The organism is Kordiimonas lipolytica (assembly GCF_042651265.1).
Classification (GTDB): Bacteria; Pseudomonadota; Alphaproteobacteria; order Sphingomonadales; family Kordiimonadaceae; genus Kordiimonas; species Kordiimonas lipolytica.
The window spans coordinates 1-114,010 of sequence record NZ_JBHSCR010000002.1 but is presented as its reverse complement, the minus strand read 5'-3'; the positions used below and the strand labels follow the sequence as shown (position 1 = coordinate 114,010).

At 56.3% G+C, this 114,010-nt stretch carries 104 protein-coding genes and 7 tRNA genes (1 of these 111 cut by a window edge); 66 read left to right on the top strand and 45 right to left on the bottom strand.

Translation table 11 applies throughout. From position 1 onward, the window contains the following. A protein-coding gene (gene recG, locus ACFO5Q_RS04075) for an ATP-dependent DNA helicase RecG (protein WP_068147479.1) crosses the window boundary here: on the top strand, nt 1–1,688 show its 3' portion. The gene continues 397 nt to the left of window position 1, outside the view; the window shows 1,688 of its 2,085 coding nt (coding positions 398–2,085); the start codon falls outside the window, past its left edge; the stop codon is at nt 1,686–1,688. Between the two features lie 163 nt (nt 1,689–1,851). Continuing rightward, entirely contained in the window at nt 1,852–3,378 is a 1,527-nt protein-coding gene (locus ACFO5Q_RS04070) for an acyl-CoA carboxylase subunit beta (protein ID WP_068147482.1), read from the top strand. Nucleotides 3,379–3,471: 93 nt separating this feature from the next. Here the strand turns inward: ACFO5Q_RS04070 and ACFO5Q_RS04065 are convergent, their stop codons facing one another. From ACFO5Q_RS04065 to lptF, 7 genes are all read right to left on the bottom strand, one after another. Continuing rightward, a complete protein-coding gene (locus tag ACFO5Q_RS04065) occupies nt 3,472–3,765 on the bottom strand; it encodes a GIY-YIG nuclease family protein (RefSeq protein WP_068147486.1) in 294 nt (97 codons plus the stop codon). Nucleotides 3,766–4,003: 238 nt separating this feature from the next. Then, entirely contained in the window at nt 4,004–4,669 is a 666-nt protein-coding gene (locus ACFO5Q_RS04060) for a hypothetical protein (RefSeq protein WP_068147488.1), read from the bottom strand. A gap of 10 nt (nt 4,670–4,679) precedes the next feature. Next, nucleotides 4,680–5,816: a hypothetical protein gene (locus tag ACFO5Q_RS04055; RefSeq protein ID WP_068147489.1), complete on the bottom strand. Its 1,137-nt coding sequence runs from the start codon at nt 5,814–5,816 to the stop codon at nt 4,680–4,682. Nucleotides 5,817–5,868: 52 nt separating this feature from the next. After that, entirely contained in the window at nt 5,869–6,210 is a 342-nt protein-coding gene (locus tag ACFO5Q_RS04050) for a tRNA-binding protein (protein ID WP_068147490.1), read from the bottom strand. A gap of 1 nt (nt 6,211) precedes the next feature. Next, on the bottom strand, nt 6,212–7,762 hold the full coding sequence (locus ACFO5Q_RS04045) for a lipopolysaccharide biosynthesis protein (protein ID WP_068147492.1): 1,551 nt from the start codon (nt 7,760–7,762) through the stop codon (nt 6,212–6,214). Between the two features lies 1 nt (nt 7,763). Next, the gene (lptG, locus tag ACFO5Q_RS04040) at nt 7,764–8,936 is read right to left on the bottom strand and encodes an LPS export ABC transporter permease LptG (protein ID WP_068147495.1); all 1,173 of its coding nucleotides are present in this window, start codon (nt 8,934–8,936) and stop codon (nt 7,764–7,766) included. Further along, nucleotides 8,936–10,126, bottom strand: coding sequence for an LPS export ABC transporter permease LptF (gene lptF / locus ACFO5Q_RS04035; protein ID WP_068147500.1), 1,191 nt, complete (start codon nt 10,124–10,126; stop codon nt 8,936–8,938). The genes lptG and lptF overlap by 1 nt, the downstream gene beginning before the upstream one ends. A 169-nt stretch (nt 10,127–10,295) precedes the next feature. Between lptF and ACFO5Q_RS04030 the strand changes: the two genes are divergently transcribed. The 3 genes from ACFO5Q_RS04030 (at nt 10,296) to ACFO5Q_RS04020 (ending at nt 12,941) form a co-directional block, all read left to right on the top strand. Further along, nucleotides 10,296–10,853, top strand: coding sequence for a DUF2141 domain-containing protein (locus tag ACFO5Q_RS04030; protein ID WP_197421056.1), 558 nt, complete (start codon nt 10,296–10,298; stop codon nt 10,851–10,853). Between the two features lie 139 nt (nt 10,854–10,992). Continuing rightward, complete coding sequence (locus ACFO5Q_RS04025; protein ID WP_068147505.1) at nt 10,993–11,991, top strand: diacylglycerol/lipid kinase family protein; 999 nt, start codon at nt 10,993–10,995, stop codon at nt 11,989–11,991. A gap of 8 nt (nt 11,992–11,999) precedes the next feature. After that, nucleotides 12,000–12,941, top strand: coding sequence for a hypothetical protein (locus ACFO5Q_RS04020; protein WP_068147507.1), 942 nt, complete (start codon nt 12,000–12,002; stop codon nt 12,939–12,941). Nucleotides 12,942–13,009: 68 nt separating this feature from the next. Here the strand turns inward: ACFO5Q_RS04020 and spt are convergent, their stop codons facing one another. The 4 genes from spt to ACFO5Q_RS04000 form a co-directional block, all read right to left on the bottom strand. Then, nucleotides 13,010–14,212, bottom strand: a complete 1,203-nt coding sequence (gene spt, locus ACFO5Q_RS04015; protein ID WP_068147510.1) for a serine palmitoyltransferase — start codon at nt 14,210–14,212, stop codon at nt 13,010–13,012. A 6-nt stretch (nt 14,213–14,218) separates the two neighbouring features. Further along, nucleotides 14,219–14,464 (bottom strand): acyl carrier protein, encoded by a 246-nt coding sequence (locus ACFO5Q_RS04010; protein WP_068147511.1) that lies wholly within the window; start codon nt 14,462–14,464, stop codon nt 14,219–14,221. Between the two features lie 67 nt (nt 14,465–14,531). Further along, the gene (locus ACFO5Q_RS04005) at nt 14,532–15,488 is read right to left on the bottom strand and encodes an NAD-dependent epimerase/dehydratase family protein (RefSeq protein WP_068147514.1); all 957 of its coding nucleotides are present in this window, start codon (nt 15,486–15,488) and stop codon (nt 14,532–14,534) included. Between the two features lie 2 nt (nt 15,489–15,490). Further along, a complete protein-coding gene (locus ACFO5Q_RS04000) occupies nt 15,491–17,242 on the bottom strand; it encodes a fatty acyl-AMP ligase (RefSeq protein ID WP_068147517.1) in 1,752 nt (583 codons plus the stop codon). A 271-nt stretch (nt 17,243–17,513) separates the two neighbouring features. Here ACFO5Q_RS04000 and ACFO5Q_RS03995 point away from each other — a divergent pair, with 271 nt between their 5' ends. Both ACFO5Q_RS03995 and ACFO5Q_RS03990 read left to right on the top strand, forming a co-directional pair. Next, nucleotides 17,514–18,710, top strand: a complete 1,197-nt coding sequence (locus ACFO5Q_RS03995; RefSeq protein ID WP_068147520.1) for an aminotransferase class V-fold PLP-dependent enzyme — start codon at nt 17,514–17,516, stop codon at nt 18,708–18,710. Continuing rightward, nucleotides 18,707–19,291: a regulatory protein RecX gene (locus ACFO5Q_RS03990; RefSeq protein WP_068147524.1), complete on the top strand. Its 585-nt coding sequence runs from the start codon at nt 18,707–18,709 to the stop codon at nt 19,289–19,291. Before ACFO5Q_RS03995 ends, ACFO5Q_RS03990 begins: the two co-directional genes overlap by 4 nt. Nucleotide 19,292: 1 nt before the next feature. On the opposite strand, the gene ACFO5Q_RS03985 is transcribed toward ACFO5Q_RS03990, so the two are convergent. After that, a complete protein-coding gene (locus ACFO5Q_RS03985; RefSeq protein WP_068147527.1) occupies nt 19,293–20,879 on the bottom strand; it encodes an NTP transferase domain-containing protein in 1,587 nt (528 codons plus the stop codon). After that, on the bottom strand, nt 20,879–21,811 hold the full coding sequence (locus tag ACFO5Q_RS03980) for an XdhC family protein (protein WP_068147530.1): 933 nt from the start codon (nt 21,809–21,811) through the stop codon (nt 20,879–20,881). Before ACFO5Q_RS03980 ends, ACFO5Q_RS03985 begins: the two co-directional genes overlap by 1 nt. A 199-nt stretch (nt 21,812–22,010) precedes the next feature. Here ACFO5Q_RS03980 and nhaB point away from each other — a divergent pair, with 199 nt between their 5' ends. The 4 genes from nhaB to ACFO5Q_RS03960 all read left to right on the top strand — a co-directional run bounded on the left by nhaB (nt 22,011) and on the right by ACFO5Q_RS03960 (nt 25,250). Then, entirely contained in the window at nt 22,011–23,600 is a 1,590-nt protein-coding gene (gene nhaB / locus ACFO5Q_RS03975; protein ID WP_068147531.1) for a sodium/proton antiporter NhaB, read from the top strand. A gap of 137 nt (nt 23,601–23,737) precedes the next feature. Beyond that, nucleotides 23,738–24,289: a cold-shock protein gene (locus ACFO5Q_RS03970; protein ID WP_068147533.1), complete on the top strand. Its 552-nt coding sequence runs from the start codon at nt 23,738–23,740 to the stop codon at nt 24,287–24,289. Next, on the top strand, nt 24,286–24,795 hold the full coding sequence (locus tag ACFO5Q_RS03965; RefSeq protein WP_380084287.1) for a DUF192 domain-containing protein: 510 nt from the start codon (nt 24,286–24,288) through the stop codon (nt 24,793–24,795). The genes ACFO5Q_RS03970 and ACFO5Q_RS03965 overlap by 4 nt, the downstream gene beginning before the upstream one ends. Further along, on the top strand, nt 24,795–25,250 hold the full coding sequence (locus ACFO5Q_RS03960; protein WP_068147535.1) for a PaaI family thioesterase: 456 nt from the start codon (nt 24,795–24,797) through the stop codon (nt 25,248–25,250). The genes ACFO5Q_RS03965 and ACFO5Q_RS03960 overlap by 1 nt, the downstream gene beginning before the upstream one ends. 11 nt (nt 25,251–25,261) lie before the next feature. On the opposite strand, the gene ACFO5Q_RS03955 is transcribed toward ACFO5Q_RS03960, so the two are convergent. Beyond that, on the bottom strand, nt 25,262–27,481 hold the full coding sequence (locus tag ACFO5Q_RS03955; RefSeq protein ID WP_068147539.1) for a calcium-binding protein: 2,220 nt from the start codon (nt 27,479–27,481) through the stop codon (nt 25,262–25,264). A 202-nt stretch (nt 27,482–27,683) separates the two neighbouring features. Here ACFO5Q_RS03955 and ACFO5Q_RS03950 point away from each other — a divergent pair, with 202 nt between their 5' ends. From ACFO5Q_RS03950 to ACFO5Q_RS03925, 6 genes are all read left to right on the top strand, one after another. After that, a complete protein-coding gene (locus ACFO5Q_RS03950) occupies nt 27,684–28,112 on the top strand; it encodes a hypothetical protein (RefSeq protein WP_068147542.1) in 429 nt (142 codons plus the stop codon). Between the two features lie 79 nt (nt 28,113–28,191). Next, a tRNA-Pro gene (locus ACFO5Q_RS03945) sits at nt 28,192–28,268 on the top strand. 215 nt (nt 28,269–28,483) lie between these two features. Then, nucleotides 28,484–28,762 carry an ETC complex I subunit gene (locus tag ACFO5Q_RS03940; RefSeq protein WP_068147544.1) on the top strand — a complete coding sequence of 93 codons (279 nt, stop codon included), beginning with the start codon at nt 28,484–28,486 and terminating at the stop codon, nt 28,760–28,762. Nucleotides 28,763–28,776: 14 nt separating this feature from the next. Then, nucleotides 28,777–28,853, top strand: a tRNA-Arg gene (locus ACFO5Q_RS03935). Between the two features lie 78 nt (nt 28,854–28,931). Beyond that, nucleotides 28,932–29,954: a site-specific integrase gene (locus tag ACFO5Q_RS03930; protein ID WP_197421058.1), complete on the top strand. Its 1,023-nt coding sequence runs from the start codon at nt 28,932–28,934 to the stop codon at nt 29,952–29,954. A gap of 85 nt (nt 29,955–30,039) precedes the next feature. Then, on the top strand, nt 30,040–30,699 hold the full coding sequence (locus ACFO5Q_RS03925; RefSeq protein WP_156431948.1) for a sce7726 family protein: 660 nt from the start codon (nt 30,040–30,042) through the stop codon (nt 30,697–30,699). Here the strand turns inward: ACFO5Q_RS03925 and ACFO5Q_RS03920 are convergent. From ACFO5Q_RS03920 to ACFO5Q_RS03875, 10 genes are all read right to left on the bottom strand, one after another. Continuing rightward, complete coding sequence (locus ACFO5Q_RS03920; RefSeq protein ID WP_068147553.1) at nt 30,685–31,875, bottom strand: beta family protein; 1,191 nt, start codon at nt 31,873–31,875, stop codon at nt 30,685–30,687. The genes ACFO5Q_RS03925 and ACFO5Q_RS03920 overlap by 15 nt on opposite strands. After that, nucleotides 31,865–32,428 (bottom strand): ImmA/IrrE family metallo-endopeptidase, encoded by a 564-nt coding sequence (locus ACFO5Q_RS03915; protein ID WP_068147556.1) that lies wholly within the window; start codon nt 32,426–32,428, stop codon nt 31,865–31,867. Before ACFO5Q_RS03915 ends, ACFO5Q_RS03920 begins: the two co-directional genes overlap by 11 nt. After that, the gene (locus ACFO5Q_RS03910) at nt 32,400–32,990 is read right to left on the bottom strand and encodes a hypothetical protein (RefSeq protein WP_068147559.1); all 591 of its coding nucleotides are present in this window, start codon (nt 32,988–32,990) and stop codon (nt 32,400–32,402) included. The genes ACFO5Q_RS03915 and ACFO5Q_RS03910 overlap by 29 nt, the downstream gene beginning before the upstream one ends. Before the next feature lie 307 nt (nt 32,991–33,297). Beyond that, complete coding sequence (locus ACFO5Q_RS03905) at nt 33,298–35,004, bottom strand: hypothetical protein (protein WP_068147562.1); 1,707 nt, start codon at nt 35,002–35,004, stop codon at nt 33,298–33,300. Between the two features lie 283 nt (nt 35,005–35,287). Beyond that, nucleotides 35,288–36,757, bottom strand: a complete 1,470-nt coding sequence (locus ACFO5Q_RS03900; RefSeq protein ID WP_068147566.1) for a MobA/MobL family protein — start codon at nt 36,755–36,757, stop codon at nt 35,288–35,290. Nucleotides 36,758–36,884: 127 nt separating this feature from the next. After that, the gene (locus ACFO5Q_RS03895) at nt 36,885–38,189 is read right to left on the bottom strand and encodes a hypothetical protein (RefSeq protein ID WP_068147569.1); all 1,305 of its coding nucleotides are present in this window, start codon (nt 38,187–38,189) and stop codon (nt 36,885–36,887) included. Further along, nucleotides 38,179–38,676 (bottom strand): hypothetical protein, encoded by a 498-nt coding sequence (locus ACFO5Q_RS03890; RefSeq protein ID WP_068147572.1) that lies wholly within the window; start codon nt 38,674–38,676, stop codon nt 38,179–38,181. The genes ACFO5Q_RS03895 and ACFO5Q_RS03890 overlap by 11 nt, the downstream gene beginning before the upstream one ends. 78 nt (nt 38,677–38,754) lie before the next feature. Then, nucleotides 38,755–38,952, bottom strand: a complete 198-nt coding sequence (locus ACFO5Q_RS03885) for a hypothetical protein (RefSeq protein WP_068147575.1) — start codon at nt 38,950–38,952, stop codon at nt 38,755–38,757. Continuing rightward, nucleotides 38,936–39,778 carry a hypothetical protein gene (locus tag ACFO5Q_RS03880; protein WP_156431949.1) on the bottom strand — a complete coding sequence of 281 codons (843 nt, stop codon included), beginning with the start codon at nt 39,776–39,778 and terminating at the stop codon, nt 38,936–38,938. Before ACFO5Q_RS03880 ends, ACFO5Q_RS03885 begins: the two co-directional genes overlap by 17 nt. Before the next feature lie 759 nt (nt 39,779–40,537). Beyond that, nucleotides 40,538–41,362: a c-type cytochrome gene (locus ACFO5Q_RS03875; RefSeq protein ID WP_082719863.1), complete on the bottom strand. Its 825-nt coding sequence runs from the start codon at nt 41,360–41,362 to the stop codon at nt 40,538–40,540. A 260-nt stretch (nt 41,363–41,622) separates the two neighbouring features. Here ACFO5Q_RS03875 and ACFO5Q_RS03870 point away from each other — a divergent pair, with 260 nt between their 5' ends. Further along, complete coding sequence (locus tag ACFO5Q_RS03870) at nt 41,623–43,884, top strand: M10 family metallopeptidase (RefSeq protein WP_068147581.1); 2,262 nt, start codon at nt 41,623–41,625, stop codon at nt 43,882–43,884. 141 nt (nt 43,885–44,025) lie between these two features. Here ACFO5Q_RS03870 and pepF read toward each other — a convergent pair whose 3' ends face one another. Beyond that, nucleotides 44,026–45,921: an oligoendopeptidase F gene (pepF, locus tag ACFO5Q_RS03865; protein ID WP_068147584.1), complete on the bottom strand. Its 1,896-nt coding sequence runs from the start codon at nt 45,919–45,921 to the stop codon at nt 44,026–44,028. 209 nt (nt 45,922–46,130) lie between these two features. On the opposite strand from pepF, the gene ACFO5Q_RS03860 reads away from it, so the two are divergent. From ACFO5Q_RS03860 to ACFO5Q_RS03850, 3 genes are read left to right on the top strand one after another with little or no spacing between them, the layout of a single operon-like run. Beyond that, nucleotides 46,131–46,772, top strand: coding sequence for a cupredoxin domain-containing protein (locus ACFO5Q_RS03860; protein ID WP_068147586.1), 642 nt, complete (start codon nt 46,131–46,133; stop codon nt 46,770–46,772). Continuing rightward, nucleotides 46,772–49,099, top strand: a complete 2,328-nt coding sequence (locus ACFO5Q_RS03855; protein WP_068147588.1) for a putative bifunctional diguanylate cyclase/phosphodiesterase — start codon at nt 46,772–46,774, stop codon at nt 49,097–49,099. The genes ACFO5Q_RS03860 and ACFO5Q_RS03855 overlap by 1 nt, the downstream gene beginning before the upstream one ends. After that, complete coding sequence (locus ACFO5Q_RS03850) at nt 49,086–50,357, top strand: hypothetical protein (protein ID WP_068147592.1); 1,272 nt, start codon at nt 49,086–49,088, stop codon at nt 50,355–50,357. The genes ACFO5Q_RS03855 and ACFO5Q_RS03850 overlap by 14 nt, the downstream gene beginning before the upstream one ends. Nucleotides 50,358–50,362: 5 nt before the next feature. On the opposite strand, the gene metC is transcribed toward ACFO5Q_RS03850, so the two are convergent. Both metC and sseA read right to left on the bottom strand, forming a co-directional pair. Further along, a complete protein-coding gene (gene metC, locus ACFO5Q_RS03845) occupies nt 50,363–51,568 on the bottom strand; it encodes a cystathionine beta-lyase (protein WP_068147593.1) in 1,206 nt (401 codons plus the stop codon). Next, on the bottom strand, nt 51,543–52,433 hold the full coding sequence (sseA, locus tag ACFO5Q_RS03840; protein WP_068147596.1) for a 3-mercaptopyruvate sulfurtransferase: 891 nt from the start codon (nt 52,431–52,433) through the stop codon (nt 51,543–51,545). Before sseA ends, metC begins: the two co-directional genes overlap by 26 nt. Nucleotides 52,434–52,817: 384 nt before the next feature. Here sseA and ACFO5Q_RS03835 point away from each other — a divergent pair, with 384 nt between their 5' ends. After that, the gene (locus ACFO5Q_RS03835) at nt 52,818–53,330 is read left to right on the top strand and encodes a hypothetical protein (protein WP_068147599.1); all 513 of its coding nucleotides are present in this window, start codon (nt 52,818–52,820) and stop codon (nt 53,328–53,330) included. 197 nt (nt 53,331–53,527) lie between these two features. On the opposite strand, the gene hspQ is transcribed toward ACFO5Q_RS03835, so the two are convergent. Next, complete coding sequence (hspQ, locus tag ACFO5Q_RS03830) at nt 53,528–53,851, bottom strand: heat shock protein HspQ (RefSeq protein ID WP_068147602.1); 324 nt, start codon at nt 53,849–53,851, stop codon at nt 53,528–53,530. Nucleotides 53,852–54,196: 345 nt separating this feature from the next. Here hspQ and queF point away from each other — a divergent pair, with 345 nt between their 5' ends. The 4 genes from queF to ACFO5Q_RS03810 all read left to right on the top strand — a co-directional run bounded on the left by queF (nt 54,197) and on the right by ACFO5Q_RS03810 (nt 56,036). Then, nucleotides 54,197–54,661 carry a preQ(1) synthase gene (queF, locus tag ACFO5Q_RS03825; RefSeq protein WP_068147603.1) on the top strand — a complete coding sequence of 155 codons (465 nt, stop codon included), beginning with the start codon at nt 54,197–54,199 and terminating at the stop codon, nt 54,659–54,661. Nucleotides 54,662–54,664: 3 nt separating this feature from the next. Then, nucleotides 54,665–54,895, top strand: a complete 231-nt coding sequence (locus tag ACFO5Q_RS03820) for a hypothetical protein (protein ID WP_068147606.1) — start codon at nt 54,665–54,667, stop codon at nt 54,893–54,895. 30 nt (nt 54,896–54,925) lie between these two features. Then, complete coding sequence (locus tag ACFO5Q_RS03815) at nt 54,926–55,786, top strand: ATP-grasp domain-containing protein (RefSeq protein WP_068147609.1); 861 nt, start codon at nt 54,926–54,928, stop codon at nt 55,784–55,786. Nucleotides 55,787–55,847: 61 nt separating this feature from the next. Further along, complete coding sequence (locus ACFO5Q_RS03810; protein WP_068147612.1) at nt 55,848–56,036, top strand: hypothetical protein; 189 nt, start codon at nt 55,848–55,850, stop codon at nt 56,034–56,036. Nucleotides 56,037–56,210: 174 nt separating this feature from the next. On the opposite strand, the gene queE is transcribed toward ACFO5Q_RS03810, so the two are convergent. The 3 genes from queE to ACFO5Q_RS03795 form a co-directional block, all read right to left on the bottom strand. Further along, nucleotides 56,211–56,843, bottom strand: a complete 633-nt coding sequence (gene queE, locus ACFO5Q_RS03805) for a 7-carboxy-7-deazaguanine synthase (protein ID WP_068147614.1) — start codon at nt 56,841–56,843, stop codon at nt 56,211–56,213. Between the two features lie 88 nt (nt 56,844–56,931). Further along, entirely contained in the window at nt 56,932–57,627 is a 696-nt protein-coding gene (queC, locus tag ACFO5Q_RS03800) for a 7-cyano-7-deazaguanine synthase QueC (protein ID WP_068147617.1), read from the bottom strand. A 78-nt stretch (nt 57,628–57,705) separates the two neighbouring features. Continuing rightward, entirely contained in the window at nt 57,706–58,950 is a 1,245-nt protein-coding gene (locus ACFO5Q_RS03795; protein ID WP_068147620.1) for a dicarboxylate/amino acid:cation symporter, read from the bottom strand. A gap of 251 nt (nt 58,951–59,201) precedes the next feature. Between ACFO5Q_RS03795 and ACFO5Q_RS03790 the strand changes: the two genes are divergently transcribed. Next, on the top strand, nt 59,202–59,720 hold the full coding sequence (locus ACFO5Q_RS03790; protein WP_068147624.1) for a hypothetical protein: 519 nt from the start codon (nt 59,202–59,204) through the stop codon (nt 59,718–59,720). Nucleotides 59,721–59,809: 89 nt separating this feature from the next. Here ACFO5Q_RS03790 and ACFO5Q_RS03785 read toward each other — a convergent pair whose 3' ends face one another. Then, on the bottom strand, nt 59,810–60,928 hold the full coding sequence (locus ACFO5Q_RS03785) for an OmpA family protein (protein WP_068147626.1): 1,119 nt from the start codon (nt 60,926–60,928) through the stop codon (nt 59,810–59,812). 229 nt (nt 60,929–61,157) lie between these two features. Further along, nucleotides 61,158–62,237: a DUF2336 domain-containing protein gene (locus ACFO5Q_RS03780; protein ID WP_068147629.1), complete on the bottom strand. Its 1,080-nt coding sequence runs from the start codon at nt 62,235–62,237 to the stop codon at nt 61,158–61,160. 497 nt (nt 62,238–62,734) lie between these two features. Here ACFO5Q_RS03780 and ACFO5Q_RS03775 point away from each other — a divergent pair, with 497 nt between their 5' ends. Next, nucleotides 62,735–64,276, top strand: a complete 1,542-nt coding sequence (locus tag ACFO5Q_RS03775; RefSeq protein ID WP_068147632.1) for a methyl-accepting chemotaxis protein — start codon at nt 62,735–62,737, stop codon at nt 64,274–64,276. 61 nt (nt 64,277–64,337) lie between these two features. Here ACFO5Q_RS03775 and ACFO5Q_RS03770 read toward each other — a convergent pair. Next, a tRNA-Asn gene (locus ACFO5Q_RS03770) sits at nt 64,338–64,412 on the bottom strand. A 179-nt stretch (nt 64,413–64,591) separates the two neighbouring features. Here ACFO5Q_RS03770 and ACFO5Q_RS03765 point away from each other — a divergent pair. Continuing rightward, on the top strand, nt 64,592–65,557 hold the full coding sequence (locus ACFO5Q_RS03765) for a class I SAM-dependent methyltransferase (RefSeq protein WP_068147635.1): 966 nt from the start codon (nt 64,592–64,594) through the stop codon (nt 65,555–65,557). Nucleotides 65,558–65,638: 81 nt separating this feature from the next. Here ACFO5Q_RS03765 and ACFO5Q_RS03760 read toward each other — a convergent pair whose 3' ends face one another. Further along, the gene (locus tag ACFO5Q_RS03760) at nt 65,639–67,570 is read right to left on the bottom strand and encodes a calcium-binding protein (protein ID WP_380084286.1); all 1,932 of its coding nucleotides are present in this window, start codon (nt 67,568–67,570) and stop codon (nt 65,639–65,641) included. Between the two features lie 223 nt (nt 67,571–67,793). After that, nucleotides 67,794–67,867 (bottom strand) — tRNA-Cys (locus tag ACFO5Q_RS03755). Nucleotides 67,868–68,039: 172 nt separating this feature from the next. Here ACFO5Q_RS03755 and ACFO5Q_RS03750 point away from each other — a divergent pair. The 4 genes from ACFO5Q_RS03750 (at nt 68,040) to ACFO5Q_RS03735 (ending at nt 72,102) form a co-directional block, all read left to right on the top strand. Then, complete coding sequence (locus tag ACFO5Q_RS03750) at nt 68,040–68,942, top strand: diguanylate cyclase (protein ID WP_082719865.1); 903 nt, start codon at nt 68,040–68,042, stop codon at nt 68,940–68,942. 220 nt (nt 68,943–69,162) lie between these two features. Next, nucleotides 69,163–69,816 (top strand): protein-L-isoaspartate O-methyltransferase family protein, encoded by a 654-nt coding sequence (locus ACFO5Q_RS03745; RefSeq protein ID WP_156431950.1) that lies wholly within the window; start codon nt 69,163–69,165, stop codon nt 69,814–69,816. A 160-nt stretch (nt 69,817–69,976) separates the two neighbouring features. Continuing rightward, nucleotides 69,977–71,356 carry a TolC family outer membrane protein gene (locus ACFO5Q_RS03740; RefSeq protein ID WP_068147640.1) on the top strand — a complete coding sequence of 460 codons (1,380 nt, stop codon included), beginning with the start codon at nt 69,977–69,979 and terminating at the stop codon, nt 71,354–71,356. Between the two features lie 185 nt (nt 71,357–71,541). Then, a complete protein-coding gene (locus ACFO5Q_RS03735; protein WP_068147643.1) occupies nt 71,542–72,102 on the top strand; it encodes a DUF2497 domain-containing protein in 561 nt (186 codons plus the stop codon). A 75-nt stretch (nt 72,103–72,177) separates the two neighbouring features. Here ACFO5Q_RS03735 and ACFO5Q_RS03730 read toward each other — a convergent pair whose 3' ends face one another. After that, nucleotides 72,178–73,221: a retropepsin-like aspartic protease gene (locus ACFO5Q_RS03730; RefSeq protein WP_197421060.1), complete on the bottom strand. Its 1,044-nt coding sequence runs from the start codon at nt 73,219–73,221 to the stop codon at nt 72,178–72,180. 111 nt (nt 73,222–73,332) lie between these two features. Here ACFO5Q_RS03730 and ACFO5Q_RS03725 point away from each other — a divergent pair, with 111 nt between their 5' ends. The 3 genes from ACFO5Q_RS03725 to ACFO5Q_RS03715 all read left to right on the top strand — a co-directional run bounded on the left by ACFO5Q_RS03725 (nt 73,333) and on the right by ACFO5Q_RS03715 (nt 77,098). Next, complete coding sequence (locus ACFO5Q_RS03725; RefSeq protein WP_156431951.1) at nt 73,333–73,530, top strand: hypothetical protein; 198 nt, start codon at nt 73,333–73,335, stop codon at nt 73,528–73,530. Nucleotides 73,531–73,546: 16 nt separating this feature from the next. After that, the gene (locus tag ACFO5Q_RS03720; protein WP_068147650.1) at nt 73,547–76,201 is read left to right on the top strand and encodes a valine--tRNA ligase; all 2,655 of its coding nucleotides are present in this window, start codon (nt 73,547–73,549) and stop codon (nt 76,199–76,201) included. A 138-nt stretch (nt 76,202–76,339) separates the two neighbouring features. Continuing rightward, nucleotides 76,340–77,098 carry a substrate-binding periplasmic protein gene (locus ACFO5Q_RS03715; RefSeq protein WP_068147652.1) on the top strand — a complete coding sequence of 253 codons (759 nt, stop codon included), beginning with the start codon at nt 76,340–76,342 and terminating at the stop codon, nt 77,096–77,098. A gap of 26 nt (nt 77,099–77,124) precedes the next feature. Here ACFO5Q_RS03715 and speB read toward each other — a convergent pair whose 3' ends face one another. Beyond that, on the bottom strand, nt 77,125–78,027 hold the full coding sequence (gene speB / locus ACFO5Q_RS03710) for an agmatinase (RefSeq protein ID WP_068147654.1): 903 nt from the start codon (nt 78,025–78,027) through the stop codon (nt 77,125–77,127). Between the two features lie 195 nt (nt 78,028–78,222). Between speB and ilvD the strand changes: the two genes are divergently transcribed. The 4 genes from ilvD (at nt 78,223) to panD (ending at nt 82,055) form a co-directional block, all read left to right on the top strand. Further along, on the top strand, nt 78,223–80,073 hold the full coding sequence (ilvD, locus tag ACFO5Q_RS03705; RefSeq protein WP_068147657.1) for a dihydroxy-acid dehydratase: 1,851 nt from the start codon (nt 78,223–78,225) through the stop codon (nt 80,071–80,073). An 8-nt stretch (nt 80,074–80,081) separates the two neighbouring features. Then, nucleotides 80,082–80,525 carry an acetyltransferase gene (locus ACFO5Q_RS03700; RefSeq protein WP_156431952.1) on the top strand — a complete coding sequence of 148 codons (444 nt, stop codon included), beginning with the start codon at nt 80,082–80,084 and terminating at the stop codon, nt 80,523–80,525. 99 nt (nt 80,526–80,624) lie between these two features. Beyond that, nucleotides 80,625–81,464, top strand: coding sequence for a hypothetical protein (locus ACFO5Q_RS03695; RefSeq protein WP_068147663.1), 840 nt, complete (start codon nt 80,625–80,627; stop codon nt 81,462–81,464). 129 nt (nt 81,465–81,593) lie between these two features. Continuing rightward, the gene (gene panD, locus ACFO5Q_RS03690) at nt 81,594–82,055 is read left to right on the top strand and encodes an aspartate 1-decarboxylase (RefSeq protein WP_269448972.1); all 462 of its coding nucleotides are present in this window, start codon (nt 81,594–81,596) and stop codon (nt 82,053–82,055) included. A gap of 6 nt (nt 82,056–82,061) precedes the next feature. Here the strand turns inward: panD and ACFO5Q_RS03685 are convergent, their stop codons facing one another. The 4 genes from ACFO5Q_RS03685 to ACFO5Q_RS03670 all read right to left on the bottom strand — a co-directional run bounded on the left by ACFO5Q_RS03685 (nt 82,062) and on the right by ACFO5Q_RS03670 (nt 85,581). Further along, the gene (locus ACFO5Q_RS03685; RefSeq protein WP_068147666.1) at nt 82,062–83,651 is read right to left on the bottom strand and encodes an ABC-F family ATP-binding cassette domain-containing protein; all 1,590 of its coding nucleotides are present in this window, start codon (nt 83,649–83,651) and stop codon (nt 82,062–82,064) included. Nucleotides 83,652–83,791: 140 nt separating this feature from the next. Then, the gene (gene xth / locus ACFO5Q_RS03680; RefSeq protein WP_068147668.1) at nt 83,792–84,577 is read right to left on the bottom strand and encodes an exodeoxyribonuclease III; all 786 of its coding nucleotides are present in this window, start codon (nt 84,575–84,577) and stop codon (nt 83,792–83,794) included. Nucleotides 84,578–84,588: 11 nt separating this feature from the next. Beyond that, a complete protein-coding gene (gene erpA / locus ACFO5Q_RS03675; RefSeq protein ID WP_068147672.1) occupies nt 84,589–84,930 on the bottom strand; it encodes an iron-sulfur cluster insertion protein ErpA in 342 nt (113 codons plus the stop codon). Nucleotides 84,931–85,041: 111 nt separating this feature from the next. Next, a complete protein-coding gene (locus tag ACFO5Q_RS03670) occupies nt 85,042–85,581 on the bottom strand; it encodes a PAS domain-containing protein (RefSeq protein WP_068147676.1) in 540 nt (179 codons plus the stop codon). 228 nt (nt 85,582–85,809) lie between these two features. Between ACFO5Q_RS03670 and ACFO5Q_RS03665 the strand changes: the two genes are divergently transcribed. From ACFO5Q_RS03665 to ACFO5Q_RS03605, 13 genes are all read left to right on the top strand, one after another. Further along, entirely contained in the window at nt 85,810–87,021 is a 1,212-nt protein-coding gene (locus tag ACFO5Q_RS03665) for a deoxyguanosinetriphosphate triphosphohydrolase (RefSeq protein WP_068147679.1), read from the top strand. After that, the gene (gene argS / locus ACFO5Q_RS03660) at nt 87,018–88,769 is read left to right on the top strand and encodes an arginine--tRNA ligase (protein ID WP_068147683.1); all 1,752 of its coding nucleotides are present in this window, start codon (nt 87,018–87,020) and stop codon (nt 88,767–88,769) included. Before ACFO5Q_RS03665 ends, argS begins: the two co-directional genes overlap by 4 nt. Next, nucleotides 88,770–89,552, top strand: a complete 783-nt coding sequence (locus ACFO5Q_RS03655) for an SPOR domain-containing protein (RefSeq protein WP_068147686.1) — start codon at nt 88,770–88,772, stop codon at nt 89,550–89,552. It abuts the gene before it with no gap. Nucleotides 89,553–89,564: 12 nt separating this feature from the next. Next, nucleotides 89,565–90,572, top strand: coding sequence for a beta-N-acetylhexosaminidase (gene nagZ / locus ACFO5Q_RS03650; protein WP_068147689.1), 1,008 nt, complete (start codon nt 89,565–89,567; stop codon nt 90,570–90,572). Between the two features lie 18 nt (nt 90,573–90,590). Further along, nucleotides 90,591–91,241 carry a site-2 protease family protein gene (locus ACFO5Q_RS03645; RefSeq protein ID WP_068147690.1) on the top strand — a complete coding sequence of 217 codons (651 nt, stop codon included), beginning with the start codon at nt 90,591–90,593 and terminating at the stop codon, nt 91,239–91,241. A 17-nt stretch (nt 91,242–91,258) separates the two neighbouring features. Further along, on the top strand, nt 91,259–92,095 hold the full coding sequence (locus tag ACFO5Q_RS03640) for a segregation and condensation protein A (RefSeq protein ID WP_068147694.1): 837 nt from the start codon (nt 91,259–91,261) through the stop codon (nt 92,093–92,095). A gap of 41 nt (nt 92,096–92,136) precedes the next feature. After that, nucleotides 92,137–92,901, top strand: a complete 765-nt coding sequence (gene scpB / locus ACFO5Q_RS03635) for an SMC-Scp complex subunit ScpB (RefSeq protein WP_082719867.1) — start codon at nt 92,137–92,139, stop codon at nt 92,899–92,901. A 77-nt stretch (nt 92,902–92,978) separates the two neighbouring features. Further along, nucleotides 92,979–93,206 carry a twin-arginine translocase TatA/TatE family subunit gene (locus tag ACFO5Q_RS03630; RefSeq protein WP_068147697.1) on the top strand — a complete coding sequence of 76 codons (228 nt, stop codon included), beginning with the start codon at nt 92,979–92,981 and terminating at the stop codon, nt 93,204–93,206. Between the two features lie 48 nt (nt 93,207–93,254). Then, nucleotides 93,255–93,608, top strand: a complete 354-nt coding sequence (gene tatB, locus ACFO5Q_RS03625; protein WP_068147699.1) for a Sec-independent protein translocase protein TatB — start codon at nt 93,255–93,257, stop codon at nt 93,606–93,608. Then, nucleotides 93,605–94,453, top strand: a complete 849-nt coding sequence (tatC, locus tag ACFO5Q_RS03620; RefSeq protein WP_068147702.1) for a twin-arginine translocase subunit TatC — start codon at nt 93,605–93,607, stop codon at nt 94,451–94,453. The genes tatB and tatC overlap by 4 nt, the downstream gene beginning before the upstream one ends. 45 nt (nt 94,454–94,498) lie before the next feature. Next, nucleotides 94,499–95,776 (top strand): serine--tRNA ligase, encoded by a 1,278-nt coding sequence (gene serS / locus ACFO5Q_RS03615; RefSeq protein WP_068147706.1) that lies wholly within the window; start codon nt 94,499–94,501, stop codon nt 95,774–95,776. A 3-nt stretch (nt 95,777–95,779) separates the two neighbouring features. Further along, a complete protein-coding gene (gene surE / locus ACFO5Q_RS03610; protein ID WP_068147709.1) occupies nt 95,780–96,562 on the top strand; it encodes a 5'/3'-nucleotidase SurE in 783 nt (260 codons plus the stop codon). 87 nt (nt 96,563–96,649) lie between these two features. Further along, nucleotides 96,650–97,717, top strand: a complete 1,068-nt coding sequence (locus ACFO5Q_RS03605; protein WP_380084285.1) for a LysM peptidoglycan-binding domain-containing protein — start codon at nt 96,650–96,652, stop codon at nt 97,715–97,717. Here the strand turns inward: ACFO5Q_RS03605 and ACFO5Q_RS03600 are convergent. Next, nucleotides 97,714–98,577, bottom strand: a complete 864-nt coding sequence (locus tag ACFO5Q_RS03600) for an ATP-binding protein (RefSeq protein WP_068147715.1) — start codon at nt 98,575–98,577, stop codon at nt 97,714–97,716. The genes ACFO5Q_RS03605 and ACFO5Q_RS03600 overlap by 4 nt on opposite strands. Before the next feature lie 227 nt (nt 98,578–98,804). Here ACFO5Q_RS03600 and yajC point away from each other — a divergent pair, with 227 nt between their 5' ends. The 6 genes from yajC to ACFO5Q_RS03570 all read left to right on the top strand — a co-directional run bounded on the left by yajC (nt 98,805) and on the right by ACFO5Q_RS03570 (nt 103,877). Next, nucleotides 98,805–99,125, top strand: coding sequence for a preprotein translocase subunit YajC (gene yajC, locus ACFO5Q_RS03595; protein ID WP_197421062.1), 321 nt, complete (start codon nt 98,805–98,807; stop codon nt 99,123–99,125). Between the two features lie 94 nt (nt 99,126–99,219). After that, the gene (secD, locus tag ACFO5Q_RS03590) at nt 99,220–100,794 is read left to right on the top strand and encodes a protein translocase subunit SecD (RefSeq protein ID WP_197421064.1); all 1,575 of its coding nucleotides are present in this window, start codon (nt 99,220–99,222) and stop codon (nt 100,792–100,794) included. Between the two features lie 9 nt (nt 100,795–100,803). Beyond that, on the top strand, nt 100,804–101,781 hold the full coding sequence (gene secF / locus ACFO5Q_RS03585) for a protein translocase subunit SecF (protein WP_082719868.1): 978 nt from the start codon (nt 100,804–100,806) through the stop codon (nt 101,779–101,781). 5 nt (nt 101,782–101,786) lie between these two features. Beyond that, the gene (locus ACFO5Q_RS03580; RefSeq protein ID WP_197421066.1) at nt 101,787–102,191 is read left to right on the top strand and encodes an Mth938-like domain-containing protein; all 405 of its coding nucleotides are present in this window, start codon (nt 101,787–101,789) and stop codon (nt 102,189–102,191) included. Between the two features lie 277 nt (nt 102,192–102,468). Continuing rightward, nucleotides 102,469–103,254, top strand: coding sequence for a hypothetical protein (locus ACFO5Q_RS03575; RefSeq protein WP_068147725.1), 786 nt, complete (start codon nt 102,469–102,471; stop codon nt 103,252–103,254). A 143-nt stretch (nt 103,255–103,397) separates the two neighbouring features. Continuing rightward, nucleotides 103,398–103,877 (top strand): hypothetical protein, encoded by a 480-nt coding sequence (locus ACFO5Q_RS03570; protein ID WP_068147729.1) that lies wholly within the window; start codon nt 103,398–103,400, stop codon nt 103,875–103,877. Nucleotides 103,878–103,887: 10 nt separating this feature from the next. On the opposite strand, the gene ACFO5Q_RS03565 is transcribed toward ACFO5Q_RS03570, so the two are convergent. Both ACFO5Q_RS03565 and ACFO5Q_RS03560 read right to left on the bottom strand, forming a co-directional pair. Next, nucleotides 103,888–106,689, bottom strand: a complete 2,802-nt coding sequence (locus ACFO5Q_RS03565) for a beta strand repeat-containing protein (protein WP_068147732.1) — start codon at nt 106,687–106,689, stop codon at nt 103,888–103,890. A 211-nt stretch (nt 106,690–106,900) separates the two neighbouring features. Then, nucleotides 106,901–107,944 carry a helix-turn-helix domain-containing protein gene (locus ACFO5Q_RS03560; protein ID WP_197421068.1) on the bottom strand — a complete coding sequence of 348 codons (1,044 nt, stop codon included), beginning with the start codon at nt 107,942–107,944 and terminating at the stop codon, nt 106,901–106,903. A 254-nt stretch (nt 107,945–108,198) separates the two neighbouring features. On the opposite strand from ACFO5Q_RS03560, the gene ACFO5Q_RS03555 reads away from it, so the two are divergent. From ACFO5Q_RS03555 to ACFO5Q_RS03525, 7 genes are all read left to right on the top strand, one after another. Next, nucleotides 108,199–109,422 (top strand): LL-diaminopimelate aminotransferase, encoded by a 1,224-nt coding sequence (locus ACFO5Q_RS03555; RefSeq protein ID WP_068147737.1) that lies wholly within the window; start codon nt 108,199–108,201, stop codon nt 109,420–109,422. Between the two features lie 12 nt (nt 109,423–109,434). Next, nucleotides 109,435–110,739, top strand: a complete 1,305-nt coding sequence (locus ACFO5Q_RS03550) for a homoserine dehydrogenase (protein ID WP_068147740.1) — start codon at nt 109,435–109,437, stop codon at nt 110,737–110,739. A 16-nt stretch (nt 110,740–110,755) separates the two neighbouring features. Continuing rightward, nucleotides 110,756–111,718, top strand: a complete 963-nt coding sequence (gene glpX, locus ACFO5Q_RS03545) for a class II fructose-bisphosphatase (RefSeq protein WP_068147743.1) — start codon at nt 110,756–110,758, stop codon at nt 111,716–111,718. A 10-nt stretch (nt 111,719–111,728) separates the two neighbouring features. Then, nucleotides 111,729–113,543, top strand: a complete 1,815-nt coding sequence (gene recJ / locus ACFO5Q_RS03540) for a single-stranded-DNA-specific exonuclease RecJ (protein WP_231727241.1) — start codon at nt 111,729–111,731, stop codon at nt 113,541–113,543. A 76-nt stretch (nt 113,544–113,619) separates the two neighbouring features. Continuing rightward, nucleotides 113,620–113,695 (top strand) — tRNA-Glu (locus ACFO5Q_RS03535). A 27-nt stretch (nt 113,696–113,722) separates the two neighbouring features. Next, nucleotides 113,723–113,798 (top strand) — tRNA-Glu (locus ACFO5Q_RS03530). A 27-nt stretch (nt 113,799–113,825) separates the two neighbouring features. Further along, nucleotides 113,826–113,901, top strand: a tRNA-Glu gene (locus ACFO5Q_RS03525). Nucleotides 113,902–114,010: the final 109 nt, after the last annotated feature.

Sequence of the window (114,010 nt, the reverse complement as noted above, 5' to 3'; positions counted from 1 at the left end):
ACCCCGATTATATGGTCTCCCTGGATGCTGCTGACGAGCTTCCGCTTCTCGAGACCGTCTATCCGCTGACAGCCGGGCTGTCGGGCAAGGTGCTTCGGAAGGCCATCCATGCGGCGATTGAAACCGTGCCCCCGCTGCCGGAATGGCAGCTGAAGGATATCGTTGACCGCGAAGGGTGGCCTGATTTCCTGAGCTGTATCAAACATTTACATAGCCCTTCCGGACCCGAAACATTAGCACCCAAAAGCCCCGAGCGGCGGCGGCTGGCGGCGGATGAGCTGCTGGCCACCCAGCTTGCGCTGGCGATTGTGCGCGACCGCACGCAGAAAAAACGGGGCAGGGCACTTAAGGGCAATGGGCACATAAGGGGCACACTCATAGGGAATCTTTCCTACAGCCTCACGGGGGACCAGGAAAAGGCGCTTCAGGAGATCATCACCGACCTTGAAAGCGGCCGCGCCATGCTGCGGTTGATGCAGGGCGATGTCGGCAGCGGCAAGACGGTGGTTGCGCTTCTTGTGATGGCGGCGGCGGTGGAAGCGGGTGTGCAGGCAGCCCTTTTGGCGCCCACGGAAATTCTGGCGAACCAGCATCTGGAAACCATCGCGCCGCTCGCGGAAAAAGCCGGGCTCAGGGTTGAAAAACTGACGGGCCGTTTCAAGGGTAAGCACCGCAAGGAAATCCTGGCGCGCTTGGCGGCGGGTGAGATCGACATCCTTGTCGGCACCCACGCCATCATTCAGGATGATGTGCATTTCAAGGATCTGGGCCTCGCGATCATTGATGAGCAGCACCGCTTCGGTGTGCAGCAGCGCCTGGCACTCGCCGCCAAGGCGACGGCAGGGATTGATGTGCTGGGCATGACCGCCACCCCCATCCCGCGCACGCTCACGCTGACGGCGTATGGCGACATGGATGTGTCGCGCATTCAGGAAAAACCACCCGGCCGCCAGCCAGTGGACACCCGCGTGGTGTCGCTGGACCGCATCGGCGAAGTGGCGCAAGGCATCGCCCGCGCCGTCGAGAAAGGCCAGCGTGCCTACTGGGTTTGCCCGCTGGTGGAAGAGAGCGAAAAGCTTGATCTGGCGGCGGCCGAGGACCGCTACCTTGCCTTCCAGCAGATGCTGGGCCCGCGCGTGGGGCTGGTGCACGGCAAAATGAAGGGGCCGGAGAAAGACGCGGTGATGGAAAAATTCCAGACCGGCGAGATCAGCGTGCTGGTTTCCACCACGGTGATTGAGGTGGGCGTGAACGTGCCGGAAGCCACCATCATGGTGATCGAACATGCCGAACGCTTTGGTCTGGCGCAACTGCACCAGCTTCGGGGGCGTGTGGGGCGCGGGGCAGGCAAGTCCAGCTGTATTCTGCTGCGGTCAAACGAGATTGGCGAGGTCGCGCGCGCGCGCCTCAAGACCATGCGCGAAAGCGAGGACGGCTTCCTGATCGCGGAAGAAGACCTGAAGCTTCGGGGTGGCGGCGAAATTCTGGGCACGCGCCAAAGCGGCCTGCCGGAATTCAAGATGGTTGATTTCCTTGAGCACGCTGACCTGATCGAGCTCGCCCGGGACGACGCGCGGCTGATCGTCAACAAGGACCCTGAGCTTCAATCAGAGCGCGGCAAGGCGCTTCGGCACCTTCTTTATCTGTTCGAACGCGACGAGGGCGTGCGCCTGATGCAGTCAGGGTAACCCCACGCTGTCATTCGCTGACTTGATCAGCGAATCCATGTTCGGCCTCGGCTCTCAGGTCAAGCCGACGAGTGACGATGGTGTAAGTTGTGCTCATCCCATTTGACTATCTCCCATCCACGCTATTTTACCTTTTAAACAAGGTTTTAAGGGGCGGATACACATGGCGTGGGAAAAAGAATTAGCCGAGAAGAGGAAGCGTGAGGCGCTGGCCGAAAAGATGGGCGGCGAGGAAAAGCTGGCGCGCCAGCACGCCCGCGGCAAGCTGGATGTCCGTGCCCGCCTTGCCAAAATGGCTGACCCTGGCAGCTTCCGCGAGATCGGCAGGCTGGCAGGCAAGGGCAGCTATGACGAGAACGGCGACCTCGTGGACGCGTCGCCCGCCAACTTCCTGTTTGGCCGCGCTGACGTGGGTCGCCGCCCTGTGGTGCTGACCGGCGATGATTTCACCGTCAGGGGCGGGGCCGCAGACGCCGCCATCTGGCGCAAGGCCGAGCAGGCCGAACAGATGGCGCATGAATATGGCCTGCCGCTCATTCGCCTGATTGACGGCACCGGCGGCGGCGGCAGCGTGAAGATGCTGGAAGACATGGGGCTGACCTACGTGCCGTACCTGCCGGGCTGGCAGCATGTGGTCAAGAATTTGGAGAGCGTGCCCGTGGTGGCGCTGGCGCTTGGGTCCGTCGCGGGGCTTGGGGCCGCGCGGGTGGTGGCCAGCCACTATAGCGTGATGGTCAAGGGCATGAGCCACATGTTCACCGCCGGGCCTGCGGTGGTAGCTGCCATCGGCGAAAACTTGGACAAGGAAGCGCTGGGCGGCGCTGAGATCCATGCGCGCAACGGTGCGGTGGATGAGCTGGTGGAAAGCGAAGAGGCGGCATTTGAGGCCGCAAAACGCTTCCTCAGCTATCTGCCGAGTGCGGCGGGACAGCCAGCGCCGCGCGGTGACACCAGTGACGGCGTGGAGCGCCGCGACGAAAAGCTGCTGGACGCCGTGCCAGAAGACCGGCGCAAGGCCTATAGCATGCGCCGGATTTTGGACAGCGTGATGGACCGTGGCAGCGTGTTCGAAATTGGCAAGCGCTGGGGCCAGTCGGCCATCACGGCGCTCGCGCGGCTCGACGGATGGCCGGTGGCGGTGATCGCATCCGATCCATCCTTCATGGGCGGCTCATGGACCGCCGATGCAGCGCGCAAGATCGAACGGTTCGTGAAGCTCGCGAACACCTTCCGTCTGCCGGTGGTGCATTTTGTTGATAACCCCGGCTTCATGATCGGGCTGGAGGCTGAAAAAGCCGCCACCATCCGGTACGGCGTTGAGGCGCTGAATGGCATCTACAGCTCCACGGTGCCGTGGGCCAGCGTGATTGTGCGCAAGGCGTATGGCGTTGCGGGCGCGGCCATGAGCGACCACACAAAATTCCAGTACCGCTTCGCCTGGCCATCAGGCGACTGGGGCAGCCTGCCGCTCGAGGGCGGAATTGAGGTGGCTTATAAGGCTGAGTTAGAGAAGGCCGAAGACCCACAGGCGGCACTGGCGGAAATCAAGGCGCGGCTGGATAAAGTACGTAGCCCGTTCCGCACGGCGGAAGCCTTCATGGTCGAAGACGTCATCGATCCCCGCGAAACACGGCCGCTCCTATGCGAATTCGCCAACCTCGCCCAAGGCAAGCTGGCGGTTGAGGGGTGATGATGGACCCTGAAACAAGTTCAGGGTGACGAACGAGTAGGGTGCTCCGCTTGAGTAAAACAAACTGTCATGCTGAACTTGTTTCAGCATCCATTAGGCAGTCAGGGAAGGATACAGGTCTTTCCAATCAGGGTTATGTTCTTCAATCAGGTTGATTTTCCATTGCCGGTGCCAGCGCTTTAGCTGCTTCTCTCGTTCAATAGCCGAATTGATGTCGTCGAATGCCTCGAAGTGAACAAGCGCATGCACACCATACTTTTTGGTGAAACCATCAGCATGGTCTTCTTTATGTTCCCAAACGCGCTTGACCAGATCGGACGTGACGCCCACATAGAGCGTGCCGTGCTTCTTCGATGCAAGAATGTATGTGTAACCCTGCTTGTCCATGGCTTGAGTTAAGCAATATATGGACCCTGAAACAAGTTCAGGGTGACGAACGATTAGGGTGCTCCGCTTGAGTAAAACAAACTGTCATGCTGAACTTGATTCAGCATCCATAGCCAACCAGTGCAAGGCAGGCGCCTGTTGCATCTCGAAGTATTCTGGAACAACGCCCAGGGACGGCGCTTCTATGAAAAGCAAGGCTACAAGGCCGAGACGATCAATTTGATCAAAGAGCTCTAAGTTATTGCTGGAAGTAAATTTTTACGTCGGGCAGGGTGCCGTATCTATTGTCACCCCGTCTTGGCACATGTGGGATTAGTTCCTTGATGTCCTCGTAGGTCACACCATCTGGCATCTCCATGAAGTCCATAAAATTGCCAGTTGTATATGCATATTCGTGACCTTCATTGGTTACTAAGGTGAAGTGCATATATCCCATGCCGGACTCACCAATCCTGTAAAGGAATTCCCGGTGTTTTTTGGGAAGTCTATTGGGTGATGAGCGTATGGCTTTGATCCGGGCGCTTAACTGAGGGTTTTTCAGATATTGGTCCCAAGAGCCGTAATAGGATGCGTTTTCTTGGGAGCGGCCATCAATTAGGTAAACGTTTTCGAGGATCGAACCGTCTTCCAGCTCGATGCTGCAAGGGTACCAATTGCCAGCAAAACCATTGGATGGTTCTATCGATTGCAGTTGGGCGAGCATTTTTCCGGAAAGTTTGGGAAGTCCAGCATACCATTTTGCATATTGCCGCTGACTTTCCTCAATCATCTCGGGCGTTATGTCAGCAGGGGTGATCATTGCGTTTTGAGGCATAAGTCCTGCTTCAGGTTGAGCCTGATCGTTATCACAGGCAGAGAGCAGCATCAGCAGCGCAATGTTCGCAACATGAACTGCTCGTTTCATACTTAGGTCCTCACCCAATCGCTTTCTCATAGACGCGGTAGGTCTTGTAAATCTCGCAGCCGATCTCTTCGAGAATGCTGATCATCCCCTCGTTATCCTCAAGAATCCAGCCAAGCTCGCCAAAGTAAGCCCCGCGGTCCATCACGTTCCTTTGGCTTACCTGGATCATCCACATGGCCATGGCGGCGCCGAGGGGGCCTTTCTGGAACTTCTTGCGCACACCCATCAGCGGCACGCGGCAGCGGTCCTCTTTGCCGTTCATCATGCGCCAGGCCACCTTGGCCCAGCCGAACGGGAACAGTTTGCCGTCAAGATCGCGGATCTTGTGGTTCACGTCCGGGATTGTCAGCATGAAGGCGACGGGCTCGCCCTCATATTCACAAATCATGGTGCGGTAGGGCTTCACCACCGGCTTCAGGGCTTTGGCGCCATGCTCGACTTCGTGTTTGGTGAAGGGCACATAGCCCCAGTTTTCCGACCATGCCTCGTTATAAATTTCGAGCACCGTGGCGACCTCGGCGTCGAAACGCTTCATGTCGATCTCGCGCATGGTGACCTTCTTGTTCTTCTCGGCCATCTTGACGATGCGTTTGGCGCGCTCGGGCACGGGCATGTTCAGGTCGAGCCGGAAGGCATGCATGTCCTTGGCTTTCTCAAGGCCGTGGGCCTTCAGCCAGCCGTCGTATTCGGGCCGGCCGTGGGGCATCATGAACACGGGCGGCGTGTCAAAGCCCTTGATCAGCGTGCCGACCTCTTCGGCGGTGTTGAGGGACCACGGCCCCTGCATGCGCGTCATGCCGCGGGCCTTGAGCCAGGCTTCGGCGGTGGCCAGCAGCTTGTCGGCCACGTCCTTCGTGGTGGCTTCAAAAAAGCCGAAATGACCAAGGTTCGGGCCCCATTTTTCCTGCGCCAGCGCGTCCACTTGGGCGGTGATGCGGCCAACGGGCTTCCCGCCTTCATAGGCCACCCAGTGGGCGACTTCCGCATGCTCATAATAGGGGTTCTTGTCGCGGCGAATGGCGTCCATCCGCTCCATCATCAGGGGCTGGATCCAGTTGGGGTCATTCGCATACACCTGCCGCGTGGCGTTCACGAAGTCCTTCAGGCCCTTCACATCGGTGATTTCTTTGATGATGATGTCGCTCACGCGTCGCTCCCCGGAAATATTGACTGTGTTCTGACTTAAGGCAGGCAGGGCCTTAAAGCAAGCGGGTGCCGTTCGGCACGGGCTTGGATGGCGTGATCAGCACGGTGCGGCCATCTTCTTCCATGGTCGCCAGCGTCAGCACCTCTGATTTCACGCCAGCCACGCGCTTGGGTGGGAAATTCATGACCGCCAGCACCTGCATGCCCACAAGGCCTTCCTTTGTGTGTTCTTCGGTGATCTGGGCCGAGGTTGTCTTGACGCCAAAGTCCGGGCCGAAATCCACTTCAAGCACATAGGCGGGCTTGCGCGCCTTGGCGTTATCGGTGGCGGAAAGGATGGTGCCTGCGCGGATGTCTACGCGTAGGAAGTCTTCGAATGTAATCTCAGCGGTCATGTCAGGGGGCCAGCTTTTTCAGGGGTTTCAGCTTGCCGATGCGGCCAAGGGCGTTTGCGTCTTCGTGGTTCAGGCCGTAGCGCACCAGGATCATCACAGATATCAAGAGGCCCGCGATTGCCCCCACGATGCCCACAGGAACCGGCCAGTGGTTGCTGGCAGGGATAAGCGACAGCATGATGCCGCTTGTGAAAAGCGATACGATCAGGGGGCGCAGGGCATGGCGGTCATAAGGCCATAGCTTGAAAATGAAATAGGTTTCTGCAAGCCCCAGGAGTGCCGTGACATTAAGGCCGGATGCGGCGGCAATGGCAGCGCCTGTAACATCGTACAGGGGGATCAGCCAGTTGCCGAGAAGCAAAAGGGTGATAAGGCCGAACACGCCGTTGATGGTGGGCAGTGACCTGTGGCCGAGCATTTCAATGATCGCGCTTGATGGGCCTGTTGCGGCTTCAAGAACGCGCCCCGCGCACAGGATGGACATGGCAGCGGCTGCGGCCTGGAATTCAGGTTCCATGGCGGCAAGGATATCATTGCGCGCCAGCACAAGGGCGGCACCAAATGGCAGCGCAAGCGTGACCGACAGGCGGGTTGCGTAGCTGAACATGTCCTGCAGTGCGGCGTGGTCGCCGTGGCCATCCTTTTCTGCCGCCAGGGGCGCCATGACATACTCAAACGTCATGCGCACGGCCTGCAGGGCGCTGGCGATCTTGCGGGCTACGGCATAATAGCCACCCGCCGCCGCGCCATCGGCGCCCGGCAGCAGGTAATTGAGGAACATGACCGGGAACTCGCTGAACAGCTTCTTGATCAGGTTTGCCGGCATCACGGTGAAGCCATACTGACGCATGGCCCTGGGCATAGGGCCGGTCATTGGCGCGCGCAGTACCATCGCGAAATCATAATGTTTGGCCACCAAGCGAAGTGCCAGCGCCGCAGACAATACCACGCTGACAAGATGTGCCAGGAAAAGCCCGTAGGTCATATAGTCCATCAGCGCGAAGCCGACAGCGGCCATCAGGCGAAGGCCCTGTTCGTAGAAAACCCGCACGCGGATTTCGGGGCCGAACTTCCTGCGTGCGCGGATGGCGGCGGTCCCCACCTCAACCATCGTCCAGAAAGGCAGCACCCAGACATAGACCCGGATCACGCTGATCAGGTGGTCTGCGTCATCTTCGGCGGCGCTGATCATGGTTGCAAGCTTCGGTGCGGCATAGAAGGTGGCAATGGCAATGGCTGCGGCGATCAGGAAGCTGAACTTCAGTGCATAGCCCACGGCCAGTTCGGGGTCGCTCCCGTTCGCCTTGGGCACAAACCGCTGCAATGCGGTGGTCATGGCGGCGTCGGACACGGCGGTTGAGACTTTCACATAGGACCAGAGAACCGCGAACAGGCCGAAGGTGGGGGCGCCATAATACCAAGTGAAGGCGATAACCGAGACAGCCTCAATCAGTGCGCCCATGCGCCCAAGGAAAGCGAACCCCGCGCCACCGGCCACTTGTGCCCTGTTCTGGTTTTTTTCAGGCCGGGCAGGCGGCTGCTTCTTGTCCATGTCACTCACCGGCTATGGGCTTCTCTTGGAGCTTCTTGGCTTTTCTGGGCAGACGGCCTTCCTCAGTATGGAAAATCACGGCATAGCCAACCACAAGGAACAGGAAGAAGGGCGCCCATGCTGCCAGGAACGGCGGTGCGACGCCAAATTCGCCCATTGCCAGCATGAAATTGTCGGCCACGAAGAAGCTGAAACCAAGCGCCATGCCGAACACGACCCGGATCACCAGGTTGCCCGCACGGTGCACGCCGAAGGCGGCGACAGCGGCCAGAAGCGGCATCAGGAGCGATGAGGCAGGCCCGGCCATCTTTTGCAGGAAGCTGGCCATCAGGCGCGCGGTGGGTAGGCCGTCTTTCTTTAGTTCCTGCATCGACTGCCACAGTTTGGGGAAGGACACATGGTCCGGCTTAACCGTCAGGGCCTGAAAGCGTTCCGGGCGGGTCTCCAAATCCCATGGCTGGCTTGGGTGAATGGTCATCTCATGCGTGCCCGCGTCGAACCGGCGTACTTCATGAAGGGTCCAGCGGCCGTCCTGATACCAAGCGAAATCTGCATGGACCATCGCCTCAAGCTTGCCCTTGTCGTCGCGCTCAAACAGGGAGACTTTATCGAGCACCACCCGGTTCCGTATCTGGCTCACGGCTTCAACCAACACCACCGTTTTGTGTTCCTTGATCCAGACACGGCCTGACGGGCCAGCGCTTGGCGGCAGATCGACGGCATAGCCATTGTCCTGCCAATATTCCAGATCGGCGTTTGCCTTTACAACAACTGTCTCGTTAAAGAGGAAATGGCTGGCGGCGATAATGAATGACGCGATGCCGAGCGGCAGCAAAATACGGTGCGCCGACAGGCCGCTTGCCTTCATCACCACCACTTCGGAATGCTGATTAAGCGTCGCGAGCGTCAGGAGCGTTGCCAATAGGGCGGTAAAGGGCACGAACTGGCTGATCAGTTGGGGTGCCCGCATGCTGACATAAGACAGTAGCGAAACCCAGTTGGCGCCTTCGGCTGCCATGATTTCGTCAGACGTAGCCAGAAGGTCCAGCATCTGCAAAACCGCCGTGAGGCCGATGAGGATGCCGAAGAAGCGGCCAAGGTGCATGCGCACCATATAGCGTGCCAGCGTCCGGGACGGCACAAACAGGCGGCGAAGTGTGCGTCTATCAAGCATCAGTCGCTAACCCCCATGACTTTCTTGGACAGGCGCTTGATCGGCCCGCTGATGAAGGCCCAGCTCTTGTCGACCCAGGCGAGCGGTTCACCGCCCACCTTGTTGGCCGCAATATGGAACAGGGTGAAACTCAAGAGAGAGAATGCGGCGAATAACAGCCAGATGGTGCCATAGGGCGATGCCCCGTTCTGAACCGCAGTCTCCATCGCTTCCATGAATTCGTTATAGAGGATCAAAAGCGTCAGCCCGACCACGATGCCGGTGCCTTTACCCGTTCGTTTGTTGGTAATCCCCAGGGGGATCGCCAGGAACGGCAGGATCAGGAAGGTTATTGAATGCATCACACGCCAATGGAAGTTGCCGTTGAAGGCGGCGCGTTCTTCAGTGGGCAGGGTCGGATTGTCCTTCTCCTGCCAAAGCTCAGGCAGCGTCATCTCCAGCTCTTCGCCGCCGCGTTCGCGGAAGGCCTCCTTGGCGGGGAGTTTCACGGTCAGGTCCTGCTGGTCAAATTTGAGAACGCGTGGCTTGTTCTGGCCTTCGTTAAGATCAATCAGCACGCCGTTGAAAAGGCGAAGCAGAATGGTGTTCTCGTCATCTGTCGCGAAAAAGCCGCCGCGTTCGGCGCTGACGGCCAGGCTGCGGCCGTCACTGCGGCGTTCCATGAAGATTCCCAGAAGCTCTGCGCCCTGGTCGCGAGATTCTTCGATCATCAGCGTAATGTTGTCGCCAATATCGACAAACTCGCCCACGCGGATGCTTGCGCCCAGAGCGCCGCTTCTGAGGTCGAACACCAGGCTTCTATAGGCATAGCGGCCATAAGGCTGCACCCAGCCCACAAGAATGGTGTTTACAATTACCAGCACCAGCGACAGCGCAAGCACTGGCCTTACCAGCCGGTTCAGGCCAATGCCCGACGATGTAATGGCGTCATACTCGCTGGAAAGGGAGATTTTGCGGAAGGCCAGAAGTGTGCCCAGCATCAATCCGATCGGCAGCGCCAGCCCCATATAATGCGGCACCTGGTTCGCCAGCATCTGGAACACGACCTCAACCGGCCCGCCCTGGTTGACGACAAAATCAAACAACCTGAGCATACGTTCAAGAATCAGCAACAAAGCTGCGATACCCAGGGTCGTGAAAAGCGGTCCCAGAATTTGCCGCAGAATATATTGATCGATGCGAGTAAACATGCTTTGGCGCTACACCCCTATGAGCCTTGTTGCAAGAGCCTTTTCTTCTTTGAGGTGGCAAAGAAGGCAAAAGCATGTTGAGTTATACCCAATTTGTCGTCATATGGGACATATTTTCGCCACCATCGGCCGCCATTTGCAAACATATGCGGGGCACCTGGAGAAGTATATGCTGATTAAATCGAGTCATGTTTCGAGTATGATGGTGGCAGCCTGCATGATTGCAGGGGGAATAAGCCTGCCAGCTCTAGCTTCAGCAGAAGTTGACCCGGCGACTGTCGAGCATGACATGGCGCAGTGTGAGGCGCCTGATGTGGGTCAGTCATTTGTAAAGGTATCCATTCAAGGCCTTAAGGACCTTGAAGGCAACATCCGGGTGCAGGTGTATGGCCCCACGGCAGATGATTTCCTTGAAAAAGGCAAGAAGCTGGTTCGGGTTGACGTAAAGACGGAAGCCGAAGGCCAGGAAATCTGCGTTCCCATGCCTGGGCTGGGCGATTACACGCTGGTCGTCATGCATGACCGGAATGCCAACGGTAAAGCAGACTTCTTTTCGGAAGGTTTCGGCTTTTCCAACAATCCCAAGCTGGGGCTCGGTAAGCCAGATGTGGAAGAGGTGGTTTTCACCGCTGAAGAGGGCGTGAAAGACATGCCCGTGAACCTGAAATACATTTTCGGGGCCGATGAGGAACAGAAGGAAAAGCGGCGGAAGCTGCGCAGGCGCTGATGAAGGCTGCGGCGAAAGGCCGCGAAAAGCCCTACTCTATTTGCGTCAGGGCCCATTTCACTGTATGAAGGCGGCGAAAGTTTGATAGAAGCGTCCGAACCTAGTGTTTAGGCGGGCTTTGTTACAAGAGTTTGACACCATGCAACTGGAAAAAAGCAGTATTCAGTCTGGCGCGACTGTGCCGCTTATCGCGATTATTTCCAATCCGCTCAGCACCACCAATGCCGCGCGGATTGAGGCGATCCGTCGTGTGGTGGATGAAAGCGCCAATGTGGTGCATTTTGAACTGAGTGGCATCGATAGCATTGATGAGGCGCTGGCGCTGTTTGCGCGCGCCAACCCAGACATGCTGATTATCAATGGCGGCGACGGTACGATTGGTGCTGTATTGGCTTCCATTCTGCACAACAACCCGTTCACTGTTATTCCGCCGATTGCCTTCCTGCCTGGCGGCAAGACCAACATGACGGCAGCCGACCTTGGCTTCAAGGGGCGGCCGGAGAAGGTCTTCAGGCGGTTGATCCAGATTGCCAAGGAAGGCGGCATCGCAGACAGGCTGGTGAGCATGAACCTGATCGAACTTGATCTGGGTGACGGCAAACCTCCTCGTGTAGGGACATTCTTTGGCACGGCGGGTGTTGTGAAAGGTATTCACTGGTGCCGTGACCACGCCTATAATGCGGGCATGCCCAATGGTCTTGCTCATGTTGTGGCCATACTGAAGCTGCTGGCGTCTGCTTTTGGGCTGAGCCGGGACAAGCGCCTGATGGTTTCTGATCCGATGACCGTAACCATCAAGGGTGGTGGCCGCTTCACTGGCGAATTTGCCGCTGTGATGATGACGACCCTCGACAGGCTTCTTCTTGGTATGCGACCATACGGGAAAGAAGGCCGGGGCGGTTTGAAGTTTTCAGCCGTAGAAGCCGGTGCCGGAAATGTGTTCCGTGCGGTAAAGGGGCTGTTGACTGGCGGCTTCGGCAAGAAGACAATTGGTGGGGTCCATACCCGCCGCGCCGACGAGATTCGCATCGATGGTATTGATCCTGTAACACTTGATGGCGAAATATATTACCCAACACCGGGGAAAGAAATTATACTCCGTGGCAATAGGGCATTAACATTTGTGTCGCTAAAATAGGGACCATGATGACTAGTAAAGCTGATCAGGAACTGACGACCTTTATCCTGGACGAGTGGAAGCGCCCGGTGCCGGATGCTGTCAACCAGGCCGCTCGGGCTGTGGCTGACAAATTCGGCGACTGTGTATCGGGCATTCTCTTCTATGGCTCGTGCCTGCGCACAGGAGACATTGAGGAAAAAGTCCTGGATTTCTACGTTATCGTGGACAGCTACAAGGAAGCGTACAAGAAACGATGGCTTGCGATCGCGAACCAGATCTGCCCACCAAATGTTTTCTACCACGAGCAGGAAGTGGCCGGCATGACGGTGCGCTGCAAATATGCGGTGCTGTCGCGTTCTGATTTCGCTTTCCGGGTGCGCCCCGAATGCCTGAATGTTTCCGTGTGGGCGCGTTTCTGCCAGCCTTGTATCCTCCTTCTGCCAAAGGATGAGATGACGAAACAGTCGATCGCGGGCGATGTGGCGCAGGCGATGAAAACAATGATCAATAATCTGCTGGAACTGATCCCTGGTGCGACCAACTCGCGCGACCTGTGGGTGGAAGCGTTCGAGCAGACCTACGCAGCAGAACTTCGTTCCGAGCGCCGCGGCAAGGGCCTTGAGATTTACCTCCTGGACCAGGACCGCTATGACGCGCTGACAGCACTTGCGGAAGAAGCCATGGGCATTGTCCCGGGGCCAATCCCGCCGATCAAGCAGCCGCCACGCACTGAGCGCGTTGTGCCGCGTCTTAAATGGTTTGCGCGCCGCTGCAACGGCAAGTTTGTCAGCTTCATGCGCCTTGTGAAGGCCGCTATGACGTTCGACGGCGGCATTGATTATCTGGCCTGGAAGATCAAGCGCCACTCAGGCGTTGAGATCACGGTCACGGACCGCATGCGCAGGCACCCGATCCTGTCGGGCATTTCCCTTTTCTGGGGCCTCAAGCGCAAGGGCGCTTTCAAGTAAGCCCTTCAAATAGGAAAAGAAAAAGGCGGCCAGTGAGCCGCCTTTGTTTTATCCAGCTTGGATAACTGCTAGGGCTTCAGGTCAAGGCCGACCTTTTCGGCCGTGATCTTGAAGCGCTTGATGATCTCGTCGATCTGCTCAGTGGTGTGCTGGGCGCACACGCTGACGCGCATCAGGAACATGCCTGCGGGCGTCGCAGGCGGTGCCGCCATATTCACATACACACCTTCCATGATCAGCTGTTCCCAGAATTTGGTGCCGATCATCACATCAGGTAGGTGCACGGCGATGATGGGGCTCTCAGCCTTGTCGGTACACAGGTCGAAACCCGCTTCCTTAAGGCCCGCATGCAGGCGCTTGGCGTTTTCCCACAGGTGGGCCCGGCGGTTGGAGCCGCGCTTGATCGCCTCGATTGATTTGATCGCGCTGGCCACCACGCTTGGTGGTGGGCTGGCGGTAAAAATGTAGGGCCTGCTGACGTACCGCAGTACATCGAATTTAGGGTGGTTGGAGACGGCAAAGCCGCCAACGGTGCCGACAGATTTAGAGAAAGTGCCGACATAAAAGTCCACCAGGTGCTCCACACCTTCGGCTTCGGCGATGCCGCGGCCGTTTTCGCCGCAGAAGCCCATCGAGTGAGCTTCGTCAACCAGCGTCATGCAGCCGTATTTCTTTGCAACTTCAAGGAGCTCCTTAACTGGCGCCGCGTCGCCCAGCATGGAATAAATACCTTCGATCACCACAAGCTTGCCAGCATCTTCGGGCAGGCGCTTGAGGCGACGTTCCATGTTTTCCACGTCATTGTGCTTGAAGCGCACGATGGTGGCATTGCCCATGGAGCAACCGTCATAGATGGAAGCGTGGCTATCGGCGTCGATGATGACAAAGTCGTCCTTGCCGCCGAGCGCGGAGATCATCCCCAGGTTGGCCTGATAGCCGGTCGAGAAGACCATGCAGTGCTCCATCCCGTAGAAATCGGCGATGGTCTCTTCAAGCTTCTTGTGGCTCAGGTAGGTGCCGTTCAGGGACCGGCTGCCAGTTGTTCCGGTGCCGAAATCATCCAGCGCCTGCTTGGCTGCTTCGATGGCATCCTCGTTGAAGGTCATGCCCATATAGTTGTTGGTGCCAGCAAGGATGGTGCGGCGACCGCCGATCACGGCTTCGGTTTCGGAGATGATCTCTTCCATCACAACGGTGAAGGGGTCGGCCTTCTCGAAAGGAAGCGAGGCGCGAAGTGCGCTAATTGAATCAAACTTATCCAGCAAGTCCACGGGTAATCAGCCTTTTTCCAGGATTTTCTCTACGGCATCGGCAACGTGGGCGATGGTTTCTAGCTCAGGCAACAGATTGAGCGGCAAAACAATGTCGAACTCGTCCTCAATGTCGGCCACAAGGTCCATAACCGTCAGGGAATCAAGTTCAAGGTCAGACGCGAACGTAACTTCCGGCGCGAGATCGATACCCTTTTTATTCAGCGGTTCGATCAATTCGTAAATCTTTTCAATGGTTTCCGCTTTAGCCATCGTGTCTGCCTATCTCAAATAATTTTGTGCGGGATTGCATAGCGTCCTTATATCGGGACGCGCGCCATCATAAAAGCCCGTTTTTTCGATACCAGTCGATCGTGCTCTTTAGGCCTGCTTTAAGGTCATATTGCGGCGACCAGTTGGCCAGATGCGGGCGGCGTGCATTTCGGACCGTCCAGTCCTTGTGGCACAGGTAGCGTGCGGTGGACATGGTCAGCATTGCTGGCCGCCGGATCAGATTGGCTGCCAGGCCGTTGATGAAGCCAATGAGACCCAGGACGGGGAAGGGGATCGGCAGGATGAAAGGAGGCTTGTCATGCTTGCCCGCCAGCGCTTCCGCGACATCCGCAAGCGTGTAGCCACCCGCTTTGCCGTCATCCAGTTCTAGGACCGCGCTTTTGTTGTTGCCGTCAGATAGCGCCACCAAGGCTGACGCCATATCGCGGCCATGGATCATGGCGAAGCGATTGTGGCGGCTGCCGGGTGCGGGCAGAAGGCGGAATTTAAGCGCCTTGAAAAGCTTCAGGATTTCCTTGTCACCAGGACCATAGATGGCGGGTGGGCGCACGATGGTCCAGGTAAAGGGCCAATTGCGGGCTGTCAGCACCAGTTCTGACGCGCGTTTACTGGCGCCATAGTGGGACAGCATCGGCTCCCGCGCGGCCATGGAGGATACATGCACCACGTGGCTGACGTCTGCTTTCGCGGCGATATCCATCAGGCGCTTGGTGCCGCCCACATTCACGTCGAAAAAAGTGTCGCGGTTGAGCGCTTTGGTGAGGCCTGCGATATGCACCAGTACATCGGCGCCAGCGCACAGGCTCTTGAGGGCGGTGTCGTCATCCAGGTCTCCGGAAACCCAGGTCACGCCCTCCCGTTCGGGTTGTTGACGGCGGGTAAGCGCCTTTACAGAGTAGCCGGCCTCAAGGTAGCAATCGACAGCATGGCCGCCAAGAAAGCCGGTCGCGCCCGTAAGTGCGACAGTTTTCTGGTCACCCTTCAGGGAAGCGGTCTTGGCCATGTCTAGCTTGCGATGGCTTGGAGGTTACCGGCGAGATACTCGTTGCGGGCCTTTACGCGGCTCAGCTTGCCCGAAGACGTGCGGGGCAGGGACCGTGGCGGCACCAGTTCGATCATGCAATTGATGCCGGTCGAGGACTGGATATGTTTCTTGAGCGCCGCTACGAACTTGATCCGGTCGTCGGTCTCGAGAATTCGGCACTGCGCAAGAATGAGCGGTACTTCTTCGGCGTTTTCGCCAGGGATGGAGATCGCGGCCACATCGCCGGTTTTCACGCCCGGCAGCTGTTCGGCAGCCCATTCGATGTCCTGCGGCCAATGGTTGCGACCGTTGACAATGATCATATCCTTGGCGCGGCCCACGATATAGATGCAGCCGTCCTTCATGTAACCCATGTCGCCGGTATCTAACCAGCCTTCAGGGCTCAGGACCGCGCGGGTTGTCTCCGGGTCATTGAAATATTCACGCATCACCGACGTGCCGCGCAGGAACACACGGCCAACGGTGCGCTCAGGCACCACATTGCCGTCTTCATCGCGCATCTCAACGTCATATTCCGGCAGCGGCTTGCCGCAGTTGACAACCTCACGCATGCGCGGTGCCTCGTCGGAGCCGTTGACCAGCACATGTTTGTCGCCGGTGAGCATGCTTTCTTCAATAAGGTCTACCTCAATGCCTTTGCCAACAGCGCCGAAGCTGACGCCAAGGGTGCATTCCGCAAGGCCATAGCTTGGCAGGAAGGCTTCCATCTTGAAGCCGATATCCTTGAAGGTCTCATAGAAGGCGCGCATCACTTCAGGGCGGATCATTTCCGCGCCGCAACCGGCCACACGCACGTGTGAAAGGTCAAGGCCTTCCATGGCGCTGGAGCGGAGCGCTGCCCGGCGTGAGCAGATGTCAAACCCGAAGGTCGGGCTGTAGGTGATGGTGCCTTTGTTGGCGCTGAGCACGCGCAGCCATGAAAGCGGACGGCGCGCGAATTCTTCGGTCGGGATAAAGTCAACCGACACCTGGGTCGTCAGCGTGGTCAACAATGTGCCCACGAGGCCCATGTCATGATAAAACGGCAGCCATGAGCAGCAGCGGTCATCTTCGCCGATGTGAACGCCGTGGTAGCCCATGCCGTGGGTGTTGGACAAGAGCGACCGATGCGTTACAGCCACACCGTGCGGGAAGCGGGTAGAACCCGAGCTATACTGCAGGTAGGCCAAATCATCAGGCTCAGGCAGGCGAACATCGCCATTGCCTTCGGCATTCAGATAGTCCTGGTATGAGCCGGAGAAGCGCAGTTTTATGCCTTCAATGGCTTCTGAGACGATCTCATCCATGAAGGAGGGGGCCATCAGGCCATTGGCGTCACAGCTTTGCATCTGCATCTGAAGCTGGGACACATAGCCGTCCTTACCACCAAAGGAGGTCGGAAGGGGCAGTGGCACCGGCAGTACGCTGGCGTACTGGCAGCCTACGAAGAAACAGACGAAATCAGCGCTGGTTTCGGCGATGAGGGCGATCCGGTCGCCTTTCTCGAATCCCATGCCGACAAGTTTGCGGCCGATCACTTCGGCACGGTCGCGTACTTCTCGCCACGGAAGTGATTCCACCAAGTCGCCACGGGCGTTAAAGAAATTCGGGCCGCGAAGCCCTTTGGCCGCGTACTCGATTGCTTCAACAAGCGTGTCAAAATCCGAATAGCGCCGTGGAAGCGTTGGATCTTGTGTTGGTGTCACATCAGTCATTACGTCGGCTTCAACCATATTTGCCCCAAGATTTTACCTTGGCCGGACCCTAACAAAACAAAACACAAAGCCTTCGGCACGCCGAAACTTTATATAAATTACATATTTAGCACACAAATGCCTAGGCCAAAAAAGCGCTTGATTTTGACCTACCATTCCCTGTTCACTCAGAAACAGTCATGTGCTTGAATATTACGGCTGAATTACAGTCTGTTCCCTGACTGCGCAAGTGAATTCTGGCCCTTTAGTTAAACGCACCGCCCGAATAGAAGAGGATTGAGGCCAAAAAATGACACTGCTGTCATCCAGTTTCAGTAACGATTTGATCAATAGTGTGAGGGAACAGACCCCGGGCACAAACACTACGCTTCATCTGGATAATTGCGGTTCCTCGCTGATGCCGACGCCGGTGATCGACGCGATTGAGGCCCATCTGGCGCAGGAGATTTACCACGGCGGCTATGTTGCGCAAGAGCAACAGTCTGAGGCCCTTGAGGGCGCTTATGAGGCCATTGCAAGCCTTCTGGGTGCGCGCAGGGACGAGATGGCGCTGACGGGGAGTGCGGTCGAAGCCTGGGCAAAGGCCTTCTACAGTGTGCCGTTTGAGCGCGGCGACAATATCGTGACGGCTTTCAATGAATACTGCAGCAACTTCGTTTCCTTCCTGCAGCTTCGGGACCGCTTTGGTCTGGAAGTTCGGGTGGCGCGGGCAGGCCAGGACGGGACGCTGGATGTTGACCATCTTGAAAGCCTGGTTGATGACCGGACCAAACTGATCGCCATTGCCATGGTGCCTTCATCGAGCGGGCAGGTGAACCCAGTGGCTGATGTGGGGCGCATCGCGCGCGACCGGGGCGTGCTTTACTTGCTGGATGCCTGCCAGACCGTGGGGCAGATGCGCGTGGATGTGGGTGAGATCGGCTGCCATATGCTGGCGGGTACATCACGCAAATTCCTGCGCGGGCCGCGCGGCGTCGGGTTCTTGTATGTGCAGTCTGACGCGCTCAAGCGCCTTGATCCGGTATTTCTGTCAAACCAGGCGGCAGCCTGGGTGGCCGAAGACAGCTACGACTTGCGCACAGACGCAGGGGTGTTTGAGGACTGGGAGCGGTCAGTCGTTAACCAGTTAGGGTTTGGTGCAGCGGTGCGGTATCTGCAGTCGTTGGGGCCAGAGGCCTGCTATGAGCGAATTCAGACGCTGGCAGGCTATCTGCGCGATAAGCTTTACCGGTTGCCGGGGGTGATCGGCACCTGTCCTGCAGATGCCAATGCCGCCATCATTACCTTCAACCGCGAAGGCCTGCAGGCGGGGGACGTCAAGAAGCACCTGGCGGCAGAGGGGATCAATGTTCAGATTGCCAGCGTGGTTCACACCCGCCTTGACCTGGCTGCCCGCGGGATCGACACCACAGTGCGCGTATCACCGCACTATTATAATACCAAGGAGGAGATTGATCGCTTTCTTGGTGCGGTGGAGGCCATGTGACCCAGGGCAAGGAAGAAAAACCCAATGCCCGAAAGCAGGGGCGGCGCAAGGTCAGCGAAGGCTATCTTGAGCGCGCGGCGCTGCATTATCTTGGGCGCTTCGCCACCACAGAAGCCAACCTGCGCGCGGTGTTGGAACGCAAAATCAGGCGCCGTAATGAGGACAGCGCCCCGCCAACCGACGAGCAGCGCGGCTGGGTGGATACTGTGGTCGCCAAATGTGTTCGCTACGGCTATGTGGACGATGCAACATATGCCCGCAGCCGCGTGGAGGCGCTGATCCGCAAGGGCAAGCCCACGCGCATGATTGCGCAGGATCTCCGCTATAAGGGTGTTCCCGCGGATATTGCAGAGGCCGCGCTGAATGAAGCGCGTGAGGATGGCGACGTTGATGCAGACAGGCAGGCCGCCGCAGCCTATGTGCGTCGCCGCCGGTTTGGTTCCTTTCGCCGCGCGGACAGGGATGTGGAAGGCAAGCTGGAAAAAGAGAAAGCAGCCATGATGCGCGCTGGGTTTTCCTATGGCCTGGTTGCGGAAGTGCTGGCCATGAGCCAAGATGAAATCCTGGAGCTGCTGCCTTAGCCTAATCCGGCGTGGCTCCAAACTGGGCCAGTGCCTCTGGCGTATCCAGGTCAATCAATATGCCCGGGTCGTCCACCGGCACCTCGCAGACCAGTGCCTCCTGATCATGAATAAGGTGCCTGCCGCCCTTGTCGCCTTCAACGGTCATCAGCATGTCCACCATATCCCGGTGCCACAGCACTGGGTTGCCGCGTTTGCCGTTGAAGGTGGGGATGAATATCTTGAACTCTGACAGGCGCCTGCCAGCTTGCCATAAAGCTTGCAGGGTCTCTGGTTTTACAAAGGGCATGTCACCAAGGCACACGCAGGCGAACTCTGCGCTTTCGGGCATTTCGGCGAGCCCCATTTTCAGGCTGCTGGCCATGCCGGTTTGGAAGCCATCATTGTGAAGGCGCCTGTATTTCATGCCGGAAAGGGCGGCTTCAACGGCATCGCCTTCATGACCAGTGACCACGATTGGGGGGCTAAACGCTGCCTGGGTTATTGCGGAAAGGCTTTGCCGGATAACACTGTGGCCGTTCATGCGCGACAGCAGCTTGTTTTGCGCACCTGACCTGCTTGAGCGACCAGCCGCCAATACAATGGGCTGAACCTGAATTTGGCCTTGTGCATGCAGGGGTGCGCGAGGCTCTGGCCGATATGGTGTTTCCTTTAGAAGCCCGCCAACGCCCATGCCTGCGATATGATCGCGGCCAATGGGTAGCCGGGCGGCGAAGCGCTCCAGAACCCAGTCAAGGCCATTCAGGGCAGGGGATCGGGCACAGCCGGGCAGGCCGATCACAGTGATTCCCTTCAGGCTGCCCAGCATCAAAAGATTTCCCGGGTCCACCGGCATGCCAAGCGAGATAATCTCGCCGCCGGCGGCTTCCAGCGCGGCGGGGATGACATCGCGTCGGTCACTGATGGCGGAAAGCCCCAGGATTAAAAGAAGGTCCGGGGTCTGGTCCGCAGCGTGCTTCAATGCCGCGCCGAGGGCTTTGACGGTATGACCGCAACTGGTGTGGGCCTCAATCGTACCCTGAAGGCCCGACAGCCGGTTTTCCGTCATTCGGTAGGCTTTGTCCGAGAGTTCCTGGCCGGTTGCCAGCAAGTGGGCCTTAAATGGCAGGAAGGGCGCGACCGAGAGCTTGCCTTCTAGCGCAGACACCCTGTCCAGGCTGGCGCGCTTGACCGCATAGGGGATGATCTTTGCGGTCGCCACCAATTGTCCTTCTGCCACGGGGGCAAAGTCCGGCAGGGTGGACAGCGCGATTGCCTCATCTGCCTCATTCACGCTGTTCAGCGCGGCTGGCGCCAGCAAAAGACCAGCTTGTACAGCATGCAGATTGCATCGGCCGCGTGTGGAAAGCCCAAGTTTCAGGCCCGGGCCTGCGACCTGTCGGGCCACAGCCCCAGCGGCTTCATCTTCCGGGATGTCATCCTTATCCAAGCGAAAAGCATACAGCCTGCTGATTCCCTGCGCGCTAAGGGCTGCAATATGATCCGCCGTCAGCGTCAGGCCTTTGGGTAGTTTCTTATCGCCCGCCCGCACGCTGTGCGCCAGCGACCATCCTTCGGCTTCCTGCGTGCTAATCTCCCGGAATTCCATCAGTGGCCCCTGCGTACAAGTGTGATTTCCGCCATGATGGAGATGGCGATTTCTGCCGGGGTCTTGGCACCGATATCCAGCCCCACAGGGCCATGGATGCGCTTGAGGTCTTCGTTGCTGAAGTCCTTCTTCTCAAGGCGGCTCAGGCGCGCGCTGTGGGTTTTCCTGCTGCCCAGGCTGCCGATATAGAAAACATCACTTTTCAGTGCCGGGATAAGGGCCACGTCATCGATCTTTGGATCATGCGTCAGGGTGACAACGGCCGTATGACCATCCAGGCTTGCCTTGGCTAGATAGTCGTCCGGCCAGTCTTCAATGAGGGTCGCATCACCGAAGGAACGGCTTTCGGTAAAGGCCGCGCGCGGGTCAATGATGGTCACGTCATATCCGGCATCGGTCGCGATCGGCGCCAGATGCTGGGCGATGTGCACAGCCCCAATGATCATCAGCCGGTATTTCGGCGTTACCGGCAGTGTCAGTCTGTTATCGTCAAAAGCGAGGTCAGATGGTGCACCCGTGGGCTGAAACTCGAATGTGCCGGTGTTCAGGTCAAATGCTACATAGCCCGCGTTCCGTGCTTTGATTGCGTCACAGAGTGCCCGGGCTTTGCCCGATACATCACCGGACAGGGCAATGATTAAAATCTCAATCTGTCCCCCGCATGCCAGGCTGACTTCCCAGGCTTGCTCGCTGGAGACGGTGAAGCTCAGAAACTTGCTGCCGCCGACATGGGCCAGTTGATTGGCTTCCGCGATCACGGTGCCTTCAACGCAGCCGCCGGATACCGACCCTTCGAAACGGCCATCGCTTGCGATTGCCATGAGGCTGCCGACGCCTCTGGGTGCCGATCCCCATGTCTTGGTGACCACGGCAAGTGCGGTCTTGAGCCCGGACTGATGCCAGTCAGACAGAGATGCGAAAATTTTTTCCATGAATTGTTGCCGTTCTCACCCGCTTGATCGTCTTATTAACGGTAATCTGCAGAGCAAGCATGCGCAAGATCAACCTTTGACCCATGCTGCATGCCCGGTCAAAGGGTTTGGCTTGATTTGGGTCCCGTCGCGCAGTAAAAGCAAGCCCTGTATCTTTTGCCTGAAACAAAACGGGCTGAACAGTAAAGAGGAAAATAATATGGCGTCGCTTTTCGCGAACCCAGCGGGTAGGAACTTCCTGGGTAACTCCGCCGAATGGTACAAATTTACCATTCTGGCCTTTCTGATCATCAACCCACTGCTATTCTATTTCGTCAGCCCTTACGTGGCTGGTTGGGCTTTGGTTCTTGAATTTATCTTTACTCTTGCGATGGCCCTCAAGTGCTATCCGCTTCAGCCGGGCGGTCTTCTCGCCTTTGAAGCTGTCGTCATCGGCATGACGTCGCCAGCGACGCTGGAGCATGAAATTGAAGCAAACCTTGAGGTTATCCTCCTTTTGGTCTTCATGGTTGCCGGTATCTACTTCATGAAGAACATGCTTTTGTTCGTGTTCACCAAGATTTTGGTGAAGGTACGCAACAAAGTAATGCTGTCGCTGCTGTTCTGCTTTATGGCCGCTTTCCTGTCCGCGTTCCTTGACGCGCTTACGGTGACGGCTGTTGTGATCGCCATCTCGGTTGGTTTCTACTCGATCTACCACAAGGTGGCTTCGGGCAAGGAATTCCATCACGACCACGACCACATGCAAGACCACGAGCTTGATAAGCTGAGGGCAGAAGACCTGGAAGGTTTCCGTGCCTTCCTGCGTAGCCTGATGATGCACGCGGCTGTTGGTACTGCCCTTGGCGGCGTGATGACACTGGTGGGCGAGCCACAGAACATTCTGATCGCGACGCAGGCTAACTGGGAATTTGTTGAATTCTTCTTCCGCATGCTGCCGGTAACCTTGCCTGTTCTGATCGCAGGCCTGGCTACTTGTGCAGCCCTGGAGATGACAGGCATCATGGGTTATGGCTCCAAGATTCCTGAAAAGGTTATGCACGTCATTGCCGATTATGACGCCTATCAGGGCGAGCGTCGGACGGCGCGCGACAAGGCCTCGCTGGTTATCCAGGGCATTGTCGGCGTGTGGCTTATCGTGGCGCTCCTGTTCCACTTCGCGGCTGTTGGCATCATCGGCCTGTCGGTTATCGTGCTGGCATCTGCCTTCACAGGCATTACCGAAGAGCATCAGATTGGTCACGCGTTTGAAGAGGCCCTGCCTTTCACCGCGCTTCTGGTGGTGTTCTTTGCCGTTGTGGGCGTGATTGCGGATAACAACCTGTTCAAGCCTGTTACAGACTTTGTTCTGGGCCTTGATGGCCACGGCCAGATCACTGCGCTATACATGGCCAACGGCTTCCTGTCTGCCATTTCGGATAATGTCTTTGTGGCAACGGTCTATATCAGTGAAATGACCAAGGCGCTTGCCAATGACGTGATTTCCCGTGACACGTTCGACCTGATGGCTGTTGCCATCAACACGGGCACCAATATCCCGTCGGTTGCTACGCCAAATGGTCAGGCTGCATTCCTGTTTCTGTTGACGTCGGCACTCGCACCTCTGATCCGCCTGTCTTACATGACCATGGTGAAAATGGCGCTGCCATACACAATTGTCATGTCCATCGTGGGCTATATCGGGGTGGCAAATTTCCTCGAGCCAATGACGGATAAGTTGTACGAAAACCACTATATCGAGCATCATCACGAGAAGGTTGGTGAGGCTCCAGACGTAGGCGATCACTAAAAAATCGCCTGCTAAACAACAAGTTGCTTTGCGGCGCCTGCGACAAAATGGTTGCGGGCGCCGTTTTTTATGACTAGCATTGTCTGATATTGCTAATTTTTAGTGCCTGTGCAGGGTATTCCTAAGGGGGGAATGGTATGGACGGCCGTAGTACGATCTGTTCAGAGGAACGGCCCGATGAAGTGAGTCAGCTTGTGACTGGCAGGGTCAAGTGGTTTGACGCCGTGAAGGGGTACGGCTTTATCGTGCCCGATGAAGATGACGGCGATGTGCTTTTGCACTTTTCTGTTTTGAGAGACGTTGGGCGCCGGTCAGTGCCTGAAGGAACAACTGTTGTTTGTCAGGCTGTTGTGCGTGATAAAGGACGGCAGGCGACTGAGGTTCAGTCGCTCGATCTGTCCACAGCCGTTGCACCTGAAGATCTGGGCCGCTCGTCTTTCTCGCATCCCGGTATGGATATTGATGTTTCGCCAGACTTCGAAGATGTCGTGGTGAAATGGTTCAATCGCACCAAAGGATATGGTTTCGTATCCCGCGGCGAAGGAACTCAGGATATTTTCGTCCATATCGAAACGCTGCGTCGTGCGGGGCTCACGGACCTGGAACCAAGCCAGGAAGTGCGGGTACGCATCGGTACCGGCGAGCGTGGGCCTCTGGTAGCACAAATTGCGCTTCCGGGGGATGCGTGACGCATCTGTTTGCCATGAAGCGTGCAAAAATGAATATGCGACAAGGATGGGCGATTAGCGCTTTCTTCTTGTCGCTTTTTCTTATTGTACTGGGTGTCAGCACACACGCGCGGGCCGATATGGGGCTCGTTCGCGTAGACAGTGAAAACGGTTCCCATGAGTTTGGTGTTGAGTTGGCATTGACGCCGCCTGCCCAGGCACGTGGCCTCATGTTCCGAGGAAAGCTCGATCCCGACAAGGGGATGCTATTTGTGTTTCCAAGCGCGGATATGCGGTCTTTCTGGATGAAAAATACGCTGATCCCGCTTGATATTATCTTCATCCGTGAAAACGGCAGCATCATCAATATCGTTGAGAATGCTGAGCCCCAGACGCTGACACCACGCCGGTCCCTGGCGCCAGCTGTGGCTGTGCTGGAAATTGCTGGTGGTCGTGCCCGCGAACTGGGCATCAAGCCCGGTGATGTGGTGCGGCACGATTTCCTGGGCAATATGGGGTCGCGCTGATGCGCTCTGAGCCACGTCGCGCCACACCCGATATGGTGGCGGCTGCCAACCCGCCGGAAGGCTTTGAGCCCATTCTATCAAACAGCCCGTTTGGTTGGGAAAATGGACCGATTTTCGAAAAAGCTGACGATAGCGGTAGGGTACGCGGATTTCGCGTGGCTGACCGGCATATTAATGCTGGCGGCGCGTGCCACGGCGGCATGATCATGACGTTTGCTGATATCCTGCTGGCAACGGCCGTATTTGATGTGGCCGAACCGCCATTCGTGACCGTGCGCCTGACCACTGATTTTATCGGCCCGGCCTTCAAGGACGAATGGCTGGAGGGCAGGGCGGAGGTTACAGGTGTTGATGATGGCCTTGTAGCGGTGACAGGGCGGATGGTTGCCGAAGGGCGACAGGTAGCGAGCGTGAGCGGCCTTTTTAAGGTAATCCGTTCACGCTCCCGCCCTTAAAGCCCCCGCGACTACAGCTCAATGACGAGGTCAGTCAGCTTGTCGACCCCGATAAGAAAGATGCTGTCGCCTTCACCCAGATTAAGCATCAGGCCCTGGGCGCCATTCTGTGTTGTCAGGTGGGCTGACGTTAAAATCTGGGAAATACTGTCGAACCGGTCGCTATAGCCTTCAAGCATCAGTGTGTCGTTCCCGAGGCCGAAGTCCAGAATGATATCTGCGCCGCTGCCTTCCTTGAAATAGAAAGCATCATCGCCGGTACCGCCCGAAAGAATATCGTTCCCGGTGCCGCCATATATATCATCATGTCCGCCGTCGCCATCCAGCGTATCGTTGCCGGCCCCGCCAAAGAGCGTGTCATTATCAGCGCCGCCCGAGACGTCATCCGCGCCCCCGGATGCAAAGACCAGATCGTTGCCTTCCCCTGCATCAATAACATCGTTTGTGCCGGTGTCATTTGCATCGTTCTTGCCGCCATAGATGACGTCATGGCCTTCGCCGCCATAGATGATGTCGTCGCCTTCACCGCCACCGATGATATCATCGCCACGTGCGCCATAGACCTTGTCATTGCCGCTGCCGCCATAAATGGCGTTCTTGGCTGGTGAGCCATAGTCATACGGATTGCCCTCAGCGTCCGTGTCGTCGTCCAGGAGCGGGTTACCGCCGTGGATGGTATCATCTCCGGCGCCCCCGAAGATGGTGTCCTCGCCGTCCAGTCGTTCTTCATAAGCCACGAACACAAGGTCGCGGATGTCGCTGGTGCTAAGCTGCCCGCCCACAATAAGGTCGTTGCCCGCGCCGCCGCCAATGACATCATCGCCTGCGCCGCCGATAATGGTGTCGTCGCCTGCGTCACCTGCGCCAGCCCATGCCACGTCGTCGCCATCGCCCAGCGTGATGGAATCGTCGCCGCCGCCGCCGGTGACGGTGTCATCGCCGGACCGCGCGGCAATCACATTGGCTGCTGCGTCTCCCTGGATTTTGTTGGCGCTAACGTCTCCGCCATAGGGATTGATGACGGTGAAGCTTTTCTCCGCCAGCGCAAGTGTTGTCCGGTTGAAAGCCGCGTCATTCAGGGATAGGCGCTCAATGGTGAAGTTCCCATCGGGGAAGATATTGGCAAACTCGAAGGTGGCTGTGCCGCCTGTGGCATCATCATTCAGAACGGCTGCAGCATTCAATTGGTAAAGCCCGCCTTTATCGCTTCTGAGCATCAGGGATGCGCTTTTGATGCCGGTATCGTCCAGTCCGTTGTCTGTGGCCTCGAACGTCAGAACCAGGCTACCGCCATCGGCCCCGATGGTAACGGCTTGATCGATGGTGAAGCCCGTCACGGCAGGCGAAGAGGAATCCTCAAGGGCCGCCCGGTCAGCGACATTGATGATGGTCTCATAGCCCAGTTCCTGCAGCTTATCGGTGCCGAGAAGGTGCGTGTTACCCTGGTCGTCCGAGATGCGCAGGCGGGTCAGGACATAGTCACCCGCGGGGGCTGCTGTATTGAATGCCGAAAGACCGATCATGCCGCCCTTGATGTCGCCGAACAATCCCCATTCGCCGCCCACGACGGCTGGTGAGCCTTCGCCGATGTCGAATTCGAACTCTATCAGGTTCAGACCTGATGAAGGGTCCTCCACCCCTAGGCTGAAACTGATTTCGACGGAGTCATCGTCATTTGTTGAGAACGGGTTATCGGACGCGATCGTGAAACTACGGCTGGGCAGGTCCAGTGAAGAGATATCCGGCGCGATGCGGTCTTCTTGTGGCACCTCCAGAAAAACGAAGCGCGTTTCCGCCAGGCTGGACAGTGCATCTGCCTCGAATACATGGGAATAAGGCAAATCAGGATTTGTCTCTGTGTCGAAGTCGATGGTCACCCGGTCGAGCGCCCATTCGCCGCTGGGGTCATATTCGTCCAGTTCTACGGTGACAAATTCCAGATTATCGCTATCGGACAAGTCAACAGAGCCATGGGCTGTTCGCCCAGTTGGTGAGACAAGCACGACCGATACTTCATTGATGAAGGCAACCATGCTGGTTGCCAAATCAACATGGACAGTGACACTAGGCGCGTCGGCTTCACCGCCGCCGGGCACTGGTGTGCCGATGGTGACGGCATTGATGACAAGCTCACCGCCTTCGGGCAGGGTCCCAGGGTCCTGCTCGGTTGCGCTCTGCCTAGAGCCGTCTTTTGCGGAACCCCGCCACGAATCTTTGCTTTTGGTCGCCATAATTTCCCCCAATCATAAGCGATAGCCCAATGGCTTGGCCACCACTTGAGTGAACAATATAGGTAAAATTAAGGCGGGAAAATATTTTATCCCTGGTTGCGGTCACAATGCTGTTAACTGCATTTCTGGTTTTTGAGGGCACGACATGGTAGGGGCGGAACGCTTGGTCGGAAATGCAAAGCACCAATTTAGAAGGAAGCACATGTCTGTTGAAAAAATGTATGCCGGTTTTCTGGGGGAATGGCAGCTGGAGCCTGCTCGATCGCACTTCGGGCAGGGGGAAGCCCCTGTCGCTGGTGGATATACCATCAGTGAAAGCCGTGAAGGGCTGGTGTTTGTGATCAGTTGGCAGGACGGTGAGGGCAAAGACCATTCCTTCAGTTTCACAGGCATCCCAGACGGGGAAGCGCGGCCGTTCGCGGGCGATGACCTGATCGATTCAATGTCGGTTTCTGCGCCGACCGAGTCCGAGCTTACAAGCAGGGCCTTTTACAAGGGGCGTGAATTGATGACGGCGAAGCGTGTTCTTATGGAAGATGGTGCGGTGATGGAGATTACCCAGTCTGTGCTGCTCCCTGATGGTTCACAGCCCGCGAACCTTGCACGCTACAGGCGGAAACTGCATTCCTGAGGACGCCGAAAATATTTTGAAGTTTTTTTGAATTTTCCACTTGCATTCAAAATCGCCAAACATTAGAAAGCGCGGGCGTCGGGGAGTGGCGCAGCCTGGTAGCGCACCTGTTTTGGGTACAGGGGGTCGCTAGTTCGAATCTAGTCTCCCCGACCATTTCTCTCCTTATCAGGAGGAGAGCAAGAGAGAGGCCTCTGTCGGTATCGGCGAGGCCTCTTTTTTCTTGGCATCCCGTGATGGGGATAGCATATTTCGGTGTTCCCTTTCCCGACACTTTGGGATAGGGTGCGCAGCCGTCGGCCTGGGTTGGCCGATGAGTGAATTGTTTGCCGCCCACTGGGGCGGTGTTGGTGAACCAATGGGGCTCAATGATGAAGGCACGCATTTACCAACCTGCAAAGAATGCCATGCAATCTGGCACTGCGAACACGCACCAGTGGATTCTCGAGTTTGAGCCGGAGCTCGCTCGCAAGATTGATCCGCTCATGGGCTGGACCAGCTCTGCCGATATGCGCAGCCAGGTGAAGATGAAGTTCGAAAGCCTTGAAGCGGCGCAGGCCTATGCTGAACGGAACGGCATACCCTATGACGTGAAGCCGGTTCACAAGAAGAAGCGCCACATCCAGGCCTACGCCGACAACTTCAAATAAGATTTCAAGAGTGCGGTCCCGTAGCTCAACTGGATAGAGCAGCTGACTTCTAATCAGCAGGTTGGGGGTTCGAGTCCTCCCGGGATCGCCAGTCTTTCTAGTAATTTCTTGCTGTAAAAACCTTAATTTGTCACACTGGCGTCACACTGAAATGGCGGGAGTGGCTTTTTTGGCAACGATTCGACAGCGCAAGAACCAGGACGGTTCGAAAACATGGCAGGTGCAGATCAGGCGCAAGGGTCATGCACCAATTTCCAGGACATTTGATAGCAAGAAAGATGCGGAGCTGTGGGCCCGTGGCCATGAACGAACCATGGACTTGGGCGAGTACAAGGACCTTAGGGTTGCGCAGGCTTTAACTCTTTCTGATGCTCTTGATCGATATGTGGAAACACGCGAGAGGGGCGGCAAGCCGCTAAGCGCGCCTTCGATGCGGATGGTAAGGAAGTGGCAGAAACATAGGTTGGCCCTGGTAGCATTAGCCAATTTGACAGCTGCAGATTTGGCGAGTTGGCGCGATGAAAGACTGGCAGAAGGTCGATCTGCGAGTACAATACGAAATGAGATTAGCCATATTTCCAATGTCTTCACGCTAGCTCGCACAGAGTGGGCTCTTGGGAAGATCAAAAATCCCGTTAGGGATGTGAATTGGCCTTCTACTAATGGCAATGGGCGCGATCGTCGTCTTGCACCAGGTGAAGAAGAGAAGATCCTTGAGCAATGTGACACATCCGTCAAGAGTATCTGGGTCAAGCCCATGATTATCTTAGCCTTGGAAACGGCTGCGCGGCGTGGTGAGCTGCTATCTGTTGTTTGGGAGGATGTGGACCTGGAAAAGCGTGAGATGAGGTTCAGGGGTACTAAAAATGGCGATGATCGCTCCATCCCGTTATCAACCCGTGCGGTTGAGGTGTTGAAGGGCCTACCCTCTGCGGATGCGAAGCAGGGCAGGGTAATAGACTGCAAGGAGGTGGCATTTGTTCAATGTTGGCAACGCTTGCAGAAGCAGCTTTGCAAGAAAGGTATAAGGGACCTGCGCTTTCATGATCTGCGCCATGAGGCAACAAGTCGGCTCATTGAAAAAGGATTGGGCGTGATGGAGGCCGCGCATGTCACAGGGCACCGAAGCCTGCAGATGCTCAAGCGCTACACCCACATCAGACCGCAAAGCCTGCTGGATAAGATTGGTTGAGAGATTGTGTGATATAGTCCATTTTGGGCGAGGGGTGTATTTCCTCAAGTGGCTCTATGGGTTTTAGACTAAGTTAGTAGCGAGTATGAAGATGGAACTTAAAGGGAAAAATTTGCTGCGAGATCAAGATATTAGACTGTCTTTGGTTGAATACCTGGCAAAGTCGTTTGGAGGGGCGGAACATTTTATCGCCCTTGAAGCACGTTACTCTGAAAATGAACGAAGAGCTGATGTCCTGGCGGTTTCTAAGGAAATGCACGCCTATGAGATAAAGTCTGACGTCGATAAATTGGATCGCTTGGAGGATCAGGTTGCAGATTATCGAGCGACGTTTGACTTCGTCACTGTTGTGACCACACCAAGGCACATTGGAAGCGTGCGTAAAATTGTAAGCCCATATGTTGGCCTGTTGATGGTTTCACAGGGGCTTGTGAAAAGTGTCCGTAAACCTAAACGAAACAAGAGAATTCTGAAGAGAAATCTCATTTCCATTTGCGCGAAAGGGGCCCTTCTAGAGTTGGCTGGGCAGTCTTTTCAGAGCACTTCCATAGCTGACTTGAAGAAAGTCGTTGAGCGAGACGTTCCCTACGAAAATGTCAGAACCGCAGCGCATGAAGAGCTCTGTAGGCGATTTCGAGAGAGATACGCTGATTTTCAAGAAGAGGCTCGACATCCTTTTAGGCATGTGGACCTTAGCCTATTATCTGCAACAGAAAGTATTCAGGCAAACTTATTGATGGCCTGAAGACAAACGTCTTAGCTGCTGCAAAATATGTATCTCCATCCTGACTGAAATCCAGAAACTTGGCGACTTTCCAGGAGGATGGCTTAATGGAGGGTTGCTGCGAGCCGCTAACTCAATCTGCCTCACGCCCCATGAGTTAGGTAAGAGTTCATAGGCCGAGTCATGTTTCACTTTTCGGGCAACCGAAGCATAATGCAGCCCGTAATCATTTTTATTGCCATCCTCATCTTTCCCGCGTTTCTCGCGATAGTAATAGGTCCTTCGATTTGAGGTGGGGAAATCGATGCGAGGGCGCCAAGCGGTCGCGAAAATTATATCATTTCTGATAGGATTGATGGACCCATAGTCCCCGTAATGGATGGCTTCGTCGGGATTGTTCTTTTGTTGTAGCTTAAAGATGTTGTCAAAAAGAAGCACTTCTTCCTGAGAGAAGCTGTCGTGTTCTGCTTCACCAATATCCTCGACGGACCTGGGAAATGATGTTGAAAGAATGACAATTTCGGCTTTCGGAATGATCTCTCTGATCCTAGAGATCAGCTCACTGGTTCTGGCTGCGTGCACGATTCCCGTTCCAGGGCGAATAAACTCGTGATCTAGCTCGATGTAGAACCGTTTGCCAGCCTCCAGATAGCTATTGATCATGTCTTTGAGTACGAGTAGGTCGTAGAAAAAATCAGGGTCGATCAGGATTGATGCGCGGTACGCAACGCCATCGAAGGTCTCCATGTGACTTGCTAGCTGGGATAGAATGTTTGCTTTATATTCCTCATCAGTTTCGCCTTCGGCCGGATTGATGATCAATGTGGGAAGCAGGTTGTGAAAATTTTCTTGTTCATTACGTACAAACTGCACCCATGCTTCGTATCCGTTGTGTGAAGCTGTCAGCTGATCCAATTCATGGCAGCTGAGTTCTTCTTCGCGTGTTAGATCTAATACGACCGTGTTGCATTCTTTGAAATAGTGTCTGACTTTTGCCCAATTTCCCTCGAAATCATAAATTCCAGGGGTATGGGGCCATTGTGACTCATGGATGTCTTTTCCTGACCGTGGAATCTTCCGGCCACGGGTAATCTCAATGATAGGAAGTATCTCTGGCTTGAGGTCGTCGTTCAAATTGTCCCAAGCACGGAATTCCGCTTGCGCGGTTTTGAAGAGTAAAAAATAGTTAAAGACCATGACCACCTATGCCTAAAGTTTTCGCTCTGTAGCGTACTGCAAGCTGTGATACGTCAAACTCACTTGCAATTCTCTCAATCGACCCTTTGCTGGCCCGAGCAACTTGGAAAAACGTTTGCTCTGGCATGAGAATTTCCGCAGCTAATTGATTGGCTTGGTACTCAATCGAATTACGTTCTTCATTGCGATGTAAAATCCTTTCCCCCTTAGGCATGCGCTCAATTTCATCTCGATGAAGCTGATAATGAATATACTCATGAGCCATAGAAAAACGTTGGCGCGTACGGGAATGCCGTGCGTTGATGACGATGCGGTACATTTGATCATCGATCTTCTCAATGAAGGCGTCATTTTCACCAATGTCATCAAACTCTAAGCGCAAAAATGGATTGCTTTCGATTACCGCTTTAATATCGGTAGAAGCACCATTGATGAAGCCTTTACTCCTGCAGTAACTTAGAATTCGCTCTGGGGTGTCCAAAGCTGTGGCATCGAGTTCTGGGCCTTCGTTATATAGCGATCTATCAATTGGTCTCTGGGGCCGCTTCTTCATCTTCTATCTCCAATTGGCCATCGATGAGTACTTCCGCTTCCACCAGTGCTAGTTTTAGATCATCAATCTCAGTGTGAATTTCACGCATTTGTTTTTCGATCTCGGTGCGCCGACTTTCTGCAACTTTGGTCAAAGATGTTGAAACCATCTTTTCAGCGGCAACAGTACTGAAATAGCGCTTGATTTCATCTTCAATCGCCTCCTCGGATTGTCGTATTGCGTCGCCTCGAATTACGAAGAAGGCGAAAGCTGCAACTACACCGAGGAGACCAACCAAAATTGTAATGATGGTTCCATAAAAGCCGGTTATTACAGAGAGGTAAGTCTCAGAGTCCCAAGCGTCATCGTAAAAGCAAACACGCCCAGGATATTTTTTGTCGCATAAAACCTCGGGTAAGAAGCCTACGTCAAAAAATATCGCAATCAGGGTGAACACTGCTAGTACTGCAAGCAGCGAACCTGCCGCGCCCAGAAAAAATGCTTTTCTTGAAATCCTGCGCTCAGTTTCAGCATCCAGGGCACCATTATATGAGTTCTTGGCTATGTCGGTCTCCGGCTGCATCTTTTGCCCTTTTATAGTTGACAGTCAAAACGATCATGCGCCTTAAAGCAAGCACTTATCTACCATAGGTGGATATTTCAGTTCATCAAATGTTCTTGTTATGTTCCATAAATGGTGCGAAAAGGCGACTAAGTCAAGGACAGAGACGGGTAGGGGGGGGAGCCCAATTAGTAATATGCATATTACTAATTGGGCTCCCCCCCCTACCTATTCTTCTAACATTGCCACATTCCATATCGTCCATAGGTGCAGAGAAACCTGCATATTTCGGCGCACCTGTGGGCCCATGTGGAATGCTGCATCTCCTCTATTGATCTACTTCTGCCGCCAGGGCACCAGCCGCTTCTTCATCTGAGATCGCTACAGGTTGCTCTTTTCCTGGTACTTGCCTGGATGCATGGTTCATGCTCGTGAGATTGCCGATGTTGGTAAGATCTTCCGAGGATGTGACCGATGCCAGCTTTTGAGCTTCGGCACCAAAGCGGCGCATCTCCTGATCGAGCTCATTGCACAGGGCGTCATTCTTGTTCATAGCCAACAGCCACCTTGACTGTTCCAGGTTATACCGACCAGACACGGCAAAAGTGGAAGTCACAGCGTCACAGACCCACAGATAGTAGGACAGACGCGATTGAATGACCGTGTTTTCGCTAAGTGTTGAATCGTGAATTGATTTACCCGTCGCTACCTTTGCCTCAGTGAAGGTGCCTTCCAGGCGCAGGAAGGCTAGGCTGGAAACAAAGTTGATTTCTGCCCAGAATGCATGGGCGGCCTGGGCGAGAAATTTGGCGTACATGGCCATCGATACCGGCAGAACAAGGGCTTCATACCATGCGGGCCCATTTTCGAATGGGTTATTCAACAGGAAACTGAATAGCCAAATCCCGGCAACCAGCATTAGCGCATGACCGGCTAGGCCCGAGACGTTCTGGGCTTGTTTGAAGATGGTTGCATGCTCCGGCGTTGTCGGTTTCGGCTGCACTTCGACCAAATACATGCCCTCGAATTTGCCGCGCTTGGTTCCTTCCTCCCAGGTCAGGTCTGGCCGCATCTTCATGTATTCGCGGTTTGGGATCTCGAGATAGCGATGCTTTGTCAGCTGGATCTCCACTGACCGCATCAGATCAGACGGATGAACACCTGCTTCAAGGTGCTCGATGCGTTCAGCCACTTCTGTCAAGGGCTTTGCTTCACGGGCGCGTAAGATGCAAATGGCCAAGGTAATGACCGATGCGACAATCGAAGCCACTGCGAAAAACATCAGCCACCCGCCCCCGGACACTGGCGGGGAAGTAAAGGCGAAATTGGATTTTTGCTGGGCGATGCTCAACACAACAGGGGCGAGAATCGTCAAAAGGATCAGGTAACCACCAATTCCTACATGCCCATCCTGCAATTGTTTGTCGCTGAGGGTGGATTTGTAGGGAAAATTTGCAAGGGCGGCGAGGAAGATACTAGCGCTCCCTAGAAGGTAAAGCCACTCAGTCGCAGCCGCTGGCATCGCGATTACACCAATGCTACCAGACAAGAGCGCGAGACCGACCAAGGCCAAAACAAAAACAGTGATAAAGAGGTTGTGCGCAGCGCGTACCGCGATGATGCGTAAAGGCAAAGGAATGTAAAGAAGGGCAGGAAAAAGGCTATGGATACCTCGCCCGATCAAGCCGACTGGCTCAAGGAAATGTTGGTTCACACGTTCGCGCATCATTTTTGCGACATCGACGCCCTGATCGTTGCGCGGCAGATTTGCCGGGACATTACGACCGACATAAAAACGAAAGAGTTTGAACAGTCCCTTCACCAAGCTGCTGAGTCCAACGGACAGAAACAATATACCTGCCACCAAGAGTGCAATTTCCGTTGGGGTCGGCTCGCCAGCAACTTGGGCTCTGGCTGACAGCAATAGTATGACCCCAAGGCCAGTGTTTACCGCACCTCGTACCGCATAAAGCGCGCCCTCAAGCTTGAATGGATTGGAAATCGAAAGATCGGCTGACCCATAGTCAAATGACATATATACCCCCTAAAGATGCACTCAGATCTATCTATAATTTAAATTATAGGGGCTAGGTCAATTAGAAAGATTTGCCGGGTAGCCTCGTTCTTCAAATGTCTTCAGCGGCGATGTGGCATCAAATGTTGGGTGTAAAAGGACTGAGACTGACCGTAACAGCCGATTTTCTGACTGTAACAACCAGGTGAGTGGTGTGTAACAGCATTTTTGATGGCCGTAACAGTTTGGTTTGGCAGTGTAACATCCCGTGCCCTGGTGAAAGGCGTGGGTGTAACATTGGTTTTCACCGCCCTTTTCCGCGCGAGGGTGATGGCCCGGATTTGTCAGCAAGGTTCGGGAGCTTTGTTTGAAGCGCCTTGAGGCCAGTTTTCAAGCCCTGGCGCTCTAGCTGATCGCCGACGCTGTTTCCCAAACCCTCCAAGCGGCTCTTGGTTGCCAGGTATGTTGCTTCGAGCTGATGAGATGTAAGGCCTGCAGCCATTTTGTTTGCTTGCTCCAGGTTTTTTGCCTTCAGCGGCTCGGCTCTAAACTCTTCATGGGCGGATTGTTCTTTCGTGGCCTTTTTTAGGCCAAGCGATTCTCGGACAAATTGCCACAATTCCGGGCTGCCACCATTTTCTAAGTCCCGCTGGAAATCTGCTGGATTTCGTCCAGATGCTTTTAATAGGTCTGTCGCAAGAGTTCTGGCTTCTTTAGTCATCGCTTTTCGGCCTGGAGGTATGGCTTTTCTCTTTTGAGTATCCAGCGCCCTCTCAGCGGCTTCTAGGCGTGCCTCAGCAGCAAGCAGCCGTTCTGCTAGTTGGAGCGCCGTCTTTCGTTCGCTACGGCTCTGTGAGCGTGCTTTGACCATCTCCTTTTGGAACTGTGGCGCACGGTCAGCTTGTTTTTGAAGCTCAGACTTTCTTGCCTCGCGTCGTCTTTCGCGTTCGTGGCGAACCTTTGCCGCTTGGTCTCGGGCTTCCGATTGCTGTTTGTGATAGTCTGCTGCGGCCTTCTCATCTCGCTCACGTATACCCTTGGCCCAGTCGGCTTCCCGAACGCGCTTTTTGGCTTCTCGTTCAATGCCAGTTTCTTTAAGCGTGCCTCCATGCCAATTTCCCTCATGGCCATGTGCTTCTAGGACCTGGTTGATGATTCCTGCTGCTACTTGTCTGCGGAATAGTTTTATCTCATCTCGGTTTGCAAACATGCGCCCTTTCTGGGCGTTTCCGCGTACACCTTCTTTGGCGATGACCCAGCCGCCAGACTCCGCCCCAAAGAATTGGGGTGGATCATCGATGCTTCGTGTGGGCCTGCTGGTGGTAAGGAGGTGCATATGCGGCTGCTCTTTCCCGTTTCCGTGAATGACAGCGATTGCCGGATGATTGTGTGCCTCGAAATACTCGCAGAATTTTTGAGCGATTTCATTGCGGCCGTCCGCGGTTAGGTCGTTTGGCATTTCAACGGTGATAGGGATGGCGACGCGGCCATTTTTCCGGTTGGTGGTCTCATGGACCGCGTCCAATATGCTTTTCATCTGTTCTGGGTCGCGTCCCGCCAAACTTTCAAAATCGGCGCGTTTGTTTGAATAGTCGCCTTGGCGGGCAATATAATCGACACTGGCACCTTTGCCGACGGGCTGAGCCTTTGTGGCAGAACCGACTTTCAAGTGAAAGGTTCGTCCCTTAGGCCCAATGCGACCAGATTTAAGGTGCAGCTTTTGGGGCTCTTGGCTATAGCCGCGTCGGCGGCGAAATTCTTGGTCATCAAACATGACTTTTCCTCGTGGTGAGGCTCACCCACTTGGGTCCACAATCGCGCCGCAAAATTGGGGTTGCCTTGCTCGTGTGGACTAAGTGAGTGGGACCATATGAGGGCGGACACAGATCCGTAGTGAGGGTTTATTGCTCTTTGGCGAGGTCGATTGGCGATTTCCTGCCATGGTCTTGAGGTGCTCCTCCGTTAGACAGCATACCTTCCATGAACGATCTAGCGGCCATGCCTGATTCTGCTCCCTTTGCGGCATCAAAACCGTTCCGAACCATAGATAGCAATGCTTTGGGATTGGCCGATGTTAAGGCACCAATGCTAAGAGCTTTAGTGGCAGCTGCCGTAGCAAATGCTGCACCGCCAGAGTCTTGTGCACCGCTGAAGTTAGCTGCGAACTTGCTAGCTTGATAATGGAGCAGTAGTGAAACACCGCCCATAACGAGTAGAATAAAGTAGGCGCTATTCCCTGGTTCTAGGGGTGATGCGTCATCAAACGCAGCCTTAAGTTCGTCAAGCTCTTCGGTGGCTTGTCTGCATTTTTCTGCATTGAAATCTGAGTTTGGCTCATTGCTTATACTGTGTGTACTGGATTGCCAGATGGTCTTTGGGCAGTGCTTCAAATATAGAGCATATTGTTGGTTGATTCTTGGCTGGAAGTATTCGGTTAGGCCTTGAACTGTTGATATTTTTCTTCCTACTGTATCTATTGCGGTGACGGAAAACGCCATCGCGAGACAGATGAAGAAAGTTGTGAAGCCACCAAGTTTAGCCAGAGACCAGCTTGCTTGCCATGTGCTGCGAAAACGTGGAAAGGGTATTCCCAGAATTGCGATGGGCAGCGAAGCGCCAGCTGCAAGGAAGCTAAAGCTTGCTGTCAACAACAAGAAGGTGAAGTAGATAAGTAATAGTCCATATGGGATGAGAAGCAGTACGCCTGCGATTGCCCCTGATACGTTTCCTCCGACCAGAGTCCATGAAAGGTTCATTAGGTAAAAAACTGACCTTTCGACCGCAAAGCCCAGTTGGGCGTATCTGTTGGTTACCTCCATCCCCAAAATTTCAACCGTAACCAGTTCCTTCGGAGCGTCAATGGGGACATCCGCAACGTCAAGAAGTTCCAGTCCTGCGCTGAGGGCCAGCTGTTCGACAGGGTCAACCAGCCAAGAGAAAACGATTGGTCTTTCGTCTGGGCGAACAGAAAGAAGGACTATAACCAGGGAAGACCAGGCTAGAACGGGAACTAGCCTCCGGACGCGGTCTGCGAGGGTATTTTCAAGCATTCCAAAAAGGATCTGAGCATAACAGTAGATCATTAGTACAATTCCAAACAGTGCCAGACTTAGGGGGGCTAGTTTGATAAAGATCTTGGCGGATAAAGTGGCGCTGATCGTATGAAGTTCGTTAAGCAGCTCGCAGGAGAGGCACTCAGCAGACATGGTAGGCCTCCTGTTCGTCGAAGCATTTCAGCAACACTAGCGTTGCCTTCAAATCCGGAAGCCATTCGGATAGTTCCTGTTCTGCAGGCGAGCCAGGGGCAGTCGTGGCAGGAAGGGAGGGTGCGATGTTTGCCAGCCTCGCGAATATCGGATTCCAGAAGAGGAATCTGGCCGGACTTCTCATGCAAGCAGCTGGGGGAATGTTGCCAGCAAGCATGCCATGTTCTTTCATTGCGTTGATCAAGGTTTGGTCTGAATTTCCTTCAGCTAGTTTCTCGAGCAATGCAGTGCGCTCAAACTTTTGCGCCAAGAGAATACTGAAATTGAAGTTATCCACCTCCAGTTGGGGTGAGGGCAGGTGAAGGGAAAGTGCGTATAGCGGCTGACCGCTAAACCATGGCGTCCATGTAAGGTCTTGCAGGTTGTCAAAATCAGTTTCCGACTTTTCCACACGCGATAGTGTGGGTATGTTGGCGGTTGCCAGCATAATAATTCTCCATTTTTCAGGTGGGTTTTGTGATGATTGGCCGGCAGGTCAGGGTGGCCGCCCTGATCTGCCAACTTGCTAGTCTTGGTTTTCTTTTCTGTCCTCCAGGTAGATGCTTAGGAACCAATCGCGGGTCAGGATGGCGATGAGTCCGCCAAGTGCCCAGCCAGCCCAGAAGGCACCGTCTTTGGCGAACAGGGTGTCAAAAGCGATCGCTGAAAAGCCAGCGATGGTCAGCGCAGCAAGCGCTGTAGTTAGTTCAAGCCTTGCGGACATTTTTCTTGTCTCCAATTGATGCAAGCCAGCCCCAAGATGGGCCATATTCTGCCAAGATTTGAGATGGGATATGTTTGTTGCAGGATCGCCAAGGCGAGGGACCAAGCAGAGCTGGGTTCCAGTGATTTTCGTGACGTTCGCGCATCGCTCGGTTTGACGGATCTCCGAGCAAACGACGCCAGTCGTCTGGGTTTTCTGGGTTGAAACGCCATTCCTCGCGCACGTGTTTTTTATTTTTATTTCTTAATTCTATTATCTTCGCGTCACTCGTGCGCCCTTTGCTCGTCGAGCGTGCGTCAGTGCCCATGATTGGTCTAGGGTTTATGTAATTGCCAAGGTCTTGAATTTCATCGTAGTTACATACTGTTATGGTGTTCACGCCGCGATCATTTGAAACGCTTATCAGTGCGTCACGCGTATTGCTCATTCGTTTTAGCAACCGTCTCACGGACGCTTCGCTATGCATGAATTCTGCTGCTAAACGGCGATTGGAGATAGCGACTTGGCCTCTTTCCAATTGAATAACTCGCCCCATCATGTTGATCTCACATTCTTCGAATGCAGCCCTGCGTAACAGGAAAAGATATATGGCGACTTCAAGTTCATTCTTGAAAGCTGGGTGTGATGCCGCGCTACGAGGGGCTATGAAGTAGCCTTTTCGATAACTGACCATGTCATACGCTTGATGCTTGGCGCGGCCTACCTCTGCGCCCGCTGTTTGATGGGGTAGCTTTCTTGTCCGCGATATCAATTCCCCGATGAAGCCATGCTTTGAGGCTGGGGAGATGATACCAGGCTCTGTTGGCCACAAGCTTGTAGCAGTCAATATCCTCTCTATGATTTTTCAGAAAGTTGGGTGTGAACATTGGCAGGTATTTGCAGACCTCTTCGCGTGTCACCCAGTCTGGCCTCTCGTGGTTAGTTTCTGTTGTGGGTTTCATTAGGTGCTTCCTTTCTACTAATGGGCCGTATCTAGTCGCCTTTAGCGTAGAGAGGTCTTTTCTGTGGAATCAAGGAAAATATTCAGCTTAAACAATGGCTTAATCCAAAATGGATTGCTTGTGCAAAGTGCAATCCATTTTGGATTTCTAACCATGACGACAATATTCAGCAAAATGGCTAAAGTCTGCCATTCTAGGGAGGTTGCAGTAATCTAATTTGGCGTCAGGTGCTGAGGTGCGATCCAAATCGGCGTTTTTTGGCGTTCAAAAAAAATCTACCACAGAACAGGTGACGCGAACTTAACCGATTCTGATACTCATGTATGGCACTATTCATACGAATCAGCGCTAGACGGACAGAGAATGTTTAATCTGCAGGAAATGCCCTGCGTCACACTGGTGTCACAATAAGAAGTGGAAAATAGTGGAAGAGCATGACGTCAGATTGCCAGAAACTACCCTTAAGTGGCTTTAATATATATGTTTATACAAAAAACATGGCGGCATCATTTTAACCAACCTGCTGACTTCTAATCAGCAGGTTGGGGGTTCGAGTCCTCCCGGGATCGCCATATTGCCTGACGCCTTTATTCTCCTGCGTCATGGAATCCTTGGTTGATGTATCTGTAATCCGTTATCTTCTGTCATCTTCTGTCATCTTCTGTTGTGGCACCCAGCTGTGACGGCTGTTTGTTGTCCGTACTATCTACTTCCGGGGTTTCCTTCAGCGTCGCCAGCCAGGCAATGAGGTTGGCGCGGTCGATGGGGCCTTTGAGTGTCCTGAATGCCCTGTGCGTGCCCTGGCGAAACGATTTTCGTTCCAGAAAGAAGTTTTCAAGCGCCTCTGGTGTCCAGTAGCCGCCGCGCCGGAGATGCTGGTCGCTATAGTCATAGCCTTCCGCGCCCGCGACCTTGCGGCCGATAACCCCAAACAGGTTTGGGCCAATTTTATGGCCTTCCTCCGGCCGGAAATTGTGACAAACCTGACAGGGCCTGGATAAGGCACGCCCCCGTTCGGGGGCTCCGCGGCTATAAATGCCAAGCGGCTTATCGACGCTTTCGTCCAGTTTCGGATCGCTGGAAGCCAGCATAAGCCAGTCCAGCAGGTCAGCGCGGTCATGAGGGTTCATCAACCCGGAATAGGGCATCTTGTTGCCTGGGAGCGCAAGATGAGGCTTTGCGATGAAAGCGTTCAGTCGCTTGCGGTCCCAGCGGCCCGCTTGGTCAAGAAGTGTCTGGCTATAGTCAAAGCCAGGTGCGCTGGCAATGTCACGTTCCATCAACCCGTGAAGGTTGGGGCCATATCGGTGGGGGGCGTCTTTGGCAATGGTGTGGCAGCGAACGCAGTTCTGAAACAGGGCAGGGCCACGGCTATCTTCCGCCTCCGGTTGCCCAGCCATAGCGGAGTGGGAAAGCGCCAGAAAGGCCAGCAAAATCAAACACCAAGGGCGGTAAGCCGAACTTAACATACTTAATCTATACTCATTAGCTCATTGCGTACTGGACCCCGTCAGGCACATTCTTAATGGCAGCAGCAGATTTTGTCATGGCGGTGTTTTGTCGCGCATGGCGTCTTCTTTATAAACGCAGGCCAATGACAGTAACATTGCAGGCAGGCGAGAATGCATCAATGCTGATTTAGGTGCAATTTTCAGGAAGGCTGTCATGGAGTGGGGCATGATGGTATAACAAGCTGCCAGTGGGGGTGGCGATGAGCGGAGTGAAGTGAGTGGCCGATATTACAAATGACCTGACGACGACCGCCTCCGTGGCCGAAGGCGAGGAGTTCGAAGGAGCGATCGAGTCTGTCGGGGACGAGGACTGGATTGCCGTTACGCTGACTGCGGGTGTGACATACGGTTTTAGTCTTAGGGGGCTTTTATCGAATAATGGTACGCTTGAGGACCCCTACATCAAGGGTATATACGATTCCAACGGCAATTCTCTGGGTGTTGAGGACGACGACAGTGGCGATGGTCGGGAAAGCCTCCTTGTGTTTACGCCTGACACAAGCGGAACCTATTATATCTCCGCCGGTAGCTGGGATGGTCCATTTGATGGGTATGACCCCACGGGCACCTATACTTTCAGCTATGGGGAATATGCCGGTACTGCTGTAACGCCTTTTTCAGAAGCTTTTGCCGAACAAACCGAGGCAAGCGGCATCACCGAAGTCGACGCGCTTTTGTCGCTATGGCGCTATAAGAACCTGGAAGGCACGGAGGCCACTGAGGTCACTTACAGCTATCCGACAGACGGCAGTATTTATTCCGAAGACCCGGATTTTGGTTATGGGTCGGAATCCGCAGACTCTGAGCCGTGGGCAGGCATCAGCTATCTGATAGAGGCGGAAAAAGACCTGTTTGACGACGCCCTGTCGCAGATTTCCAGTTTTGCCAATATCGTCTTCACCCTGGTGCCTGACAATGCCGAAAGTGCAGGCGTTATCCGCCCGGCCTGGACCAATCTTGCAGACGAAGACGCTGCGGCATGGGCCTACCTGCCTTATTCATCATCGCAGGCTGGCGATATCTGGTTTCTTTCTCAGAACCAGAGTACAGGCGGAGAAGGGTCTTATTTCCATACGGTGCTTTTGCATGAGCTCGGCCATGCAGTCGGCCTGAAGCACACATTCGACAGCGACGGGTCGGGTGTTGTGATGCCGGCAGAATATGACGGCCTCGAATATACTGTGATGTCTTATAATTCGTCAGTGGATACAGACATCCACTCGCTCGATTTCTACCCAACGACCTACATGTATTACGATATTCTGGCGTTGCAGCACCTTTATGGGGCAATCGATGCCAATGAAGGCGACACCACATACAGCTTTCTGGCTGGCACCAGATATTATGAAACTGTCTGGGATACCGGCGGGACCGATACATACGATGCATCAAGCCAGACCAAAGCCGTTCATCTGGACCTGACGCCCGGAAGTTGGAGCAATGTCGGTACGACCGTTCTGACGTTTGGCGGGAGTAGCGCCAGCAAGACTGACACTGTGTTCACACCGCCTGAGATCACGATCGAGCGGGCCCTTGGCGGGCTGGGTGATGATACCCTAACCGGGAACGATGCCGCCAACCTGCTTGCAGGAAACGCAGGTGACGACAGCATTACAGGCGGTGGCGGCGATGATACGCTGCGGGGCAATGCAGGCGAGGACACACTTAAAGGTGGCCTTGGAAACGATGCCCTGTGGGCGGGCGCTGGTGATGCGAGTGCGGACCGCATGTCGGGCGGCCTTGGAAACGATACACTTGGCGGCGGCGCTGGCAATGACCTGCTGGATGGCGGAAACGGCGCAGACGTTGTCTTTGGCGGTTCCGGCGATGATACCATTGCAGGGGGCGGCTGGGTCAACGGTGCAGCCGTGACTGATGAAACCAGTGCAGCACAGCTCTGGGCTGGCGATGGCAATGACTTTGTTTTTGGTGCAGACGGCAATGATCAGCTTGGTGGCGGCGATGATGACGATAATATCTCAGGATTCGGCGGCGACGATGTGATCTACGCTGGTAAAACCGGGGCCGATACGCTGGATGGCGGCGACGGCGACGATGTCATCTTCGGCGGCTCGGAAAACGACGTGGTTTCTGGCGGTGGCGGCAATGATGAAATATACGGCGGCGGCGGTAATGATGTCGTGACAGGCGGTACAGGCGTCGACACGCTTTATGGTGGCACCGGCGATGATACGCTCACAGGCGGTGGCGGTGACGATATCCTGCGTGGCGGGGACGGGGCCGATGTGTTTGTCTTCTCCGGAAGCGGCGGCGATGATCAGATCGACGGTTTCACAATTGGCGAGGACATTCTCGACCTTGGTGACACCACGACAGATTTCACCAACCTGGCAAGCGTGCAGGCCGCCGCATCGGAAACAGCCGATGGCCTGTTGATCGACCTTGGCGGTGGCGACAGCCTGCTGCTCACAGGTCTCTCGGTGGCTGACCTGTCGGGCATCGATATTCTTTATAGCTAGAGCCGTTAAAGGCTGAACGACAAGGCGCTACCGACGGGTGGCGCCTTTTTATTTTGCGCTCATGTTTAGCGCTCAGGGCGGTGCCGTCTCTCAAATAAAAAGCCGGGGCGAACCCCGGCTTCGTTAAGGCGTTTCAGAGGCTTATTTCCCCATGCGGTCGAGGATATTCTCTGCCTCATCCATCAGCCGGTTCATGCGGTTGATCAGGGTTTCGTAAGGCGTCTTGGATGCGAGGTCGACCTTGGATGCCGTCAGAAGTTCGTATGGATACTGCGACCCACCAGCTTCCAGAACCTTGATATAATCCTCAGTCGCTGTCTCATCGCCAGCCAGCATGCGCTCCGCGAACGCCGTGCCGCCAGAGATGGAAGTGGCATACTGATAGACATAGAAGTTCCGGTAGAAGTGCGGGATGTAAGCCCATTCGATGGCATAGGCGTCATCAATGTTCATCACACCCTCATCATGGCCGTGATACTTTTTCAGCAGGTCCAGATAGAGCGCGGTCATCTTGGCGCCTGAAAGCGCCTCACCGGCTTCCTGCATTTCATGGATTTTCAGCTCGAACTCCGCGAACATGGTCTGGCGGAAGAAGGTCCCCCGGATGCCTTCAAGCGCCCGGTCGATATAGTAAAGCCGCTCCTCGTCTGGCAGGTCCTTCGCCAGCATATATTCCTGCAGTAGCACCTCATTGGTGGTGGAAGCCAGTTCCGCCGTGAAAGTGGTGTAGCTGAAGTTCTCAAACGGCTGGTTCTCACGGCTCAGAAGTGTATGCACCGCGTGGCCCCATTCATGGCTGAAGGTGGAAACGTCCTCAAAGCCGCCGTTGAAGTTCAGCAGCACATAAGGGTGCACGTCATATGCTGACCCGAACATATAGGCCCCAGGCCGCTTGCCAGGCTGCGGCAGCACATGCATCCAGTCTTCCTTGAAGCCTTCCTTCAGGTGCCCCAAGTATTTTTCCCCGAAGGGCTGCAGGGACACGAGCGTCATTTCCTTGGCGTCATCCACGCTGAAGGTGCGGTCCAGCGCTGTTACCTCAGGGTAGATGTCATAATAGTGAAGGTCCTCAAGCCCCAGAAGCCGCTGCCGCAATTTCAGGTAGCGGTGCATGCTGGCGAGGTTATCGTTCGCCGCGTCCACAAGCGTGCGGTAGACATCTGTTGGGATGTTGCTGCCGGAGACGGCAGAAGCCAGTGCGTTTTCATAACCGCGTGACTTGGCGCGGAATACATGGCCCTTCACATGTGTGCCAAGCGTGGCCCCCAGCATCGCTTCATACTGTTTCCAGGTGCCCCAGAAGGCATCGAAAACGGCTTTACGATCATCCCGGTTCTGTACTGCGCGATATTTGCTATAGGCCGATTGGTTCAAAAGCTTCACTTCTTCGCCGTTCGATAGCGTGATCGAAGGCCAGGGGATGCTGGCATTGGCCATCAGTCCGTATATCTGGCCCGGGCCGGAAAGCACGTCGCCTGCATTTGCCAATACCTTTTCAGCTTCCTTGCTGAGCGTATAGTCTTTCTGCCTCAGGGTATCGCGAATATTGAAGGCGTGTTTCGCGAGGCCGGGTTCGGATGCAATAAAGCCTTCGATTTTTTGCGGGCCGACTTCCAGAAGTTCAGGCGCGATGAATGAAGTGGCCTGGCTGAATTCGGCAAAAAGGGACTGGGCAAGGCTCCTGCGTTCCTGGGTTTCTGAAACCCTCAGGTCTTCGTCGGCCGACAAAGTTGCATACACCAAAAGCCGCAGGGCAGATTTCTGCAGGGCGGAAATCTTGTCTGATACCGCTAGAAGAGTGGTAGCGCTTTCCCCGAGTCGGCCGCGATAGGCGTCCAGCTCCTTCATGTTTGCCAGGACCTGTTGACGTTCAGCTTCCCAACTATCGGCATTGGCATAAAGGTCTGTCAGGTCCCATACGGTTGCTTGGGGCATGTCTGTCGCGTACACGGGCAGAGTGCTTGGCACGCTGGCAAGCATGGCTGTCGATGTCATCAGGGCGGCAAGAGGCAGCCGCAGTTTTCTTGTGATTTTCATTGTTTCCTCCCACAAATAAGATGTCGCTAGATTGGCGTCGGTTTGAGAGCGTGGCAATATAACCAAGGTTGATTTCAGGTGCGGTTGGGGCACTCTCAGGCTTGGGCATGGCCCGAATACAACAGTCTGTATGTCACCAATAATTGATTGGTGAGGCAGAACCTGTTTCAATATGTTATTGAATTCAAACAGTTACTGTTGGGGGTAGAATGAAAATCAGGGTTTTGATGCTGGTAATGGGGCTCATGGGCTCGCAGGTATCAGCTGCAGACTTATTGGTTGAGATTCAGGATGGCAAAGGCCAGCCTGTTCCAAATGCTGTTTTGTCGTTCGCACCAAAGTTTCCGCTGACACAACCGCCTCCGCAAATGGATGGGGCTGAGATGCGGCAGCAGGGGACAATGTTCTCGCCTTTTGTCCTGCCTGTGCGGGCGGGGACGACGGTATCCTTCCCCAATTTTGATGAATTCCGCCATCAGGTATATTCCTTCTCCAAGCCCAAGCGATTTGAGCTTCGGCTTTACGGCCAGGACGAAAGCAAGACCATCACATTCGATAACCCCGGCATTGTTGCCCTGGGGTGCAATATCCACGATAATATGCTCGCTTATATTTATGTAAGCGAGCATCCGGTTCTGGCGAAAACAGGCACAAACGGAACCGTTCTGGTTCAGGGGGTGGAGGTTGGTGAATATGATATTCACGTCTGGCACCCTGATCTCACGTCGGGTGAGGTGCCCGTTTTGACCGGCGTTGCAGTGCCAGCCGATGGCGGGGAAGCTAGGGGCCAAGTTAATCTGCGGTCTATTCGGAGTGTCCAGCAGCCGCCAGCAGAGGATGAATATAACTGATGCCAGCGTTTCGCTTCAGAACCAAACTGACGGTTGTCTATCTTGCGCTGTTTCTGGCGGTGATGGGTATCATTCTTCTGGCTTTCTATCGGTCTGTGACCACCAATGTGGAAGACCAGACCCGCGAGCAGTTGGACGCTTCGGCCCGCGTATTCGAACGAATTGTCAATTATCGGGTTAAAACGCTGGGCGAAAGTGTTTCGGCCCTTGCCCAGGATTATGGCTTCCGGCAGGCTTTGGGGACAGATGACCGGCCGACAGTGATTTCAGCCCTCCAAAACCAGGCCCGCCGGCTTGAGGCGGACATGGCGGTGATTACCGATATCGAAGGTTCCCCGATTGCATCACTTCTGGACGGCGAAGTGACCAGTGCGATGCCTATGATCAGCGATGACATGAAACAACTGGCTGAACGCGACGGTGTGGCATCAAAACTGGTATCTCTGGACGGGCGTATTTTCGAACTGGTAGTGACGGTAGTGCGCGCGCCGGTTCCCATTGCCTGGTTGGCCTTCGGCATTGAGCTGGACAAGGCTACAGCCCAGGAAATCAAAAGCCTGTCGCCAATTGATCTTGAGATCGGTTTTCTCTACCGACAAGGCCAGGGGCAGTATCATGTTGCTGCGGCCACGTCGAACGCGGACGAGCTTGGGGGCTATCTGGTGCTGACCAAACCGCGCGAGGAAGCCTTTCGCGCGACATTCCTGGATCAGGAGCATATGTTCCGCCGACAGCCGCTCGTCACGGGACAGGACGGCGAAGAAATATCCGCTCTTCTCTATTATTCGATGGATGCGGCGCTGGCGCCCTATGATCCGCTGGTATTCACCATGATCACTGTTTTGGTCCTGAGCCTGCTTCTTTTGATTGCGGGCAGCGTGGTTGTGGCGCGGGGCGTGACGAAACCACTAACCGATCTTGCGTCAGCAGCCCAGCAGATCGCCAAGGGCCGATATGAGGAAGTTGAAACTGAAAGCCGCGGGGATGAGGTCGCAGACTTGACATCCAGCTTCAATCAGATGATCTCTGCGGTCAAGGAGCGGGAAAACAAGATCACCTTCCAAGCCTATCATGATGTGGAGACAGGGCTTCGAAACCGTCTGATGTTCGACAGGATGATCGATCAAGAAATAGACCATTCAGATTCCTTTGTGCTTGTGCTGGCTGAAGTGCAGCAACTGCCGGAACTTCGCACTGTGCTTAACCACCAGAATATCAGCGAATTGATCAAGGGCGTTGCCCGTCGCATTGAAAAGGTTGCGGATACTGAAGTTGCGCGGGTATCAACAGAATCCTTCGGATTTCTGGTGCGTGACGCGGAAGAGGCAGAAACGCGAGCGTCGCTGGTTCTCAACAGTTTTCTGACCCCGTTTGATGTTGCCGATATTGTGATCGACGCGGGCGTCAAGCTGGGCCTTGTGAAGTTTCCAGGCGACGGCGAAGACAGCGCGACACTGTTGCGGCATGGCCAGGCTGCGCTTGACAAGGGGCGGGGCGCACCGCGTGGTTTTGCCTGGTACGATCCTGATCGCGATAGTTCGCAAAAGGCACGCCTTTCAATGATGAGTGAACTTCGCGGCGGCCTGAAGAATGGCGAAGTGAAGTTCGCCTACCAGCCAAAGCTTGACTTGGCCAGCGGCAAAATCACGGCTGTCGAAGCCTTGATCCGCTGGATCAGCCCAACCCGTGGCTTTGTGCCGCCAGATGACTTCATCCCGATGGCGGAACGCACGGGCGATATTCGGCATGTGACCGATTGGGGCCTGAGGAAGGCGATTGAGCAAGCCGCCGAGTGGCGAGAAAGTGGGCTGAACCTGGCCGTGGCGATTAACCTTTCGACCAACGACCTTATGAACCATAATCTTCCGGCGCAAATTCTGGCACTCCTCAGGGAATATGACCTGCCGGCCGTTTTCCTGAAACTTGAGGTGACGGAAAGTGCTGTGATGCACGACATGACCCGGGCGCTGGATGTGCTCAATATGTTGAGCGCTATGGGCCTTGCTCTCTCGATTGACGACTACGGCACCGGCTATTCCTCGCTCAGCTACATCAAGAAGCTGCCAGTGGGTGAGATCAAGATCGACAAGTCCTTTGTTCTCAACCTGGCGAAAAACGATGAAGACAATATCCTCGTGCGCTCAACCATTGAGCTGGGCCATAACCTTGGTCTTTCGGTGACAGCGGAAGGGGTTGAGGATGAGGAATCGGTTGGCCGCTTGAGGGAATATGGCTGTGACGTGATTCAGGGCTATCATATTGCCCGTCCGTTGCCGCCCGCTGAGCTCGAGGAATTCCTGAAAGAGAGTGAGTATGGTCCGGCTTAAAGCCATTCCAAGGGTGGCCTGCGCTGCCGCTCTGGCACTCTCTGCGGCATCACAAGTTCAAGCAGACGGCCTGCCGAAAGTCGATTTGGAGTTGCTGACTGACACGCGCTTTTCTGTTGTGTCCGGTGAGCAGGGCTGGTTTGACGACTGGCTGGGCAAGCTTCGGTACGGCGGTGACCGCCTGGGCAGAGGGAAGGGCCGACTGCGGCTTGCTGAAATGTCGCTTATCGCCCGGTCTGACATCACTTGGGATATGCAGGCTTTTGTTCACGCAAAGTTCGATCCGGAGCAGGATAAGCCGGCTGACCTGGTGGAAGCATTCCTACACTATAAACCCGTGCCCACATCCAACCTGCAGTATGAAATGCGGGCGGGCCTTCTGTTCCCGCATATCTCGCGTGAGAATATATCCACAGCCTGGACCAGTCCTTTCACCATCACCCCGTCTGCTGTTAACAGCTGGGTGGGCGAGGAAATCCGCGCGCTCGCGCTTGAAGGCAAGGCCACATGGAAGATGGAGGGCCAAAAGCTATCTCTCACAGCTGCGGTATTTGGCTTCAATGATCCAGCAGGCACGCTATTGGCCTTCCGGGGCTGGGCCCTTGGTGACTATAAAACCGGCGCTTTCAGCCAGGTGCCGCTGGCGCCTGTCCCTTCTATCGAACCGGGTGGTTTTCTGGCCGACCAACCTGTCTGGGTGCATCCCATTCGTGAACTTGACGGGCGACCGGGGTTTTATGGCGCGCTTGATTGGGAGTATGGCAGGCGGGTCAAGCTGGGTGCCTTCTACTATGATAACCGCGGTGACCCGGAAACCTTCAAACACAAGCAGTATGCCTGGGATACGCGCTTCCTGAACATCTATGCGGAAGTGAAGGCACCAGCCGGTATACAGCTGATCTCACAGTATATGGCAGGCAACACCAAGATGGGTAATCTCATCGGAGGGCAGCGGATGGTGGATGTCGATTTCTCGGCTGGGTATGTGATGGCCACCCGCAAGCTGGGCAAGCACCGTATCAGCCTGCGCCGCGACTGGTTCGACACAGACGACAATACATTCGTGGCCGAAGACAACAATAATGAGGTCGGTACCGCCTGGACGCTGGCTTTCAATGCTAAGGTGGGCGAAAAAGCCAACCTGATTGCCGAAGTCCTGCGCGTGGACAGCAACCGGGCAGCCCGGCAAGGGCTGTGGTGGACCGCGCCGGAGCAGGACCAAATCCAGCTGCAGCTCAGCTACCGGCAGCGTTTCTAGCTTTATTAGAGGCCCAGGTGAGCCTTGTAAGCGGCAAGGCCTGCTTCCAGGTCCGCAATAAGGTCTTCAGTGTCCTCAAGGCCGATATGCAGGCGGATCACCGGGCCGTTTGACGCCCAAGTGGTGGCTGACCGCGCACCCGTAGGGTCGCTTGGCAGGATCAGGCTTTCATAGCCGCCCCAGCTGAAGCCCATTTTGAAAAGCTTCCGTCCGTCAACTATATGGGCGGTGTCTTCATAGCTGCCGGCCTTGAGAACGATGGAGAACAGGCCGGTAGAGCCCGCAAAATCACGTTCCCATATCTCGTGGCCCGGGCAGTCTTCAAAAGCAGGGTGCAGCACGCGCTCGACCAGCGGATGGTCCTTGAGCCATGCCGCGACCTTGAGGGCGTTCTCTTCATGCTGCTTCAGCCGTACGCCCAGCGTACGGAGTCCGCGCAAAACAAGGAAGGCGTCGTCGGCAGACACGGTCTGGCCCAGTTGGTGGGCCGTGCGGCGCAGCATCTTGAAGGTACGTTCGTTCGCCGTTGCCGTACCCATCATCACATCCGAATGGCCGCCCAGATATTTGGTGGCGGCGTTGACCGAAATATCGGCACCCATGGTGATAGGGTTTAGGAAAAGCGGGGTGGCCCATGTGTTGTCGGTGATGACGAACAGGTCATGCTTCTTTGCGGCTGCGATGATCGCCGGTAGGTCCTGCATCTCGAACGTCAGCGAACCGGGGCTTTCGGTGAAGATGAGCTTTGTATTTTTCTTGATCAGCGCCTCAATACCGCCCGCGATCAGGGGATCATAATAGGTGGTCTCAACGCCCATCATTTTCAGCATGCCGTTCGCGAACGACCGCGTGGGATCATAGGCGCTGTCGGTGATCAGGATATGATCGCCTGTGCGCACAACCGAAAGAATGGCATTGGTGATCGCCGCAACGCCGCTTGGGAAGAGCATCGTTCCGGACCCGTTTTCAAGTTCCGTAACAGCGTCTTCAAGCGACCACTGCGTTGGCGTACCCTTGCGGCCATAGAAAAGATGCCGGGCTGCCGGGTCTGCAACGCGCTCGCGATATTCCTGATACGTCTCGAACAGGCAGGTGGACGCCCGGTACACCGGCGGGTTCACGATGCCGTGGGTCCATTCCTTGCGGCGACCGGTGGTCGTCAGCCTAGTATCTGATTTACGCGTGTCAGGCGTTTTCTTGTTGTCTGTCATGGCGTTGCGCGGGTCCTGTCTCAATTGGTAGGGCAGGGTCGGCGCCCCACTCGGTCCAGGAACCGTCATAAACGGACACGTCGCGTTTGCCAAGGGTCAGGAGCGCAAGCTTGAGCACACACGCGGTAATGCCGGACCCGCAGGAGGTAACCACAGGCTTGTCCAGATCGACACCGGCGTCTTCGAACACAGCGCGGATTTCATCTGCCGGTTTCAGCGCATGGTCAGGGGCAAACAGGCTGGAAAAGGGCACATTAAGGGCATAGGGAATGTGCCCTGACCTAAGTCCCTTGCGGGGCTCGGGCTCTGTGCCTTCGAACCGGCCTTTTGAACGGGCATCAATCACCTGTTCCTTTTTGGATTTCAGGTTCATGTAAAGGTCGTCTTGGCAGCGCAGGCGCGCGGGCTTCAGCGTCGCCTTGAAGGTGCCCGGTTCGCGCTCGGTCTTCGCGTCTGTCACCGGCCTGCCTTCCGCCAGCCATTTCTGCAGGCCGCCATTAAGCACAAAAACATTTTCATGCCCCATGACGCGGAAGTTCCACCACACACGGGCGGCCGAACGAACGTCGCTGTTGTCATAGACAACAATTGTATCGTCATTCGAGATGCCAAGCTTCCTAACGGCGCCTTCGAATTCGTCGGCGCGCATCATCATATGGGGCAGGTGGGCTGCCACTTTGATGTTGTTATCAATGTCAAAGAATACCGCGCCCGGAATGTGGGCTGCGTCATATTCAGCGCGCGGGTTGCGCTTGTCCGCAGGCATGTGCCAGGAGGCATCGACCGGCACGATGTTACTGTCTGCTCCGACGGCTTCCAACTTTTCAGCGAGCCAGTCGGTGGTCACCAGTGGAAACGGGTTCATGAAATGGCCTTTTCCTTACACTCAAACCAAAATCGGCAACGATAGTGGACACAGTTGACCACAGACGCTGCCGCCGCGCAGCGTACGCCCCTTGGCGTTGCGATACAATCAAGCAATTGTCGGGGCAGCCATGCCTGTCATGCATGCCTTGGCCTGAGCTTCAGGGTGTTCAGGTCGCCAATTGGTGCAATTTGCAACAAATTATGGTGCAAAAAGAGAATTTTACCTCTCGAATTTGTCGCAATATGCATTTATTGCGACGCTTTTGCAATATCCTTCCTTGTTGTGTTTGTTGATAAAGTTATATGTTTCAGCGGTTTATGGCTGTGTTGCAGGATTGGCCTGTCTCTTGCTGATGTATTGTGGAAACAGAAGGAGACTCAGGTGCGAATTTTATCCCTTTACTTACTCGTTGCGCTTGCTGTCGTAGCGGTAGGCCAGGCGGCGGAAGCCCGTCCCCCGTTTTTTATCCGCTACATTGATGTTGCGGATTCAGCTGATGGTAAGGACGTTCTTGTCGCGGACGTGGTTAACCCGCGTAATGCAAGTGTTCTCTTGAAGGCCTATGTGCGCCCTGGTGGCGTGCAGGAGGTTGCGCTGGCTCAGTCTGAAGCAGATTTCTCTGTTGATCCTGTTAGTGTGCTCATTGCCCCTGCGTCCCGGCGCAAGCTCAAGTTCCCGGCGGCAGGTTTCCCGCAAGGGTCGGAGAGCCGGACGTTCGAACTGGTGATAGAGCAGCAGCCAAAATATTTCGCCAGCAGGCAATCGCTTGGCATGCCTGATAGCATGACCATTACCACCTATGTGGTAGAAATAGTGGTGCCGGGGGCAGAAGTTGGAGGAGCGATCCAGGTTGGTGAGGTTGAGCGACGGATAAGGCAGGAAGAAGCCGAATAATCTGAGGCATCAACAGCAGCTAGTTTGTGAGAGCTCGGGCCTCAGCAGCTCTGGCCAAAGACTAACACAGGAAAACCAACAAAAAAGAGGCGCGGAACTCTGCGCCTCTTTCTGTACCCGTGCATTCCTAAGGGGGAGAGGAGGTGCGGGTACGGCTTGGAAAACTCATGTACTCGGAACTAGAGGGTACTCAATACTCAATTCATCACATGGCGGCTCGCGAAATCACCGGCGTCACTGGCCGTAAACAGTCGGCTCAGAAGCGGGTGGTCGAACTCTTCCGTCTGGTCGCATTCCACCAGATTGTCTTCCGCCACGTATGTTGTGTGGGTCTCGCCGTCCACAAGGACGTGATACCAAGGGCGGTCTTTCGGGGGATGCGAGTTAGCCATGATGTCATACCATTCAGGAGACTGGCTATACACAGCATCTACATCGAAGATGAGACCGCGATAGCCGAACCGGCGGTGGATCACCACGGTGCCCGGCGCAAAGCGTGCTCTGCAGATTTTTTGTGCCATTGTTCTTCTCCTACTCAGTCGAGTGCCCAGGACCCTTTCGTTCAATTTGCCTGAGGTCGACAAAGGCCACTTCTTGGCCTGTTGATACCCACTATAAAGGGCCTAAATTAACAAATGCTGAACTAATCGTTCAAAACTGTTAAGTTTTTAGTAATTATATTTCAAAGGTTAACGCGCGTTGGCTCAAAACCTTAACGCGGGCAGGGGCGGTAAGGAGCGTGGAAAGGCTTAAAACCTTTGACAATCGGCGTCCTCAAAAGCATAGAAGGGCGCATGATAAGGGGATGTTTCACCCTCGACTGTTTTGGCCTTGTTATTTGCTGTGGCCTTCAAAGGATATGTGGGATGACGAAAGAGATTTATCAAGGGCTGGAGCAACTGGGCGCAAAGTCAGACGCGCCGCAAACGCCAGAGGAAGCCGTTCTTGAGTATGTAAAGAATCCGCGCCCGAACAGTGATTATTGTGTGCGCTTTTCATGCCCTGAGTTCACGAGCCTTTGCCCAGTGACGGGCCAGCCGGACTTCGCGCATCTGGTGCTGGATTATGTGCCGGGTGACAGCCTTGTGGAGAGCAAGAGCCTGAAGCTGTTCTTGCAAAGCTTCCGTAACCACGCAGCTTTCCACGAGGATTGCACTGTGGGCATCGCCGAGCGACTGGTGAGCGAGATGAAACCAAAGTGGCTGCGGTTCGGTGGTTACTGGTACCCACGCGGCGGCATCCCGATTGATGTGTTCTATCAGACCGGCGAAGCGCCCAAGGGCGTGTGGATCCCGGAACAAGACGTGCCCAACTACCGCGGCCGGGGGTAGAACATGAATGATTGGGGCGCACTGGGGCTAATTAGTTTGTTGATTGGTATTTGCGGATACCAATTGTTTCGTGGATTTAAGACGGGAACCATAGAAGTTGGTAGCGGCGGGGTCGGGAACCGCTTTAACCGAGAAACGCAACCCGGAACCTTTTACTTTATGGCTCTGCTGTGGGCTGGATTAATGGGTGTTGCAATTTACGGATTGTGGCAACGAATTGCTGGATTGTGGTAGCTGTCAGTTCCATGCGGTTGAGGAAAAATTATGCATCTTTGTTATCTTTCCAGCCGGGTCACGATGCCCGGGTCTCCCGTTCGTCGTAGTGACGCGTTTGAGCATGACCAGATGATGGAAAACCTGACCGCGGCGTTTGAGACGCGCGGGGCAAAGGTGACCGACGTGTCGTGGGACGACAAGGATGTGAACTGGTCGTCTTTCGACGCTGTGATGATCGGCACGACTTGGGACTACTGGGACCGGCTGGATGAATTCCTTGAAACGCTTGAGAAGATTGAGACCAAAACCCGGCTGTTCAACGCGCCTGAGCTGGTACGCTGGAACATCGACAAACGCTATCTGCGCGACCTTGAAGGCAAGGATGTGCGGCTGATCCCCACAATCTGGGCAGACAAAGCGACGCCCGAGGTGATCGCTGGCGCATTCGAGACTTTCGGCACAGAAAAGCTGGTAGCCAAGCGGCAGGTGGGCGCGGGGGCAGACGGGCAGCATATGCTGAAACGCGGGGATGCCGTCCCGGACATGCCGCACCCGATGATGATTCAGCCCTATATGGATGCGATCGTCAAGGAAGGGGAGCTCAGCTTCATTTTCATCGGTGGTGAGCTTTCGCACACGCTCCTGAAAACCGCAGCGGATGGCGACTACCGGATCCAGAGCGCCTATGGCGGCAAGGAAACCCCGGTGGAGCCAGCAGCAGAAGATGTGGCGCAGGCGGCCAAGGCGCTGGCGGCAGCGCCCATCGCCCCACTTTATGCCCGGGTGGACATGATCCGCAGTGAGGACGGTGGCCTGTACCTGATGGAAATGGAGCTGATTGAACCGTTCCTCTACCCGCTGCAGGGGCCGGAACTGGGCGCGCGCATTTATGAGGCGCTCAAGGGTTAGGACTTGGCAAATCTGCCTGCCTCCCCATATCAGCTATAGACCAATAATCGGGGAGGCAGCGATGACAGACCAGCAACCACCAGAAGAAGACCAGCAGGCGGAAGGCCGCCGGAGGGGCGATCCGCGCTATATCGGGGTGGGGCTGGCCATTGGCGTGGCGATTGGCGTTGGCATGGGCAACATTGCGGTCGGTATCGCGCTTGGGCTGGTGTTCGGTGTGGTGCTCAGTCGCAAGAACCGCGACGACTAGCATTTGCGATTATACTCCCTCACACATCCACGTCATTCCGTGCCCTGCCGAAGGCAGGTTACGACACGGAATCCATGAGAAATAGTGACTTCGCCCTTGGCGAAGGCTTTTTGATTGATATGGACCCCGGATCGCCTCCGGCGCTGTTGCGCCGGGTCCGGGGTGACGGTTTGGCTAAGGAATATCGATAAACTTGTGGGTTTGCAGGCTCAGCCGCCACTGTGGGTGGGCCTTGCAGTAATCCACGGCCTTGACGGTATTTTCTGCCTGCGTTTCGCAGTCCATCGGCTGCAGGAAGAAATGCTCGAAATCCAGATGTTCGAACTGGGCCGGGTCGCCGCCCGCTTGCGGGTACACAAGCTTCAGTTCCTGGCCCTTCGTCACGATCATCTCTGACCCGATTTTTGGGCTGATGCACAGCCAATCGACGCCCGCGGGTGGCAATACCGTGCCGTTGCTTTCAACCGCGATTTCAAGCCTGGCATCGTGGAAGGCCGCAACGAGCGCCTCATCCAGCTGCAGCAAGGGCTCACCGCCCGTGCAGACCACAAGCGGCTTCCCGCTTTTCCCGAGCCACAGGGCCTTCACAGCCGTAGCAAGGTCATCAGCGGTCTTGAATTTGCCGCCGCCTTCGCCGTCTGTGCCAATGAAATCAGTGTCGCAGAACTGGCAGATGGCTTTTGCCCGGTCGCGCTCAAGCCCGGTCCAGAGATTGCAGCCGGCAAAGCGGCAGAACACGGCCGGGCGGCCAGCTTGCGCGCCTTCGCCCTGCAGTGTGTAGAACATCTCTTTGACCGTGTAGACCATGATTGGTTTCTTTCGTCATTCGCCGACTTGATCGGCGAATCTATGGCTGTTTTGGACTCGCTGGTCAAGCTAGCGAGTGACGATTTTCCTAGTCCTGATACCGCGTCGGGTCGGCAAGGCTGGCTTCCGCGAAGCCTTTCTTGCGCAACAGGCAGCTATCGCAGTGGCCACAAGCCTTGCCCTCTGTGTCCGGGTCATAGCAGCTGATGGTCAGGCCGTAATCAACGCCCAGACGCGTACCTTCGGCCACAATCTGGGCCTTGGTCATGTCAATGAGCGGTGTTTGGATGCGGATGCGTTCGTCTTCCGTGACACCTGCCTTGGTAGCCAGGTTCGCCATGGCTTCGAACGACGCGATATATTCGGGGCGGCAATCGGGGTAGCCGGAGTAATCCAGCGCATTTACGCCGATGAAGATATCCTTGGCGCCGATCACTTCTGCATACGCCAGTGCGAACGACAGGAAGATGGTGTTCCGGGCCGGCACGTAGGTCACGGGGATATCATGGCTCATGTCGTCGTCAGAGCGGTCCTTGGGCACATCAATGTCTGCTGTCAGCGCGCTGCCACCAAACAGGCGCAGGTCCAGCTCAGCCGTTTTATGCTCGGTCACGCCCAGGTGTTTGACCACCCGGTCTGCGGCCTCAAGTTCAACGCTGTGGCGCTGGCCGTAGCGGAATGAAATGGCGTGGACATCAAACCCCTGGTCACGGGCGATCGCGATCACTGTCGCGCTGTCGAGCCCGCCGGAGAGGAGTACCACTGCTTTTTTCTGCTCAGTCATAACGTACCTTATAAATCAAAACCGCCCGGCGTATAGCACCGGGCGGCTCGTTTGATAAGAAAAAACCTCGGGTCCGGCTTAATCGACCGGCTCTGCCTTGAAGACTTTTTCGTCCAGCTCGCCTTCCCATTTGGCGACAGCCGTACCGACCGAGAGGTCGCCGGTCACGTTCACCACCGTGCGCAGCATGTCGAGCGGGCGGTCAAACGGGAACACAAAGCCAACGATCAGGAAGGTCTGCGCGTCCTCAATGCCGATTACGCTGAGGACGGTCGCCAGCAGGAACAGCGAGGCCGAAGGGACCGCCGCCGTGCCGATGGACACCAGCGTGGCGGCAAAGGCGATCATCAGATACTGCTCAAGCCCCAGTGGCACGCCAAGGACTTGCGCCGCAAACACAGCCAGGATGCCCACATAAATGCCGGAGCCGTCCATATTGATGGTGGCGCCCAGTGGCAGCACGCTTGAGGCGACTGTTTTGCTGACACCCAGGTTTTCCTCAGCCACTGTCATGGTAACAGGCAGCGTGCCTGAGCTTGACGAGGTGGAAAAGGCCACAAGCTGCGCGCCCGTGATGTCGCGGAAGAAGCGGCTGGGTGGCAGCTTCAAGAGGAACTTCATGATAGCGCCGTGGGTGATCAGCACATGAATCACACAGGCGGCGATAACCGAGGCCGCGAGCGGTACAACAGTAAAGAGCTGCTGGATGCCGCCCTGGCCAACGACCTTGGAGATCAGGGCGAACACGCCAAACGGTGCCACTTCCATCACGATATGGGTTACCTTGAGCATGGCTTCAGAGCCATCATCGGCGAACTTGGCCAGGGTCTTGGCCTTGCTGCCTGCCATCAGGATGCCTGCGCCCAGGATAAGGGCGAAGAAGATAATGGCCAGCATGTCGCCGTCAGCCAGCGCCGCGAGCGGGTTGGTCGGGATAATGCTCAGCAGGCGTTCAGCCAGCGGCTTGGCAGGCGGCAGTTCCTTGGCAACAGCGCCGGAAATGTCCACGCCAATGCCCGGCTGCACAATGGCAGCAACCGTGAGGCCAATGGTGATGGCAACCAGCGTGGTGCCGATATAGAGCATGAGCGTCTTGATGCCCAATGATCCCAACCGTTTCGGGTCACCCATGGCGATAACGCCGGATACCAGCGTGATGAACACCAGCGGCACCACGATCATCCGGATCAGGTTGATGAAGATATCGCCAATCCAGGAAATCTTCGCGGCATGCTCGCCTGCAAGCGCGCCAAAGACGATACCGAGCACCAGCATCGCCATGATACGCTTCCAAAGCGTGATCTTGAACCAAGCGGAAAACATGTGTCCCTCTCCCCAGAACATTGTTGGCTGCGTGGTCCGCAGCCGGTTTCTATTTGCGGCCTAGGGTTAAGCGAAATGGCTAGGATGGCAAGGATTATCCGAAAAATATTCCGTTATTCCCATGGCTTACCGTCTATCTTTTATGGCGGGAAGCACCCCTGTGCGACGTCTAAAATTATAGCCGTTTATAGACTATTCATCTTGGCGTGTTAGAGTGGCATTGAGGTGGATAGAGGAAAAGTGGGGCAGGCGTGGGACCGATCACGAAATCTGGTTTGAAATCTGTGTTGCTTGCAGGCGCTGTTGTGCTCTCGAGCATGCCGGCTCAGGCTTGTATCAAGCAGGCTGAGCTGAAGGCCGATCAGCTTCGGTTCCTTGAGCTGCAGCTCAAGGTGGCGGCGCTCAAGTGCCGTTTTGAGAACCCGCGGTTTGCCGCGCTCTATAACCGGTTTGTCGGGGCGCACAAAGGCGCAATCAAGGCCAGCCGCTGGCCTGTAGAAGCTTATCTCGCGCGCCAGACCCGCATGAATATGGACGCCTATGTCACCAAGACGGCGAACCGTATTTCGCTTGAAAGCATCGACGTAGACGGTTTTTGCGCCAACGCAGCAGTAGTGGCCGACATGGCGGCATCTTACGCTGATCCGCTGATGGTGATGGACCTTCTGCCGGTGCAGTACCGCACACCGCGCCCGGTCTGCAAAAAGGGCCTTCCGCCGACCACGGCCGCGACTGGCGGGGCTGGGCGCATAGAGACCATAGACCGCTAGCCCAGTGCGAAGCTTAAGTCCTGGTGTTTCCCCAAAAGAAAAGGCCGCCCGAATGAGCGGCCTTTCTTGATTTTGGTCTGTTGCGCGGATTAGCGCTTCAGTACGATTTCCGCGCGGCGGTTTTGCGGCTCGCGCACACCGTCTTCGGTGGCAACAAGCGGCGAGCTTTCGCCTTTCGCATCGGTCATGATGAAGCGGGCTTCAATGCCTTCAGCCATCAGGGCTGCTTTCACAGCAGCAGCGCGGCGCTCGGACAGGGCCTGGTTGTAGGCTTCAGTGCCGGAGCGGTCAGCGTGACCGGTTGCCATGATGCGTACAGCCTTGTGCTCTTTGAAAGCTTTGGCCGCTGCCTTGATGATGCGGGCAGCGTCCGGCGTGATGTCGGATTTGTCGAAGTCGAAGAACACCATGAACGGGCCGGGCAGGGCCACTGGCTTCGGCTCTGGTTTCTTTTCTTCAACAACCTGCGGCGTTGCAACAGGGGCCGGTGCCGGCTCCTGGCGAACAACAGGCTCAGGCGCCTGACGGACAGGCTCAGCCTGACGCGGCGCGGACTCAGCACCGAAACGCCAGCTCAGGCGCACGAACACTTCGTTGTTCACGACTTTATAGTCAGACGTGCGCGCTTCGGTCTGGAAGCCCCGGTCATGGGTGCGGAAGTGGCGGAAGCCCATACCAAGCTCAAGGCCGCCGTCAATCGGCTTCAGGATTTGAGCCATCACCTGATTGGCGAACTGCCAACGGCTATCGTCCATAACCAGCGTTTGGCCGGAGCGCAAACGGTTGACTTCAACATCTGCGAAACCGAAGCCTGCGCCAACAAGCGCCTTCCAGCCGCTGAATTCAGCGAATTCATACCAGGCGTTCGCCATGATGGCGGAAGATTTCTGTACGCCGCCAGCAAGATTGTGGCCGAGATCAAGGTCCAGGCCGCCAGCGCCATCTACTTCCATGGAGTGGTAGCGGTTGGTACGGATGGCATATTCACCTTCAAGGCGCCATTTGCCGAAGGTGCGGCCAGCATACAGGCCGCCCATCAGGCCCAGGTTTTTCTTGTCGGAAAGCGAGAGGCCGCTCAGGCTATTTTCCACCGAACCACGGTCAGAGCGCGTGCCGCCCATCTCAAAGCCGGCATAGAAATTATTGTCGTCGGCCATTACGGCGGTGGCACTGGTGCTCAGCAGCAGCGATGCGATCAAAACACGCATAATCTATTTCCCCTTTTGTAGATCAATAAGATCGATCTGGACATTAATCCGGGGAATAAGCTTGAAATCGGGCAGAAACAAGCTGTTTTCATGCCTTTTTTCGCATTATGTGGGAAACAGGGGCGGGCTGTTGCAATTTGGTCGCAACGGGATTGCAGCCTGATCAGGCTTTTGGGGCTTTCATGGGGTAGCCTGTGAAGGCTTGGGCTGGGCTGGAGCAGGTGCGGTGTTATGCGGCACTTTGCGGCGTCATTCTGCCGGACGGGCGGCTTTGCCACAAAGAGGGATTGCCAACTTCGCGCCGGGCGCGCCGGGCGCCATAGTGGCGGCGGGCCAGCTTGTGAATATGCTCGATATGGCCATCTTCCAGGTTGCAATCGCGCATCAGCGCCTGGAACTGCTTGAGATTGGCCAGATGCAAGACCTCGCGAATTTCAGTGAGGATGCGGCCTGCAAAGGCCGCAAGCCCGCTTTCAAGGAAGGCAAGACACCCGCGGTCCGCCATCGCAAGCATCAACTCAGGGCTTAATTTGCCATTTTGGCGAAGGTCAAGCACATGGGCATGAACCTGACCCGGTGTTGCATGCCTGATCTGTCGCCATATGGTCTCGTGTGTGCTGTTGACCATCACGGTTTTTGCAACAGCCGGGTCCACGCCATACCTTTCAGACAGTTCTTTCCGCAGCTGATCACCTACATGGTGCAGAATCTTGGTCACAATTGAAAGCGGCAGGTTCGGCCGTTTGGCAATGGCTTCAATCACCCTGGCGTTATCGGCAAAATGGTCGAGCACCATGGAGGCGAGCGCGTCATCTATTCCCACACTAGGGTTGCCGATGACTGTGAGCGCTGCATTGTCGTTGGCGTGACAGATCAACTGGCGGCTGGCTTTTGCGCCGATATCGGACCGTACGGCAATCGCCAGTTGGGCGTTGTCGCTAAGGAGCGGAATCAGTTCTGCCATCAGGCTGTCAGACAGGGCCGGTGTCACGCGCAGGAATGGGACGGCAACCTCATCAGCATCGCAGGCGATCTTGGTGATGATGGTTTTCGGCAGCCGGGTGTATTTCCTGAGCTCAAAAGCCAAAGTTTCCCGAACCTGCAGGCAGAGGTCAGATGCCAACGCTTCCGCCAGAAGGCATGCCGCGGCATATTTTTCCTTGTCGCGATTCTGGGGGAACAGCTGTTCGCCAGCTTTGCGCGCCAAAGTAACACGCTCTGGGACCGCAAGACTGCTGATACAGTCACTGGCTGTATTCGGCTTGGTTACGGGTTGTTTTTCGGACATGGCATCTACCGCGTTCTGCATGTGTTAACCTTGGCCCCTTCCATTTCCCAATCACCGTAGCAAAAATAAACCTATAGGAGAAACTATAAAAAGTTTGGGCGCAGAGGTTGTGCATATTTCCGTAAAATAATAGGCATTTCTTAAGATGTCTGCCTTAGATTGAGAGCTGCATACGATTGGGCGTTGTTGGGAAGTTTTGCCATGAGGGCATTTCTATACGGCGTGTGCGCTTTACTAGTGCTAGGGCTAGTCCAGTTATGGCCTTCTAAAGGCGGCCTTTGGCTGGTTCAGCTATCTCCTTTAGCTACCGACGATCAGGCTGTTGCTCAACTCTTCCAAATGCCCGTCGATCTGGTCGACGTGGTTGGCAGCAACTCATTTCTTGTGAAACCTCATCGCGATGTCTCGCCCGGGGTTTTGATCCAGCGCGGTGCAGTTCTCGTAGTGGAGGCGCCAATTGATTTTGGCTGTGTCCCTCCTAAAAAAGCATCCGCCTGGCAGGCAAAGGTAAAATCCTTATGAATATGATTGAAGATATCCGGTCAACCTTCTCGCGTTTCCTGACATACGCACTGGCTGCCCATGTTGTACTTGTTGCTGCAGCGGCACTCTTGCTGGGACAGGACGTAATGGCGCCCGTGCTTCTGGCCATTCTGCTGGCGGTGGTCCCCATTGCGGTGCACTGGCGTGTGGGCGCGTCGCAGTTGCAACGCGAACTTGCGGGCGCTTCCATGGTCTTGTTTGCGGCCCTTCTGGTTTATGTGTTCAGGGGGCACCCCTGGCAGATCGACATGCATATGTATTTCTTCGCCGTATTGGCGCTGCTGGGTGGTTTCTGTGACTTCCGGGTCGTGCTGGTAAGCGCTGCGGTGGTAGCCGTTCATCACCTTCTGTTCAATTTCCTTGTGCCAACGTGGGTCTTCCCCGACGGAGCTGATTTTTGGCGGGTGGTTTTGCACGCGGTCATTCTGGTGGTCGAGGCTGTGTGTCTGGTTTGGCTGACACAGAAGCTGGACGCATCCTTCAAGTCGGCGGAGATGGCACAGGTTAAGGCTGAAGGTGCTGCTGAGGAAGCTGTTGCCGCCGCGAAAGAAGCCGAAACAATGAAGGTTGAAGCAGAAGCCGCGCTTGAGCAGGTCAAGCAAAACGAGGCAGAGAAGAAGCAACTGGAGCAACAGGCAGCCAGAGAGCGCGAGGAGGCTGCAGAGCGGGCCAAAGCCGAGCGCGCGGCCGCCGCCGCTGAATTTGAAAGCTCAGTCAACAGCCTGATTGCCGAACTGTCTGCGTCTATTGAAGAACTTGGCGGCAATGCCCAGTCGCTGCAGGATGCCGTAGCCATCGCGGATGACAGGGTTGGCAGTGTCAGCGACAGCTCTAGCCGCGTGAATTCGAATGTCAGCACGGTTGCTGCCAGTACTGAAGAAATGTCAGCTACGGCACAGGAAATCTCCCGCCAGGTTGCGCAGACAACCCAGGTCGCCGAAGAGGCGTCCGATCAGTCGTCCGTGAGTGAACAGGCGATCAAGGAACTGACCGTCAGGTCAAATGAAATTCGCAATGTGATTGTGATGATCAGTGATATCGCTGAACAGACAAACCTGCTGGCGCTTAACGCCACCATCGAAGCAGCCCGCGCCGGTGAGGCGGGCAAGGGCTTTGCTGTTGTCGCAAGCGAGGTGAAGAGCCTGGCGAACCAGTCCGCCAAGGCCACGGAAGAGATCGAAGGCCTTGTGGAGCGTATTATGAAGGCGACAACAGCGGCAGAAGAGGCTAATCGCAATATTGTCACCATCATCAACAGTGTCCGCGATAATGCGAATGGCATTGCTGCTGCGGTGGAAGAGCAATCCGCGTCCACGCAGGAAACAGCCCGTGCTGCGCAGCTTGCGGCAGAGGATACAGCAGGGGTTGACGAAGCGGCCGCAGAACTTCTGGACGTTGTGTCGAAAGTGTCGCAGACCTCGAAACATTCTGCCTCCCTTGCCACCCTGTTGGCCGGCAAGATCCAGGATGTCAGGACAAGCGCAAACAATTTCGTGATGCAGCTGTCCAGTAGCTGATTCAGGTGATGCAGTAACAAAAGAAAAAAGCCCGGAAGCAAAACTTCCGGGCTTTTATAATTGGCTCCCCAGGGCGGATTCGAACCACCGGCCAAGCGGTTAACAGCCGCTTGCTCTACCACTGAGCTACTGGGGATCATGGTAGATGTTCGGGGCGTCCGGAGCATCACTCCGTGGCCGCGAATGGGTGCCTTTATACTCATATTTTTCAGCGTGCCAAGAGTAAATTTACATTTTTCTTGTGGTCTTGTGAAAATACCTTGAAACGCTTGCGCTTAAACGGCTTCATTGGGGCGGCAAGTCAACGGGGGCATAATGGGCGACAAAGAAAACAGCTGGTTCTGGCGGGACTATTGGCAGCAGGGGCAACTGGCCTGTTGTCTTTCTGACGACCTGCGTGCTGGCTATGACGGCCTATTGGCCGAAACCTGGGCCGATTTCTTCGCACGCTTAACCGATAGGGCATCGATTCTGGATGTTTGCACCGGTAACGGCGGGGCAGCGCTTCTGGCAGCCAAAGCCGCGCGAAATCTTGGTTGTAGCTTTGACATTCTGGGTGTGGATTTGGCACTTATTGACCCTGCGGCTCATGTCAAAATTGATCCTGATCTTATTCGGGCGGTCCGGTTTGAGGGTGGTGTGGACGCAGCCGCGTTGCCGTTCGAAGATGGCAGATTCGATGCCGTCACCAGCCAGTTCGGTATTGAATATGCGGGGCTTGATCACCCGGCGCTGGAAGCCGCACGTGTGTTGAAAAACGGTGGGCGCCTGAGGTTCGTGGTGCATGCCACAAAGGGGATTGCCGAAGAAGGCGCGCGGCATGAACTGACGCTGGTTCCCACCCTTGGTTCAGCCCGGCTGCACGAAGCGCTCAGGCGAGCACTGAAGGCGGTCGATTCTCTCAACCGCGGGCAGGGCACCCGGTCTGAGGCAGAAAGTGCGGTCGAGCAATTCATTGGTGAGATTGAAGAACTGGACAGCAAACTGAAGGACCATCCGAACCAGGCCACGATCCTGACACTGGGGCGCAGGCTGCTCAGGCTGTTTGAGGCAATGGAGACAGCCGCCATTCCGGACATCCTGCGCGAAGTGGATGCATCTGAACGGTCGGTGGAGGCGCATCTGTTGCGGCTTGAGGCGCTTGCGGGCGCTGCGTCGACCGAAGAAGACATCACCTGTGCAGTGGGGGCCATGAGGGTCGCAGGGGTGGACGCAAGATATCATGCCCTGATGGACGGCCCGGACATGTTGGCCTGGGTGATCGAAGGCCTGAAGCGCTGATCATAACCAACTGCAATATTCAGCTCAAAAAAAGCCTGGGCCAAATTCAGCCCAGGCTTTTGTTTCTGGTTCGCGAGCACCTTAGAAGGTGATGTTCATATCCGCCAGGTCTGCCAGCGTGATGCCAACCAGGAAGATTGATGATCCCCCGCCTGTGTCGATCAGGAGGCCGGTGTCAGCGCCTATTGTTGTCTCCTGCGATGCGGCCTCAAGGTCGCTGACGCTGATGAAGTCGGTCGTGGTGTTGGCTATATAGAGCGTATCTTGAGCTGTGCTGAAGTCGCTCACCACATCGTTGCCATGGCCGCCTCCGAAATAGAACGTGTCGGCACCGTCGCCCCCCGTAAGCGTGTCATCGCCGGTACCGCCGTAAAGTTCATCGTCACCACCGCCAGCGTCTACGATGTCATCACCGCCGCCGCCGAACAGGTCATCATTGCCTTCATTGCCACCCACGTCATCGTTGCCCGATGAGCCAAAGATGGTGTCGTCGCCATCGCCGCCACGGACGTCATCGTCACCGTCATCCTTGCCTGCATAAACGATGTCGTCACCGCCGCCGGCGTCAACAATATCGTCGCCGTCGCCGCCGCCAATGACATCCTTGCCGCCCGCGCCATAGATCCGGTCGCTGCCACTACCGGCCCACACCGAGTTGCTGGCGTTGCCGTCCTGCTCTTCTTCGCCTTCGTCAAATTCGCCGTCCTGATCGTCGTCATTCCAGCTGCCTACAATCATCACATCGTCGCCGTCACCGCCATACAGCGTGTCGTCGCCGTCATCGCCGAGGCCGTTGTCGTCAAAGTCGTCGCCTACGACAATGTCGTTGCCAGTGCCGCCACCGACAACATCATTGCCCTGGCCACCGGCGAATTTGTCGTCGCCATCATCGTCAGCGCCTGCGAAAATTTGGTCATCGTCATCGCCGCCATCGATGGTGTCATCCCCGGCGCCACCGCTCAGGAAGTCGTTGCCGCCGTTGCCCTTTAGGTTGTCGTTGCCGTTGTTGCCCTTCAGCCTTTGGGCGCCGTCGTCGCCTTCATGATCATCGTCTTCGTCGCCGCCGTCGAAATCTTCATCATCTGGCTCGTCGTCGGAACCGTCGCCCTCTTCGTCGAGATCAATCGCGCCAGCGGACAGGTTGCCGAGGTCGAAGTCAAGAAGGGTCAGGGTCTTGCCGTTGCCAAGGTCAATGACAACATTGGCGCCCGACTGGGTGGCGTTGTCGAGAAGCTGGGTGAAGCTATTGAGCGTCTCGATGTCGTCCAGGTCGATCCGGTCGCCCTCATTCGGGTTGAAGTCTGTAATGACGTCGGATGACCGGTCATCGATTTCGAATTCATCCGCGCCGCTGCCACCGGTGAGCCTGTCGTTGCCGTCGCCGCCGTCAAGCTCATCATCGCCGTCGCCACCGTTGAGCGTGTCGGCGCCGCTGCTGCCCTTGAGTTCGTCTGCACCCGCACCGCCTGTCAGGATGTCGTTGCCAGACCCGCCCTTGAGCTCGTCATCGCCGTCGCCACCATCGATGGTGTCATTGCCGTTGCCGCCCTTGATTTCATCTGCGCCCAGGCCGCCTGTCAGCTTGTCTGCGCCGTCGCCGCCATCGACCTCATCATCGCCGTTGCCGCCATCGATGGTGTCGTCGCCGTCATGGCCGTCTATTTCATTGTCGTCATCATCCCCGTCGAAGGAATCGTCGTCTTCGTCTTCGTCATCGTCAGAATCATCGTCGTCAGAATCATCATCGTTTGCGTCGCTATCATCGTCATCGTCGTTTGCGTCGCTATCATCGTCATCGTCGTTTGCGTCGCTATCATCGTCATCGTCGTTTGCGTCGCTATCATCGTCATCATCGTTTGCGTCGCTATCGTCATCGTCGTTGCTATTCGGGCCTTCTGGCGCGGCAGCCATCGGTGCCGCAGTCGATCCCGCTACAAGTTTGTCGAGAAGGGAAGGGATGACGACACCTTCAAGGATGTCATCTGTTTCAAAATCGTCGAATTGATCAGACATGCGATAGCTCCTGTCGTTCATAGGCAAGCTTTCGCGCGGCGTATTGCCGTGCGAAAGCTCTAGTTTCCATGCAGCAGTCTAGCACGCCTGTGTTACAGGGATTTGACCGAAATCAAGGATAGGGAACCTGCGGCGGTTTGGCTGCGGCGCAAAGCGGGGACAAAAGAAAAAGGCGCCACAGCTTTATCAAGCCGTAACGCCCTGCAATTTCTTGCTGAATTCTTGGAGGCGCGAACCGGAATCGAACCGGTGTACACGGATTTGCAATCCGCTGCGTCACCACTCCGCCATCGCGCCTCTCGTGGTGGTCCGGAACGTATAGTCAGACGTATAAGAAGGGTCAATAGCTTTTTGGTGTGTTTGTGCGCATCCGGGGCTACGGCCGAACAATCTTTTGCAGGCAATCATTTTTTAAGGCATTGTCGCTAAAGCTGATTGGGGAACAGGTGGCAAGAAACAGGAATGAGGCGTGGACCATAAAATCCTTATCATTGATGACCTTGAAATCATGCGGACGATGCTGTCCGGCATTGCAAGCGAGTTTGGCGAGGTTGTGACGGCGGCAACGGGCAAGGACGGCCTGATCGCGGCGCTTGAGCATAAGCCGACCTTGATTCTTTTGGATGTTAACTTGCCAGATATCGACGGCTTCAGGGTGTGCGAGGCCCTGAAGAAAGATTACCGCACGCAGGATACACCCGTTGTGCTGATTACCGGCATGGAAAAGGACGAAGATGCCGAATCCAAAGGGCTGACCATCGGGGCGTCTGATTATATCCTGAAGCCCATCAAAGTGCCGGTGGTGCGGGCGCGCATCAATACCCAGCTGACGCTGGTTGAAAAATCCCGCGCGCTTGAAAAGGCCAACGCGGAACTCACGCGCCAGGCCATGACCGATTCGCTCACCAATTGTTTCAACCGGCGCTATTTCATGAATGCCGCCGATATGGAGCTGAGCCGCATGAAGCGCCACGGCTACCCTGTTGTGGTGGCCATGATCGATATCGATCATTTCAAGCGCATCAACGACACATACGGCCACGAAGTGGGCGATGAAGTGCTGGCCGTTGTGGCCCAGTGCTGTGACGAGACCGTGCGCTATGAGGACACTTTGGGGCGCTTGGGTGGCGAGGAGTTCGCGGTCCTTCTGCCTGTTGCAGACAGCGACGGCGCCTACGGCGTTCTGGAGCGCCTGCGCCAGACGGTGGAGGGGCTTGCGTTCCCGAACGCACCAGACCTGACGGTGACCGTCAGCATTGGTATCGCGGAACTTGAGGAGAAGGATATCGCAATCGACGGGGCGCTCAAGCGCGCAGATGATGCGATGTATGCCGCCAAGAAAGCCGGTCGCAACCGCGTAGAGATCGCCTGATACAAGCTTGCCGTCATGGCCGCTCACAGCATCCTTCCGTCGCAAAATCCGGTCGGATTGCCGCAGGGGATGGTGTGCTGAAGCCGTATTATGATAAATCGCAGGCAGACTTTGGCAGATTTTATGGGGTTTTTACGTGAAAACGCGTTGCTTCAAAGCGTCTTGCTATTTATAAAGCGGCGAGATTGTCACTGTAGTTATTAATGTAGAGGTTCAAACCGTGACCCAAGCAGCAGTCGCCCGCAGCCACATGATCGATTGTCAGCTTCGCCCCAATGAGGTGAACGACGAGCGCATTATTTCCGCCATCGAAGGTGTTGCGCGCGAGCTTTTCGTGCCGAAAGCCAAGCGTGCCATCGCCTATGTGGATGAAGACCTGGATATCGGTGAAGGCCGTTTCCTGATGGAGCCGATGATTTTCGCGCGTCTCGTGACCGCCGCAGAAATCGGACCAAAGGACCTGGTGCTGGATATCGGTTGTGGCACAGGTTATTCCGCCGCTGTGATCGCGGGCCTCGCCGACGCGGTCGTAGCACTTGAGGAAAACGAAAAATTCGCCGCAGCGGCTGAAAAGAAGCTGTCGGACCAGGACGTGATGAACGTGGCTGTGATGAACGGCAAGCACCGCGACGGTGTGGCCAAGCAAGGCCCGTTTGACGTGATCATCATCGAAGGCATGGTTGAAGAAGTGCCGGCTGGTCTTGTGAAACAGCTGAAGGACGGCGGCCGTCTTGTGTGCGTAAAACTTGAAGGCGGCGTGGGCCGCGCCCATATCATAAAAATGGAAGACGGTGTGGCGTCTGCGCGCAATCTCTTTGATGCGAATGTGCCGATGCTGCCGGGCTTCGAGGTTGAAAAAGGTTTTGTATTCTAAGGCTTGATAGGATTTAGGTTTTTCCCCATCAAGGTGGAGTTGATACAGAAAAAGTGATAAAAACCGAATACCCCTAGGGTCAGATAGGAAAATATACAGGGATAAGAACCTGGAATTCTACGGCCCGCATAATATACAGCGAGGAAACAAGGAGAATAAAATGAAAAAGGGGATCGTCTCACTGCTTGCAGTGACAACTGTGCTTATGGGTTCTGTGACAGCGTCAGCTGAATCGCTTGAAGAAGCGCTCGCAGCAGCCTACGAGAGCAACCCGCAACTGATGGCCCAGCGTGCCGCACTCCGTGCAACGGACGAGGGCGTGTCCCAGGCACAGGCGGGCTTCCTGCCGAACCTTTCCGGTACATATACATACGGGGAAAGCAAGACCAAATCGCCAAACGAGCAAGGCGTAAACATATCCGTGCCGGGTTCCAGTGAGCAGTATATCCTTACGGCGAACCAGAACCTGTTCAATGGCTTCCGTGATCGCAATGCCATGAAGCGGGCGAAAAGCTCAGTTATGGCGGGGCGTGCACAGCTGCAGTCGGTTGAACAACAGGTGCTGCTGGAAGCTGTGACTGCTTATATGAACGTGCTGCGCGACGAAGCGGTTGTGGACCTGAACAAGAACAACGTACAGGTGCTGGAGCGTCAGCTTCAGGCCAGCCAGGACCGCTTCCGTGTGGGTGAAGTGACCCGCACTGACGTGGCCCAGTCTGAAGCCCGCCTTGAAGGCGCCAAATCCAGCCTGCTGACGGCGGAAGCCACATTGGCGGCAAGCCGCGCGCAATATCGCCGCGTAGTTGGCAATACGCCTGCATCCCTTGAGACGCCAACGAGCGATCCGGTTCTGCCGGCTTCCCTTGATGAGGCTATTGAAACCGCTATGCAGCTTAGCCCTGGTGTGATTGCTGCGCGCTACAATGAAGAGTCCGCCGCCTATCGGGTTAAAGAAGCTAGTGGTGCTCTTATGCCGTCGCTGGATTTGCAGGCGAGCTGGACCGACAGGACTCAATCAGGATTTGACGAACGTGTTGGTCGTACTTTTGATCGGCCATCCACCACCAAGTCTATTGGTGTGCAGCTGAGCGTGCCTCTCTATCAGGGTGGTGCGCGTTATTCAGCCGTGCGTCAGGCCAAGCAGCAGCGCAGCCAGCGTCTGATGGAAATCCGCCAGGCTGAGCGCGTGGCACAGGAAAATGTGTTCGTGGCGTGGGACCAGTACCGCGCAGCCGTTGGTCAGATCAAGTCAACCGAAGCGCAGGTTCGCGCCAGCGAGATCGCCCTTGAGGGCGTGCGTCAGGAAGCCTATGTGGGCTCCCGCACCACGCTTGACGTGCTGAACGCCGAGCAGGAGCTCCTGAACGCGCGCGTGGCACTTGTTCGTGCCCAGCGCGACGAAGCGGTAACGGCTTACAGCCTCGTTTCTGCGGTAGGCAAGCTGACAGCCAAGGACCTGCGCCTGGGCGTGGCTGCCTATAACCCTGAGCGTTACTACGACAAGGTCGATACCAAATTCATCGGTACCGACGTCGAATAAGGCGCTCGCGGATAAAAAATATTCAAGGGGTCTTCGGGCCCCTTTTTTATTGCCCACTGGTTCTTTTCAAGCCAATGCGGCGCATGGGTGGATGCACTTAACCGCCTTTGTGCGCTTAAGAATTATTGACACGGGACTCTCTTAACGGTACCTCTGGTTCAGGGAGTGTTAACAGTGGCTGGTCAATGAGCGATAACGCATCTGAAGACGAACCGACTATGGAAGAGATCTTGGCGTCTATTCGCCGGATCATTTCTGACGAGTCGGAGGAAGAGGCAGCGGAACCTGAAGTCGAAGAGGACTTCGAGGAAGCGCCTGCTGCTGAGCCCGAGCCTGAACCGGAGCCTGAGCCCGAACCCGAACCTGTGTTCGAACCGGAGCCTGAGCCCGAACCAGAGCCAGAGCCCATTCCCGAACCCGAGCCAATGCCCGAGCCGGAACCTGTTCCGGAACCGGAACCAATGCCCGAGCCGGAAGAAGAAGATGTCTTCGAACTGACCGAGCTTGCGAGCGAAGGTGAGGTGGAAGCAATTGTTTCGCCTCCGGTAGAAACCAGGACAGCCGAAAGCTTCGCGCACCTGACCCAGATGATGGTGGCAGGCTACGAAGGGGCGGACAACACGCTTGAATCACTGGTGCGCGCCATGCTCAAGCCGATGCTGCAGGGCTGGCTGGATGAAAACCTGCCAGGTATCGTGCAGGACGCGGTAGAGCGTGAAGTCGCGCGGATCGCCCGCCGCAAGTAGGGCTATACCACCAAGCAGGCATTCCGGGGCGCTTTCAGGCGCCCTTTTTCTTGGCCGATGCCTTTTGCCTGAGCCTCAGTCGGGCACGACCTCTGTGTCGCGCTTGAGGACAATCGTTGGTGTGATGCCGATGCGCGGTGAGAAGTCCTTGACCACAAACCCCTCGTTGCCAGGCGTGTAGATCACCTCATTGCTGATCTGGTAAGCGTCACCAAAAGAACGAACACGTGGGTTCAGCCACAGGCTGTTGCGCTCCAGATCTATGGCATAGCGGAAGGGCAGGAACATGCTGGCCCCGATAATGCCTTCTCTTTCATCGGTTTTCGTTGGCGCATTCGGGCCAATGAAAATGGGGATATTCTTGAAGATCAGCCGTCCGAACTTGATAATGCCATAATAGATCACACCCTTGTTTTCAGCCTTGAACTGTTCCCGCTCAGTAGGGTTGGTTGCCTGCGTGAAGTGCCTATCGTCCCACAGCACGATCCCGCCCGGATAGCCGGTGTCCATCAAGAGCTTTTTGACTGTCGGACGTTTTTCCCATGGCAGGCGGGACCGGTGCAGAAGGTAGGGCGTTCGGCCGTCCATATAAAGCTGGTGGCGGTATTTGAACCGATCGCCCAACTTGGAACCGTGCCGGATCAAGGCCATGGTTTTTTGTGACGGGATCACCTCCACGATATAGGCGTCGAAGAAGTCGCGCCCCAGGATGCCTTCAATCCGGAAGCTCAGGTCGCCTGATATCTCATCGCGGTTCTCGATAAAGAGCGTGTTATGGCTGGTGAAGCGGAAATCCCCGGCTGTGAAGTCAACTTCTGAAAGCCGGTATCCCTTGGTGGCGGCGCGGAAGGCCGGGAAACTGATATCGGTGGCTTCACCCGCCTTGATGGTTTCATCCGAAAAGCCGGGGTTTTTGAACAGCACGCTGGTGGAGGCACCGGTGTCCAGCAGCATCTGTACTGGCGTGCCTTTAACCTTAAGCGTGACATGAACCCGGTTGTTGATGATTTCAATGGGCAGGCGGGCAAGCACATCGGGGTCAGCCTCTTCTTGCGAAGCTTCTTCTGCTGCGGGCTTCTCTGTGATGGGCGGGGCGGCATGTAAGGATGTGACTGGCATTAGCGCAAGAGCCAGGAAAGCGATCACACAACCTGTCAGGTACCCTCTGTATCTTGCCTGATAAAACCCAATCATTTCAGAAGCCTACCGGATTCCACGCGGGAATTAAAGATGAACCAAAGCTATAGCGGAACCGGACGCGACAAATTGCCGTCGCAAATTTGGGACATATCGGGCGCAAAAGAGCAAAAAACATATGATTTCGGCGGATTGAGGGTTTCGTTTTCGCCCATTTTTGTGCATTGTGCGGCGCTGTTTTTAGGAAAGAAAACGGATGCAGCGCGAATGATGCGCAATCATCCCGGATAATAACGGATTTTTTGAAATGTTGGATAAGACCTATTCCCCGGCGGATATTGAAGGCAAATGGTATGAACATTGGGAAACGTCTGGCGCATTCAAGTGCGGCCAGCGCGCTGATGCTGAACCTTATGTCATCGTCATGCCTCCGCCGAATGTGACAGGCAGCCTCCACATGGGTCATGCGCTGGATAACAGCCTGCAGGACACTCTGATCCGTTTTGAGCGCCTGCGCGGCAAGGACGTGCTGTGGCAGCCGGGCACCGACCATGCCGGCATCGCAACCCAGATGGTTGTTGAGCGCCAGATGGATGCCGAAGGCGGCCCCACCCGCCAGGAAATCGGCCGTGAGGCTTTCCTGGAGCGCGTGTGGAAATGGAAAGCGGAATCCGGCGGCACCATCACGGGGCAACTCAGGCGTCTTGGTGCGTCGTGCGACTGGTCTCGCGAAGCTTTCACCATGGACGAGCCGCGCTCTAAGGCCGTGATCGCCAAGTTTGTTCAGCTTTATAAAGAAGGGCTCTTGTACAAGTCCCAGCGCCTTGTGAACTGGGACCCGAAGCTGAAGACCGCGATTTCCGATCTTGAGGTGGAGCAGAAGGAAGTTGATGGCAACTTCTGGCATTTCCATTACCCGATCGACGGTGAAGAAGGCCGTTTCATCGAGATCGCGACCACGCGGCCCGAAACCATGCTGGGCGACACGGCGGTTGCGGTGCATCCAGAGGACGAGCGCTATAAGGATCTGATCGGCAAGTTCGTCAAGCTGCCGCTTGTGGGGCGCCTGATCCGCATTGTGGGTGATGAGCACGCAGACCCCGAGCAGGGCACAGGTGCCCTCAAGGTTACGCCTGCGCACGACTTCAATGACTTTGAAATCGGCAAGCGCCACGATCTGGAGATGATCAACATCTTCGATGAGAACGCCTGCATCAACGACAACGCGCCAGAGAAATACCGCGGCATGGACCGCTTCGAGGCCCGCAAGGCCATCGTGGCTGACATGGACGCCGCAGGCTTCCTTGTGAAGGTTAAGCCGCACCGCCACATGGTGCCGTATGGCGACCGTGGCGGCGTGGTGATCGAGCCGTGGCTGACCGAGCAGTGGTATGTGGACGCCGAGACGCTGGCGAAGCCGGCTATCGAAGCGGTTGAAACCGGCAAAACCAAATTCATCCCGAAGAACTGGGAAAAGACCTATTTTGAATGGATGCGCAACATCCAGCCATGGTGCGTGTCTCGCCAGCTGTGGTGGGGGCATCGCATCCCGGCATGGTACGCGCCTGACGGCACGGTGTTCGTTGAAGAAACTGAAGAGGCAGCTTATGAGGCCGCCAAGGCCAAGCTGGGCGACGATGTCACGCTGACGCAGGACACGGATGTTCTCGACACCTGGTTCTCCTCCGCCATGTGGCCATACAGCACGCTCGGCTGGACCGGGCACGAGGACGCCGCCCTGGACACCGTGAAGAAATACTATCCGAACACCACGCTGATCACGGGGTTTGACATCATCTTCTTCTGGGTTGCCCGCATGATGATGTCCGGCATTCACTTTATGGGCGAGGTGCCGTTCAAGGATGTTTACATCCACGCGCTGGTGCGCGACGAGAAGGGCGCCAAGATGTCCAAATCCAAGGGCAATGTGATTGACCCCCTGGAGTTCGTTGAAAAATACGGCGCAGACGCGCTTCGCTTCACGCTGATCGCCATGGAAGCCCAGGGCCGCGACATCAAGATGTCCGAGAAACGGGTGGAAGGCTACCGCAACTTCGGCACCAAGCTTTGGAACGCCGCGCGCTTCTGCGAAATGAACGGCATTGCGGGCTCAGACACCGTTGAAGCGCCGCAAGCAACGCTTGCTGTGAACAAATGGATCATTGCAGAAGTGGCGAAAGCGGCAGAGGGTGTCACCAAGGCGCTTGAGGCCTTCCGCTTCAACGACAGCGCCGATGCCATCTATCACTTCACCTGGGGCACCTTCTGTGACTGGTATGTGGAGCTGATCAAGCCTGTTTTCTGGGGTGAAGATGAGGCCGCCAAGGAAGAGACACGCCGCGTTGCTGGTTGGGTGCTGGACCAGATTCTGGTGCTCTTGCACCCCTTCATGCCGTTCATCACCGAAGAACTTTGGCACGCCACGCGCGACGATCGCCCCTATGACCTGATCCTGGCCCAGTGGCCCACCATTGCCGTGGCCGCAGACGGCGCGGATGAGGAAGTCAACTGGGCGATCAAATTCATTTCCGAAATCCGCTCCACGCGATCAGAAATGAATGTGCCTGCGGGTGCGAAGGCAACAGCGCTGGTGGTTGGCGCCTCTGAGGCCACGAAGGCGCGGCTTGAAAGCTTCCAGGACATGATCTGCCGCCTTGCGCGCCTTGAAAAGGCCGAAGCGGTTGATGCGGCTGAAAGCAAGGGATCGGCCCAACTGGTGGTGGACGAGGCGACTGTGTACCTGCCGCTTGCAGACCTGATGGACCTCGACGCAGAAAAGGCCCGGCTTGAGAAGAACCTTGAGAAGCTCTCGAAAGAGGCCGGTTCCTTGAAGGGTCGGTTGAACAACCAGGGCTTTGTGGCCAAGGCGCCAGAGCATGTTGTGGCAGAGGCCAAAGAACAGCTTTTGGATCTTGAAGGCCAGATCGAGAAGGTCAAAGCTGCGCTCACGCGTCTGGGCTAACGCCACATCGCATAAAGATCAGGGAAGGGGCTTCACAGCCCCTTTTTTGTTGACCAGGGCACTACAAACCCCCACGCCATTGTGTTTCCGTCAGTTTTGTGTATAAGGGCTGCGGGATTAAGGGAAATTGGGGACTGTATGCGGCCTTTTCTGGCATCATTCATGTTGTCGTGCGCGCTTATTTGCGCGCCAGATTCCGTGCAGGCGGAAGAGGTGAAGCTCGTGATGGCGGGCGCCGCAATCCCCAAGGTATTCGAGCCCGGCAAGGGCGGCCCCTATAACGATTTCTATGCTGATGTTGTCGCCAAGGCGCCGGTCAAGACCGATCTGGTGATGCTGCCGGTCAAGCGGTTGGCGCGGTCCTTCTTCGAGAAGCAGGTGGACTGCATGTATATGGCGACCAGCGACAAGACCTTCTACATCCAGAATGGCGTGCCCCTTGATACGCTGACAGCCTCCAGGCCCTTCAACCGTTTGTTCATGCGCGCCTATAGCCGACCCGGAATGGCAGCCCCTTCAGGCTGGAGCGCCCTTGAGGGCAAGCTGATCGCTGGCGACGAAGGCATTCATGTCAGCACCATCGCGCAGCGCACGCTGCCGTTTGCCAAAGACATGCTTTACACCAAGACGGTGGATGAAGCGTTTGAACTTCTGGCCGCGGGCCGCGTGGATGTCACCGTTGCCTATTCCATTGATGCACGGCAGTATTTCACCCGCGCAGGCCTGGACGGCTTCCCGGCTGACAAGCGCTTTTCGCTGCTGACATTGGGGGAAAGCATAGCCTGCTGGCCTTCTGTTGAGGCCAACAAGCTGGTTGCTTATCTGGATCGAGAGATTGACCGGCTTCACGCAGACGGTGCGCTCATGTCCCGATACGGGTTTGAGCTGCACGACTGAAGCGAACCCGCCCCTTTTCTTAAAAATTAACCGCGAGCGAGGCCGATCAGATATAGGATGTCGGCCGCGATGGTTGCGCCTGCAAGTGCCGTGATCTGTGCCGGGCCTTCATAGTGCGGCGCAACTTCAACCTGGTCACCCCCCACGATATTGAGGCCTGCAATGGCTCGTAGCACGTCCCGAGCATAAGCGCAGTCAGGCCCGCCCACGACAGGCGTACCGGTCGCCGGAGCAACGCTTGGGTCAAGAAAATCGATGTCGAATGTCAGGTAGGCCGGGCGGTTGCCAACCCGCTCCCGGATTTTCTGCGCGAGTTCCTCGGCTGGTGTGCGCAGGCATTCGTTGCCATCAATCACCATCATGCCATGGCTATCGGGGTTTGGTGTGCGCATGCCCATCTGGATCGAGTTTTCAGGCACGATGATGCCTTCTTTAATCGCATGATAAAACATGGTGCCGTGATTGAGATCCTCGTCCGTCCATGTGTCGGAATGGGCATCAAAATGAATGAGCGCGAGCGGGCCGTGCTTGCGGGCGTGGGCGCGAAGGAGCGGATAGCTGATGGAATGGTCACCGCCGATGGTCAGGAGGGAAGACCCAGTCGCCAGCACTTCGTCAGCCTTTGCTTCAACAGCTGGCATCAGCCGGTCGGTATAGGCTGTAAAGCCAGATACATCGCCAAGGTCAGCCACCTTGAAGCGGTCGCGGAAATGGAAGTCCCACGGCCAGACGCCCCAAGGGAACTCCGCCATGGTGAGCGACATTTCGCGCACGGCACGTGGGCCAAAGCGGGAGCCGGACCGGCCAGTGGTGGCAAGATCAAACGGCACGCCCATAACGGCGATATCAAGGCCTTCTGCCGATTGGGCAGCAGGCTGACGGAAAAAAGTGATCAAGCCGACATACGGCTCCATCATGCCCTCAGACATGGCTAAACTCCTTGGTTGACTGCTTCCTTCATACGGTGCTGTCGGTTGCCGTGCAATCGAATTAGGCGCAATTAAAATTCAAAAAATAACAATTTGCTTTTCATTTATTATCGACAGTGCGGGGGTGCACGGCTAAAGTCGCGCACAGATTCTAAGTTGAGATCGGGCGTTGCCCGACAGTGAGTGGAGAGCCTGATGGCCCAGTATCGTTCCCGCACATCAACCCATGGCCGCAACATGGCGGGCGCCCGCGCATTGTGGCGCGCAACCGGCATGAAGGATGACGACTTCAAGAAGCCGATCATCGCCGTGGTCAACAGCTTCACGCAGTTCGTGCCGGGGCACGTGCACCTGAAGGACCTGGGGCAGATGGTAGCGCGCGAGATCGAGGCCGCAGGCGGGGTGGCCAAGGAATTCAACACCATTGCTGTGGACGACGGCATCGCCATGGGCCATGACGGCATGCTCTATAGCCTGCCAAGCCGCGAGATTATCGCCGACAGCGTGGAATATATGGCCAATGCCCACTGTGCCGATGCGCTGGTATGTATCTCCAACTGTGACAAGATCACGCCGGGCATGCTGATGGCGGCTCTCCGGCTCAATATCCCGGCTGTATTCGTATCCGGCGGCCCGATGGAAGCGGGCGAGGCGGACTATGGTGGGGAAACCCACAAGTTGGACCTGGTGGATGCCATGGTTCAGGCAGCTGACCCCAATGTGTCGGATGAGCAGGTGGCCGCGGTCGAACGATCCGCCTGTCCGACATGTGGCTCCTGCTCAGGCATGTTCACTGCGAACAGCATGAACTGCCTGACAGAAGCCTTGGGGCTCAGCCTGCCGGGGAACGGCACGACGCTGGCGACCCACGCAGACCGGAAGGAACTGTTCCTGACGGCGGCCCGGCTGATTGTGGATATTTCCAAGCGCTACTATGGGGGCGGGGACGAAAGCGTGCTGCCGCGTAATGTCGCCAACTTCGGGGCGTTTGAAAACGCCATGGCGCTTGATATCGCCATGGGTGGGTCCACCAACACGGTGCTGCATATCCTGGCCGCCGCACAAGAGGCTGAACTTGATTTCACCATGGAAGATATCGACCGGCTTTCGCGGAAGGTGCCGAACCTATGCAAGGTCGCACCGGCGACCAATAAATATCACATTCAGGATGTGCACCGCGCAGGCGGGATTTTCAGCATCCTCGGGGAACTCGGGCGTGCCGGGCTGATCAACACCGATTGCACCACAGTGCACACCGCCACCATGGGCGAGGCGCTGGCCCGCTATGACGTGCGCGTCTCGAACGACGGCGACCTGCATCATTTCTTCAAGGCAGCCCCGGGCGGCGTGCCAACACAAGTGGCTTTCAGCCAGTCCAACCGGTATGACGCGCTGGACCTGGACCGTGAAGGCGGCTGTATCCGGGCGAAAGAGCACGCTTACAGCCAGGATGGCGGGCTTGCGGTGCTGTACGGCAATATTGCCGAGGAAGGCTGCATTGTTAAGACAGCAGGCGTGGACGAAAGCATCCTCAAATTCACCGGTCGCGCGCGTATTTTCGAAAGCCAGGATGCGTCTGTTGAAGCCATCCTCGCGGGCGAGGTGGTCAAGGGGGATGTGGTGATCATTCGCTATGAAGGCCCGCGTGGTGGTCCGGGGATGCAGGAAATGCTCTATCCCACCAGTTACCTCAAGTCCATGGGGCTCGGTAAAGACTGCGCGCTCTTGACCGACGGGCGCTTCTCGGGCGGCACATCGGGCCTCTCTATCGGGCACGCAAGCCCTGAAGCCGCGGAAGGTGGCGCCATTGGCCTCGTGGAAGAGGGCGATACAATCGAGATCGATATCCCGAACCGGTCGATCAATGTGATGGTATCTGACGAGGAGCTCGCCACCCGCCGCAAAGCCATGGATGCGAAAGGCGCGGATGCCTGGAAGCCGGCCAAGCCGCGCGCGCGGAAAGTTTCAAAAGCCCTGAAGGCCTATGCAGCGATGGCGACATCTGCTAGCAAGGGCGCCGTTCGGGATGTATCTGCTTTTGAATAGGACTTATTATGACTTTCCGTCAGGCGCGGGCAGAAGATCACACCCGCCTTTTTGACATTTGGCACGCGGCCGTCGTTGCCACGCACCATTTCCTGAGCAAGACCGACCTGGCAGAGATCGCCGATGTGGTGAAGAACCAGTATCTGCCAAACGCCGACTTTACCGTGTTTGTGGACGCGGCAGACCAGCCGCAGGGCTTCATGGGCTGCACCGATAATAACATCGACGCGCTTTTTGTTGACCCCGCGGCACACGGGCAGGGCATTGGCAAGCAATTCATTGCAAGGGTCAAGGAGCAGTTCGAAACAGTCACCGTTCAGGTGAATGAACAGCAGCCTCAGGCTCATGCATTCTACAAGGCGTGCGGCTTCAAGGATGTCCGCCGTGATCCCGTGGACGATGCAGGCCGCCCATTCCCTATCGTTCATCTGGAGTGGCGGCGAGAAGCCTGATTTTTCTATGGGGCCTTAGGTCATCATTTAAAAAGACAGTTGCTGTTTCGCCGTCACAGGTTAATGTTTCCATAACTATTTCATATGTTGGGGGACACCATGACCAAATTACCGATTATCCAGATCGTTAGCCACGCGCTCAAGATGCCGCTTTCTGCACCTGCGCCCTATTTGAAAGCAATCGGCCTGCTTGTAGGCGTTGTTGCGCTTTTCATTGGCGCTCTCATTTTTGTGGTTGATGCATCGTTGTTGCAGGCCTTCCAGGAAATCGCGCAGCAGGGGACAGGCGACCCGAATGCGATGGCTGAGCATATCGGGGCGATGGGGTCCCTGTTCTTGATTGCCTTGATTTTTGGCATCCTGATGCTTTTGGCGACATCGCATCTTTTCAATGTCGGCGTTCGCGTTGGTGCTTACGGCAAGGAAGGGGCCCGTTTCGGCTCATTCGGGGAAGCCATGGGCGCTGCTGGCGTGAACAGCCTCAAGTTCTTCTTTATCGGCATTCTTCTGGTGATTGTCAGCATCGTTATCATTATGGTCTTCGCGGCGCTGGGTCTTGGCCCAAGTTTCGCGGAACAGGCAGCGGCAGGCGCGGATTTGGCGGAATCGACGCGTGCCACATTGATGAACAATATCATCGTGGTGATTGTCAGCTGTGTTGTTTATTCGCTGTTCTCCGCGAATCTTACACAAACGGCGCTGCGCTCTGACAAGGAAGGTATGTCCCATCCGCATACGGTGGACTTCGCCATTGTCTTGGTTCTCTTATACGCCATTGTGCTGGTGCCGGTCACTCTGGCGGGCCTCGCAGGCAGCATGGTGTTGATGCAGGCGCTTAATGTCGTGCTGGGCCTTGTGGTGGCGATTGCCATCGGCACTGCGCACGGTATTCGCTACCGTATCTGCATGGCCGAAAACGAACAGAAAGTGTTCGAATAGGCTTGAGGGTTTGACCGTAAAGTTAGCGAAAGCCGGGGTTTCCCCCGGCTTTTTTGTGCCAGGAGGCTTGACCCGCGGGCGTCTGTGCGCCATATCCGCATCCTTACTGTATTTCAGAGGGTCGAGACAGTGACACAACCAAGCCTTGATGGCGCGCTGCGCCAGTTCATGTACGGCAAGCTGCACCGCGTAACAGTGACCGGCGCAGACCTTGACTATGTCGGTTCCATCACCGTGGACCCTGTGTTGTTGCGGGCGTCCGGCATTCTGCCGCACACGCTTGTGGATGTGGTCAATATCACGAACGGCGAACGCATCCAGACCTATGTGATCGAAGGCACGGAAGGTTCCGGCGTCATTTGCCTGAACGGCGCTGCGGCACACCAGTTTTCAAAGGGTGATCTGGCGATCATCATGGGGTACGAGGCTGTGCCCGCGAACCAGCTGCCGGGCCGTATTTCGCGCGCGGTGCATGTGGACGCCAAAAACCGCATTGTGGCTACCGACGAATATGTCACCCCAAGCCTTGAAAGCCTTGGGAACCCGGCTGCCAATCGCGAATTCGAAAAATACGAAACAGTAGACGCCTGAGGTATCTCAGTTATCCATGAGCGAGATCTTTCTTGTTGGCTTGATGGCTTTCAGGAAAGCTTGGTCATGGCTGACCACGATGATAGCCCCATCATGGGCTAGAAGCGCAGCTTCCAGCATCTCCACCGTATCCAAGTCCAGATGGTTTGTGGGTTCATCCAAAATCAACAGCTGCGGTGGCTGACCGGCAAAAATGCAGGCTAGGCCAGCGCGTAACATCTCGCCCCCGCTTAAGGTCAAGACCCTTCGGATCGCTGCGTCAGCGCGGAAACCGAACCGGGCAAGGGCAGCGTGGATTTGATTTTGTGTCAGTGCCGGGTTCAGCCGTTCCATGTTTCGGGCGACACTTTGATCGCAATCAAGGAAGCTCATAGTCTGATCGACAAAGGCGACATGAATGTCTGCCAGTTTGATGGTGCCGCTTGTGGGCTGAAGCGAGCCGGCAATGAGGTGAAGCAGGCTGGATTTACCGCTCCCGTTTGGGCCCGTGAGGGCAAGCCGCTCCGGCCCCAAGATATCAAGCGACACGTTGTCCAGCACGGGTTCTCTGCCTTCTGGCGCCCAGGAGACATCCTGAAGTGACAGGATATGTTGGCCCGCATGCAGCCCAGAGAGTGGAAGATCAATCTTGACCGGCGTTCGTTTGTTCAGGTCTGCTGCAGCCTCATCAACTGCAGACTTCATCTTCTGTTCCAGTGCATCAGACCGGGCGCCTGATTTGCCGCCGCTGGTTTCCGCCCGTTCCTTCATGGCGTTCAGGAGCATTTTTGGCTGGCTACCTGTAGTGCGAGACTTTCGCCCCTTGGCATCGCGCCTGGCTTTCTTTTCGGCCTCTGCGGCAGATCGTTTCTGCGCCTGGGAAAGATTGGATTTCGCGGCTTCCAGCCTACGCTCGGCAAGGGCGCGCTCTTCGTCCTGCTTCACTTTATAGAAGCTATAGTTCCCGCCATAGAGGGATATGCCGTTGGCTGACAGGGCGGCAATGGCGTCCATTTGATCCAGAAGCATTCGGTCATGGCTGACGATCAGGGCAGGTCCGTGCCATGCGGCCAGGAACTCATACAGTATCTGACGGCCTTCTCTGTCCAGGTCATTGGTTGGTTCGTCCATCAGGAGAATATCGGGCTCTGACACAATTAGCCCGGCGAGACGGAGTCGCGTGCGCTGGCCGCCGGAAAGCGTACTGAGCATTCGCCATGGATCAAGATCAGGCAATCCAACGGCTGCTAGTCCCTGCTCAAGGCGTGCGGGCAGGCTCCAGTCAGCCTTCTCGGCATCCTCGAGCGAGCCTTTGCCGCTGAGCATCCGGTTGGTGATTTCCAGCTGTTCGGTCAGGCCGAGGCTATCGGCAACCGTCCGGCCGGGGCTGACATTCACTTGCTGCTGCAGAAGCGCCAGCTTCCCGCTCACGGTAATATGGCCGTGGGACGGCTGCAGCGCCCCTTTAACCAGCCGGAGCAATGTGGATTTGCCAACACCGTTCGCGCCTACAAGGCCTGTGCGACCTTTGGTGAAGCTGAGGGTCAGTTCTTTAAATAGTGGGGTGCCGTCTGGCAGCTGGTAGCCCAGCTGATCGAGCGTGATAAAATGAGACATGACATCTCCTGAAAAGGCATTGATAGGAATTATTTCAATGTTTTCAGGGTCTTGTTCATTTCTCTTCTCGCTTTGATTCAAGTCTTGGCTGCCAATCGCCGCCTTCTGGCTATGTAGGTACTCTGGCGCCGGGTTACAAGTCAAGCATCAAGCTGGACCCAGATGGGGGTGTGGTCGCTTGGCTGTTCCTTGCCGCGGGGCTGGCGGTCCACCTGGCAGTCGCGCAGGATGTCGGCAGCTTGCGGTGACAGCAGCAGGTGGTCGATGCGGATGCCGTGGTCTTTTTGCCATGCGCCGCGCTGGTAATCCCAGAAAGTATAGGCCTCACCCTTGGGCTTGATCTGCCTCAGGGCATCCAGATAGCCAAGGTTCCAAAGCGTGCGAAGCTTGGCGCGGCTTTCAGGCTGGGTAAGGGCGTCATCAACCCAGGCTGCGGGATTGTGGCAATCCTCGTCTGTCGGGATGACGTTATAGTCGCCAGCCAGCACAATCGGCATTTCACGCTCCAGCAGGTGTTCTGCGTGGGCGATCAGCCGGTCCATCCATTTGAGCTTATAGTCGAACTTGGGGCCAGGTTGCGGGTTGCCGTTCGGCAGGTAAATGGAGGCCACACGCACGCCCTTGATCGTGGCTTCAATATAGCGGGCTTGTTCGTCTTCCTTTTCCTCACCACCGTCAAGGGCAGGGAGGCCGCGCCGGATGTCCTCAATCGGGTGCTTTGAGATCAGCGCCACCCCGTTGAAGCTTTTCTGACCGTGCGTTTCGACATGCCAGCCCTTTTCTTCAATCTCTAGGCGCGGGAAATTTTCATCCACGCTCTTTATCTCCTGCAGGCAGGCCACATCGGGGCTGAATTCATCAAGCCATTCAAGCAGCCGGGGCAGGCGCGCCTTGACGCCATTGATGTTGAAGCTGGCAATTTTCATGTGGGTAAGCCCTAGATCGAGAAGGAGGAACCACAGCCGCAGGAGGCCGTGGCGTTCGGGTTCTTCACCTGGAATGAAGCGCCGACAAGGTCTTCGACAAAGTCAACTTCCGCGCCCGAGATATAAAGCAGCGACATGGGGTCAACGAGCATGGTAACGCCGTCGCGTTCCACCACGATATCATCGTCTTTCTGCTCTTCATCGAAATCAAAGCCGTACTGAAACCCGCTACAGCCGCCGCCCGAAATCGTCAGTCTGAGCTTCAGGTTCGGGTTGCCTTGCTGTTCAATCAGCGCTTTTACGCGCGCTGCGGCTTTTTCACTGAGCCCTACAGGGGGCTGACTATCGGTCATGCTGTTTCGCCATCAGGTTATGGGTCTATCTTGCCCCCATATGTAGGGACCATAGGCCCAATGGTCAATTCACGTCCGCGATATTATTGGCATCGCGGGATCGGAACGGCTTCAGGCTGGAGATTCCTGTGGCTGTTTGGTAGCAGGTTCGCTTGGCGGAAAAGTCAGCTCAAGCTTTTGTTTCTTGCTGAAATCGAAGGCCAGCATCAGCGTATCCAGAACATCTTCGTCGCCGTTGTGGGAGAAGGGCAGCACAAGGGCGGTAAAGGGAATGGTCGGGCTGTCCGCCGGCTGGAAGTTGCCACGAAAATAGACCGGTCCCTTTGCTTTTGATGCCTGTGACAGCATGTTGTGGATGATGCTTTTCACAGCGCCGTCAGGGGGCGACACAAGCCGGTCATGGTTACCCTTAAGCCGCAAGACCTCAGACACCGTCGCGCCGGTCAGCCTGTCATCGAATTTTTCCGTTCCATTGATGGAGACAATCGCAAGCTGAGGCAGGAATTTGGGAAATTTCTGGGGTCGGAACTCGCGCTTGTCAGGATATTTTCGGTTGTGCTGGATTTCGCGCCAATGGTCCAGAAGGTCCTGCTGGAACCTGGCATCAAACGCTGTCTGGCTTTCGCCAATATTGTCGGCGTTTTCAATCATCAGGATATAATAATTAAAAAAGCCTTAACCGGCAAGGAATCAGTTAACTATTTGTTAACCATTATGCAAATGCAACATTCCGGCCGGCTGAGGTTGGCAATCCGGGCAAAGCGCGGGCATTTAAATAGTAAAGAGTTGCCCTTCGTGGGGGGCGGAGATAATGTGCCCCAAACCAGCTACGCATTCAGCCCACCTGACCCTAGTTAGGCTGAGCCCAAGGAGAGAGACATGTACGATAGTTTGCCGCGCTATGAAGATACCCTGGCCCCTTATGCCTGCCGTCCTTCAGAAAGCCGTGGCCGTGTCTTCAAGGAGCCTGAAACGCCGAATCGGAGCTGCTACCAGCGTGACCGCGACCGGGTGATCCATTCTTCAAGTTTCCGCCGGTTGAAGCACAAGACTCAGGTATTCGTATACCACGAGGGCGACCATTTCCGGACGCGCCTGACACATTCGCTTGAGGTGGCGCAGATTGCACGGTCCGTCTGCCGGTCCATGCACCTGAATGAAGATCTGGGCGAGGCGCTTGCGCTTGCGCATGATCTTGGCCACCCGCCTTTCGGGCATGTTGGCGAAACCGTGCTGAACGACTGCATGAAGAATTACGACGGGTTTGACCATAACGCCCAGGCGCTCAGGCTGCTGACGCGGCTTGAGCACCGCTATGCGTCCTTTGAAGGTCTGAACCTGACCTGGGAAACCCTTGAAGGGCTTGCGAAACATAACGGCCCGCTTGTTGATGCGCCGATTGATTACAAGAATCCGCCCGCTGACCTGTCGTTCGGCTTCCGTGACTATCTGCCGGAAAATGACCTTGAGCTGCACACCTATGCGTCTGCAGAAGCGCAGATTGCGGCGCTTGCGGACGATATCGCCTACTCCTCCCACGACCTGGATGACGGCCTGCGCGCAGGCCTGTTCGAATTCGACGAACTGAAGAAGATCCCTGTGGTCGCCCAGGTTCTGGACGAAGTGAAATGGACCTATCCGAACGCGCCGAAGGATGTGATGATCCACGAGCTTGTCCGACGAATGATCAACCGGATGGTGGCGGATATGATGGTGGAAAGCGGGCGTCGCATTGAAAAGCTGGCGCCTACAACCCCGGACGATATCCGGAATGCGGGCCAGCCCACGATTGCCTTTGGCAAGGATATGGGTGAGGCGGTGAAGGAACTGAAAGCCTTCCTGTTTGAACGCATGTATCGCCACTATCTGGTTAACCGTATGGCTAGTAAGGCAAAAAGGGTGGTGACAGACCTCTTTGATCTGTATATCTCCGAACCCGAATGTTTGCCTACTGAATGGAACGAGCGTGCGCAGGGCGCAGGAACGCCGGAAACGGCCCGGGTCGTCGCCGACTTTATCGCTGGCATGACCGACCGCTTCGCCTTCCGCGAGCACGCCAAACTATTTGATTTGAACCGAGTATCACTATGAATGTTTTTACTGAGTTTCGGACCGCGATTGATGCGGTCCTGGCTGATCTTTCTGCCAAGGGCGACCTGCCGGCTGAATTGGACACATCCAATGTGGCCGTAGAACCGCCGCGCGATGCAAGCCACGGCGATATCGCCACCAACGCGGCCCTCGTGCTGTCGAAGCAGGCAGGCAAGAACCCGCGCGAGATCGCGGGCCTTCTGGCACCGGCCCTTGAAGCCCTTGATGCTGTTGAAAGCGTGGACATTGCAGGACCGGGTTTCATCAACCTGCGGATTTCCAAAAGCTTCTGGCAGGGCCAGGTAGATGAGATACTGAAGGTTGGTGTCGGCTATGGCAACAGCACAATGGGCGGCGGCGAGCGGGTGAATGTGGAATATGTGTCCGCAAACCCAACGGGGCCAATGCATGTGGGGCACGTACGCGGTGCCGTATTCGGCGATGCGCTCGCGAACCTGCTGATCAAGGCCGGCTATGATGTTACCAAGGAATATTACATCAACGATGCCGGTAGCCAGATCGACACGCTGGCGCGGTCTGCGCACCTTCGGTACCAGGAAGCCCATGGCCGCGACATCGGTGAAATCCCCGAAGGCCTATACCCCGGCGACTACCTGATCCCTGTGGGACAGATGCTGAAGGAAAAATACGGTGACCAATATCTGGATGCACCGGAAGAAGAATGGCTTGCCCAGTTCAAGGTCGACGCTTCAGGCGAGATGATGAACCTGATCCGGGAAGACTTGGCCGCACTTGGCGTGGAGCATGAGACTTTCTTCTCAGAACGCACGCTTCATGAAAGCGGCCGTATTCCCGAAGCGATCCAGGTACTTAAGGACCGCGGCCATATTTATCAGGGCGTGCTGGAGCCGCCGAAAGGCAAGAAGCCGGAAGATTGGGAAGAGCGCGAGCAAACCCTGTTCCGGGCGACCGATTTTGGCGACGATGTGGATCGTCCGCTGCAGAAATCCACAGGTGAATATACCTATTTTGCCGCCGATATTGCTTACCACCACGACAAGTATGTCCGTGGTTACAAGCAGATGATCGATATCCTGGGCGCTGACCATGGCGGCTATGTGAAGCGCATGCAGGCGGCTGTTAAGGCGCTGTCGGAAGACGGTACGCTGGATGTGCGGCTTTGCCAGATGGTGAAGCTGTACCGCGACGGTGAGCCGTTCAAGATGTCAAAGCGGTCGGGCAATTTCATCACGCTTCGCGAAGTGGTGGACGAGGTTGGCCGCGACGTGACGCGTTTCATCATGCTGACCCGCAAGAACGACGCGCATCTGGATTTCGACTTCAAGAAGGTGATGGAGCAATCAAAGGACAACCCGGTCTTTTATGTGCAGTATGCCCATGCCCGGATTTGTTCGGTGCTGGCCAAGGCGCAGGATGCTTTCCCGGGCCTTGACGCGTCTGACACCAGCCTGATGAACGCAGACCTTAGCCTGCTGGCCGACGACAGCGAGATCGCCATGATCAAGCAATGTGCCGCCTGGCCACGCATGGTTGAAAGCGCCGCTGAAGCGCATGAACCGCACCGTATTGCCTTTTTCCTGTATGATCTGGCCTCCGAATTCCATACTTTCTGGAATAAGGGGAATGACAATCCTGACTTGCGCTTTATCATAGAGGGTAACGAGGCGCTGACAAAGGCGCGGATGGCGCTGGTGCGCTCTGTGGCGTTGGTGATTGCCAGCGGCCTCGGCGTGCTGGGCGTAACGCCAATGGAGGAAATGCGGTAAATGAGCGAGAAAGATCAAGCAGGACAGGGCGCCGACAAGGACGTCCCACCATGGCTTCAACCGGTCCCTGAGGAAGAAGAAGCGGCAGGCTTCTTTGAGGGCAGGAAAACGCTGGTGATCACGGCAGTTGCCGCGCTCAGCGTGGTTGTGCTGTTCGTGCTTGTGCTTCTTTATCTTTACGATAGCTCGCCTGACGGGCCGCCACGCCGCGTGGTGGCCGAAACTACACCGATCAAGACCAAGCCGGCAGAACCGGGCGGCATGGAAGTGCCAAACCAGGACAAGCAGGTGTTTGACCAGGGCGCTGGCGCTGGCGCTGACCGCCTGGCGCTTGCAGACCAACCGGAAGAGCCGCTGAAGGAACTGCCCGCAGACCCTGAGCCTGCGGTTGAAGACGAAGCCCACGCCGAAGACGAGGCACGCATTGCAGCGGAAGCGGAGGAGCGCGCGGCGGAAGTTGCCCAGCAAGTTGAGCAAGCCGCGGCGCCAGCTGCCGTTGAGCCAGAACCCGCCGCAGAAGAGCCGGCGGTGCCCGCAGGTGCCTTTAAGGTACAGTTGGGTGCCTATGGTTCCGAAGAATCCGCCGCGACTGCGTGGCGTACCATTCGCGGCAAGCACCGTGCGGTACTTGAAGGCCTGTCCCCGGTTTACGAATCCGTCCGCACTGGCGACCGTACACTTTACCGCTTGCGGGTTGGGCCCCTTGAGAGCAGGGCCGCAGCCGATGAGGTTTGCCTGGGTCTTCGGGCACAGCAGCAGGCCTGCATTGTTGTAAATCCGTAAAAGAGTTTTTTGATGATCCCCGCAATTTTCGGCTGTGCCGGCCCGTCGCTTACTGAAGAGGAACGGGCCTTTTTTGCCAAGGTGAAGCCTGCCGGGTTCATCATCTTCAAGCGCAATGTCGAAGACCCGGACCAGCTTTCAGCCCTGATCAAGGACTTGAAGCAGACGGTTGGCCGTCACAAGGTGCCGATCCTGGTGGATCAGGAAGGGGGTCGCGTGCAGCGCCTTTCGGAACCTTATTGGCGCAAATATCCGCCGATGACGGTTTTTGGCGATATGGCCCAAAAAGACCCGACGCTAGCCGCGAGCGCCCTTCGCCTGAATACCCGCCTGATCGCCGACGACCTCAGGCGCGTGGGCATCAATGTGGACTGCCTGCCGGTTCTGGATGTGCGTCAGGGCGATGCTGATCCAATCATTGGCGATAGGGCCTTTTCAAATGACCCCGGCCTCGTAGCCGCCATGGGGCGCATTGTTGTAGACGCGCTTATGGAAGGTGGCGTACTTCCTGTGATCAAGCACCTGCCGGGCCATGGCCGCGCCAGGGCCGACAGCCATCTGGAGTTGCCGGTGGTGGATGCCAGCGTCGCGGAGATGGACGATACAGATTTCGTGCCCTTCAAGGCGATTGCGGACGCACCCTTCGGCATGACCGCCCACATCAAATATACGGATATCGATCCCAAACAGTGCGCGACACTGTCGCGTGTGGTGATCGGCCGCATTATCCGCATGAAAATGGGTTTCACCGGCCTTCTGATGTCTGATGACCTGTCGATGAAGGCGCTTGAAGGCACGTTCGAGGACCGCACGCGCGGCGCCTTTGCCGCCGGATGCGATCTTGTGCTGCACTGTAACGGCGATATGGATGAGATGCGGTCCATCGCATCAGCCTGTCATGTTGCCTCAGGAAAGCTTGAGAAACGGCTCGCCACCCTCATATCTGATGCAGACAGGGCGTCGCGCCCGGACAGGGAAGATCTGCGCCGCCGCTATGATGCCCTGATGGAAAAATTTTAGAGTAGACCTGAGGAAACCATGGATTTTCTGGCCCAAAGTATTCAGATGATTACGCTGATGGCGCTGCCGTTCCTGCTTGCTGTGACGTTGCACGAGGCAGGGCATGCGCTGGCGGCCTACAAGTTGGGTGATCCGACGGCCAAGCTGGAGGGGCGCTTGTCGCTCAATCCGGCGGTCCATATCGACCCGATCGGCACTATTGCCATTCCGCTGGTGGCTGTTTTGTTCCAGTTTCCGTTCCTGATTGGCTATGCAAAGCCTGTGATGATCCAGCCGCGCTACTTCAAGAACATGCGCCGCGATATGGTGATTGTCGCGCTGGCAGGGCCGATGGGCAACCTTATCGTGGCGATATTCTTTGCGCTGGTGCTGAAAGCAGCGATGGCCTTTGGTGTGGCTGGCGACGGCTGGCTTTTCCGGACCGCCCAGATCGGTATCTTCCTGAACTGTTTGTTCATGGTGTTTAACCTGCTGCCCATCCCGCCATTGGACGGTGCCGGAGTGGTGGAGCAGTTCTTGCCGCATGACATGGCGCAAAGCTACCGGTCTATTGCGCCTTTCGGCTTTTTCATCCTGATGGGCATCATTGTAGTGGCCAAGGAAATCATTCTTGTCCCCACTTTGGTGATAGGATCAGTGATCGCGACGATTGTCGGCGTGCCGTTTTAACGATATCGTTTGGAAACATGGAATTCGAAGAAGACACAATCGGGCCAACCCCGCACCGCCAGGTAGACCCGGCGGATCCGAACCAGCTTGTCCTGCATATGGACGGGTTCGAGGGGCCTCTTGATGTGCTTCTCACGCTCGCGCGTGCCCAGAAGGTGGACCTGACGCAAATCTCCATTCTGGAACTGGTCGAGCAGTTCCTTACCTTTGTTTCTGCCGCCAAGCGGCTCAAGCTTGAGCTTGCGGCGGACTATCTGGTGATGGCGGCTTGGCTGGCGTATCTGAAGTCCCGCCTGCTGCTGCCGAAGGAAGATGACGACGAGGAACCGTCGGCTGAAGAGCTGGCCTTCCGGCTGCAGCTTCGCCTGCAGCGGTTGGAGGCCATGCGCGAGGCTGGCGCCCGTCTGATGGCGCGCGACCGTATGGGCCGCGACGTGTTCCGCCGTGGACGCCCCGAGGGCCTGAAGCTCCTGAAGAAGGGCTCCTACGATGTCACCCTATATGAACTATTGCGCGCCTATGCCGATAACCGTCAGCGGCATTCGATCACGGAAATCCGCATCGAGCGTCGCCCGGTCTATCCGCTTGAGGACGCGATTGAGCGCCTTTCGGGCCTGATCGGCGACACATTCACCTGGGCAACGCTTTCTACTTTCCTGCCGACAGACCTGAAGGATGACCGGCTGCGGCGTTCGGCGCTGGCCAGCATGTTCGCGGCTACGCTGGAGCTGGCGAAAGCAGGCAGGGCGGACCTCAGGCAGATGGAAACCTTTGGGCCGATCTACCTGCGTCAACGCCACGATGAAGAAGGCGGACAGGCAGCGGATAGCCAGGCAAACGACAATTCAGAATAAGCCAGTACAAAGCCAGAAAAAGAACGATAAGACATTTGAAGATGCAAGAGACGGAAACAACAAAACAGGTCGCTACCGACCCAGAAGTGATCATGCAGCACCGCCGCATGGTGGAAGCGATCCTGTTCGCCAGCGAAAATCCGCTGTCGGTTGATGATATCGCTGAACGCCTGCCGGACGGTGTGGATGTGGAAGCCCATATTGAGGGGCTGACGGAAAGCTATGCGACCGCGGGGGTGAACCTTGTGCGTCTGGCGGGCAAGTTCATGTTCCGCACCGCCGAGGACCTTTCGTTCCTGCTGCGGCGTGAGGTGGACGAGCCACGCAAGCTGTCGCGTGCGGCGGTGGAAACCATGGCCATCATCGCCTATCACCAGCCGGTGACCCGGGCGGAGATCGAGGAAATCCGCGGTGTCAGCATTTCCAAAGGCACGCTTGATGTTCTGATGGAAGCAGGCTGGGTGCGCATGATGGGCCGCAAGCGGACGCCGGGGCGGCCGGTAACCTATGGCACCACCGAAGATTTCCTTGTCCATTTCGGCATCGAATCGATCAAGGATCTTCCGGGCGTACAGGAACTGAAGGCTGCAGGTTTGTTGGATAGCGTTGATGTGGCGCTTGAGAAGATGGGCGGCATGCCCAACCCGGCGAAGGCGGTTGAGGAAGCCGAAGGCCAGATTGACCTTGAGGAAGCAATCGCCGCCAAGGAACGCGCCAGCATTTCAGGTGCCGCTGCTCAGGCGATGGATGCACCTGAAGACGATGTCGCATCCCTTGACGAGGATTCAGACAACAATATGGCGTGATTGGCCTTGTGTGCTTCTGCGCACGCCATTACATAGAGACAGGGCCGGGCTGAACCGGCAAAAGGGAGTTAAAACATATGTTTCCGGGATGGTTACAAATAGCGCTTGTTGTGCTGCTGATCGTGCTTCTCTTCGGTCGCGGCAAGATTTCAGGCCTGATGGGCGATGTTGCCAAAGGCATCACCAGCTTCCGCAAGGGTCTGAAGGAAGGCCTTGATGAGCCGGAAGAAGAGCCGAAAGCCGTTGAAAATAAAAAGACCATCGACGGCGAAGTGGTGAAAAGCGAAGAGAAAGACAAGGCGTAAGCCAACCTTTCTTTACCCCTGCGCAAGCCGGGGCAGGAGCCCGTTTCCATGTTTGATATCGGTGCAATGGAGATTTTCCTTGTAGCGGTCGTCGCGCTTGTTGTCGTGGGGCCGAAGGAATTGCCGCGGCTGTTGAAGACCGTTGGCGGGCTGGTTCGCCGCATGCGTGAACTGGCGGCTGAATTCAAGGATGGCGTCGAGCAACTGGCCGCGGAAGCCGAAGAACAGACAGACCCTTTTGCGGAGCTGCGCAAGAAAGAGGGGCTGCGCCCTGGCATGAGCGCGGAAGAGATCACCAACCACATTATGCGTAACCGCGAGCGAGAAGCGGCTGAAAAGCCTGAGGGTAAGGAAAAGAATGATTCCGCCCAGCCCGAAAGCGACAAAGGTGACGCATCATGATGGGGCCGGAAGAGTTCGGCGCAGAAGCCGCAAAGCCCGACATCACGGATGAAGATGAGGTGGATGCTAGCAAGGCACCGCTTCTGGACCATCTGAACGAGCTTCGCTCCCGCCTTATCAAGGTGATGATCGGGATGGCGATTGCCTTTGGTATTGGTCTCTATTTCGCGGATGAGCTGTTCAACATCCTTGCCAAGCCCTATATGGATGCGACGCAGGCGACAGGCGAAGAACGGCGGATGATCTTCACCTCGCTCACGGAAGGCTTCTTTGTGGACCTCAAGGTGGCGCTTTATGCTGCCTTCATCTGTACCTTCCCGCTTTTGGCGTCCCAGATATGGAAATTTGTGGCCCCGGGCCTCTATAAAAACGAACGCCGGGCTTTCCTGCCTTTCCTGTTGGCGACGCCGATCCTGTTCGCACTGGGGGCAAGCCTCGCCTACTTCATGGTGATCCCCTGGGCTTGGCAGTTTCTGCTGAGTTTCGAGCAGGCAGGCGGCGGCGGCGCGATCGAGATTGCGGCTGAGGCGAAGGTCAGCGAATATCTCTCGCTGGTTATGCAGATGATCTTTGGTTTTGGCGTTGCGTTCCTTTTGCCTGTGGCCCTGACGCTGATGGGCCGCGCAGGGATCGTGACGGCAGACGGCTTGCGCGCCAAGCGCCGTTATATGATCGTAGCGACTTTTCTGGTGGCTGCCTTCCTGACGCCGCCTGACCCTGTCAGCCAGATCGCCCTTGGCATTCCCATGCTGCTCCTGTATGAGCTGTCCATCATCCTGATTAGCGCGTTTGAGAAGAAGCGCGCTGACGCCATTGATGAAGGCATCGATGACGATGAAATCTGACCTAAATTCTTAACTGACCTGAATCTTTAAACTGAGACGAGCGCAATGTTTGATCTGAAATTTATCCGCGAAAACCCTGAAGCTTTCGACAAGGCCCTTGCCCGCCGCGGCGAGGAAGCCAGAGCTGAGGAGATCATCGCGCTCGACACTTCCCGCCGTGCGGTTCAGACGGAGGCGCAGGCAGCCCAGGCGCGCCGCAATGAAGCCTCTAAACTGATCGGCAAGGCCAAAGGGCAGGGCAATGAAGCCGAAGCCCAGGCGCTGATGGAAGAGGTCAGCGGCCTTAAGACGCGTCTGTCCGAAATGGAAGAAGAAGAGCGCGCGCTGGGTGAAAAGCTGAACAACCTGCTGATGAGCCTACCGAACATGGTCTATGACGATGTGCCGGACGGCGACAGCGAAGACGATAATGAAGAGGTCCGTACCTGGGGCAAGCCAAAGCCGCTCGACTTTGACGCCAAGGAACATTTCGACCTGGGCGAAAGCCTTGGCATGATGGATTTTGAACGCGCAGCCAAACTTTCGGGCAGCCGCTTCGTGGTGCTCAAGGGTGAGCTGGCGCGGCTTGAACGCGCCCTTGGCCAGTTCATGCTGGACCTGCACACTATGGAGCACGGCTATACCGAGATGCTGACACCTGCCATGGTGCGCGGCAACGCGCTGCTGGGCACAGGCCAGCTGCCGAAATTCGGTGACGACGCGTTCCAGACCAACACGGGTCACTGGCTGATCCCAACATCTGAAGTAACGCTGACAAACCTGCATTCCGATGAAATCCTGGACGAGGAAGACCTGCCATTGCGCTTCACCGCCCACAGCCAATGCTTCCGTGCCGAAGCGGGGGCCGCAGGCCGTGATACCCGCGGCATGATCCGCCAGCACCAGTTCGAAAAGGTTGAGCTGGTGTCTGTGACGGCACCTGACCAGTCAGACGACGAGCTTGAGCGTATGCTGGGCTGTGCGGAAGAAGTGCTGAAACGCCTGCACCTGCCGTACCGCGTGGTGAAGCTGTGTACCGGCGATATCGGCTTTGGTGCCCGCCGCACCTATGACATTGAAGTATGGCTGCCAGGGCAGGGTAAATACCGCGAGATTTCCAGCTGTTCGACCTGTGGTGACTTCCAGGCGCGCCGCATGAAAATGCGCTGCCGCCCGAAAGGCGAGAAAAAGACCCAGTTCGTTCACACGCTGAACGGTTCCGGCCTTGCCGTGGGCCGCACCCTGATTGCCGTGATGGAAAACTACCAGCAGGCCAATGGCACCATCCGCGTGCCAGAGGTACTGAAGCCGTACATGCGCGGCGTCGACGTGATCGGCGGCTAAGCTATGACAGCCATCAAGCCCACCCGCATTCTGGTTTCCAACGATGACGGGATCAATGCCCCTGGGATCGAAATTCTGGAGCGTATCGCCCGCCAGTTGACGGATGATGTGTGGGTGGTGGCGCCGGAAGAAGAGCAGTCAGGCGCAGGCCATTCCCTGACGCTGACCCGCGTGCTGCGCATGCGAAAGCTTGCGGAAAAACGCTGGGCCGTTGCCGGCACGCCGACAGACTGTGTGGCCATGGCGCTTAACAAGATCATGACAGATAGCCCGCCCACGCTGATCCTTTCGGGCATCAACCGGGGCGGCAACCTGGCGGAAGACGTGACCTATTCCGGTACGGTTTCTGTCGCCATGGAAGGTACGCTCGCGGGTATTCCATCCATCGCGCTCAGCCAATGCATTCGCCCTGACCAGCGCACCAAATGGGAAACGGCGGAAAAGTTTGCGCCGCAGGTGATTGGGAGCCTCATTGAGATGGGCTGGCCGCAGGACGTGCTGATGAATGTAAATTTCCCGGCGTTTGAGCCTGAGGAAATCAAAGGCGTCAAGGTGACAGAGCAGGGCGCGCGCCAGATCATGGGCAACCACATCGAGGAACGCACTGACCCGCGTGGTTTCAAATATTACTGGTTTGGCCTTGGCCGCGAAGTCGGCCAACCGGGGCATGAGACCGACCTAAAGGCCGTGCGCGAGCAGTGGGTGTCCGTGACGCCGCTTCATCTGAACCTCACCCACCATGAAACACGCCGGTCCATGAACGAGGCCATCAGCCAGACATTCTGACGTTGGCCAGATGTCCTTTCGCCGTGCTTCTGCCTTAATGATCAGGGAAATATTGCCCCAGTTAACACTTGTGGGTATCTTGAAACCATGATGATGGGAGGACACAAGAGACGGCATGCCACGCGCCTTAGCGCCTTGATTGTGCTCGCCTTCTCGCTTTCTGCCTGTTCCACTGTCGACAAGCGAATCATCAGACCCGTTTTCGGTGCGCTGACATCTCCCAAAACCAAGAATGCCCCGTTCCCTGTGCCGCTGCCACGCACCAAACCACCGGTACCAAATCGCAGCTATGCGGCTACAAATACGCCTGCACAGGCGCCGCGTGCCGCGACCAGCAGCAGTGCAACTGGTGCGGTGCATGTGGTCAGCAAAGGCGATACGCTTTACGCCATTTCACGGCGCTACGGCGTGCCGGTCCGGGACCTGATTTCAAACAACCGGCTGCGGTCACCCTACACGCTTGAGATCGGCCAGCGCGTGAAGGTGCCCACGGCGCAGGTCTATGTGGTGAAAAAGGGTGACACGGGCTATAGCATCTCGCGCCGGTTTGGCGTGAATGTATCGGCCCTGATGCGCGAAAATGGTATCAGGGCGCCATACACGCTTGAAATCGGCCAGAAGCTTAAACTGCCGGGCGGTGCGAGCACGGCCCCTGTGCAGACGGCCTCTGCGTCCTCGCCCACGGTTGTCAGGCCTGCGCAAACCACGCGCCGTACCGTGGCGCGGCCCACGCCGCCGCCGCGGACATCAAGTGGCTTCGATTGGCCGGTTCAAGGCAGGCTCGCCTCCCGCTTTGGCCCCAAACAGGATGGCCTGCATAATGACGGCATCAATATTCTGGCCCGCCAGGGAACGCCAGTGAAGGCTGCGGAAACAGGCGTGGTGGTCTATGCCTCGAACGCGCTTGAGGGCTATGGGCATCTTCTGCTGGTGAAACACTCGGGCGGCTGGATTACAGCCTACGCCCATAATGAACGCCTGCTGGTGCGCGAAGGGCAGACCGTCGATAAAGGGCAGATCATCGCCCGTGTCGGCAATACCGGCGGCGTGACAGAGCCCCAGCTGCATTTTGAAATCAGGAAGGGGCGCCGGGCGCTTGATCCGCTCCGCTACCTGAGCCAGGCGCGGGCAGACGCGGCCATGACAAGCCGCTAAAAGCCGACCTTGGCACCCAGTTCCCCAGCAAGATTATTGACAAATTGCCACGCAGTGCGGCCAGACCGGTTGCCGCGCGTTTTCGACCACTCAAGGGCCGCATGCCGCCAATCTTCAGTGGGGTTCAGGTCAAAGGCCTTCAGGTAGCCTTCAATCATGGCCAGATATTCGTTCTGGTCTGCCGGATGGAAGCCAAGCCACAGCCCAAAGCGGTCCGATAGCGCGATGGTTTCGTCCATGGCCTCATTCGGGTGAATGCCGGTGGCGCTTTCCTGGTCGGCCATCTGGCGCGGCAAAAGGTGCCTGCGGTTCGATGTGGCATAGAAGATGACATTCTCTGGACGGCCTTCAAGGCCCCCTTCCAGGACGGACTTGAGCGCCTTGAAATCCTGGTCCGGCCTGTTGAACGACAGGTCGTCACAAAAGACGATAAACAAGCGGTCGCTTTTCCTGAGCTTGCCAAGCAAGGCGGGCAGGGCACTGATGTCTTCCCTGTGGATTTCCACAAGGGCAGGCGCCTGTGCGCCTTTCTCATGAACGATGGCGCGGTGGATTGCCTTGATGACCGTACTTTTACCCATGCCGCGTGCGCCCCAAAGGAGCGCATTGTTGGCGGAAAAGCCGTTTGCAAAGCGTTTTGTGTTTTCAAGAAGGGTGTTTTTGGCGCGGTCGATCCCCATCAGAAGGCCGATATCAGGGGCTGCTACATGGTCTACCGCGCGCAGGCTTTTGCTTTCCGCGTCATAGACAAAGGCAGTTGCGCTGTCTTCCAACGCTGCAGGCGCTTTTTCAAGGTTTCCACTGACCGCATCGGCAAGGCGGTTGATCGCATCAATCAGCGCTTGATCCTGGTTTGGCACTTGCAACCCTTTCCTGTCATTCCCATCTAGGGGTGAATAATCAAATTTAGCCTGCTCGACAGCGCTCATAACATGCCGGATAGCCATAGGCGACTGTTGCATTTGAAAGCAATAAAGCTATAGTCCCGGCCAATGATATTGCAAGGTGGCACTTCTGCCGCCCTTTTAACGAGGTTTGTCACATGTTTTCTTCTCCTGCTTACGCTCAAGCGGCTGATTCTGCGCAGATGTCCGATCCAACTGGTGGTTTCGGCCTGATCATCATCATGGTTGCGGTTTTCTGGTTCCTGATCATCCGCCCACAGAACAAAAAGATGAAAGAACACCGTGAAATGGTGAACAATGTGGCTCGCGGCGACAGTGTTGTGACCGCAGGCGGCCTGATCGGTAAAGTAACCAAGGTACAGGCTGACGACAACGAAGTTGAAGTCGAACTGGCGGATGGCGTTAAGGTTCGCGTTGTGAAAAGCACGCTGTCTGATGTGCGCAGCAAATCAGAGCCTGCCAAGCCTGCTGAAAAGAAAGCGGCCAAGAAAGAAGAAAAATAAGGATCGTGCCCGGAATGTCCGGGCGCAGTCTTTTTAAGGGAAGAACAACCATAAGGATCGGCGCATGCTGACGTTTCCGCGCTGGAAAATAATCATGATTGTAGGGGTGGTGCTCTTGGGCATCCTGACGTCCCTACCGAACTTTCTGACAGAGAAACAGCGGGAAAGCCTGCCAGGTTTCCTGCCTTCCGATACGCTCAGCCTGGGCCTTGACCTACGGGGTGGTGTGCGGCTTTTGTGGGGTGCGGAGACCGATGATGTGGTCACGTCCCGCCTGAACAATATTGCTGATCAGGTGCGCGATATTCGTCGCTCTGAAAAGGGCCTGAATTTCCGCAATATCCGCACTGAAGGCCACAGCGTGTCGCTTGAGGTAACGCGCGACGACATGGCTGAGCTTGCACGCGAGAAGCTGCGTGAGCTGACAACCGTGACGGTGGGGGCCGCCAACCCGCTGATGGGTGGCGGCATCCAGGAGCTTGAGCTTGCCCAGGACGGCAATAAATTCACGCTGACGCTGACAGAGCAGGGTATCGAAGTGCAAAAGCGCGATGCTGTTGCCCGTGCCATGGAAGTCATGCGCAAGCGGATTGATCCGGACGGTACCAAGGAAGTGACGATCCAGCCTGAGGGCAGCGACCGCATCATTCTGGAAGTGCCGGGCGCGAGCGACCCTGAAGAAGTGAAGCGGCTTGTCGGCCAGACTGCAAAGCTGACCTTCCATGATGTGAACACGAACGCAAGCGCAGAAGACCTGCAGCGAGGCCGAGTTGGCTACCGCGAGAAGATTTTGCAATCGAAAGAAGGATACTCGCTGGCGATCAAGGACCGTGTGATTGTGTCGGGCGAAGACCTCATTGACGCCAAAGCGTCGTTTGACCAGCACGGTAAACCCGCTGTTTCCTTTACCTTCAACACGTCCGGTGCCAAACGCTTTGGCAATCACACCAAAGACAATATTGGCCGACCTTTTGCGATCGTTCTCGATAACGAGATCATCAGCGCGCCAAATATCCAGACTGCAATTCTGGGTGGGCAGGGGCAGATCACCAATGTGGGGTCGGTTGCCGACGCACAGGAACTGGCAACGCTTCTGAAAGCCGGTGCCCTGCCTATTCCGCTGACAGTGATGAAGGAACGTACCGTTGGGCCTGACCTCGGGCAGGAAAACATCGACGCAGGCGAAATCGCTGCTGTGATCGGCTTCCTTGGCGTGATCGTTTACATGATCATCAGCTATGGCCGCTTTGGTCTGGCGTCCAGCGTGTCGCTGATTACCAATCTGATCCTGATCATGGGGGCCCTGAGCTTCCTTGGCGCTACGCTCACGCTGCCTGGTATCGCCGGTATCGTACTGACGATCGGTATGGCGGTGGATGCCAACGTGCTGGTCTTTGAGCGTATACGCGAAGAACAGAATAACGGTCGCAAGCCGTTTGCTGCCATGGAGCACGGCTATGGTGAGGCATTCTCCACCATTATGGACGCCAATATCACCACTTTCATTGCGGCTGCCGTGCTCTACATGCTTGGCTCCGGCCCGGTGCAGGGCTTTGCCGTGACGCTGGCGATTGGTATTCTGACATCCATGTTCACGGCTGTTGTCCTGTCGCGCTTTATCCTTGCAACCTGGCTTAAGCGGGCTCGTCCTGCCAAGCTGCCACTTTAAGGGGAGGGGATGATGTTTCTACGTCTCGTACCAGACAATACGAAGATCAATTTTATGGGCGCGCGCAAGGTTGCGTTTGCTCTGTCGATTGTTCTGATCATTGCCTCAATCGCCCTGTTTGCGATGAAAAGCCTGAACTATGGCATCGATTTCCAGGGCGGTATCTCTGTTGAGGTGCAGATGGAAGGCGAAAAGGCCATTCCAATCGAGCAGGTGAAGCAGGCAGTTGAAGCCATGGGCTACACCAGCCCGTCCGTTCGCCGCTACGGCGCCGATTGGGAAGCCATGATCCGCATCGAACGCCAGGAAGGTGATGCGAAAGCCCAAAGTGCCGTGATCCAGAAGGTGCGCGAAGAACTGCCGAAAGCGGTTCCGGGCATCAAATTTATGGACGGCAACTTTATCGGCGCTACCGTATCGGGTGAGCTTAAGCGCGACGGTGCGCTGGCAGTGACCATCGCGGTTCTTGCTGTGCTGGTCTATATCTGGTTCCGCTTTGAATGGCAGTTCGGCCTGGGGGCGGTTCTGGCCCTTGTGCATGACGTCTTGCTTACGGTTGGTTTCTTCGCCATCACGCGGCTTGAATTCAACCTGTCGATCATCGCGGCAATCCTGACCATCGTGGGCTACAGCCTCAATGATACCGTGGTGGTGTATGACCGGGTGCGTGAAAACATCCGCAAATATAGCAAAACACCGATGGAAGAACTGCTGAACCTGTCGCTTAACCAGACGTTGGCCCGGACATTGATGACATCCGTGACCACCTTGGTGGCGCTGTTTGCCCTGTTCTTCTTCGGTGGGGAAGCCATCCGCGGCTTCACCGCAGCGATGATCTGGGGCGTGGTCGTGGGTACCTACAGCTCTGTCTTTGTGGCATCGCCACTTCTGTTGTTGTTCAAGATCAGGCGCGAAGCGATGTTGCCAGTTGAAGACGACGACCCGACGGTGGACAAAAGCCGTCCAAACCAGTTTGAGCAGATGTAAGCCCGATGGCTGACAAGATCAGACAAAGTGGTTTTATCATGGAGCAGCAGGCCGATGAGGACCTGCTGCTCATTGAAGCATATGGTGATGGTGGCTTCCGCCTGATGGAGCGCCGCGTCGAAGGCGGCGTGCTGGTGCTGCCAACCGGCTTCTACCCGATGGACGCCGAAACACTGGCCGACCTGACCCCCGCGCATTTCAGCAAAATTGTGGACGAGGCTCCGAGACCAGAGATTGTTCTGGTCGGGACGGGTGCGAAGATGCAGCTTCTGCCTGCTGCCATTCGTGAGCACCTTGAAGCCGCCAACATCGGCTATGACATCATGGATACCGGCGCAGCCGCCCGGACCTACAATGTTCTATTGATGGAACAGCGCCGCGTGGCGTGTGTGCTGTTGCCTGTAGACTAATTCAAAAAAACAGGAATTGCCTGCTTTGCCTTGGCCATGCGATGAACGGTTCGTCGCAGAAGCTGGCATTCGGTTCGTCGCAGAGACTTACGACCCACCGCACAATGCTCACCATTCGTCGCTTCACCCTTTTCTCCACCGCCCGGGCTGGGCAGTCTTGAGTTCACAAGAACGTGAAGACGGGGAACTGGCCCGAAAGTCACGTCAGCCGAGGATGGAGTTTTTTCTGGCGCCAAAGCGGTCGCCGGGAGATACTCAAAAAAAATGGAGATTTCCCATGTGGATGACACCTCATCAGATACGCCGAGCTGCCTTTGTTGTCGGGATGGCGGTTTCATGCTTTGCCATTGCGGGCGCCAGCCATGCGATGATGGCGATGGGCGGTGATGACGAAAAAGCCGAACAGGTCGAGAAGGCTGAAAAGAAGAAGCGCACGATCCGTGTAGTTCGCAGTGGCGATAGCAAGGTTGTGGTGGACAGAAAGGGTCATCGCACGGTGATCGCCACCAGTGACCGCGAGGCGTTTGAGAAAAAGCACAAACAGGCCCTGAAGGAAGCAAAAGAGGCGCTAGCCGAAGTTACCGAACGCCTGGGGAAAGCCAAGAGCAAGAAAGAAAAGCAGGCGCTCAAGGCGGCCCAGAAAGGCCTGGAGGCGGCGATTGTCTCCCTTGAGGAACGCCGTATGCGCCACGTGATCGTGGCTCCCAGCCGAATTGAGATCGCAAAGATCGAATCTGAGGCCATGGCGGACGCGTTGGCTGATCTGGCAGACAGCGAGCTGGAGCTCTCTGAAATGCGGGTGGAGCTGAAGGGCGACATTGCCGAAGCCCGTCGCGAGATCGAAGAGGCCCTGGGTGACCTGGAACTGGAGCTGGATATTGATGGGGATATCCGTACCCTCAGGATCGAGTCCCTAAAGTCAGCGGAGCTGTCGCTTGAAGAAATGGAAAAGCATCATCTTGAAGCGTTGAAGCGGGCCGAAGAAGATATCAAGCGGGAACGTGCGCGCCTTGAGGAGCGGATGCGGGAACGCGAAGCAGAAGCCAAGAAGAAAGAGGGCTAGGCCCCACATAGGCGAAAGCTGAAACATGTGAGGGCAGCCAACTTGGTTGCTCTCTGTCTTTTGACAGGCCTATTCCTAAAGTTTACTTGTCCAATGTGTGATAATGTAGCATTATTAGACCATTCTAAGGGAATGGACAGGTCATGAAACGCACCCTGACAGCAGTTGCAGCAATTTCGGTTATCGGCAGTGCCGCCGCACTGGGTGGTGAGCGCATGTCAGCGTTTGACAGCATGGGCACCATGATGCTGGAACATGAGGCTGAAGAAGTGCGTGAGGTTTCCTATCGTTCGCCCGACCTTGCACGGTGCGAACAGAAGGAAGAGGAAATCCGGGCACGGCTCCAGGATATGAACCTCAACTTCGCTGAGTCTTTTTCCAAATCTTTTGCAACCAGTGAGGCCGTGGACATGCAGGCGTTTGAAGCCCGCATCGAAGCCATGTCAGGCCGGTTGTCCGAATTGAAGATGCAGAAGGTCGCCCAGCTTGGCGCGCTGCAGCAGTCGCTCGCGGAGCACCGGTCGGAGCTTGGCAAGTACCGTGCTGCTTTTGGCGATGACGCGCTCTATGCACGGGTGCTTGAGGCGCTTGAGCAGGCCGAGCAGGCGATGGCAGTGGAATAACTCCCCCCGTTTACAGCAGGATGGTCATATCTGTGAGGTCCGCAGCATCAAGTCCTTCTAGGAACACACTGCCTGCGTCGCCGAGGTCGATCAGGATGCCGCCGTTTACTGCAGTGGCTGCGGCCTGAACGCTGGCCACGCTTGTGAAACCAGTGCCTGCAAAGGTGAGGTTGAGCGTGTCTTCGCCCAGGTCAAAGTCGGTGATGACATCATCGCCGCTTGTCGCGACGAAGATAAAGGTGTCGGCCCCGGCCCCGCCCGAAAGCATGTCATCGCCAGCGCTTGCCCAGATTACATCATCACCCGCGCCGCCATTGACCGTGTCACTGCCTACGCCACCACCCAGCGTATCATTGCCAAGTCCGCCAAGCAGCAGGTCGTTGCCCGGGCCGCCCCAGGCAATGTTGGTGCTCAAATCACCGTTTTCGTTATTGTGCGATGTCGCGTAAATGGTATCGTCACCTTGGCCGCCGTAAAGCAGGTCGCTACCGTCGCTACCCTCGATGAAGTCGTTGCCGCCGCCGCCGCCAATTGTATCTGCGCCAGCTCCACCGGCCAGTCTATCGTTGCCGCTATCACCACGACCGGCCCAAATGACATCGTCGCCCTCATTGCCTGAAACAGAATCGTCACCGTCGCCACCGCGCAAGGTATCTCCCGAGTTGCCCCCGGTTAGTGTTTCGTCACCGCTGCCGCCGCGGATGGACATGGGATCGTCGATGATCCTGACTTCCTCGACGTTGGTGACGTCAATATCGATCGCACTTGGCGCGGCTGCGAAGGTCGTGCCGTCATTCACGCTGAAAGTGAAGGTCAGCAGATCAGCGCCGTACGCGTTCGTGGCCGGCGTGTAGACAAGGTTGCCTGCGCTGATATCTGCTATGGCGACAACATCACCTGGGTTTATATCTACACCAGAAAGCTGCAAGGTGCCGCTGGAGACAGTCAAGGTGTCGATGCGCACTGACGCCAACGCCGCGCCCGTGTCGACATCGGAGAAATTGAAATCCCCCGCCGCAAATAGGTGCGCTGTGTCTTCGTTCATGGTGATGCTGTTGTCGGTCGCGGTTGGCGCATCGTTGATGCCCGTGATATTGATGTTCGAAGTGGCAGCGGTGCCATCCAGCACGCCGTCATTTGGCGTGATGGTCAGCATTGCTGCGTTATCGCCTTCGGCGTCAGGCGCGCCGGTGTATTGAATGTTCGAGATCGTATCCAGGTAGGTGGCGATGTCTGCCGCCGTGCCCGCAAGCGTGATGGTCTGGCCATTCACCAAAGTTTCGGTCACGCCAACGCCTGCGCCGTCTGCGGGCACGCTGAAGCTGCCTGCATCAACGGACAGTGTTACGGTCAGGCTGTCGCCCTCGGCGTCGCTGAAGGAAACAGCCGAAAGGTCAAGGTCGCCTGCGGTATCTTCCGTGACAGTCAGGTCTGCTGGCACCCCCGAAAACGCAGGCGCATCATTGGCCCCGTTGATCGTGACTGTGATATCCTGGGCGGTGCCGTCAGCGGAATGGACGGTGATCGTGTCTTGCAGGGTATCACTGCCGCTCAGGGCATCGACTGTATTGTCTGCGTTATCGAGCGCATAGGTCCAGTCGCCGTTCGCGGCGATGGTTAGCTCGCCATAACTGCCGGTGATGGTGTCATTGTTGAAGCTTTCGTCCGCGGCTCCATTGTTGTCGCTGATGGTTAGTGTACCTGTAGTGCTGGCGATATTTTCGGTGATGCTGCCGCTAGTGTCCCCGGCGATCACAGGCGCGAATTGTGGGCCAAGGCCCTGCGCGACACCGGTCGGGTTCACAAGCGCCGAATATATCTGTGCGCCGGAGGCGGTGGTAACCAGCGACAGCGTGCCGCCTGTCCCGGTCACGCCCGCAAAGATATTGCTGAGGTCAGCCTCAACCGTCGGCTCTGCGCCGGAATAAATCAGGTTCGGGTCCAGGCTGGGAGCTTGACTCTGCACATTGGCGCCGGAGAAAGTTACTGAATGGGTCGTACTTAAACGGTAGGCCTCCAGGCCAGCACCGGTGATGATGCTGTTGCTGATCGTCACAATCCCGCCATCACGTAAAAATATTTCGCTGTCGTTTCCTGTGAAGATGCTATTGCTAATGGTGGCGGAACTATCATAGAGGTGTACGCCGACGCGGCCGTTATGGGCGAAAACCGAGTTGGAGATTGTGGCGGTTGCGCCGGCAACCAACGCAAGAGCATTGTGAGAATTGCCCGACATGCTGCTGTCGGTCATGGTAAAGGTTCCCCCAGTGACCTGGACGGTGAAGCCGGGCGCAATAGTGTTCTCGAACCGGGTGCTTTCAATGGTTGTGTTTGAATTTGTGAAATAAAGGCCTGTGCCTATGCGAGTGCTCACTGTATCTGTGATGACACTATTCACAATCGAGACCGTTGAGTTCTCTGCCCACAAAATTGTAGTGCCGCTATCGTATATAGAGGTAGAATCTCCGGTGCCTGTAAAGGTCAGGCCGTCCAGGGTTACCGTGGCGTTGGTTATGTCAATGAAGTAGACGCCCGCACTGGTGGTGGTGTAATTGTTGGCATCAAGTGTGATGTCCGGCGTGCCGTCGTTATCCAGGTCGCCGTCGATGGTGATGTCGGTGGTAATAAAGTATGATGTCGCCTCTACGATGGAAGACCCTGACAAGCTGCCATCAAAGGTGATGGTGTCGCCATCTTGCGCTAGCCCGAGTGCTTCCTTGAAGGAGAGGCCGGTGCCGTCCGCCGTCTCCGCGGCAAGGTCCCCGCCATCATAGCTGTCGTTCGTGGTGGTGTTGACTGTTAATGTTGCCACGGCAATGCTCCCCCAATGAGAAAAGTCCGCGCGAATTGCAGGCTTCGGATTTTGCTATCCTATGGATACGGTTTGTAATACCTCAGAACCGCCCGGCGTGCGTGACGCTGAGTGCCAATCATGTGAGGCTGTGTGCCTATTTGACCGCAGGCTGGGAACGTGTGGGGTGAACGAGGAGACTGTCACTTGTCGTGGTTTTGCCAGGGCTGCCCTATACGCCACCTGAACGGGCAGACATCATAAATTCCCGCGCGGAATAGCCGAAGGCGCGCTTGAACTGGCGGCTGAAGGTTTCGCGGCTTTCAAAGCCGGCCTCAAACGCCAGCTGCGTGATATTCTGGGCTCGCCCAAGCTTGATCTGCTCAAACGCCCAATTGAGCCGCGCGCGCTTCACCAGTTCCATAGGTGTGCCATAGGGTTCGCAAGCCCGGTAAAGCTTACGCCGGGAGACCGCGACATGATGGGCAATCATGTCAGGGGACAGAGCGGGGTTGCGGAGGTTTTCGCTGATATAGCGCTCGACCGCTTTGTAGACGGCAGCGTCTGTGGTTGCGGATTCAAGGCGCCGGGCATCGCTGTACCCAAGCAGTGCGGTTTCCATGAGGTCGAGCGCGCTGTGGCTGACCGCTTCGGCCTCTTCGATGGTAAGTTGGTCCAATGACTCCATCGCCATGCGCATGAACCGCCATGCTAGGAACACCATTGGCGTTTCCTCGAGAATTTCGCCGTGCATCTCGGCAAGCATCGGCATGCGTTCAAGCATGACAGACTTGGGCATCGCGAGTGTCAGGTTCTCGAACCCATGGCTGGAGATATGCATTGGTTGTGCAAGGTCAACGACACGGATCTGGCCGGGTCTGATCAGCTTGCCATGCTCATACTCTGTCGTCGCGTCACCACCCCGCACCTGAAACTGGAATGCCATGATATCGCAACCGGGTTGATCGATGAACTTGCCATTGCGGTTGATGGTGGCTTCACTGTTCACCCAGCAGCGCGATAGGGATGAAATGCTTGTCTTTGCTTCCTCCATGCCTGCATCAAAAGAGGCGGAGTAGGGGCCGGGGCGGGTCAGTGTCCCAACCTGGCCACGAAAATCGTACCAGCCGTCGAACTGTTCTTTCCGCGCGAGGTCGCAGGTCTCGAAGTTCAGGACTGTCAAGCGCTCTGGCGCGGCAGCCAGGCTGTCGTAGTTAAAAGCATCTGTTGTCCGACCGTTTGCATCATGCCAACGGGCTGTACCGGATTGCTTCATGACCATTATTTCCCGCCCCCAAGACTGAAAGGCCCATCATTTCAGAAAACCGGCGTATCCTCAAGGCCCAAGCCCATCCATCCTTGCCGGTGCCTCCACCCGTTCTTACGCAATAGTATTTCGCCAGATAAGAAAAACCATTGCGATCATTGCGTGCAGCCGTTGCACTGACGCCAAAATTCCCTTAGAGCTAAGCCTTCACACAGGGCGCACCGGCGCGTCCCGATTTCGACATTATCCAAGGTAAAAAGGTCATGACCAATCAGGAATTTTACCGCATCAGGCGGCTGCCCCCTTATCTATTCGCTGAAGTGAATCAGATGAAAGCGGCGGCACGAGCGCGCGGTGAAGACATCATTGACCTTGGAATGGGCAATCCGGACCTGCCCACGCCGCAGCACATTGTTGATAAACTCAAAGAGACTGTCGATAAGCACACAACGCACGGCTATTCCGTCTCAAGGGGCATTCCGGGGCTCAGGCGTGCCCATGCGGCATACTACAAGCGCCGCTTCGGCGTGGATATCGATCCTGAAACCGAGAATGTGGTGACCCTTGGGTCGAAGGAAGGGCTCGCGAACCTGGCGTCCGCCATCACAACACCCGGCGACGTGATTTTGGTGCCGAACCCGAGCTTTCCGATCCACCCCTATGGTTTCATGATCGCGGGGGCGGCTGTCCGCCATCTGCCGATGGGGCCGGGGCGTGATTTTCTGACGGAGCTCAAATACGCTGTGCAGCACAGCGTGCCAACGCCTACGGCTGTAATCCTTTGCTATCCGGGCAACCCGACGGCTGAGGTGGTTGATCTGGCTTTTTATGAAGAAGTGGTCGATTTCTGCAAAAAGCACGGCATCTGGATTTTGTCTGACATCGCCTACTGCGAGATTTATTTCGACGACAATCCGCCGCCGTCCATTCTGCAGGTGCCTGGGGCAAAGGATATCGCCATTGAATTCACCAGCCTGTCTAAAACCTATTCCATGGCCGGGTGGCGCGTCGGCTTTGGTGCCGGCAACAAGGATCTTGTCGCCGCGCTGACACGGGTGAAAAGCTACCTGGATTATGGCGCTTTCACGCCAATTCAAGTTGCCGCGGTTGCCGCGCTTAACGGCCCACAGGACTGTATCGAACTACACCGCGAGACCTACAAGAAGCGCCGTGACGTGCTTGTGGAAGGCTTGGCGGCCGCAGGCTGGTATATTCCAAGCCCCAAGGCATCCATGTTTGCCTGGGCGCCGATACCGGAAGATTTCAAGGAAATGGGCTCCATGGCCTTTTCCAAGCTCCTGCTGGAGCATGCAAAGGTTGCTGTGGCTCCTGGCATCGGCTTTGGCGAATACGGCGAAGGCTTTGTGCGCATTGGGCTTGTGGAGAACGAGCAACGCATCCGGCAGGCAATCCGTAACATCAAAAAACTTATGGCGAACAAGGACGAGATCATCGCGTCCTGGCAAGCCGAACAGAATAAAGCGTAACTGGAGATCAGTATGAGTAAGCAGGGCGACCGAAAGATCATCCTCGGCATCGCGGGCCTCGGCACCGTTGGCGCTGGGGTGGTCAAGATTGTCGAGAAACACAAGGCACTGCTCGCCGCACGGGCCGGGTGTCCTGTGGAAATTCGGGCCGTTAGCGCGCGGGACCGCAGCCGTGACCGGGGGGTTGACCTTGCACCTTACGACTGGGTTGATAACCCGGTTGATCTCGCGTCCGAAGAGAGCGGCGTCAATGTGGTTGTGGAGCTCATCGGTGGATCAGACGGCCCGGCGCTGGCGCTTGCGCGCAAGGCGCTTGGCCGCGGTATTGGTTTTGTGACCGCTAACAAGGCACTGATTGCCACTCACGGCAAGGAACTGGCTGCTCTGGCGGAAGAAACCGGTGCGCCTCTGAAGTTCGAAGCCGCCGTCGCCGGCGGTATACCGATTATCAAGGCGCTGCGCGAAGGTCTGGCGGGCAACGCAATTGAAAGCGTACGCGGCATTCTGAACGGCACCTGCAATTATATCCTCACGCGGATGGAGCAGGAAGGCCTGGCCTTTGACGAAGTGCTGAAGGACGCGCAGGCGCTTGGATACGCGGAAGCGGACCCAACCTTTGACATCGACGGGATCGACACAGCCCACAAAACAGCCATTCTGGCCACGCTGGCGTTCGGCACCGAGCCGGATATCGAAAACCTGCCAACCGAAGGTATTCGCAACATCGCTCCAGTGGATATCGAATATGCCAAGGAACTGGGCTACCGCATCAAGCTTCTGGGCGTTACCCAGCAGACGGCAGAGGGCATCGAGACCCGCGTTCACCCGGCCATGGTGCCGACACGCGCGGCCATCGCGAACGTGATGGGCCCGACAAATGCTGTGGTGGTGGACGGTGACGCCGTTGGCCAAACCGTTTATGAAGGCGCGGGCGCAGGCGAAGGCCCAACCGCATCCGCCGTGCTTGCAGATATCCTTGATGTGGCGCGCGGTGCCGCAGGTCCGCGCCTTGGTGTGCCAGCCGTAAGCCTGACGCCGTCAAGCCCAGTGCCCGTGTCCAAGCACCGCGGAACATACTATATTCGCCTGCGGGTGAATGACCAGCCGGGGGTGATGGCTGATATCACCAAGGTGCTGGCGGAAGAAAGCGTTTCCATTGAAAGTATGCTTCAGCGCGGCAGCGCAAGCGACGGTGGCGTTTATATCGTGCTTACAACCCATGAAACTGTTGAAGCTTCTGTTGCAGCCACACTTGATCGTTTCACTACGCTTCAATGTGTGCTAGAGACCCCCACAATGCTGAGAATTGAAGCCTGAAAAGGGAGCTAGCCTAATGGGGTCACAGGAACTGAATCGCCAACTCGTTCTTGAAGTTGTCCGTGTTACCGAAGCCGGTGCTATCGCGGCAAGCAAGTGGAACGGCCGGGGCGATGAAAAGTCCGCCGACGCAGCCGCTGTGGAAGCGATGCGTGAAGCTTTTAATAAACTGCAGATCGAAGGCACCGTTGTCATCGGTGAAGGCGAGCGCGACGAAGCACCAATGCTTTACATTGGTGAAAAAGTCGGCGCCGGCGGCCCAAAGGTCGATATCGCGCTGGACCCGCTTGAGGGCACCACAATCTGCGCCAAGGCAATGCCGAACTCGCTCGCCGTGCTGGCGATTTCCGCCGAAGGTGGCCTTCTGAACGCGCCAGACGTTTATATGGACAAGATCGCTGTTGGTGGCGGCCTGCCTGATGGTGTGATCGACCTGGACAAAACGCCGACCGATAACGTGAAGGCTGTGGCCGAAGCCAAGGGCAAGTCTGTTGAAGACATGATGGTCTGTGTGCTGGACCGCCCGCGTCACGCTGAAATCATCAAGGAACTGCGTGAGCTTGGTTGCGGTGTGGCGCTGATCGGTGACGGTGATATCGCCGGCGTGATCGCAACAACCGACCCGAAAACCGGCATCGACATGTATATGGGTTCCGGTGGCGCGCCTGAGGGTGTGCTGGCCTCTGCAGCACTGCGCTGCATCGGTGGCCAGATGCAGGGCCGCCTGTTGTTCCGTAACGATGACGAACGTGCCCGCGCCCGCAAATGGGGCATCGAAGACCTGAACCGGAAATACACCATGGAAGAAATGGCCTCCGGCGATGTGATCTTCGCAGCAACCGGCGTGACTGATGGTTCCATGCTGAACGGCGTGCATGTCACGAGCCGCGGCATTGAAACCGACACGATCACCATGCGGTCCAAAACCAAGACGATCCGCCGTGTACAGGCGATCCACGGCCCGGACGGTCGCCAATAAGGTTACGTCATTGACCGACAGTATTGAGAATACAAGAGCGGCGGAACCCTTTCTGGGTGTCCGCCGTTCTGCGCTTGAGCAGGCTTGGGAGCTGCGGCCTTATGTGCCGCGTATGGCCGAGGCCATCGCAGACAGGCTCGGCGTTCCTGCCGTTGTCGGGCAGCTGATTGCCGCGCGCGGTATCGGGCTTGATGATGCCGAAGCCTTCTACAGTCCCTCGCTTAAGGAAAGCCTGCCAGATCCATCCACCATCCTGGATATGGACAAGGCTGTGTCCCGTATCGCCCGCGCTTTGCAGCAGGGCGAGAAGCTGGCGATCTTTGGCGACTATGACGTAGACGGGGCCACAAGCTCCGCCGTGCTCTATCGCTACCTGACGGCCCTTGGTGCCAGCGTCGAGATTTATATCCCTGACCGCATGGCCGAAGGCTATGGCCCCAATGCGCCCGCGCTTCTGGGGCTCAGGAACAAGGGCGTCGACCTTGTGATTACAGTGGACTGCGGCACACTCTCGTTTGAGCCCCTTCAGGCCGCAAAAGATGTGGGCCTGGATGTGATTGTGGTGGATCACCATAAGGCCGAAACCAAGCTGCCGGAAGCTGTGGCAGTGGTGAACCCGAACCGGCTGGATGATGATAGCGGCCTCGGGCAGGTTGCGGCTGTGGGTGTCTGCTTCCTTGTGGCTATCGCGCTTAACCGCGCGCTGCGGGAGGCAGGCTATTTCACTGGCGACAGGCGTGAGCCGAATTTGATCAGCCTTTTGGATATCGTGGCACTTGGCACCGTATGCGATGTGGTGCCGCTCACCGGCGTGAACCGCGCCTTTGTCGCCCAGGGCCTGAAGGTGATGGCGCAGCGCCATAATGTGGGCATCACTGCGCTCTGTGATGTCGGGCGCATGTCTGAGGCACCAACAACCTATCACGCAGGCTTTATTCTGGGGCCGAGGGTGAATGCGGGCGGCCGGGTAGGGGAGAGCTATCTGGGTGCCCAACTGCTCACGACAGGCGACATGATGGCCGCGCGCCAGATCGCTGAAAAGCTGGACCGCTATAACGAAGAACGCCGCGCCATTGAGGCTGAAGTGCTTGAAGCTGCGATGCGCCAGGTTGAAAGCGCCACGGGCGTTGGCGGGCAACCGGAAACAGTGGTTGTTGCGGCAGGCGAGGGCTGGCACGCAGGCGTCATCGGCATCGTGGCCTCGCGTCTCAAGGACAAATACGGCCTGCCTACCTTTGTGATCGGGATTGAGAATGGCGAAGCCAAAGGCTCCGGCCGGTCAATCAGCGGCGTGGATATGGGCGCGGCAGTGATCGAGGCTGTCCAAAAGGGCCTGCTTATCAAGGGTGGTGGCCACGCCATGGCCGCGGGCCTGACAGCCGCCCCTGACAAGCTTGAAGAGCTAACAGCCTTCCTGCGCGACCATATGCGCAAGAGCGTGGAAAAAGCGGCCCAGAACCGGTCCTTGAAGATTGACGGCATGGTGGCCCTGTCAGGCGTTACCGCGGACCTGATTGACCAGATCGATCAGGTTGGCCCGTTTGGTCCGGGCAATCCGAGCCCACGTTTCGTTATCCCGGAGCTTGACCTTTTGAAAGCTGATCTGGTTGGTCAGAATCACTTGCGCTGCATTTTCAAGTCGAAAGACGGCAAATCCATCAAGGCTATGGCCTTCCGCCAGTGGGAGGAACCGATGGGAGAGCTGCTGAGGTCGGGTATCGGGCGGCGCTTCCATATCGCAGGAAAGCTCAAGAAAGATACCTGGGCAGGGGGCGGAAAAGTGGAAATCACGCTCGACGACGTTGCGCTTGTCGGACTGCCGTAAGAAAAATGCAAAAAGATGTTGACCGGGGCACCGGGGCTAGGTATCTAGGCCCCCGTCGCAGCGAGTTCTGCAGCGTGGTCCCTTCGTCTAGTGGCCTAGGACGCCGCCCTTTCACGGCGGAAACACGGGTTCGAGTCCCGTAGGGATCACCATACTCGCCGCAGGCCATCCTAATTGATGGTCCCTTCGTCTAGTGGCCTAGGACGCCGCCCTTTCACGGCGGAAACACGGGTTCGAGTCCCGTAGGGATCACCATACTCGCCGCAGGCCATCCTAATTGATGGTCCCTTCGTCTAGTGGCCTAGGACGCCGCCCTTTCACGGCGGAAACACGGGTTCGAGTCCCGTAGGGATCACCATATCTTCAAAAAGCCCTGCCATCTGGCGGGGCTTATACATTGAGAGGCACGAAGATTTGTTATGATCTTCGTGCCTCTTTGATTTTGAACAGGGGGTGGCCACCCCCTG

Excerpts from the sequence above, each read along its gene's own strand:
- ACFO5Q_RS04000 (WP_068147517.1), bottom strand. The coding sequence starts at position 17,242 with ATGGTTGAAGCCGACGTAATGACTGATGTGACACCAACACAAGATCCA.
- ACFO5Q_RS03815 (WP_068147609.1), top strand. The coding sequence starts at position 54,926 with ATGCATCTTTGTTATCTTTCCAGCCGGGTCACGATGCCCGGGTCTCCC.
- tatB (WP_068147699.1), top strand. The coding sequence starts at position 93,255 with ATGTTTGATATCGGTGCAATGGAGATTTTCCTTGTAGCGGTCGTCGCG.
- ACFO5Q_RS03810 (WP_068147612.1), top strand. The coding sequence starts at position 55,848 with ATGACAGACCAGCAACCACCAGAAGAAGACCAGCAGGCGGAAGGCCGC.
- lptF (WP_068147500.1), bottom strand. The coding sequence starts at position 10,126 with ATGTTTACTCGCATCGATCAATATATTCTGCGGCAAATTCTGGGACCG.
- ACFO5Q_RS03980 (WP_068147530.1), bottom strand. The coding sequence starts at position 21,811 with ATGGAAAAAATTTTCGCATCTCTGTCTGACTGGCATCAGTCCGGGCTC.
- ACFO5Q_RS03645 (WP_068147690.1), top strand. The coding sequence starts at position 90,591 with ATGGATTTTCTGGCCCAAAGTATTCAGATGATTACGCTGATGGCGCTG.
- ACFO5Q_RS03925 (WP_156431948.1), top strand. The coding sequence starts at position 30,040 with ATGAAGATGGAACTTAAAGGGAAAAATTTGCTGCGAGATCAAGATATT.
- ACFO5Q_RS03735 (WP_068147643.1), top strand. The coding sequence starts at position 71,542 with ATGAGCGATAACGCATCTGAAGACGAACCGACTATGGAAGAGATCTTG.
- ACFO5Q_RS03995 (WP_068147520.1), top strand. The coding sequence starts at position 17,514 with ATGACACTGCTGTCATCCAGTTTCAGTAACGATTTGATCAATAGTGTG.
- ACFO5Q_RS03720 (WP_068147650.1), top strand. The coding sequence starts at position 73,547 with ATGTTGGATAAGACCTATTCCCCGGCGGATATTGAAGGCAAATGGTAT.
- ACFO5Q_RS03970 (WP_068147533.1), top strand. The coding sequence starts at position 23,738 with ATGGACGGCCGTAGTACGATCTGTTCAGAGGAACGGCCCGATGAAGTG.
- ACFO5Q_RS03695 (WP_068147663.1), top strand. The coding sequence starts at position 80,625 with ATGACCAAATTACCGATTATCCAGATCGTTAGCCACGCGCTCAAGATG.
- ACFO5Q_RS04050 (WP_068147490.1), bottom strand. The coding sequence starts at position 6,210 with ATGACCGCTGAGATTACATTCGAAGACTTCCTACGCGTAGACATCCGC.
- ACFO5Q_RS03900 (WP_068147566.1), bottom strand. The coding sequence starts at position 36,757 with ATGTTTGATGACCAAGAATTTCGCCGCCGACGCGGCTATAGCCAAGAG.
- ACFO5Q_RS03570 (WP_068147729.1), top strand. The coding sequence starts at position 103,398 with ATGAAACGCACCCTGACAGCAGTTGCAGCAATTTCGGTTATCGGCAGT.
- pepF (WP_068147584.1), bottom strand. The coding sequence starts at position 45,921 with ATGAAAATCACAAGAAAACTGCGGCTGCCTCTTGCCGCCCTGATGACA.
- nagZ (WP_068147689.1), top strand. The coding sequence starts at position 89,565 with ATGATCCCCGCAATTTTCGGCTGTGCCGGCCCGTCGCTTACTGAAGAG.
- secD (WP_197421064.1), top strand. The coding sequence starts at position 99,220 with ATGATTGTAGGGGTGGTGCTCTTGGGCATCCTGACGTCCCTACCGAAC.
- ACFO5Q_RS03555 (WP_068147737.1), top strand. The coding sequence starts at position 108,199 with ATGACCAATCAGGAATTTTACCGCATCAGGCGGCTGCCCCCTTATCTA.
- ACFO5Q_RS03895 (WP_068147569.1), bottom strand. The coding sequence starts at position 38,189 with ATGTCTGCTGAGTGCCTCTCCTGCGAGCTGCTTAACGAACTTCATACG.
- ACFO5Q_RS03580 (WP_197421066.1), top strand. The coding sequence starts at position 101,787 with ATGGCTGACAAGATCAGACAAAGTGGTTTTATCATGGAGCAGCAGGCC.
- ACFO5Q_RS03905 (WP_068147562.1), bottom strand. The coding sequence starts at position 35,004 with ATGTCATTTGACTATGGGTCAGCCGATCTTTCGATTTCCAATCCATTC.
- ACFO5Q_RS03640 (WP_068147694.1), top strand. The coding sequence starts at position 91,259 with ATGGAATTCGAAGAAGACACAATCGGGCCAACCCCGCACCGCCAGGTA.
- ACFO5Q_RS03605 (WP_380084285.1), top strand. The coding sequence starts at position 96,650 with ATGATGATGGGAGGACACAAGAGACGGCATGCCACGCGCCTTAGCGCC.
- ACFO5Q_RS03550 (WP_068147740.1), top strand. The coding sequence starts at position 109,435 with ATGAGTAAGCAGGGCGACCGAAAGATCATCCTCGGCATCGCGGGCCTC.
- tatC (WP_068147702.1), top strand. The coding sequence starts at position 93,605 with ATGATGGGGCCGGAAGAGTTCGGCGCAGAAGCCGCAAAGCCCGACATC.
- ACFO5Q_RS03820 (WP_068147606.1), top strand. The coding sequence starts at position 54,665 with ATGAATGATTGGGGCGCACTGGGGCTAATTAGTTTGTTGATTGGTATT.
- queF (WP_068147603.1), top strand. The coding sequence starts at position 54,197 with ATGACGAAAGAGATTTATCAAGGGCTGGAGCAACTGGGCGCAAAGTCA.
- ACFO5Q_RS04025 (WP_068147505.1), top strand. The coding sequence starts at position 10,993 with ATGCAACTGGAAAAAAGCAGTATTCAGTCTGGCGCGACTGTGCCGCTT.
- ACFO5Q_RS03795 (WP_068147620.1), bottom strand. The coding sequence starts at position 58,950 with ATGTTTTCCGCTTGGTTCAAGATCACGCTTTGGAAGCGTATCATGGCG.
- sseA (WP_068147596.1), bottom strand. The coding sequence starts at position 52,433 with ATGAACCCGTTTCCACTGGTGACCACCGACTGGCTCGCTGAAAAGTTG.
- scpB (WP_082719867.1), top strand. The coding sequence starts at position 92,137 with ATGCAAGAGACGGAAACAACAAAACAGGTCGCTACCGACCCAGAAGTG.
- lptG (WP_068147495.1), bottom strand. The coding sequence starts at position 8,936 with ATGCTTGATAGACGCACACTTCGCCGCCTGTTTGTGCCGTCCCGGACG.
- ACFO5Q_RS03920 (WP_068147553.1), bottom strand. The coding sequence starts at position 31,875 with ATGGTCTTTAACTATTTTTTACTCTTCAAAACCGCGCAAGCGGAATTC.
- ACFO5Q_RS04045 (WP_068147492.1), bottom strand. The coding sequence starts at position 7,762 with ATGGACAAGAAGCAGCCGCCTGCCCGGCCTGAAAAAAACCAGAACAGG.
- ACFO5Q_RS03950 (WP_068147542.1), top strand. The coding sequence starts at position 27,684 with ATGTCTGTTGAAAAAATGTATGCCGGTTTTCTGGGGGAATGGCAGCTG.
- surE (WP_068147709.1), top strand. The coding sequence starts at position 95,780 with ATGACAGCCATCAAGCCCACCCGCATTCTGGTTTCCAACGATGACGGG.
- ACFO5Q_RS03885 (WP_068147575.1), bottom strand. The coding sequence starts at position 38,952 with ATGTCCGCAAGGCTTGAACTAACTACAGCGCTTGCTGCGCTGACCATC.
- ACFO5Q_RS04065 (WP_068147486.1), bottom strand. The coding sequence starts at position 3,765 with ATGGACAAGCAGGGTTACACATACATTCTTGCATCGAAGAAGCACGGC.
- ACFO5Q_RS03940 (WP_068147544.1), top strand. The coding sequence starts at position 28,484 with ATGAAGGCACGCATTTACCAACCTGCAAAGAATGCCATGCAATCTGGC.
- ACFO5Q_RS03785 (WP_068147626.1), bottom strand. The coding sequence starts at position 60,928 with ATGCGTGTTTTGATCGCATCGCTGCTGCTGAGCACCAGTGCCACCGCC.
- secF (WP_082719868.1), top strand. The coding sequence starts at position 100,804 with ATGATGTTTCTACGTCTCGTACCAGACAATACGAAGATCAATTTTATG.
- ACFO5Q_RS03910 (WP_068147559.1), bottom strand. The coding sequence starts at position 32,990 with ATGCAGCCGGAGACCGACATAGCCAAGAACTCATATAATGGTGCCCTG.
- ACFO5Q_RS03715 (WP_068147652.1), top strand. The coding sequence starts at position 76,340 with ATGCGGCCTTTTCTGGCATCATTCATGTTGTCGTGCGCGCTTATTTGC.
- ACFO5Q_RS03915 (WP_068147556.1), bottom strand. The coding sequence starts at position 32,428 with ATGAAGAAGCGGCCCCAGAGACCAATTGATAGATCGCTATATAACGAA.
- ACFO5Q_RS03575 (WP_068147725.1), top strand. The coding sequence starts at position 102,469 with ATGTGGATGACACCTCATCAGATACGCCGAGCTGCCTTTGTTGTCGGG.
- ACFO5Q_RS03850 (WP_068147592.1), top strand. The coding sequence starts at position 49,086 with ATGGTCCGGCTTAAAGCCATTCCAAGGGTGGCCTGCGCTGCCGCTCTG.
- ACFO5Q_RS03740 (WP_068147640.1), top strand. The coding sequence starts at position 69,977 with ATGAAAAAGGGGATCGTCTCACTGCTTGCAGTGACAACTGTGCTTATG.
- ACFO5Q_RS03855 (WP_068147588.1), top strand. The coding sequence starts at position 46,772 with ATGCCAGCGTTTCGCTTCAGAACCAAACTGACGGTTGTCTATCTTGCG.
- erpA (WP_068147672.1), bottom strand. The coding sequence starts at position 84,930 with ATGACCGATAGTCAGCCCCCTGTAGGGCTCAGTGAAAAAGCCGCAGCG.
- ACFO5Q_RS03560 (WP_197421068.1), bottom strand. The coding sequence starts at position 107,944 with ATGAAGCAATCCGGTACAGCCCGTTGGCATGATGCAAACGGTCGGACA.
- yajC (WP_197421062.1), top strand. The coding sequence starts at position 98,805 with ATGTCCGATCCAACTGGTGGTTTCGGCCTGATCATCATCATGGTTGCG.
- ACFO5Q_RS03655 (WP_068147686.1), top strand. The coding sequence starts at position 88,770 with ATGAGCGAGAAAGATCAAGCAGGACAGGGCGCCGACAAGGACGTCCCA.
- ACFO5Q_RS03665 (WP_068147679.1), top strand. The coding sequence starts at position 85,810 with ATGTACGATAGTTTGCCGCGCTATGAAGATACCCTGGCCCCTTATGCC.
- queC (WP_068147617.1), bottom strand. The coding sequence starts at position 57,627 with ATGACTGAGCAGAAAAAAGCAGTGGTACTCCTCTCCGGCGGGCTCGAC.
- ACFO5Q_RS03685 (WP_068147666.1), bottom strand. The coding sequence starts at position 83,651 with ATGTCTCATTTTATCACGCTCGATCAGCTGGGCTACCAGCTGCCAGAC.
- ACFO5Q_RS03775 (WP_068147632.1), top strand. The coding sequence starts at position 62,735 with ATGAATATGATTGAAGATATCCGGTCAACCTTCTCGCGTTTCCTGACA.
- ACFO5Q_RS04060 (WP_068147488.1), bottom strand. The coding sequence starts at position 4,669 with ATGAAACGAGCAGTTCATGTTGCGAACATTGCGCTGCTGATGCTGCTC.
- ACFO5Q_RS04010 (WP_068147511.1), bottom strand. The coding sequence starts at position 14,464 with ATGGCTAAAGCGGAAACCATTGAAAAGATTTACGAATTGATCGAACCG.
- nhaB (WP_068147531.1), top strand. The coding sequence starts at position 22,011 with ATGGCGTCGCTTTTCGCGAACCCAGCGGGTAGGAACTTCCTGGGTAAC.
- ACFO5Q_RS03730 (WP_197421060.1), bottom strand. The coding sequence starts at position 73,221 with ATGCCAGTCACATCCTTACATGCCGCCCCGCCCATCACAGAGAAGCCC.
- ACFO5Q_RS03670 (WP_068147676.1), bottom strand. The coding sequence starts at position 85,581 with ATGATTGAAAACGCCGACAATATTGGCGAAAGCCAGACAGCGTTTGAT.
- ACFO5Q_RS03985 (WP_068147527.1), bottom strand. The coding sequence starts at position 20,879 with ATGGAATTCCGGGAGATTAGCACGCAGGAAGCCGAAGGATGGTCGCTG.
- ACFO5Q_RS03875 (WP_082719863.1), bottom strand. The coding sequence starts at position 41,362 with ATGTTAAGTTCGGCTTACCGCCCTTGGTGTTTGATTTTGCTGGCCTTT.
- ACFO5Q_RS03955 (WP_068147539.1), bottom strand. The coding sequence starts at position 27,481 with ATGGCGACCAAAAGCAAAGATTCGTGGCGGGGTTCCGCAAAAGACGGC.
- ACFO5Q_RS03960 (WP_068147535.1), top strand. The coding sequence starts at position 24,795 with ATGCGCTCTGAGCCACGTCGCGCCACACCCGATATGGTGGCGGCTGCC.
- xth (WP_068147668.1), bottom strand. The coding sequence starts at position 84,577 with ATGAAAATTGCCAGCTTCAACATCAATGGCGTCAAGGCGCGCCTGCCC.
- ACFO5Q_RS03765 (WP_068147635.1), top strand. The coding sequence starts at position 64,592 with ATGGGCGACAAAGAAAACAGCTGGTTCTGGCGGGACTATTGGCAGCAG.
- ACFO5Q_RS03630 (WP_068147697.1), top strand. The coding sequence starts at position 92,979 with ATGTTTCCGGGATGGTTACAAATAGCGCTTGTTGTGCTGCTGATCGTG.
- ACFO5Q_RS03780 (WP_068147629.1), bottom strand. The coding sequence starts at position 62,237 with ATGCAGAACGCGGTAGATGCCATGTCCGAAAAACAACCCGTAACCAAG.
- argS (WP_068147683.1), top strand. The coding sequence starts at position 87,018 with ATGAATGTTTTTACTGAGTTTCGGACCGCGATTGATGCGGTCCTGGCT.
- ilvD (WP_068147657.1), top strand. The coding sequence starts at position 78,223 with ATGGCCCAGTATCGTTCCCGCACATCAACCCATGGCCGCAACATGGCG.
- glpX (WP_068147743.1), top strand. The coding sequence starts at position 110,756 with ATGGGGTCACAGGAACTGAATCGCCAACTCGTTCTTGAAGTTGTCCGT.
- ACFO5Q_RS03760 (WP_380084286.1), bottom strand. The coding sequence starts at position 67,570 with ATGTCTGATCAATTCGACGATTTTGAAACAGATGACATCCTTGAAGGT.
- ACFO5Q_RS04070 (WP_068147482.1), top strand. The coding sequence starts at position 1,852 with ATGGCGTGGGAAAAAGAATTAGCCGAGAAGAGGAAGCGTGAGGCGCTG.
- serS (WP_068147706.1), top strand. The coding sequence starts at position 94,499 with ATGTTTGATCTGAAATTTATCCGCGAAAACCCTGAAGCTTTCGACAAG.
- ACFO5Q_RS03890 (WP_068147572.1), bottom strand. The coding sequence starts at position 38,676 with ATGCTGGCAACCGCCAACATACCCACACTATCGCGTGTGGAAAAGTCG.
- hspQ (WP_068147602.1), bottom strand. The coding sequence starts at position 53,851 with ATGGCACAAAAAATCTGCAGAGCACGCTTTGCGCCGGGCACCGTGGTG.
- ACFO5Q_RS04020 (WP_068147507.1), top strand. The coding sequence starts at position 12,000 with ATGACTAGTAAAGCTGATCAGGAACTGACGACCTTTATCCTGGACGAG.
- queE (WP_068147614.1), bottom strand. The coding sequence starts at position 56,843 with ATGGTCTACACGGTCAAAGAGATGTTCTACACACTGCAGGGCGAAGGC.
- ACFO5Q_RS04005 (WP_068147514.1), bottom strand. The coding sequence starts at position 15,488 with ATGGCCAAGACCGCTTCCCTGAAGGGTGACCAGAAAACTGTCGCACTT.
- ACFO5Q_RS03700 (WP_156431952.1), top strand. The coding sequence starts at position 80,082 with ATGACTTTCCGTCAGGCGCGGGCAGAAGATCACACCCGCCTTTTTGAC.
- ACFO5Q_RS03860 (WP_068147586.1), top strand. The coding sequence starts at position 46,131 with ATGAAAATCAGGGTTTTGATGCTGGTAATGGGGCTCATGGGCTCGCAG.
- metC (WP_068147593.1), bottom strand. The coding sequence starts at position 51,568 with ATGACAGACAACAAGAAAACGCCTGACACGCGTAAATCAGATACTAGG.
- ACFO5Q_RS03725 (WP_156431951.1), top strand. The coding sequence starts at position 73,333 with ATGAACCAAAGCTATAGCGGAACCGGACGCGACAAATTGCCGTCGCAA.
- speB (WP_068147654.1), bottom strand. The coding sequence starts at position 78,027 with ATGTCTGAGGGCATGATGGAGCCGTATGTCGGCTTGATCACTTTTTTC.
- ACFO5Q_RS04030 (WP_197421056.1), top strand. The coding sequence starts at position 10,296 with ATGCTGATTAAATCGAGTCATGTTTCGAGTATGATGGTGGCAGCCTGC.